Annotated in this window: 106 protein-coding genes (2 of these 106 cut by a window edge); 38 read left to right on the forward strand and 68 right to left on the reverse strand. The window is 66.3% G+C overall.

Annotated elements, in window-relative coordinates; all coding sequences use genetic code 11:
- Both ACP7BH_RS07770 and ACP7BH_RS07775 read right to left on the reverse strand, forming a co-directional pair.
- Positions 1-195, reverse strand: partial view of a DoxX family protein gene (locus ACP7BH_RS07770; RefSeq protein ID WP_425982369.1) — the beginning only. It extends 267 nt beyond the left edge of the window; the window shows 195 of its 462 coding nt (coding positions 1-195); its start codon is at positions 193-195; its stop codon lies off the left edge, out of view.
- A gap of 40 nt (positions 196-235) precedes the next feature.
- Positions 236-1,441 carry a M48 family metallopeptidase gene (locus ACP7BH_RS07775; protein ID WP_425982367.1) on the reverse strand — a complete coding sequence of 402 codons (1,206 nt, stop codon included), beginning with the start codon at positions 1,439-1,441 and terminating at the stop codon, positions 236-238.
- 153 nt (positions 1,442-1,594) lie between these two features.
- Between ACP7BH_RS07775 and ACP7BH_RS07780 the strand changes: the two genes are divergently transcribed.
- The gene (locus tag ACP7BH_RS07780) at positions 1,595-1,846 is read left to right on the forward strand and encodes a hypothetical protein (protein WP_425982365.1); all 252 of its coding nucleotides are present in this window, start codon (positions 1,595-1,597) and stop codon (positions 1,844-1,846) included.
- 72 nt (positions 1,847-1,918) lie between these two features.
- Here ACP7BH_RS07780 and ACP7BH_RS07785 read toward each other — a convergent pair whose 3' ends face one another.
- The 5 genes from ACP7BH_RS07785 to ACP7BH_RS07805 form a co-directional block, all read right to left on the reverse strand.
- Entirely contained in the window at positions 1,919-2,446 is a 528-nt protein-coding gene (locus ACP7BH_RS07785; RefSeq protein ID WP_346494031.1) for a porin family protein, read from the reverse strand.
- Between the two features lie 224 nt (positions 2,447-2,670).
- Complete coding sequence (ppdK, locus tag ACP7BH_RS07790) at positions 2,671-5,349, reverse strand: pyruvate, phosphate dikinase (RefSeq protein ID WP_425982362.1); 2,679 nt, start codon at positions 5,347-5,349, stop codon at positions 2,671-2,673.
- Positions 5,350-5,583: 234 nt separating this feature from the next.
- A complete protein-coding gene (locus ACP7BH_RS07795; protein ID WP_425982360.1) occupies positions 5,584-7,017 on the reverse strand; it encodes an efflux transporter outer membrane subunit in 1,434 nt (477 codons plus the stop codon).
- Positions 7,017-10,289, reverse strand: coding sequence for an efflux RND transporter permease subunit (locus ACP7BH_RS07800; protein WP_425982357.1), 3,273 nt, complete (start codon positions 10,287-10,289; stop codon positions 7,017-7,019). The genes ACP7BH_RS07795 and ACP7BH_RS07800 overlap by 1 nt, the downstream gene beginning before the upstream one ends.
- Before the next feature lie 3 nt (positions 10,290-10,292).
- Positions 10,293-11,495, reverse strand: coding sequence for an efflux RND transporter periplasmic adaptor subunit (locus ACP7BH_RS07805; protein WP_425982356.1), 1,203 nt, complete (start codon positions 11,493-11,495; stop codon positions 10,293-10,295).
- Positions 11,496-11,666: 171 nt separating this feature from the next.
- Between ACP7BH_RS07805 and ACP7BH_RS07810 the strand changes: the two genes are divergently transcribed.
- A complete protein-coding gene (locus ACP7BH_RS07810; protein WP_409714026.1) occupies positions 11,667-12,236 on the forward strand; it encodes a TetR family transcriptional regulator in 570 nt (189 codons plus the stop codon).
- 70 nt (positions 12,237-12,306) lie between these two features.
- Here ACP7BH_RS07810 and ACP7BH_RS07815 read toward each other — a convergent pair whose 3' ends face one another.
- Together ACP7BH_RS07815 and ACP7BH_RS07820 are read right to left on the reverse strand one after the other, a co-directional pair.
- Complete coding sequence (locus tag ACP7BH_RS07815; protein ID WP_425982353.1) at positions 12,307-13,581, reverse strand: sugar MFS transporter; 1,275 nt, start codon at positions 13,579-13,581, stop codon at positions 12,307-12,309.
- A gap of 204 nt (positions 13,582-13,785) precedes the next feature.
- On the reverse strand, positions 13,786-16,587 hold the full coding sequence (locus tag ACP7BH_RS07820) for a TonB-dependent receptor (protein ID WP_425982351.1): 2,802 nt from the start codon (positions 16,585-16,587) through the stop codon (positions 13,786-13,788).
- A gap of 290 nt (positions 16,588-16,877) precedes the next feature.
- On the opposite strand from ACP7BH_RS07820, the gene ACP7BH_RS07825 reads away from it, so the two are divergent.
- Both ACP7BH_RS07825 and ACP7BH_RS07830 read left to right on the forward strand, forming a co-directional pair.
- Positions 16,878-18,671 (forward strand): alpha-amylase family glycosyl hydrolase, encoded by a 1,794-nt coding sequence (locus tag ACP7BH_RS07825; RefSeq protein ID WP_425982348.1) that lies wholly within the window; start codon positions 16,878-16,880, stop codon positions 18,669-18,671.
- The gene (locus tag ACP7BH_RS07830) at positions 18,668-20,308 is read left to right on the forward strand and encodes an alpha-amylase family glycosyl hydrolase (protein ID WP_425982346.1); all 1,641 of its coding nucleotides are present in this window, start codon (positions 18,668-18,670) and stop codon (positions 20,306-20,308) included. Before ACP7BH_RS07825 ends, ACP7BH_RS07830 begins: the two co-directional genes overlap by 4 nt.
- 8 nt (positions 20,309-20,316) lie before the next feature.
- Here the strand turns inward: ACP7BH_RS07830 and ACP7BH_RS07835 are convergent, their stop codons facing one another.
- On the reverse strand, positions 20,317-21,336 hold the full coding sequence (locus tag ACP7BH_RS07835) for a LacI family DNA-binding transcriptional regulator (RefSeq protein ID WP_425982343.1): 1,020 nt from the start codon (positions 21,334-21,336) through the stop codon (positions 20,317-20,319).
- Positions 21,337-21,442: 106 nt separating this feature from the next.
- Here ACP7BH_RS07835 and ACP7BH_RS07840 point away from each other — a divergent pair, with 106 nt between their 5' ends.
- The 4 genes from ACP7BH_RS07840 to ACP7BH_RS07855 all read left to right on the forward strand — a co-directional run bounded on the left by ACP7BH_RS07840 (position 21,443) and on the right by ACP7BH_RS07855 (position 28,524).
- Positions 21,443-23,506, forward strand: a complete 2,064-nt coding sequence (locus ACP7BH_RS07840) for a glycoside hydrolase family 97 protein (RefSeq protein ID WP_425982340.1) — start codon at positions 21,443-21,445, stop codon at positions 23,504-23,506.
- Between the two features lie 181 nt (positions 23,507-23,687).
- Entirely contained in the window at positions 23,688-25,205 is a 1,518-nt protein-coding gene (locus ACP7BH_RS07845) for an MFS transporter (RefSeq protein WP_425982337.1), read from the forward strand.
- Positions 25,202-26,143: an alpha/beta hydrolase gene (locus tag ACP7BH_RS07850; protein WP_425982334.1), complete on the forward strand. Its 942-nt coding sequence runs from the start codon at positions 25,202-25,204 to the stop codon at positions 26,141-26,143. The genes ACP7BH_RS07845 and ACP7BH_RS07850 overlap by 4 nt, the downstream gene beginning before the upstream one ends.
- An 8-nt stretch (positions 26,144-26,151) precedes the next feature.
- A complete protein-coding gene (locus ACP7BH_RS07855) occupies positions 26,152-28,524 on the forward strand; it encodes a glucan 1,4-alpha-glucosidase (protein WP_425982331.1) in 2,373 nt (790 codons plus the stop codon).
- 62 nt (positions 28,525-28,586) lie between these two features.
- Here ACP7BH_RS07855 and ACP7BH_RS07860 read toward each other — a convergent pair whose 3' ends face one another.
- The 11 genes from ACP7BH_RS07860 to ACP7BH_RS07910 form a co-directional block, all read right to left on the reverse strand.
- Positions 28,587-29,282 (reverse strand): TorF family putative porin, encoded by a 696-nt coding sequence (locus ACP7BH_RS07860; RefSeq protein ID WP_425982328.1) that lies wholly within the window; start codon positions 29,280-29,282, stop codon positions 28,587-28,589.
- 80 nt (positions 29,283-29,362) lie between these two features.
- Complete coding sequence (locus ACP7BH_RS07865; protein WP_425982325.1) at positions 29,363-30,706, reverse strand: ammonium transporter; 1,344 nt, start codon at positions 30,704-30,706, stop codon at positions 29,363-29,365.
- Between the two features lie 236 nt (positions 30,707-30,942).
- Complete coding sequence (gene leuB, locus ACP7BH_RS07870; RefSeq protein ID WP_425982322.1) at positions 30,943-32,049, reverse strand: 3-isopropylmalate dehydrogenase; 1,107 nt, start codon at positions 32,047-32,049, stop codon at positions 30,943-30,945.
- Positions 32,049-32,633 carry a 3-isopropylmalate dehydratase small subunit gene (leuD, locus tag ACP7BH_RS07875; protein WP_425982320.1) on the reverse strand — a complete coding sequence of 195 codons (585 nt, stop codon included), beginning with the start codon at positions 32,631-32,633 and terminating at the stop codon, positions 32,049-32,051. The genes leuB and leuD overlap by 1 nt, the downstream gene beginning before the upstream one ends.
- Positions 32,634-32,782: 149 nt before the next feature.
- The gene (leuC, locus tag ACP7BH_RS07880) at positions 32,783-34,192 is read right to left on the reverse strand and encodes a 3-isopropylmalate dehydratase large subunit (protein ID WP_425982317.1); all 1,410 of its coding nucleotides are present in this window, start codon (positions 34,190-34,192) and stop codon (positions 32,783-32,785) included.
- A 144-nt stretch (positions 34,193-34,336) separates the two neighbouring features.
- The gene (locus ACP7BH_RS07885) at positions 34,337-35,584 is read right to left on the reverse strand and encodes a 2-isopropylmalate synthase (protein WP_425982315.1); all 1,248 of its coding nucleotides are present in this window, start codon (positions 35,582-35,584) and stop codon (positions 34,337-34,339) included.
- On the reverse strand, positions 35,584-35,835 hold the full coding sequence (locus ACP7BH_RS07890) for an ACT domain-containing protein (protein WP_425982313.1): 252 nt from the start codon (positions 35,833-35,835) through the stop codon (positions 35,584-35,586). Before ACP7BH_RS07890 ends, ACP7BH_RS07885 begins: the two co-directional genes overlap by 1 nt.
- A 1-nt stretch (position 35,836) precedes the next feature.
- Positions 35,837-37,549 (reverse strand): acetolactate synthase 2 catalytic subunit, encoded by a 1,713-nt coding sequence (gene ilvG / locus ACP7BH_RS07895; protein WP_425982311.1) that lies wholly within the window; start codon positions 37,547-37,549, stop codon positions 35,837-35,839.
- Between the two features lie 18 nt (positions 37,550-37,567).
- Positions 37,568-38,581, reverse strand: a complete 1,014-nt coding sequence (gene ilvC, locus ACP7BH_RS07900; protein WP_425982309.1) for a ketol-acid reductoisomerase — start codon at positions 38,579-38,581, stop codon at positions 37,568-37,570.
- A 3-nt stretch (positions 38,582-38,584) separates the two neighbouring features.
- Positions 38,585-40,324, reverse strand: coding sequence for a dihydroxy-acid dehydratase (locus tag ACP7BH_RS07905; protein ID WP_425982306.1), 1,740 nt, complete (start codon positions 40,322-40,324; stop codon positions 38,585-38,587).
- Between the two features lie 90 nt (positions 40,325-40,414).
- On the reverse strand, positions 40,415-40,567 hold the full coding sequence (locus ACP7BH_RS07910) for a hypothetical protein (protein ID WP_425982303.1): 153 nt from the start codon (positions 40,565-40,567) through the stop codon (positions 40,415-40,417).
- Positions 40,568-40,825: 258 nt separating this feature from the next.
- On the opposite strand from ACP7BH_RS07910, the gene gap reads away from it, so the two are divergent.
- The 5 genes from gap (at position 40,826) to ACP7BH_RS07935 (ending at position 45,885) form a co-directional block, all read left to right on the forward strand.
- The gene (gap, locus tag ACP7BH_RS07915) at positions 40,826-41,833 is read left to right on the forward strand and encodes a type I glyceraldehyde-3-phosphate dehydrogenase (protein ID WP_425982301.1); all 1,008 of its coding nucleotides are present in this window, start codon (positions 40,826-40,828) and stop codon (positions 41,831-41,833) included.
- A gap of 179 nt (positions 41,834-42,012) precedes the next feature.
- Complete coding sequence (locus ACP7BH_RS07920) at positions 42,013-43,209, forward strand: phosphoglycerate kinase (RefSeq protein ID WP_425982298.1); 1,197 nt, start codon at positions 42,013-42,015, stop codon at positions 43,207-43,209.
- 146 nt (positions 43,210-43,355) lie between these two features.
- Positions 43,356-44,441, forward strand: coding sequence for a class II fructose-bisphosphate aldolase (gene fba, locus ACP7BH_RS07925; protein WP_425982295.1), 1,086 nt, complete (start codon positions 43,356-43,358; stop codon positions 44,439-44,441).
- Between the two features lie 110 nt (positions 44,442-44,551).
- Positions 44,552-45,571: an RluA family pseudouridine synthase gene (locus tag ACP7BH_RS07930; RefSeq protein ID WP_425982292.1), complete on the forward strand. Its 1,020-nt coding sequence runs from the start codon at positions 44,552-44,554 to the stop codon at positions 45,569-45,571.
- 8 nt (positions 45,572-45,579) lie between these two features.
- The gene (locus ACP7BH_RS07935; protein ID WP_425982289.1) at positions 45,580-45,885 is read left to right on the forward strand and encodes a GNAT family N-acetyltransferase; all 306 of its coding nucleotides are present in this window, start codon (positions 45,580-45,582) and stop codon (positions 45,883-45,885) included.
- Here the strand turns inward: ACP7BH_RS07935 and ACP7BH_RS07940 are convergent.
- Entirely contained in the window at positions 45,882-46,016 is a 135-nt protein-coding gene (locus ACP7BH_RS07940) for a hypothetical protein (protein ID WP_425982286.1), read from the reverse strand. The genes ACP7BH_RS07935 and ACP7BH_RS07940 overlap by 4 nt on opposite strands.
- A 254-nt stretch (positions 46,017-46,270) precedes the next feature.
- Between ACP7BH_RS07940 and rpoH the strand changes: the two genes are divergently transcribed.
- Entirely contained in the window at positions 46,271-47,158 is an 888-nt protein-coding gene (rpoH, locus tag ACP7BH_RS07945) for an RNA polymerase sigma factor RpoH (RefSeq protein ID WP_425982284.1), read from the forward strand.
- Between the two features lie 48 nt (positions 47,159-47,206).
- Here rpoH and ACP7BH_RS07950 read toward each other — a convergent pair whose 3' ends face one another.
- The 5 genes from ACP7BH_RS07950 to ACP7BH_RS07970 all read right to left on the reverse strand — a co-directional run bounded on the left by ACP7BH_RS07950 (position 47,207) and on the right by ACP7BH_RS07970 (position 55,526).
- Positions 47,207-48,019 (reverse strand): response regulator, encoded by an 813-nt coding sequence (locus tag ACP7BH_RS07950; RefSeq protein ID WP_425982282.1) that lies wholly within the window; start codon positions 48,017-48,019, stop codon positions 47,207-47,209.
- Between the two features lie 74 nt (positions 48,020-48,093).
- Complete coding sequence (locus tag ACP7BH_RS07955; RefSeq protein ID WP_425982280.1) at positions 48,094-49,389, reverse strand: adenylosuccinate synthase; 1,296 nt, start codon at positions 49,387-49,389, stop codon at positions 48,094-48,096.
- A 229-nt stretch (positions 49,390-49,618) separates the two neighbouring features.
- Positions 49,619-50,779: a phosphoserine transaminase gene (locus tag ACP7BH_RS07960; RefSeq protein ID WP_425982277.1), complete on the reverse strand. Its 1,161-nt coding sequence runs from the start codon at positions 50,777-50,779 to the stop codon at positions 49,619-49,621.
- 46 nt (positions 50,780-50,825) lie between these two features.
- Positions 50,826-51,752 carry a DnaJ C-terminal domain-containing protein gene (locus ACP7BH_RS07965; RefSeq protein ID WP_425982275.1) on the reverse strand — a complete coding sequence of 309 codons (927 nt, stop codon included), beginning with the start codon at positions 51,750-51,752 and terminating at the stop codon, positions 50,826-50,828.
- 87 nt (positions 51,753-51,839) lie between these two features.
- Positions 51,840-55,526: a baseplate multidomain protein megatron gene (locus tag ACP7BH_RS07970; RefSeq protein ID WP_425982273.1), complete on the reverse strand. Its 3,687-nt coding sequence runs from the start codon at positions 55,524-55,526 to the stop codon at positions 51,840-51,842.
- 46 nt (positions 55,527-55,572) lie between these two features.
- Here ACP7BH_RS07970 and ACP7BH_RS07975 point away from each other — a divergent pair, with 46 nt between their 5' ends.
- Positions 55,573-56,013: a hypothetical protein gene (locus ACP7BH_RS07975; RefSeq protein ID WP_425982272.1), complete on the forward strand. Its 441-nt coding sequence runs from the start codon at positions 55,573-55,575 to the stop codon at positions 56,011-56,013.
- Here the strand turns inward: ACP7BH_RS07975 and ACP7BH_RS07980 are convergent.
- Genes ACP7BH_RS07980 through ACP7BH_RS07990 form a run of 3 tightly spaced genes read right to left on the reverse strand, consistent with a single transcriptional unit; the run spans position 55,928 to position 57,867 of the window.
- A complete protein-coding gene (locus ACP7BH_RS07980) occupies positions 55,928-56,593 on the reverse strand; it encodes an NlpC/P60 family protein (protein WP_425982271.1) in 666 nt (221 codons plus the stop codon). The genes ACP7BH_RS07975 and ACP7BH_RS07980 overlap by 86 nt on opposite strands.
- An 8-nt stretch (positions 56,594-56,601) precedes the next feature.
- Positions 56,602-57,249 (reverse strand): baseplate hub protein, encoded by a 648-nt coding sequence (locus tag ACP7BH_RS07985; RefSeq protein WP_425982268.1) that lies wholly within the window; start codon positions 57,247-57,249, stop codon positions 56,602-56,604.
- A 3-nt stretch (positions 57,250-57,252) separates the two neighbouring features.
- Entirely contained in the window at positions 57,253-57,867 is a 615-nt protein-coding gene (locus ACP7BH_RS07990; protein WP_425982265.1) for a phage distal tail protein, Rcc01695 family, read from the reverse strand.
- On the opposite strand from ACP7BH_RS07990, the gene ACP7BH_RS07995 reads away from it, so the two are divergent.
- Both ACP7BH_RS07995 and ACP7BH_RS08000 read left to right on the forward strand, forming a co-directional pair.
- Positions 57,866-58,582, forward strand: coding sequence for a DUF805 domain-containing protein (locus tag ACP7BH_RS07995; RefSeq protein WP_425982263.1), 717 nt, complete (start codon positions 57,866-57,868; stop codon positions 58,580-58,582). The two genes, ACP7BH_RS07990 and ACP7BH_RS07995, sit on opposite strands and share 2 nt — an antisense overlap.
- Positions 58,583-58,694: 112 nt before the next feature.
- A complete protein-coding gene (locus ACP7BH_RS08000) occupies positions 58,695-59,414 on the forward strand; it encodes a DUF805 domain-containing protein (protein WP_425982261.1) in 720 nt (239 codons plus the stop codon).
- A 52-nt stretch (positions 59,415-59,466) separates the two neighbouring features.
- Here the strand turns inward: ACP7BH_RS08000 and ACP7BH_RS08005 are convergent, their stop codons facing one another.
- The 17 genes from ACP7BH_RS08005 to ACP7BH_RS08085 form a co-directional block, all read right to left on the reverse strand.
- A complete protein-coding gene (locus ACP7BH_RS08005) occupies positions 59,467-59,991 on the reverse strand; it encodes a phage tail tape measure C-terminal domain-containing protein (RefSeq protein WP_425982260.1) in 525 nt (174 codons plus the stop codon).
- Positions 59,981-60,157, reverse strand: a complete 177-nt coding sequence (locus tag ACP7BH_RS08010) for a phage tail assembly chaperone (protein WP_425982258.1) — start codon at positions 60,155-60,157, stop codon at positions 59,981-59,983. Before ACP7BH_RS08010 ends, ACP7BH_RS08005 begins: the two co-directional genes overlap by 11 nt.
- Positions 60,154-60,435, reverse strand: a complete 282-nt coding sequence (locus ACP7BH_RS08015) for a GTA-gp10 family protein (RefSeq protein WP_425982256.1) — start codon at positions 60,433-60,435, stop codon at positions 60,154-60,156. The genes ACP7BH_RS08010 and ACP7BH_RS08015 overlap by 4 nt, the downstream gene beginning before the upstream one ends.
- Before the next feature lie 154 nt (positions 60,436-60,589).
- A complete protein-coding gene (locus tag ACP7BH_RS08020) occupies positions 60,590-61,000 on the reverse strand; it encodes a phage major tail protein, TP901-1 family (RefSeq protein WP_425982254.1) in 411 nt (136 codons plus the stop codon).
- Positions 61,000-61,410, reverse strand: a complete 411-nt coding sequence (locus ACP7BH_RS08025; protein WP_425982252.1) for a DUF3168 domain-containing protein — start codon at positions 61,408-61,410, stop codon at positions 61,000-61,002. The genes ACP7BH_RS08020 and ACP7BH_RS08025 overlap by 1 nt, the downstream gene beginning before the upstream one ends.
- Positions 61,407-61,703, reverse strand: coding sequence for a phage head-tail adapter protein (locus ACP7BH_RS08030; RefSeq protein ID WP_426043336.1), 297 nt, complete (start codon positions 61,701-61,703; stop codon positions 61,407-61,409). Before ACP7BH_RS08030 ends, ACP7BH_RS08025 begins: the two co-directional genes overlap by 4 nt.
- Positions 61,700-61,963, reverse strand: a complete 264-nt coding sequence (locus tag ACP7BH_RS08035; protein WP_425982248.1) for a head-tail connector protein — start codon at positions 61,961-61,963, stop codon at positions 61,700-61,702. Before ACP7BH_RS08035 ends, ACP7BH_RS08030 begins: the two co-directional genes overlap by 4 nt.
- Before the next feature lie 149 nt (positions 61,964-62,112).
- On the reverse strand, positions 62,113-62,730 hold the full coding sequence (locus ACP7BH_RS08040; RefSeq protein ID WP_425982246.1) for a lytic transglycosylase domain-containing protein: 618 nt from the start codon (positions 62,728-62,730) through the stop codon (positions 62,113-62,115).
- Positions 62,724-63,233: a S26 family signal peptidase gene (locus ACP7BH_RS08045; protein ID WP_425982244.1), complete on the reverse strand. Its 510-nt coding sequence runs from the start codon at positions 63,231-63,233 to the stop codon at positions 62,724-62,726. The genes ACP7BH_RS08040 and ACP7BH_RS08045 overlap by 7 nt, the downstream gene beginning before the upstream one ends.
- The gene (locus tag ACP7BH_RS08050) at positions 63,230-64,399 is read right to left on the reverse strand and encodes a TrbI/VirB10 family protein (RefSeq protein WP_425982241.1); all 1,170 of its coding nucleotides are present in this window, start codon (positions 64,397-64,399) and stop codon (positions 63,230-63,232) included. The genes ACP7BH_RS08045 and ACP7BH_RS08050 overlap by 4 nt, the downstream gene beginning before the upstream one ends.
- Positions 64,396-65,274 (reverse strand): TrbG/VirB9 family P-type conjugative transfer protein, encoded by an 879-nt coding sequence (locus ACP7BH_RS08055; RefSeq protein ID WP_425982238.1) that lies wholly within the window; start codon positions 65,272-65,274, stop codon positions 64,396-64,398. The genes ACP7BH_RS08050 and ACP7BH_RS08055 overlap by 4 nt, the downstream gene beginning before the upstream one ends.
- Entirely contained in the window at positions 65,253-65,846 is a 594-nt protein-coding gene (gene trbF, locus ACP7BH_RS08060) for a conjugal transfer protein TrbF (RefSeq protein WP_425982236.1), read from the reverse strand. Before trbF ends, ACP7BH_RS08055 begins: the two co-directional genes overlap by 22 nt.
- Before the next feature lie 91 nt (positions 65,847-65,937).
- Complete coding sequence (locus ACP7BH_RS08065) at positions 65,938-67,290, reverse strand: type IV secretion system protein (RefSeq protein ID WP_425982233.1); 1,353 nt, start codon at positions 67,288-67,290, stop codon at positions 65,938-65,940.
- 4 nt (positions 67,291-67,294) lie between these two features.
- On the reverse strand, positions 67,295-68,041 hold the full coding sequence (locus ACP7BH_RS08070; RefSeq protein WP_372691197.1) for a conjugal transfer protein TrbJ: 747 nt from the start codon (positions 68,039-68,041) through the stop codon (positions 67,295-67,297).
- The gene (gene trbE, locus ACP7BH_RS08075) at positions 67,992-70,415 is read right to left on the reverse strand and encodes a conjugal transfer protein TrbE (protein WP_425982231.1); all 2,424 of its coding nucleotides are present in this window, start codon (positions 70,413-70,415) and stop codon (positions 67,992-67,994) included. Before trbE ends, ACP7BH_RS08070 begins: the two co-directional genes overlap by 50 nt.
- A gap of 7 nt (positions 70,416-70,422) precedes the next feature.
- On the reverse strand, positions 70,423-70,698 hold the full coding sequence (locus ACP7BH_RS08080; RefSeq protein ID WP_372691199.1) for a VirB3 family type IV secretion system protein: 276 nt from the start codon (positions 70,696-70,698) through the stop codon (positions 70,423-70,425).
- Positions 70,698-71,018 carry a TrbC/VirB2 family protein gene (locus ACP7BH_RS08085; RefSeq protein ID WP_372691200.1) on the reverse strand — a complete coding sequence of 107 codons (321 nt, stop codon included), beginning with the start codon at positions 71,016-71,018 and terminating at the stop codon, positions 70,698-70,700. The genes ACP7BH_RS08080 and ACP7BH_RS08085 overlap by 1 nt, the downstream gene beginning before the upstream one ends.
- A 661-nt stretch (positions 71,019-71,679) precedes the next feature.
- On the opposite strand from ACP7BH_RS08085, the gene ACP7BH_RS08090 reads away from it, so the two are divergent.
- Both ACP7BH_RS08090 and ACP7BH_RS08095 read left to right on the forward strand, forming a co-directional pair.
- Complete coding sequence (locus ACP7BH_RS08090; protein ID WP_425982228.1) at positions 71,680-72,261, forward strand: helix-turn-helix domain-containing protein; 582 nt, start codon at positions 71,680-71,682, stop codon at positions 72,259-72,261.
- The gene (locus ACP7BH_RS08095) at positions 72,251-73,570 is read left to right on the forward strand and encodes a HipA domain-containing protein (RefSeq protein ID WP_425982225.1); all 1,320 of its coding nucleotides are present in this window, start codon (positions 72,251-72,253) and stop codon (positions 73,568-73,570) included. The genes ACP7BH_RS08090 and ACP7BH_RS08095 overlap by 11 nt, the downstream gene beginning before the upstream one ends.
- Positions 73,571-73,658: 88 nt before the next feature.
- Here ACP7BH_RS08095 and ACP7BH_RS08100 read toward each other — a convergent pair whose 3' ends face one another.
- On the reverse strand, positions 73,659-74,330 hold the full coding sequence (locus ACP7BH_RS08100) for an ATPase, T2SS/T4P/T4SS family (protein ID WP_425982223.1): 672 nt from the start codon (positions 74,328-74,330) through the stop codon (positions 73,659-73,661).
- 84 nt (positions 74,331-74,414) lie between these two features.
- Here ACP7BH_RS08100 and ACP7BH_RS08105 point away from each other — a divergent pair, with 84 nt between their 5' ends.
- Together ACP7BH_RS08105 and ACP7BH_RS08110 are read left to right on the forward strand one after the other, a co-directional pair.
- Positions 74,415-74,660, forward strand: coding sequence for a helix-turn-helix domain-containing protein (locus ACP7BH_RS08105; RefSeq protein ID WP_425982220.1), 246 nt, complete (start codon positions 74,415-74,417; stop codon positions 74,658-74,660).
- A 23-nt stretch (positions 74,661-74,683) separates the two neighbouring features.
- Positions 74,684-74,890, forward strand: a complete 207-nt coding sequence (locus ACP7BH_RS08110; RefSeq protein WP_425982218.1) for a helix-turn-helix domain-containing protein — start codon at positions 74,684-74,686, stop codon at positions 74,888-74,890.
- Positions 74,891-75,141: 251 nt separating this feature from the next.
- Here the strand turns inward: ACP7BH_RS08110 and ACP7BH_RS08115 are convergent, their stop codons facing one another.
- From ACP7BH_RS08115 to ACP7BH_RS08130, 4 genes are read right to left on the reverse strand one after another with little or no spacing between them, the layout of a single operon-like run.
- Positions 75,142-76,125 carry a ComEC/Rec2 family competence protein gene (locus ACP7BH_RS08115; protein WP_425982216.1) on the reverse strand — a complete coding sequence of 328 codons (984 nt, stop codon included), beginning with the start codon at positions 76,123-76,125 and terminating at the stop codon, positions 75,142-75,144.
- Positions 76,113-76,814, reverse strand: coding sequence for a hypothetical protein (locus ACP7BH_RS08120; protein WP_425982213.1), 702 nt, complete (start codon positions 76,812-76,814; stop codon positions 76,113-76,115). The genes ACP7BH_RS08115 and ACP7BH_RS08120 overlap by 13 nt, the downstream gene beginning before the upstream one ends.
- A 7-nt stretch (positions 76,815-76,821) precedes the next feature.
- Positions 76,822-78,918 carry a sensor histidine kinase gene (locus ACP7BH_RS08125; protein WP_425982211.1) on the reverse strand — a complete coding sequence of 699 codons (2,097 nt, stop codon included), beginning with the start codon at positions 78,916-78,918 and terminating at the stop codon, positions 76,822-76,824.
- Positions 78,911-80,194: an N-6 DNA methylase gene (locus ACP7BH_RS08130; RefSeq protein ID WP_425982208.1), complete on the reverse strand. Its 1,284-nt coding sequence runs from the start codon at positions 80,192-80,194 to the stop codon at positions 78,911-78,913. The genes ACP7BH_RS08125 and ACP7BH_RS08130 overlap by 8 nt, the downstream gene beginning before the upstream one ends.
- A 339-nt stretch (positions 80,195-80,533) precedes the next feature.
- Between ACP7BH_RS08130 and ACP7BH_RS08135 the strand changes: the two genes are divergently transcribed.
- Together ACP7BH_RS08135 and ACP7BH_RS08140 are read left to right on the forward strand one after the other, a co-directional pair.
- On the forward strand, positions 80,534-82,264 hold the full coding sequence (locus ACP7BH_RS08135; RefSeq protein ID WP_425982206.1) for an AAA family ATPase: 1,731 nt from the start codon (positions 80,534-80,536) through the stop codon (positions 82,262-82,264).
- On the forward strand, positions 82,255-83,091 hold the full coding sequence (locus ACP7BH_RS08140; RefSeq protein ID WP_425982203.1) for a hypothetical protein: 837 nt from the start codon (positions 82,255-82,257) through the stop codon (positions 83,089-83,091). The genes ACP7BH_RS08135 and ACP7BH_RS08140 overlap by 10 nt, the downstream gene beginning before the upstream one ends.
- A gap of 549 nt (positions 83,092-83,640) precedes the next feature.
- Here ACP7BH_RS08140 and ACP7BH_RS08145 read toward each other — a convergent pair.
- On the reverse strand, positions 83,641-84,387 hold the full coding sequence (locus ACP7BH_RS08145; protein ID WP_425982200.1) for a Slp family lipoprotein: 747 nt from the start codon (positions 84,385-84,387) through the stop codon (positions 83,641-83,643).
- A gap of 30 nt (positions 84,388-84,417) precedes the next feature.
- Between ACP7BH_RS08145 and ACP7BH_RS08150 the strand changes: the two genes are divergently transcribed.
- The 5 genes from ACP7BH_RS08150 to ACP7BH_RS08170 all read left to right on the forward strand — a co-directional run bounded on the left by ACP7BH_RS08150 (position 84,418) and on the right by ACP7BH_RS08170 (position 88,819).
- Positions 84,418-85,707, forward strand: a complete 1,290-nt coding sequence (locus tag ACP7BH_RS08150) for a tetratricopeptide repeat protein (protein WP_425982198.1) — start codon at positions 84,418-84,420, stop codon at positions 85,705-85,707.
- 1,010 nt (positions 85,708-86,717) lie between these two features.
- Entirely contained in the window at positions 86,718-86,882 is a 165-nt protein-coding gene (locus ACP7BH_RS08155) for a hypothetical protein (protein ID WP_372691228.1), read from the forward strand.
- Between the two features lie 111 nt (positions 86,883-86,993).
- Positions 86,994-87,653 carry an HPP family protein gene (locus ACP7BH_RS08160; RefSeq protein ID WP_425982196.1) on the forward strand — a complete coding sequence of 220 codons (660 nt, stop codon included), beginning with the start codon at positions 86,994-86,996 and terminating at the stop codon, positions 87,651-87,653.
- A 195-nt stretch (positions 87,654-87,848) separates the two neighbouring features.
- Positions 87,849-88,529: a Crp/Fnr family transcriptional regulator gene (locus ACP7BH_RS08165; protein ID WP_425982195.1), complete on the forward strand. Its 681-nt coding sequence runs from the start codon at positions 87,849-87,851 to the stop codon at positions 88,527-88,529.
- Between the two features lie 92 nt (positions 88,530-88,621).
- Positions 88,622-88,819, forward strand: coding sequence for a hypothetical protein (locus ACP7BH_RS08170; RefSeq protein ID WP_372691231.1), 198 nt, complete (start codon positions 88,622-88,624; stop codon positions 88,817-88,819).
- A 203-nt stretch (positions 88,820-89,022) separates the two neighbouring features.
- Here ACP7BH_RS08170 and ACP7BH_RS08175 read toward each other — a convergent pair whose 3' ends face one another.
- The 9 genes from ACP7BH_RS08175 to ACP7BH_RS08215 form a co-directional block, all read right to left on the reverse strand.
- Positions 89,023-90,315 (reverse strand): DUF3363 domain-containing protein, encoded by a 1,293-nt coding sequence (locus ACP7BH_RS08175; protein ID WP_425982192.1) that lies wholly within the window; start codon positions 90,313-90,315, stop codon positions 89,023-89,025.
- A gap of 263 nt (positions 90,316-90,578) precedes the next feature.
- A complete protein-coding gene (locus ACP7BH_RS08180) occupies positions 90,579-91,517 on the reverse strand; it encodes a DUF2493 domain-containing protein (protein ID WP_425982190.1) in 939 nt (312 codons plus the stop codon).
- 302 nt (positions 91,518-91,819) lie between these two features.
- Positions 91,820-92,290 carry a GcrA family cell cycle regulator gene (locus tag ACP7BH_RS08185; RefSeq protein WP_425982188.1) on the reverse strand — a complete coding sequence of 157 codons (471 nt, stop codon included), beginning with the start codon at positions 92,288-92,290 and terminating at the stop codon, positions 91,820-91,822.
- Between the two features lie 115 nt (positions 92,291-92,405).
- Entirely contained in the window at positions 92,406-92,831 is a 426-nt protein-coding gene (locus ACP7BH_RS08190) for a single-stranded DNA-binding protein (RefSeq protein WP_372691235.1), read from the reverse strand.
- Between the two features lie 29 nt (positions 92,832-92,860).
- Positions 92,861-93,208, reverse strand: coding sequence for a single-stranded DNA-binding protein (locus tag ACP7BH_RS08195; protein ID WP_425982186.1), 348 nt, complete (start codon positions 93,206-93,208; stop codon positions 92,861-92,863).
- Positions 93,209-93,352: 144 nt separating this feature from the next.
- Positions 93,353-95,584 (reverse strand): ParB/RepB/Spo0J family partition protein, encoded by a 2,232-nt coding sequence (locus tag ACP7BH_RS08200; protein ID WP_425982184.1) that lies wholly within the window; start codon positions 95,582-95,584, stop codon positions 93,353-93,355.
- A gap of 37 nt (positions 95,585-95,621) precedes the next feature.
- The gene (locus tag ACP7BH_RS08205) at positions 95,622-96,554 is read right to left on the reverse strand and encodes a toprim domain-containing protein (RefSeq protein ID WP_425982182.1); all 933 of its coding nucleotides are present in this window, start codon (positions 96,552-96,554) and stop codon (positions 95,622-95,624) included.
- Complete coding sequence (locus ACP7BH_RS08210; RefSeq protein WP_425984773.1) at positions 96,551-97,171, reverse strand: JAB domain-containing protein; 621 nt, start codon at positions 97,169-97,171, stop codon at positions 96,551-96,553. The genes ACP7BH_RS08205 and ACP7BH_RS08210 overlap by 4 nt, the downstream gene beginning before the upstream one ends.
- Before the next feature lie 180 nt (positions 97,172-97,351).
- The gene (locus tag ACP7BH_RS08215; RefSeq protein ID WP_425982179.1) at positions 97,352-97,600 is read right to left on the reverse strand and encodes a DUF7662 domain-containing protein; all 249 of its coding nucleotides are present in this window, start codon (positions 97,598-97,600) and stop codon (positions 97,352-97,354) included.
- A 451-nt stretch (positions 97,601-98,051) separates the two neighbouring features.
- Between ACP7BH_RS08215 and ACP7BH_RS08220 the strand changes: the two genes are divergently transcribed.
- Positions 98,052-98,282 carry a hypothetical protein gene (locus ACP7BH_RS08220; protein WP_425982176.1) on the forward strand — a complete coding sequence of 77 codons (231 nt, stop codon included), beginning with the start codon at positions 98,052-98,054 and terminating at the stop codon, positions 98,280-98,282.
- A gap of 46 nt (positions 98,283-98,328) precedes the next feature.
- Entirely contained in the window at positions 98,329-98,967 is a 639-nt protein-coding gene (locus ACP7BH_RS08225) for a hypothetical protein (protein ID WP_425982174.1), read from the forward strand.
- A gap of 114 nt (positions 98,968-99,081) precedes the next feature.
- Here ACP7BH_RS08225 and glf read toward each other — a convergent pair whose 3' ends face one another.
- From glf to ACP7BH_RS08250, 5 genes are all read right to left on the reverse strand, one after another.
- On the reverse strand, positions 99,082-101,433 hold the full coding sequence (gene glf / locus ACP7BH_RS08230) for a UDP-galactopyranose mutase (RefSeq protein WP_425982171.1): 2,352 nt from the start codon (positions 101,431-101,433) through the stop codon (positions 99,082-99,084).
- A 99-nt stretch (positions 101,434-101,532) separates the two neighbouring features.
- Entirely contained in the window at positions 101,533-102,843 is a 1,311-nt protein-coding gene (locus ACP7BH_RS08235; protein WP_425982169.1) for a hypothetical protein, read from the reverse strand.
- Positions 102,840-103,853, reverse strand: a complete 1,014-nt coding sequence (galE, locus tag ACP7BH_RS08240; RefSeq protein WP_425982167.1) for a UDP-glucose 4-epimerase GalE — start codon at positions 103,851-103,853, stop codon at positions 102,840-102,842. Before galE ends, ACP7BH_RS08235 begins: the two co-directional genes overlap by 4 nt.
- A gap of 21 nt (positions 103,854-103,874) precedes the next feature.
- Positions 103,875-104,399 (reverse strand): hemerythrin domain-containing protein, encoded by a 525-nt coding sequence (locus ACP7BH_RS08245; protein ID WP_425982165.1) that lies wholly within the window; start codon positions 104,397-104,399, stop codon positions 103,875-103,877.
- A gap of 291 nt (positions 104,400-104,690) precedes the next feature.
- On the reverse strand, positions 104,691-105,884 hold the full coding sequence (locus ACP7BH_RS08250; protein WP_425982162.1) for an alpha/beta fold hydrolase: 1,194 nt from the start codon (positions 105,882-105,884) through the stop codon (positions 104,691-104,693).
- Positions 105,885-106,741: 857 nt separating this feature from the next.
- Here ACP7BH_RS08250 and ACP7BH_RS08255 point away from each other — a divergent pair.
- From ACP7BH_RS08255 to ACP7BH_RS08280, 6 genes are all read left to right on the forward strand, one after another.
- Positions 106,742-107,689, forward strand: a complete 948-nt coding sequence (locus tag ACP7BH_RS08255) for a manganese catalase family protein (RefSeq protein WP_425982160.1) — start codon at positions 106,742-106,744, stop codon at positions 107,687-107,689.
- 397 nt (positions 107,690-108,086) lie between these two features.
- Positions 108,087-108,782 (forward strand): Crp/Fnr family transcriptional regulator, encoded by a 696-nt coding sequence (locus tag ACP7BH_RS08260; RefSeq protein ID WP_372691248.1) that lies wholly within the window; start codon positions 108,087-108,089, stop codon positions 108,780-108,782.
- A 183-nt stretch (positions 108,783-108,965) separates the two neighbouring features.
- Positions 108,966-109,277 (forward strand): hypothetical protein, encoded by a 312-nt coding sequence (locus tag ACP7BH_RS08265; RefSeq protein ID WP_372691249.1) that lies wholly within the window; start codon positions 108,966-108,968, stop codon positions 109,275-109,277.
- Positions 109,274-110,026, forward strand: a complete 753-nt coding sequence (locus tag ACP7BH_RS08270) for a histidine phosphatase family protein (RefSeq protein ID WP_425982159.1) — start codon at positions 109,274-109,276, stop codon at positions 110,024-110,026. Before ACP7BH_RS08265 ends, ACP7BH_RS08270 begins: the two co-directional genes overlap by 4 nt.
- Positions 110,023-110,898 (forward strand): NAD(P)H-hydrate dehydratase, encoded by an 876-nt coding sequence (locus ACP7BH_RS08275; RefSeq protein WP_425982156.1) that lies wholly within the window; start codon positions 110,023-110,025, stop codon positions 110,896-110,898. Before ACP7BH_RS08270 ends, ACP7BH_RS08275 begins: the two co-directional genes overlap by 4 nt.
- Complete coding sequence (locus ACP7BH_RS08280; RefSeq protein WP_425982154.1) at positions 110,871-111,464, forward strand: DNA-3-methyladenine glycosylase; 594 nt, start codon at positions 110,871-110,873, stop codon at positions 111,462-111,464. Before ACP7BH_RS08275 ends, ACP7BH_RS08280 begins: the two co-directional genes overlap by 28 nt.
- A 157-nt stretch (positions 111,465-111,621) precedes the next feature.
- On the opposite strand, the gene ACP7BH_RS08285 is transcribed toward ACP7BH_RS08280, so the two are convergent.
- Positions 111,622-112,431 carry an SDR family NAD(P)-dependent oxidoreductase gene (locus ACP7BH_RS08285; protein ID WP_425982151.1) on the reverse strand — a complete coding sequence of 270 codons (810 nt, stop codon included), beginning with the start codon at positions 112,429-112,431 and terminating at the stop codon, positions 111,622-111,624.
- 120 nt (positions 112,432-112,551) lie between these two features.
- Here ACP7BH_RS08285 and ACP7BH_RS08290 point away from each other — a divergent pair, with 120 nt between their 5' ends.
- Both ACP7BH_RS08290 and ACP7BH_RS08295 read left to right on the forward strand, forming a co-directional pair.
- Positions 112,552-113,124, forward strand: coding sequence for an SRPBCC family protein (locus ACP7BH_RS08290; RefSeq protein WP_425982149.1), 573 nt, complete (start codon positions 112,552-112,554; stop codon positions 113,122-113,124).
- A 41-nt stretch (positions 113,125-113,165) separates the two neighbouring features.
- Positions 113,166-113,910, forward strand: partial view of a zinc-dependent alcohol dehydrogenase gene (locus tag ACP7BH_RS08295; RefSeq protein WP_372691255.1) — the 5' portion only. Its footprint extends 431 nt past the window's final position; only the first 745 of its 1,176 coding nucleotides appear in the window; it begins with the start codon at positions 113,166-113,168; the stop codon falls past the right edge of the window.

Raw genomic sequence — 113,910 nt, forward strand, 5'->3', positions numbered from 1 at the left:
CCGGGCGGTCTGGCGCGGCGCGGCGATGCCGGCCTCGACCATCGTCTTCTGCATCTTCTCGGCCTGGGCCGGGGTGAACAGCTTGTAGAAGCCGGACAGGAAGAACATCCCCCCGACCACGACCCGCGCGATCAGGGGCGCGACGTCCATCAGAGCCAGGATGCCCAGGCCGAAGCCGCGATAGAGGTCGATCATCAGAAAAAAGGCTCCGCTGGATGGCGGAGCCTTCAATGCCTCACGGCCTGGGCGGTTGCCCTGCCAAGGCTTGGGGAGGATGCGTCGCCTTCCATTCCATCGCCCGGCGGATGCGGTTCTCGACGCTGGGGTGATCGTAGAACAGGAACTCCTCCACCGCCGAGGGCGACGGGGCGCGGTATTCGGCGGTCTTGATCAGGGCCTTGGCCAGGCCGTCCGGCTCATTGGCGTGGACCAGCGAAAAGTGGTCGGCGTCTTCCTCCGTCGTCCGCGTCATGGTGGCGAAGACCGGGGTGCCGAGCACGCCCAAAAAGGCCAGGACCAGGAAGAGGATCGGAAGACCGGTGGGATCGGCGATGTCGCCCACGCGGTCCGCCCTCAGCAGCCTGTGCGCCAGCGGATAAAGCCGATCCGTCAGCCAGAAGGCCAGGGCCGACAGCAGCACCAGGACCCCGACCATCCAAAGGATGTGGGCGTGAACATAGTGACCCATTTCATGGCCGACGACGCCGCGCACCTCTGCCAGGTCCGCGCCCTGCTTGAACATGGTGTCGCTCATCGCCACGCGCGCCGTGCCGAACAGGCCCGAGACATTGGCGGTGTAGCGGTCGGACTGTTTGGAGCCGTCGTAGATGAAGATCTTGTCCGACGGCGTGCCGGTCTGTTCGGCCAGCGCCACGACGGCGTCGCGCACCGGCCCGTTCGGCGCGGGCGTATAGGTGTTGAAGATCGGCTCGATCACCAGGGGCGAGATCACCAGGCCGATGACGATAAAGGCCGCCGTCACCCCCGACGCCCAGGCCCACCAGAACCGTCGCGCGCGCCGGATCAGGGCGTAGATCGCCATCAGCAGTAGCGCGGTGACGACGACCGAGATGGCCGCCCCGATGACCGCCTCGCCCAGCCAGCCGCCCAGCGCCTGGCTGCTCAGGCCATACTGTTTCTCGCGATACCAGCTTTCATAGATCGACCACGGCAGGGTCAGCACCCAGCTCATGATCGAATAGACCAGGGCGACGGCGAAACTGGCCATCAGCGGCCGGCGACGGCGGCGCTCGATCCGGCTGCGAATGGCGACCAGCAGGCCGGTGCGCACGATGATCCAGGCGACCAGGGCCGAAACCAGGAAACTCCACAGGATCAGCCAGTGCGATCCGTGCGTATAGGCGACGGCGCGGGCCGTCTCTTGGGGCGACAGGGTCGCGAGCCACTGGGCCGTGGCGATGGCTGGATCGAAATTCTTCATGGTTTCTCCCTTAAGAGAACCAAAGCGCGTGACCCGCGTTATGTCAGGTTAATTCCCATCCATGATGATTCTTGCGCCGCCACGCTTGAAACTGTCACAGTATTTTGCAACGCATTCGATTGTCGAGAACAGGGGGTTTCCCAGATGGCTCACATGACACCGAAGCAGGTGCTGGAAAGCTTGGCTAACGATATCGCCGCCGTGCTGAAGAGCATGGGCGGTTCGGCCCACCAGAATATGGTGGTCGATTGCGTCGCGGCGATGAAACGTCAGCGCGGCGAGGCGGTGAATCCGCCCGATCTGCGCCAGAAGATCATCGAGACCTTCGAACAGTACCGCGACTGGTTCGTGCGTCCGTTCGGCGAAGGCTCGCAGCGCTGGGCCCTCGCAGGCGACTTCGCCTGACATCACTGTCCTGAACGCGAAAGGCGCGCCCCTTACGGAGCGCGCCTTCGTCGTTCTGGCTGACCCTAAAGATCAGAAGCGACGGATGTAGCTGACCGAATAGGCGTCGGCCTTGCCCGCATCGTCACGGTAGTCGCGACGGGTCCAGTCGGCCCGCACGCCGTTCACGCCATCCAGATAGTAGTTGGCGCCGGCGCCGTAGTTCCAGCTGTCGCCGCCCACGTCGGTGTTGGCGCCCGGGAACTCCTGCTTCAGTTCGGTGTGGCCGTAGCCGCCGCGCGCGAACAGCTCCAGCTTGTCGCCGACCGGATATTTGCCGACCACATAACCGGCGGCGTCCCACTCGTGCTTGATCGAGCCATCGACGCCCGCGACGGTGAAGTCGTCATCCTTGACGCCGACCGAGGCTTCGGTTTCCAGCGCGATGTAACGGTTGAGGTTTACGCCCAGACGACCCGTGACGGCGCCCGTCGTTGCATTGTCGCCTTCAAGATGAGTGTAGCCCAGCGAGCCGTAACCGCGCGGCTCAGGATTGGTTTGAGCAAAGGCCGGAGCAGCGATTGCAGAAACGGCGACGGCGGCGAGAAGAATGTTACGCATTGTTTCTTATTAACTCCTAGATGTGATGACCGAACCGATCATCAGCCCCATCCAGCGAGAGCTTAAATAGGTGACGCGGTCGTCTGTTCCAGAGTTTCAAAAACACTACGAATACCTGTGGACTCGAGGACACATACGTCGTTCCGCCAAGGTTGGCGGTTTTGTGACAAAGAAAAAGGGCGGCCTCGTCAGAGACCGCCCTTTTCAAGATCCCATGGAGAGGGTTAGCGGTCCTTCTCGCGCTCCACGTTCAGCGCCGCCTGCGCCGCCGCCAGTCGGGCGATGGGCACGCGGTAGGGCGAGCAGGAGACGTAATCCAGCCCGGCCTTCTCGCAGAAGGTGATGGACGACGGATCGCCGCCGTGTTCGCCGCAGATGCCCAGCTTGACCTCGGGCCGAACCGCCCGGCCCCGCTCGGCCGCGATCTCGATCAGGCCGCCGACGCCGTCCTGGTCCAGACGCACGAAGGGATCGGTCTCGAAGATGCTCTTGTCCAGATAGGCCTGCAGGAACCGGCCGGAGTCGTCGCGGCTGATGCCGAACGTCGTCTGGGTCAGGTCATTGGTGCCGAAGCTGAAGAACTGGGCGTATTCGGCCAAATCCCCCGCGCGGATGGCGGCGCGCGGCAGCTCGATCATGGTGCCGACCAGATAGTCGATGCTCTCGCCCGTCTCGTCGAACACGGCCTTGGCGACGCGGTCGGTCAGTTCGCGCAGGAACTTCATCTCCAGACCCAGGGCGACCAGCGGGTGCATGATCTCCGGCAGCGGAGCCTGACCCGACGTCTTCTGAACCTCCAGCGCCGCCTCGATGATGGCGCGGACCTGCATCTCGTAGATTTCGGGATAGGCGACGCCCAGGCGGCAGCCGCGGTGGCCCAGCATGGGGTTGGTCTCGTGCAGTTCCTTGGCGCGGCGCTTCAGCTTCTCGGCGTCGATGCCCGACGAGGCGGCCAAGGCGTCGATGTCTTCCTCGGTGTGGGGAATGAACTCGTGCAGCGGCGGGTCCAGCAGGCGGACCGTGACCGGCAGGCCGGCCATGATTTCGAACAGTTCGACGAAGTCCGACTTCTGGAACGGCGCGATCTTGGCCAGGGCCGTGCGGCGCCCGGCCTCGTCGTCGGCCAGGATCATTTCGCGCACGGCAGCGATCCGGGTGTCGTCGAAGAACATGTGCTCGGTCCGGCACAGGCCGATGCCCTCGGCGCCGAAGCCGCGCGCGGTCTTGGCGTCCAGCGGGGTCTCGGCGTTGGCGCGCACCTTCAGGCGACGCACCTTGTCGGCCCAGGCCATCAGGGTCTGGAAGTCGCCGGTCAGCTCGGGCTCGATCATCGGCACGGCGCCGTCCAGCACCTCGCCCTTGGAGCCGTCGATGGTGATGATCTCGCCAGTCTTGAAGGTGCGGCCGCGCGCGGTGAAGGTGCCCTTGGCCTCGTCGATGTGGATTTCCCCGGCGCCGGACACGCAGGCGCGCCCCATGCCGCGCGCCACGACGGCGGCGTGGCTGGTCATGCCGCCGCGCGCCGTGACGATGCCGCGCGCCGCATGCATGCCGTGGATGTCCTCAGGCGAGGTTTCCTCGCGCACCAGGATGACCGCCTCGCCCAGGCCGGACATGCGCTCGGCCTCGTCTGCGTCGAAGACGATCTTGCCGGTGGCCGCGCCGGGCGAGGCCGGCAGGCCGGCGGCGACCACGGTGCGGGCGGCATCGGGGTCCAGCGTCGGGTGCAGCAGCTGGTCCAAAGCCGACGGCTCGACCCGGCTGATGGCCTCTTCCTGGGTGATGACGCCCTCGGCGGCCAGGTCCACGGCGATCTTCAGCGCCGACTTGGCCGTGCGCTTGCCGTTGCGGGTCTGCAGCATCCAGAGACGGCCCTGTTCGACCGTGAACTCGATGTCCTGCATGTCGCGATAGTGGCTCTCCAGCTTATTCACCACCTCGACGAACTGACCGAAGACTTCCGCCATGGCCTCTTCCATCGAGGGGGCGGTCTCGCCCATCTCCTCGCGGCCGATTTTGGTCAGGCTTTGCGGCGTGCGGATGCCCGCCACCACGTCCTCGCCCTGGGCGTTGATCAGGAACTCGCCGTACAGGCGCGCCTCGCCGGTCGAGGGGTTGCGGGTGAAGGCCACGCCGGTGGCCGAGGTCTCGCCCATATTGCCGAACACCATCGACTGGACGCTGACGGCCGTACCCCAGCTCTCGGGGATGTCGTGCATGCGGCGATAGAATTTCGCCCGGTCATTCATCCAGCTGGCGAAGACGGCGCCTACGGCGCCCCACAGCTGGTCCTTGGGATCCTGCGGGAAGGGATGACCCAGTTCACGCTCGACCACGGCCTTGTAGTCGGCGACCACCTTCTGCCAGTCCTCAGCCTTCAGGTCGGTGTCGACGGTGACGCCCAGACGGTCCTTGTGCTGGTCCAGCACCTCTTCGAAATCGTCGTGGCTGAGACCCAGCACCACGTTCGAATACATGGTGATGAAGCGGCGATAGCTGTCGAAGGCGAAGCGCCGGTCGCCCGACAGTTTGGCCAGCCCCTCGACCGTCTGATCGTTCAGACCCAGGTTCAGAACGGTGTCCATCATGCCCGGCATCGAGGCCCGCGCGCCCGAGCGGACCGAGACCAGCAGCGGGTTGTTCACGTCGCCGAAGGCCTTGCCGACGATGGCCTCGACCTGATCCAGAGCGGCCTTCACCTGGGCTTCCAGGTCGGCGGGATAGGTCTCGCCGTTGGCGTAATAGTGGGTGCAAACCTCGGTGGTGACGGTGAAGCCCGGCGGGACTGGCAAACCCAGCGAAGACATCTCCGCCAGATTCGCGCCCTTGCCCCCGAGAAGGTTCTTCATCGACGCGTCGCCGTCGGCGGAGCCTCCGCCGAAGCCGTACACCCACTTGGTCATATTGCAGTCCCTGAGCTTTTCGGATCGTCCGACGGGTTGGCCCCGCTCGCACATGCAGCACGATCTAGCGCGGAGGAACCGGCTTGACCATGGCGGATGTAACAATGCGTGAGCAGGTAACCGGTTTCCTCAATCGCCCAGCGCGTTGCGATGATGACAAGGCGGCGAAGCAAACCAAAAAGGGCCGGGCGATACGTCGCCCGGCCCTTCGGTCTTGTCGCTATAGCGAACCGATCAGCTGTCGGCCTGCCAGCCGCCGGCCAGGGCGCGGAACAGGGCGATCTGGTAGGTGGTGACCAGGGCGTCCGACTGGGCCAGGGCCGCGTCGGCCGCCGCCTGGGTGCGTTCGGCGTCCAGCACCAACAGGAAGCTGTCGGCGCCGGCGTTGAAGCGCAGGCGCGACAGGTCGGCGGCGCGGGCCGCCTGGTCGCGCGCCTCGGTCAGGGCCGCACGGCGGTCCAGTTCGTTGGCGTAGTTGGACAGGGCCGTTTCCGTCTCCTGCAGGGCCGTCAGCACCGTCTGATCAAAGGTGGCCAGGGCGGCGTCCGAACGGGCGCCGGCGGCCTTGATCTGGGCGCGAGCGGCGAAGACGTTGGGGAACGACCAGCTGATCAGCGGACCGAAGCTGAAGCGGAAGTTCTGATCGTCGCTCAACTCGCCCGATTCCAGCGCCGTGGAGCCGATAGAGCCCCCCAGGCTGATCTGCGGATAGAGGTTGGCGGTGGCCACGTTCACGCGGGCGGCGGCGGCGGCCAGTTCAGCCTCGGCCTGACGGACGTCGGGGCGACGCGCCAAGAGGGCCGCGCCGTCGCCGACCGGGATCGGCTGGGTCAGTTGCGGCGGACGCACGCAGGCGGCGGCGGCCTGGCTGGCCTCGGCGGGGGTGACCCCGGTCAGGGTGGCCAGGCGGAACAGCGCCTCGTTGCGGGCTGCACGCAGGGTCGGCAGGGTCGCCGCCGTCTGGGCCAGGGCCGCGCGGGCGCTGGCCACGTCCAGCCCGGTGCCGGCCCCGCCGTCGAGCAGGGTCTGGGTCAGGTTGGCGGTATTGCGTTGCAGCTCCAGCGTCCGTTCAGCCACCGCGATCTGCGCATTGGCCGAGCAGGTGTCGGCGTATGCGCGGGTCGTCTCGGCGGCGACCGAGACCTGAACCGTGGCCAGGGCGGCCTCGGCGGCGCGGGCGTCGGCGCGGGCGGCGCGAATGGTGGACTCCACCCGGCCGAACAGGTCGATCTCGTATGACGCCTGAAGGCCAACGTCATAGGTGTCGATCTCGGGCGCGTCCTGACCGGCAGGCAAGCCCTGGACCGTGGCGGCCGAGCTGCGGGTGCGCTGGGCCTGGGCGCTGGTCGTCGTGGTCGGGAAGCGGCCCACGCGGGCCTCCGACAGCGACGCCCGGACGGCGCGCAGGTTGGCGAAGGCGGCTTCGAGCTGGTTATTCTCGGCGAAGGCCTGCTGGATCAGGGCGTCCAGCGTGGGGTCCTCGTACAGCCGCCACCAGTCGTCGCGCGCCGCAGCGGTCGAGACGGTGGGGCTGACGGAGCCGACGAAGGCGCCCGTGCCGGCGACAGGCAGGTCGGCAGGCGGCGCCTTGGGCCCGACCGCGCAGGCGGCGAGCAAGGCGCTTGACGCTGCGGCGGTCAGGAAGCTGAGGGTCTTGTTGCGGGTCATCAGATGTCCCCTCCCCGGCCGGTGGCGGGCGCAGGCGCGCTCGGATCGGTCAGGTCGCTGGTTTCGTCGTAACGCACGGCCGTATCGGGGGTCGTGGCGGGTTTGGGCTTCTTGCCTTGCGGCAGCTTCGAGGACAGCCAGCGGCTGACCACATAGAAGACCGGCGTGAAGATCAGGCCGAAGAAGGTCACGCCCAGCATGCCCGAGAAGACGGACGTGCCCAGCGATTGCCTCATCTCGGCGCCCGGACCCGTCGCCAGCATCAGCGGCACGACCCCGAGGATGAAGGCGAACGAGGTCATCAGGATCGGACGCAGACGGGTCTTGGCGGCGGCGACCGCAGCCTCGAACCGGTTCATGCCCTGGTCTTCTTCGGCTTGCTTGGCGAACTCGACGATCAGGATGGCGTTCTTGGCCGCGAGCGCGATCAGAACCACGAGCCCGATCTGGACCAGGATGTTGTTGTCCAGACCCCGCAGGTTCACGCCGATGATGGCCGCCAGCAGACACATCGGCACGATCAGGATCACCGCCAGCGGAAGCGTGAACGCCTCGTACTGAGCCGCCAGCACCAGGAAGACGAACACCACCGCCATCATGAAGATGGCCGTCGCGCCCGAACCGGCCGCCTTCTGCTGATAGGCCAGACCCGTCCATTCGTAGGAGAAGCCCTGGGGCAGGGTCTGCGCAGCCATGTTTTCCATGATCTGCAGCGCCTCGCCCGACGACACTCCTGCTGCGGCATTGCCCTGAAGCTCGGCCGCCGGGAACAGGTTGTAGCGCACGATCCGGGCCGGACCCGAGTCGTTCACCAGGTTCGCCACCGAACCGATCGGCACCATGGCCCCCGACGACGACTTGGTCTTCAGGTTGGCGATGTCGGCGATGTCGTCGCGCGACGTCGGCTCCGCCTGCGCCGTCACCCGGAAGGTGCGGCCCAGCATGTTGAAGTCGTTGACGTAGGAAGAGCCGAGATAAACCCCCAGCGTGTCGAACACGGCGCTGGGCTGGACCCCCATCATCAGCGCCTTGTCACGATCGACGTCGGCGGTGATGCGCGGCGAGGCGGTGTTGTAGGTCGAGAAGACCTGGCTGACCTCGGTCGGCGCCTGGGCGGCGGCGCCCATCATGGCGAAGGTCGCGCCTTCCAGCGGACGATAGCCGGCGCCTTCGCGATCCTGGATCATCATCGAGAAGCCGTTGCCGGTGCCCAGACCCTGCACCGCCGGGGGGGCGATGACGAAGATCTGCGCGTCCTCGATCTGACCGGTGGCCTGGGTGATGGCCCCGGCCAGGGCCGTGGCGGCCTCTTCCTTGGTGCGATCCTCGAACGCGTTCAGACGCACGAAGATGGTGGCGGCATTGGAGCCGAACGAGAAGCTGGAGCCATCCAGGCCGGCGAAGGCCACGGTGCCATCCACGCCGGGCGTGTCCTGGATGATCTTGCTGGCGCGTTCCATCACCGCCTGGGTGCGATCCAGCGAAGCGCCGGCCGGCAGTTGGATGACGCCGATCAGGAAGCCTTGATCCTGCTCGGGAATGAAGCCCGAGGGCGTGTCGATCAGGCGCCAGGCCGTCAGACCCAGCAGACCGGCATAGATGATAAGCACCAGACCGACCGTGCGCACCAGACGCGCCGTCAGGCGGCCGTAACGGTCCGACAGCCAGTCGAAGCCTTCGTTGAACTTACGCCCCGCCCAGCCGGCGTAATAGACGACCGTGCCCAGGACGCCCGGCTTGCGGGCATGCTCGTGGTCCTTCTTGTGCGGCTTGAGCAGCAGGGCGGCCATGGCCGGCGAAAGCGTCAGGGATATGAACAGCGAGATGATCGAGGCCGAGGCGATGACCACCGCGAACTGGCGGTAGAAAATGCCCGGAATGCCCGGCACGAACATGGTCGGCACGAACACCGACACCAGCACCAGGCCGATGGCGATCAGGGCGCCTGAAACCTCCTGCATCGATCGATAGGCGGCCTCCTTGGGACTGAGGCCTTCGCTGATGGCCCGCTCCACGTTCTCGACCACCACGATGGCGTCATCGACGACGATGCCGACCGCGAGGACGAGGGCGAACAGGGACAGGGAGTTGATCGAATAGCCCAGCGCCAGCTGCACCGCGAAGGCGCCGACCAGGGACACCGGAATGGCGATGATCGGGATGATCGCCGCACGCCAGCTTTGCAGGAAGACCAGGACGACGATGACGACCAGAATGATAGCTTCCAGCACGGTGTGCTGGACGGATTCCACCGAGGAGGCGACGAATTCGGTCGGGTTGTAAGGCACAGAGATGGCCATGCCGGCCGGCAGTTCGGCCTTGACGGCCTCGACCTCGGCCAGGACCCGATCGGCGGTGCCCAGCGCGTTGGCGCCCGGCTGCTGCACGATGGCCAGACCGACGCCGCGTTGCCCGTCGAAGAAGCCGCGGATGCCGTAGTCCTGGGCGCCGAGTTCGATCCGCGCCACGTCGCGCAGATAGGTGACGCGCCCCTCGGCGTCGGTCTTGAGGATGACCTTGGAGAATTCTTCGGGGTCGGTCAGACGGCCCTGAACCTGGACCGGCAGTTGGAACGAGGCGGCGCTGTTGGGGAACGGCGGCTGGCCGATGGAGCCGGCGGCGGCCTGGACGTTCTGGGCGCGCAGGGCGGCGACGATCTCGGAACCCGTCAGACCGCGCTCGGCCGCCTTGGCCGGGTCGATCCAGACGCGCATCGAATAGTTGCCGCCGCCGAACACCTGAACCGCGCCCACGCCTTCGATGCGAAGCAGGCGGTCCCGCAGCGTCGAGTTGCCGTAGTTGCCGACATAGTCGTTATCCAGGGTGCCGTCGGGCGACGTCAGCCCCAGGATCATCAGGAAGCCGCTCTCGGCCTTGTTGACCACGACGCCCGTCTGACGAACCGCCTCGGGAAGGCGAGGTTCGGCCAGGGCGACCCGGTTCTGAACCAGCACCTGCGCGGAATCGAGGTCCGTTCCGGGCTGGAAGGTCACGGTGATCGCTACCGCCCCGTCCGAGGTGGACGAGGAGGTGATGTAGAGCATGTTCTCGACGCCGTTCACCTCCTGCTCGATGGGGGCGGCGACGGTCTCGGCCAGGGTCTCGGCCGAGGCGCCGGGATAGGCGGCGTTGATGGTGATCGTCGGCGGCGCGATCTCCGGATACTGCGACAGGGGCAGCAGCGGATAGGCGGCGATGCCGATGATGGTGATCACCACCGCGATCACGGCCGCGAAGATCGGCCGGTCGATGAAGAAGCGGGAGATGTTCATGGCTTAGCCAGCGGGAATGGAGTTGGCGAACGAGGCGCTGGACGCCGGGGCCGCCTGGGTGACCGGCGCTTGCGAAGCATCGGCCGCGACCGGCTGGATCTGACCGTTCTTGGGTGTGACCTTCGAACCCGGCTGGGCCGCGCGTTGCAGGCCGGCGATGATGACGCGGTCGGTCGGAGCCAGGCCCGAACGGACGACGCGCAGACCCTGGACGATCGGGCCCAGCTGGACGGCCTTGTTCGTCACGGTGCCGTCGGCGTTGACCACGGCGACGGTGCGGCGGGCCTGATCCGTGCCGATGGCCGAATCCGGGACCAGCAGGGCGTCATAGGCGCCGGCGCCGGCGACCTGGGCGCTGCCGAACATGCCGGGGCGCAGGAAGCCGTCGGCGTTCGGCAGGATGGCGCGCAGGCGGATGACGCCCGAAGCGGTGTCCACCGCGTTATCCGAGAAGTCGAGACGGCCGGTGTGCTTGTAGGTGCTCTCGTCCTGCAGGCGGACGTTGACGGTCGCGCCCTGATTGGCGCCGCCCTCACGCAGATACTTCAGCAGCACCGCTTCCGAACCGTCGAAGACGAAGTGGATCGGGCCGCCCGAGATGATGGTGGTCAGGACGTCGCCTGCCGACGAACCGCCGGCGATGACATTGCCCGGATCAACGCGACGGTCGGATACGCGGCCCGAGGTCGGCGCGGTGACGCGGGTGTATTCAAGGTTCAGACGTGCGTTGCGGACGGCCGCGTTTCCGGCGGCCAGATTGGCCTGCGCCGCATCGACGGCGGCCTTGTTGGAATCATATTCGGCCTTGGACACCGCCTGCGAGGCCAGAAGGGTCTCGCTGCGGGCCAGGTTGGCGCGGGCCAGCGACAGCTGCGACTGGGCCTGAGCGACCTGGGCCTGAGCCTGGGCCAGGGCGGCCTGGGCCGGGCGCGGATCCAGGGTGAAGAGCAGTTGGCCGCGCTGGACCATCTGGCCGTCGCGGAAGTGAACCGCCTGGATATAGCCGCCGACGCGGGCGCGCACGTCCACGCTCTCGACCGCCTCAAAGCGGCCCGTGAACTCGTCCCAGTCCCGGACCTGTTGCTTCAGCGGCGTCGCCACCGTCACAGGCGGCGCGCCTTGCGCCGGAGCTTCCGCCTTGGGGGAACAACCATAAAGCGCACCCGTCGCCATGACGGATACGGCCGCAATCTTCAGCCCGCGCATCTGCGCAATCTCCCTGTCGGAGGTAAAATCCCAGTCGTGCGGACCGAGGCCGATGGGGAGTCGGCCTTGTCAACGCGTGGTGACTTAATGGTCGGAGCCGTGGCGCTTGTCAACAGGCGTTGACAAAGCCATATGTGATCTACGGTTATTCACCTGTGGAGTGTCATCACCTTGTTATGTCCCGGCCCACGCCCGAGAAACGCCGCCGCAACCCGCACGGCCATTCTCGATGCTGCGCGTGAGAGATTCGCGGCAGACAGCTATGACGACGTGGGGATGCGCGACATCGCGCGAGACGTGGGCGTCGATGCTGCGCTGATCAGCCGATACTTCGGCTCCAAGGACGACCTGTTCCTGGCCGCGCTGGACAGCTGCGGCGACGGCAGCGCCCTGATGCAGGGCGAGAAGGCCGACTTCGGTCGGCGCGTCGCGCACGAGATCGTCTTCGAGCCCAAGAAGGCAGAGAAGCTGAAGGGCATGTCGATCATGCTGCGCTCCATCGGCTCGGCCAAGGCGGCGGAGATGGTTCAGACCACCTGCACCCAGCGTTTCTTCGGCCCGCTGGAGGACTGGCTCAGCGGACCCGACGCCACGGTGCGCGCGCGCCTGCTGGCTGGCTTCATCATGGGCATGTCCGTCAGCCGCGAGCTGGGCGGCGGCAGCTTCAACATCGAGCCGGCCCAGTGCGAAGAGATGCGCGACCGGCTGGCGCCGATCCTTCAGGCCCTGATCGACGGCTGATCACATTCCGAAAATGAAGAAGGGCGCGGAGGTTTCCCTCCGCGCCCTTTGTCTTGTCCGGCGACCGGTCTCAGTGCGAGGCGGTCGTGTTCACCTCGGCCCGCGGCTTGGTACGGATGCAGGCGATGGCGAAGACCGTCAGACCGACATAGCCCAGCATCGGTACGATGAAGGCCGGCTGAATTCTGCCCGCCGCATCGGCGATGTGCGCCGCGACCTGAGGCAGAAGCGCGCCGCCGATGATGCCGAAGACCAGCAGGCCCGAGGTCGCCGACGTTGGCGCGGTCGACCGCTCCAGCGTCAGGGTGAAGATGGTCGGGAACATGATCGAGTTGAACAGACCGATCGACAGGACGGCGTAGGCCGCCGTCGGGCCGCCGATCTGGCTCACGATCAGGCACAGGACGGCCGCCGCGACAGTGCAGCAGGCCAGAACGACGCCGGGGCGAACCTTGGTCAGGACGGCCGAGCCGATGAAGCGGCCGACCATGGCGCCGCCCCAATACAGGGCAACCATCTTGCCCGCCGTCTCGATGGGCGCGTTCAGGATGTCGGGGCTTTCCAGGAAGTTGGTCAGCATGCCGCCGATGGCGACTTCCGAGCCTACATAAAGGAAGATGGCCAGGGCGCCGAAGACGGCCCAGGGCGAAGACAGCGCCTTCAGCGGCGAGACGGCGTTGGTCGTGACCGGGGCGGCGGCGTTGATCTTCTTGCGCGCCGTGAAGATGAAGACGGCGACCAGAGCAAAGAAGGAGCCCATGCCCAGGAAGGCCATGTCGATGCTGCGCAGAGATTCCGTGCGCGTGGCGACGGTGACGACCGCGCCGGCGGCGAAGACTCCGCCCGTCAGCAGCACGTGCGACCCCAGCCACGGGCCGATCGTCGTGCCCAGCGAGTTGAAGGCCTGGGACAGATTCAGACGGCTGGACGCGCCCTTGGGACTGCCCAGCTCGGCGACCAGCGGATTGGCCGCCACCTGCAACAGGGTCACGCCCGAGGCGATGACGAACAGGGCGATCAGCACGCCCGGATACCAGTCGGCGGCCGTGGCGGCCGGCACGATCAAACAGCCCGCGACCATCACAATCAGGGCGCCGATGATCGAGCGGCTATACCCCAGTTTGCTCAGCACCGAGGCGGCCGGCAGGGACATCAGCCCATAGGCGATGAACCAGGCGAAGGTCGTCAGGAACGCCTCGGCGTTGTTCAGGTCGAACACGCGCTTCACCGCCGCGATCAGCGGATCGATCAGCGAGGTGGCGAAGCCCCAGGCGAAGAACAGCGTGGTGACATAGGCGAAGGCCAGGCCCGCGCCCTGGCGTTTTCCGGCGTCCGGAACGGTCATGGATGTGATCCCCCAGTGAACAAAAACGGCCGCGCTGTGCTCGCGCGGTTCTCGCAAGGCTTGGTTCCGACATCGCGCTCCATGCGTCCAGCCGAAAAGCACGCTCTGTAACGAAACTTTCCCGTCATTCGACGGCGCGAGCAAAGAAAAGGGCCGCCTCGCGAACGCGGCGGCCCAAGTTTGCTCAGAAGAGAGGGATGGAAATCAGAACTTGTAGTTCATGCCGACCGCGAAGGTCCGGCCGTAGCTCTGATAGTCGATGGTGCGGCGCTCATCGCCGTTCTCGAAGGTCTTGAACGGCTCGTCGGTCAGGTTGTTGACCTGGGCCAGGATCGACAGACCTTCCAGCGGACCGGCCTGGAACTCGTAGCCGATCTGGGCGTCAACGACGGTCTCCGCCGCGACCGACCGCAGGGTGCGGCCGTTGCCGAAACCGGCGACCTCGCCCAGGTAGTCCGAGCGATGACGGGCGGAAACGCGCGACTGGAAGCCGTAGCGTTCGTAGTAGAGAGAGCCGTTGATCACGTTTTCCGACAGGCCCGGCAGGGCGGTCGGGGGCTGGGTCGGATCGGGCTGGACCTCGCTGTCCGTCGTCGAGGCGCTGAACTGCGCCCCGAAGCCTTCGAGCGCCGGATGGAAGATGTCGAACGGCGCCGAGATCGAGAACTCCAGCCCCTTGATCCAGCCGCCTTCGCCGTTGTCGGGCGCGCCGACCAGGCCTTGCCGCAGAGCCGGCTCGGGGTTGGTCGGCGAGATCACGCCAATGGGATAGCCGGTGAAATCGACGATCTGGTTGCGGTTATAAACGTAGCTTTCCAGATGTTTGTAGAAGGCCGCCAGCGAGACATAGCCCTTGCGGTTGGCGAAATACTTCTCGAACGACAGGTCGATCACGTCGGCGATGAAAGGCTTCAGTTCGGGATTGCCGCCGCCGCCGCCCCACGGGGACTGGTTGATGTCGGTCGATTGAGCCAGGCCGGCGTTGTAGCTGAAGTTCCGCGAGGCGCGCATGTCGTCCATACGCGGACGCGCCAGGGTACGGGCCACGGCCATACGCGCGAACATGTCGTCGCCGACTTCCAGGATGAAGTTCGAGCTGGGCAGGATTTCCAGATATTCGGCCCCGCCGTTGACGGCGATCGTCTCCGATACGCCCGGCCCGACCTGACGCGCCGAGAAACCGTTAGAGCTCTGGTCGGTATAGACGAACTGCATGCCGACGTTGCCGGTCAGGGCGCGGCCGAACAGGTTGTGGTCGATGTTGGCGCGGATATAGGCCGTCGAGACCTTTTCGGTGACTTCCCAGTTGCCGGCGGTGACGTCGGCGTTCGGGTTGCGGATGCGGTTCAGGGCGCCGCTGTTGACCAGGCCCAGAGCGTCGTAGCTCAGCACCTGCGAAATACCCAGGTAGCCCAGATCGGTCGGATCCAGCAGGAAGGCCGTCGGCACAATCAGGTCGCCGCCGCCGGGGACGCCGAGATAGAACTGGTCGTTGACGAAGCTCTTCTGGCGTTCGGTATAGTTGACGCCGAAATCGATCGACTTGAACGGGCTCTGGTGCAGTTCGCGCGTGACGGAGAAGCGGGCGGCCTTGATCTCGTCCTCGATCGAGGGCGTGTTCATATAGCCGGCCTGGCCTTCGGGGATCACGTCGCCGCCCCAGCCTTGCGGGCTGGTGATCTTGATCAGGGCCGGATCGGCATAGTTCAGGCGGCTGGTGAAACGGGTCACGCCGTCGTCGGTCAGCTCGAAGCCCAGGCTATCCAGGGCGCCGTTGATGTTGCGGCCCGTGCCGGCGTTGGTTTCCAGAATGATGTCGTTACGCTCGACCTTCGAATAGCTGAGGTCCAGGTTCATCGACCAGTCGTCGTTGAGCATGAACTCGGTGTTCCAGCCCAGCGATGTGATGTTGCTGTCGCGCTTGTTCAGGTCGTTGCGGACGACACCCTTGATGTTGTCCCAGGTGCCGGCGACGATCAGGCCGTCTTCGACGGTGTAGCCAGGACGCAGCGCCGGCGCGGGACGGCATACCGCCGACGGCACGTTCACCGTACAGTCGCCCGACGAACCGCCCCAGGCCAGCGGGAACTCGATGCCACGCAGGACCTGGGTGTTCTTGAATTCGGAATAGAAGGCGTCGATCGTGGAGTGGATGCGGTCGTTCGGGCGCCATTCCAGCACACCCATATAGCCGTCGCGCTCCAGCTCAGACGACATGACATAGGGCTTGACGCCGCCGGTCAGCAGATTGCCGTCGGTGTAGTTCGGATAGCCCCAGGCGTTGAACCGTTCGGACTGATAGGGCGAGCTCATGTGGGCGTAGCCCAGGGCCACGCCCAGGGTGCCGTCCAGGAACTGGTCGATGTAGGAGATGGTGTAGCGGTCGCCTTTGTCGGTCGTGCCCGAGTTCAGGGCGCCGATGTCGTTCCACTCGTGACGGTAGTTCAGGGCGATGGCCTGACGACCATAGGCCAGCGGGCGCACGGTGCGCAGATCGACGGTGCCGCCCAGGCCCTGGCCAATCAGGGACGCATCCGGGGTCTTGTAGACGACGACGCTGCTCAGCAGTTCGGCGGGGAACTGGTCGAACTCGACGCCGCGGTTGTCGCCGGTGGTGACCAGCTCGCGCCCGTTCAGCAGTGCGGTGGTGAAGTCGGGACCCAGGCCCCGGATCGAGATCGCCTGGCTGCGGCCGTCCAGGCGCTGCATCGTCACGCCGGGCAGGCGCGCCAGGGATTCGGCGATCGAGACGTCCGGCAGCTTGCCGATGTCTTCCGACGAGATGACCTCGACGATCGAGGTGTTGTTGGCCTTGGCGTTGATCGACGCCTCGATGGAGCGGCGGATGCCGGTGACCACGATTTCGCCGACTTCCGTCGCCTGATCGTCGGCCTGTGCCGTGGTTGCGGCGGTCTGGGCGTGCGCGGCGCCGACCGACATCATGGCGGCTGCGCCGAAGGCGACGCCGGATAGCAGGCGCGCGCGCCGATTGAGACGTTGGAACATGGTCATCCTCCCTGGGGGCTGATCGCGATTCTGAGCGTCGCGATCTGAAGCCGTCGCAAAAATATGCAAATCTTTGGCAAGGTTGCAAGCAGTTAATGTGGACGCCTGATTTCGGCCCTCACCCAGCGCCGCTTCAAGCCCCCGGAGACTGGACCTAGCGCAACGAACGGCGACGCTTGCGCTGCATTGCAGCAAATTAAACCCGCGTTGACAGGCCCGGCCATTGCTGCAAAATCTTGCAAATCGATCTGGAAAGCTTTGCACTTTCCAGACAGCAGGGAGCCAGCGTTATGAGGAAGAGGACCGCCGTCCGAAACGGACTGCACGCCATGGCGGCCGCAGCGAGCCTGCTGGTCGCCTCCAACGCCAGCGCCGACAGCCTCACCGACCTGCGCCAGCGCCTGCCTCAGGACGAGGTGATCTATTTCCTGCTGCCGGATCGGTTCGCCAACGGCGATCCATCGAACGACCACGGCGGCTATCCGGCCGAGCGGCTGAAGAGCGGCTTCGACCCGGCCGACACCGATTTCTATCATGGCGGCGACCTGGCGGGCGTGACCCAGCGGCTGGACTATATCCAGGGCCTGGGCGCCACCGCGGTCTGGCTGGCGCCCGTCTTCAAGAACAAGCCGGTCCAGTCGCACGGAAACTACACCGGCGCGGCGCACCACGGCTATTGGATCACCGACTTCACCGCCGTCGATCCGCACTTCGGCGACGAGGCGGCGATGCGCGCCCTAGTCGAGGCGGCCCATGCGCGGGGCATGAAGGTCTATCTGGACATCGTCGCCAACCACACCGCCGACGTGATCCAGTATCGCGAATGTCCCGAGGGGCGTTGCGCCTATCGCAGCCGGGCCGACTATCCCTACACCCGCCGGGGCGGCGTCGATGGCGCGCCGATCAACGAAGGCTTCGACGGCCGCGACTTCTCGCGTCTGACCCGGCCCGACTACGCCTATACGCCGTACGTTTCGGCCGACGAGGAGAACGCCAAGGTTCCGGCTTGGCTGAATGACCCGATCCACTATCACAACCGGGGCGAGAGCACCTTCTCGGGCGAAAGCTCGCTGGACGGGGACTTCGCCGGTCTGGACGACCTGCTGACCGAGGATCCGGTCGTGATCCAGGGCATGATCGACGTCTTCGGCGGCTGGATCGACAAATACGGCATCGACGGCTTCCGCATCGACACCGCCCGCCACGTGAACCCCGCGTTTTGGCAGGCCTTCATCCCCGCCATGATCGCCCGCGCCGAGGCCAAGGGCATTCCCAACTTCCACATCTTCGGCGAGGTCTATGATCCCGACCCGGCCGTGACGGCGCGGTTCACGCGGGTCGACGGCTATCCGGCCGTGCTGGACTTCCCGTTCCAGAAACAGGCGGTGGACGCCGCCTCGGGCAAGGTCGGGACCGACGCCCTGGCCAAGCTGTTCGACGCCGACACGATTTACGACAAGGGTGCCGACACGGCCGCCATCCTGCCGACCTTCCTGGGCAATCACGACATGGGCCGGGTCGGCTTCTTCGTGAAACAGGCCAATCCAAATGCGAGCGACGCAGAGTTGCAGTCGCGCATCGCCCTGGCTCACGCTCTGATGATGTTCAGCCGGGGCGTGCCCACCCTCTATTACGGCGACGAACAGGGTTTCGCCGGCGCCGGCGGATACGGAAACTCGCGCCAGGACATGTGGCCCAGCCAGACCCCGGTCTATGCGAACGAGACGCCGGTCGGCGGTCGCCAGCCGGCCTATTCGACCGACGCGCCGCTGTATCGCGCCATCGCCGAAATGGCGCGCATCCGCGCCGCCGAACCGGCCCTGCGACGCGGCCGTCAGGTGGTGCGCGCCTATGGCGACAAACCCGGCCTGTTCGCCCTGTCGCGCATGGGCGAGGACGGCGGTGAAATCCTGGTCCTGTTCAACACCTCGACCACGCCCGTCGCCGCCCAGGTCGAGGTGGAGCCCGGCTCGCTTCGGTGGCAGGGTCTGCGTGGTGATTGCGCCGTCCAGTCCTCGGCGCCCGCCAGTGTCGCCGTCCGCGTCCCTCCCCTCGATTACCTCGTCTGCAAGAGCGTCCCGTGACTGCCCAGCCTCTCGATCTTTCCACGGCTGACGCCGCCCCTGCCCTCGCTCACGAATGGTGGCGGGGGGCGGTCCTGTACCAGATCTATCCGCGCAGTTTCGCGGACGCCAATAACGACGGCGTCGGCGATCTGAAGGGGATCACCGAGCATCTGGATCATGTCGCCTCGCTGGGCGTGGACGGGATCTGGCTGTCGCCCTTCTTCACCTCGCCGATGAAGGACTTCGGCTATGACGTCTCGGATTATTGCGACGTCGATCCGATCTTCGGCGACCTCGCCGACTTCGACGCCCTGATCGCGCGCGCCCATGCCCTGGGCCTGAAGGTCGTCATCGATCAGGTCTTTTCCCACACGTCGGACGAACACCCCTGGTTCATCGACAGCCGCGCCAGCCGAAACGGCGAACACGCCGACTGGTATGTCTGGGCCGACGCCAAGCCGGACGGCTCGCCGCCGTCGAACTGGCAGTCGGTGTTCGGCGGCCCGGCCTGGACCTGGGATGCGCGACGCGGCCAGTACTACATGCACAACTTCCTGGCCTCCCAGCCCCAGCTGAACGTCAGGAACCCGGCGGTGCAGGACGCCCTGATCGCGGCGGCCCGCTTCTGGCTGGACAAGGGCGTGGACGGCTTCCGCCTGGACGCCATCAACTTCGCCATCCACGACCCGTCCCTGCGCGACAATCCGCCGATCGCCGACGGCAAGAAGCGGACGCGCCCGTTCGACTTCCAGGACAAGATCTACAACCAGTCCCACCCGGACATCATCGGCTTCCTGAACCGCGTCCGCGCCCTGACCGACAGCTACGAGGGCCGGTTCACGGTGGCGGAGGTCGGCGGCGACCATGCCGACCGCGAGATGAAGGCGTTCACCGCCGGGAACGACCGGCTGCATTCCGCCTACGGCTTCCTCTACCTGTATGCCGACACGCTGAAGAGCGAGCTGATCGGCCTGGGCGACAGCATGTGGCCGGACCAGCAAGGTGAAGGCTGGCCGTCCTGGACCTTCTCGAACCACGATGCCCCGCGCGCGGTGTCCCGCTGGGCGCAAGGGCGCGACGAGAAGGCCTTTTCGGAAATGGCCCTGCTGCTGCTGATGTGCCTGCGCGGCAATGTCTTCGTCTATCAGGGGGAGGAACTGGGCCTGCCCCAGGCCCAGGTGCCGTTCGAGCGGCTGGTCGATCCCGAGGCGATCGCCAACTGGCCCCTGACCCTGGGCCGAGACGGCGCCCGCACGCCGATCCCCTGGGTGGCGTCGGCGCCCAACGCCGGCTTCTCGACGGTCGAGCCCTGGCTGCCGGTCGATCCGCGCCATCTGCCGCTGGCGGTGGACGCGCAGGAGGCCGATCCAACCTCGGTTCTGCACGTCGCCCGCCGCATCATCGCCCTGCGTCATGCGCACCCGGCGCTGCGCACCGGCGGGCTGGAGCTGGTCGAAGGACCGCAAGATCTGCTTGTCTTCCACCGCTTCGAACACGTTGACGGCGGTGAACGCCTGTTGTGCGTCTTCAACCTGGGCCACGTTCCCATCGACTGGACGCCGCCTGCGGGTGCGCGTCGCCTTGAGGCGATCAACTGGACCGAGGCGGACGGACAGACCCTGTCGCCCCTCGCCGGCCTGTTGTTCGCGGTCTGAGGATGGGTTCAGCCGCCGCAGGTCTCGCGCACGATCAGCTCGGTGGGCACACGCTCCGACCGGCCGGCGCCGACGTCGGCGCCGCCGTGGTCCAGCAGTTTGGACACCATCAGCCGGCCGGCCTTCATCGTGTCCTGGGCGATGGTGGACAGGGCCGGGCGCGAGTAGCGGCTGAACGGCACATTGTCGAAACCGATGACCGAGACCTGGCTTGGCACGTCGATACCGGCGTGCAACAGGGCGCGCACGGCGCCCAGGGCGATCTGGTCGGAGGCGGCCACCACCCCGTCGAAGGCGACGCCGCGTCGGATCAGGGCGTCCACCGTGGCCTCGGCCGATTCGACCTCGAAATGGGCCGATACGATCAGGTCCGGTTCGACCGCCAGCCCGGCTTGGGCCAGGGCGTCCAGATAGCCGCGATGCCGCTGCATCGACTCGGGCGGATCCAGGTCGCCCAGGAAGACGATGCGCTTTCGCCCCAGCCGCGCCAGATGCAGGGTCGCACGACGCCCGCCCGAGATATTGTCCGAGCCGATGGAGCAATAGTCCTGATCCGGCAGTTCGGCGCCCCAGACGACGAAGCGATGGTCGGCGTCCACCAGCCGGTTGAAGGCCGAATGCAGGCTGGACTGCCCCAGGAAGATCACCCCGTCCGCGCGGCTGGTGTTGAGCGCGCCCGACAGCTCGTCATAGTTGGCGGGCGAGATATGGCTCATCAGCAGATCGCAGCCGCGTTCGCGCGCAGCCTCGCCTACCCCGGCCAGCAGTTCCAGGAAGAAGGGATCGCTGAGGCGCCCTTCGCGCCCCTGCGGACGCGGCACGACCAGGGCGATGGTGCCCTGGGCGCCGATGGGGCCGGCGGGCATGTGGCGGCGGAACGGATAGTCGTGTTCCTTCGCCAGCTTCCAGATCGTCTGTTTGGTGCGGTCGTTGACGGCGGGGCTGTCGTTCAGCGCGCGCGAGGCGGTGGCGATGGACACCCCCGCCAGGCGGGCTATGTCTTCCAGACGGGTTGTCTTGCGGCTCAAGGTCGCGGGTCCTCACAACAGCGTTTCGGCGCTGCAAATTTTTCTGCAAATATTTCAGCCACCGTTCGCGGCGGTTGGCAAGAGGCGGCGTAACGGAGTTCCCATGATGCAACGCAGATCTTTCCTGGCCCTTGGCGGCGCTTCGATCCTGGCTTTTGGAGCGACCGGCGTGCGCGCCCAGACCACGCCGACCCATGCCCGCGCCAGCTCGCCCGGCGGCATGCTGACGGTCGAGGCCTTCACCGACAACGATGGCCGGCCGATGTATTCGGTTCTGCGCCAGGGCCGGGTCGTGGTGGCCCCGTCCAAGTTGGGTTTCCTGCTGACCGACGCCCCCGCCATCGAACGCGGCCTGACCATCACCGCCGGCCAGCCGGTCACCGTGGACGACACGTGGGAGCAGCCGTGGGGCGAGCGCCGCCTGATCCGCAACCACTACAACGAATGGCGCGTCGCCTATGCCGAGCGTTCGGGCCTGCAACGCCGCGTGGACGTGGTGTTCCGCCTGTATGACGACGGCCTGGGCTTCCGCTACGAATTCCCGGACCAGGCCGCGCTGAAGACCGTCCGCATCGGGTCGGAAATCACCGAGTTCAACCTGGCCGAAAACGGCGAGGCCCTGTGGTGCCCAGCCTGGGAATGGAACCGCGAGGAATACCTCTACAGCCGCACGCCGATCGACGCGGTGGGCAGCGCCCAGACCCCGATGACGGTCAAGGGCCAGTCGGGCCTGCACGTCTCGATCCACGAGGCCGCCTGCATCGACTACGCCGGCATGAACCTGCGCCGCTCCGAGGGCACGAACTTCCGCGCCCAACTGACGCCCGGTCTGACCAACGCCGCCGTGGTGCGCGAGGCCCCGTTCAACACCCCGTGGCGCACGCTTCAGATCTCGGACAGCGCGTCGGGCCTGATCGACTCCAGCCTGATCCTAAACCTGAACGAACCCAACAAGCTGGGCGACGTCAGCTGGTTCAAGCCGATGAAATACGTCGGCGTCTGGTGGGAGATGCACCTGGAGCTGAAGAGCTGGAACGCCGGTCCCAAGCATGGCGCGACCACCGAAAACACCATCAAGCACATCGACTTTGCGGCCCAGCACGGCTTCGGCGGCGTCCTGGTCGAGGGCTGGAACAAGGGCTGGGACGGCCAGTGGTTCGCCAATGGTTCGGACTTCAGCTTCACTGAATCCTACCCCGATTTCGACATCGAGGCGGTCTGCGCCCACGCCCGGTCCAAGGGTGTGCAACTGATCGGCCACCACGAGACCGGCGGCAACGCCTTCCACTATGAGCAGCAGCTCGAACCGGCGATGGCCCTGTATGAACGCCTCGGCGTCCATTCGGTGAAGACCGGATATGTGGCTGACGCCCAGGGCGCGCGCGTCGCCGGACCGGATGGACAGATGGTCATGGCCTGGCACGAAAGTCAGGCGATGGCCCAGCACCATATGAAGGTCGTCGAGGCCGGCGCCCGCCACAAGGTCGCGATCAACGCCCACGAGCCGTTCAAGGACACGGGCCTGCGCCGCACCTATCCCAACATCATCAGCCGCGAAGGCCAGCGCGGCATGGAATATTCGGCCTGGGGCAACCCCGGCAATCCGCCAGAGCACGAGCCGAACCTGGTCTTCACCCGCCTGCTGGCCGGACCGATGGACTACACCCCCGGCATCTTCGGCATGGAGACGCGCAGCCCCGGCGGGGTGCAGACGACCTGGGCCAAACAGCTGGCCCTCTATGTCGTCATCTACAGCCCGATCCAGATGGCGGCCGACCTGCTGGTCAACTACGAGAACAATCCCGGCCCGTTCCAATTCATCAAGGACGTGCCGGTCGATTGGGACGAGAGCCGCACCCTGGCCGCCGAAATGGGCGACTATGTCGTCACCGCCCGCAAGGAACGCGGCACGGACATCTGGGCCCTGGGCGCCGTCACCGACGAGCACCCGCGCGTCCTGTCCGCGCCGCTGGACTTCCTGGACAGCGGACGTCGCTATCGGGCCGAAATCTATCGCGACGGCCCCGAGGCCGACTACAAAGGCAAACGCGAGGACATCGTCATCGAACAGCGCGAGGTCACCTCGGCCGACGTCCTGACCCTGGCCCTGGCTCCCGGCGGCGGTCAGGCGATCCGCTTCGTACCGCTGGGCCGGAGCCGTCGGAGATGAGCATCGCCAATGATCTCCTTCTTCCCTCGGGGAAGAAGGTGGCTCGCGGAGCGAGACGGATGAGGGGGTTGGTTTCGCGCCCCGATCGTCCGACGCGAAATCCGCATCCGGCAGCCCCCTCATCCGAGCGGCTTCGCCGCCCACCTTCTCCCCCGAGGGGAGAAGGATCGGGTGTCTGTCCATGAGCCTGCTCGCCCACCGCCCGCGCCTGTCAGGCCTGGCGATCTGGAACATGTGCGTCGGCTTCTTCGGCATCCAGATCGGCTTCGGCCTGCAGAACGCCAACACCAGCCGCATCTTCCAGACCCTGGGCGCCGAGGTGGATTCGCTGGCCATCCTCTGGATCGCCGCTCCGCTGACCGGCCTGCTGGTCCAGCCGATCATCGGCCATTTCAGCGACAAGACCTGGACCCGGTTCGGGCGACGTCGCCCCTATTTCCTGATCGGGGCCATACTGACCACCCTGGCCCTGATCGCCATGCCCAACAGCCCCAGCCTGTGGTTCGCCGCAGCCATGCTGTGGATCATGGACGCCTCGATCAACATCACCATGGAGCCGTTCCGCGCCTTCGTCGGCGACAATCTGCCGGAGGAGCAGCGCACCGCCGGCTATGCGATGCAGAGCTTCTTCATCGGCGCCGGGGCGGTCTTCGCCTCGACCCTGCCGTGGCTGCTGTCCAACGTCTTAAACATCGCCTCGACGGCGGAGGCCGGCGTCGTGCCCCTGTCGGTCAAGATCGCCTTCTATGTCGGCGCGGCCGGCCTGTTCGCAGCCGTCCTGTGGACCGTGCTGAGCACCAGGGAATACAGCCCCGAACAGATCGCTGCCTTCGAACGCGCCAAGCAGGAAGCGCTAGGCGCACCCGTTGATGACGGCCCCGAGGCGCCGGCGCGCAGCGTTCAGGGCTGGATGACTTCCGGCCTGGTCTGCGCCGTCCTGGGCGGACTAGGCTTCGTGCTGATTTCAGTGCTGGATTTGGAAAAGGAACTGCTGGTCCTGGCCGGCTTCTTCGCCGGTTTCGGCCTGCTTCAGATGGCCGTCGGCATGATGCAGCGCCGCCGCATCGTCAACGCCGCAACAGAGATCCTGAACGACATCTTCCGCATGCCCGAGACGATGCGCGGCCTGGCGATCGTTCAGTTCTTCAGCTGGTTCGCCCTGTTCGCCATGTGGATCTACACCACTGCGGCCGTGACCAGCGTCCATTACGGCACGACCGACACGACCTCGGCCGCCTATGCTACCGGCGCCGACTGGGTCGGGGTTCTGTTCGGGGTCTATAACGGCGTGGCGGCCCTGGCGGCCTTCACCCTGCCGGTTCTCGCCAAGCGCATCGGCCGCAAGGCCACCCACGCCTTGATGCTGTTGCTGGGCGCGGCGGGCCTGTTCGGGGTCTTCGTCATCCGCGAGCCGGGCCTGCTGTGGCTGCCGATGATCGGTGTCGGCTTCGCCTGGGCGTCGATCGTCTCCATGCCCTACGCCATCCTGTCGGCGGCGGTGCCGGACCGGAAGATGGGCGTCTATATGGGCGTCTTCAACATCTTCATCGTCGTGCCCCAGCTGCTGGCCGCCACCGTCCTTGGCCTGATCCTGAAGACCCTGTTCGACGGCCAGGCCATCTGGGCCCTGGTCCTAGGCGCCGTCTCCTTCGTGCTGGCCGCCGCGAGTGCGCTGATGGTCAAGGAGCACCGAGCATGAACCGGCGCGGTCTTCTCGCCCTTCTGACCGCCCTGCCCTTCGCCGGCGCGGCGCGCGCCGAGGGCGTTATCGCGGGCGGGCGGTTGGTGCGGCATGAGGCGGTCGCGTCGGCCCATGTAAAGGCGCGCAACGTCTCGGTCTGGCTGCCGCCGGGATACGAAGCGTCCGACGCCGCCTGGCCCGTCCTCTATATGCATGACGGCCAGAACCTGTTCGATCCGGCCACGGCCAACTTCGGCGAATGGGGCGTGGACGAGCATCTGACGCGGCTGATCGCGAGCGGTCAGGTCCGGGCCCCAATCGTGGTGGGGATCTGGAACACCGATCTGAGGCTGCGGGAATATGTCCCCGCCGACCTGATCGCCGCCCTTACCGCCGACATGCGCAATGAGGTCCAGGCCATCTACGGCGGCCCGTCCTTGTCCGACGCCTATCTGCGGTTCCTGGTCGAGGAGCTGAAGCCCTTAATCGACGGCGCCTATCGCACCCTCAGCGGGCCGCAGGATACGATGATCGCCGGCTCCAGCATGGGCGGCCTGATCTCCATGTATGCGGTAATGAAGCGGCCGCAGGTCTTTTCCGCCGCCGCCTGTTTGTCCACCCATTGGCCGCTGAAGGTCGAAGGGCTTGAGCCTGGCGCGGCGCTGGACGACTGGCGCGAACGTCTGGTCGCGGCCTGGACCGGCGTGATCGAACGCGGCCTGCCCGAGCCGGGCGACCACCGCTTCTATTTCGACCGGGGCGACGAGACGCTGGATCAATTCTACGCCGTCTTCCAGACCCAGGTGGACCAAACTTTCCGCCGTCGCGGATATGGCCCCGGCGACTTCCGCAGCCTGGTCTTCCCCGGCGCCCAGCACAATGAAGCGTCCTGGAACCAGCGCCTGGACGTGCCTTTGACCTTCCTTCTTTCCCCCGCCCCCACGCGCAACCCGTGAGGACCACAATGCGTCACTTCCGTACCTTCTGCCTCGCCGGCGCCGCCGGCCTGGCCCTCGCTTCCGCCGCGAGCGCCCAATCAGGCGTCGCCCCCGGCGCGCCCGGCGCGCCGCCCGTCTGGTCCAGCGCCGCCAAGACCGGCGCGGGCGCGTCCTACGAAGCCTATGTGGATGGCCAGTATCGCGACGGCGGCCCGACCGGGGCTGTGTCCAAGGTCTGGTATTCCATCGCCGACGGCGTCCTGACCGAAACCATGTACGGGCTGATCCACGAGGCCCAGATCAAGGCCCTGCGATTCGCCGGCGTGACCCAGGACGGTCTGGTCGTCGAAGGCGACGACACCACCAGCCGCACCGAATATCTGCACGTCGACGCGCGGGGGCGTCCGCTCTCGCCGGCCTATCGCGTCACGACACAGGACAAGAACGGCCGCTTCCAGATCGACAAGCAGATCTTCAGCGATCCCGACCGCAACGCCCTGGTGCTGCGGGTCACCATCACGGCGCTGAAGGGCGATGTGACGCCCTATCTGATGCTGGAACCGCACATCGCTAACACTGGCGTCGATGACCGTGGCCAGGTCACGCGAGATGGATTCCACGCCTGGGAAGGCGATACCCACCTGTTCCTGAAGCCCACCGAGGCCTTCGAAAAGGCCAGTGTCGGCTTCGTCGGCGCCTCGGACGGTCTGACGGACCTGACGGACGGCAAGCTGGACTGGACCTACGCCTCCACCGGCGATCAGGCCGGCAACACAATGATGACCGGCGCCCTGCCGCGACTGCGCCAAAGCAGCCGGATCACGCGCGACTTCGTCATCGGCTTCGGCGACAGCGAGGCCGAAGCGCGGGCGGCGGCGGACGGTTCGTTCGCGACCGGTCTGGACGAGGTGCTGGCCCGCTTCAACGGCGAGGGCGAGCGCGTCGGCTGGGAAGACTATGTCGGCTCTCTCACCGAACTGCCGCGCATCGCCGAACAGGCGACCGACGGCGGCAAGCTGGCCTATGCCTCGGCCCTGATGCTGAAGGTGCAGGAAGACCGCGCCCACGCCGGCGCCCTGATCGCGTCCCTGTCCAACCCCTGGGGCGACACGGTGGACGCGTCCAAGTCCTCGACCGGCTACAAGGCCGTCTGGCCGCGTGACTTCTATCAGGTGGCCATGGCCCTGGCGGCCCTGGGCGACAAGGAGACGCCGCTGGCGGCCTTCAACTATCTGCCCCAGGTCCAGGTCGGTCCGAACACGCCGGGCAATACCGGCGTCGGCGGCTGGTTCCTGCAGAAGACCCATGTCGACGGCGAACTGGAATGGGTCGCGGTCCAGTTGGACCAGACCGCCATGCCGATCATGCTGGGCTATCGTCTGTGGAAGATGGGCTGGCTGTCGGACGCCCAGATGACCGAGCACTACAACGCCATGCTGAAACCGGCCGCCGACTTCCTGGTGGGCGGCGGCAAGATCGGCTTGTTGTGGAACGAAGCCGAGATCAAGCCGCCCTTCACCCAGCAGGAACGCTGGGAAGAGCAGCAGGGCTATTCGCCGTCATCGACCGCCGCCGTGGTCGCCGGCCTGACGGTCGCGGCCGAAATGGCGCGCGCCTCGGGCGATGCGACGGGCGCGACGAGGTATCAGATCGCCGCCGACAGCTATGCGTCCAAGATCGAAGACCGGATGTTCACCACCAACGGCGACTTCGGCGACGGCCGCTATTACATTCGCATCACCCAGAACGAGAACCCGAACGACAAGGCCCCGATCGGCGCCGCCAACGGCCAGATCGCTCCGGCCGAGGATCGGGTCGTGGATGGCGGCTTCCTGGAACTGGTCCGCTACGGCGTGCGCAAGGCCGACGATCCGCACATCCTGTCCACCCTGCCCGTCTATGACGACCAGTCGCTGGAGCCGCTGTATCGGGTCCGCTACGACTTCGGTCCCGAGGGCGACAAGACGCCGGGCTGGCGGCGTTACGGCGTCGATGGCTATGGCGAGGATCACCTGACGGGCGCCAACTACGGCGTCGGCGGCGAGATGAGCCCTGGTCAACGCGGCCGGGTCTGGCCCTTCTTCACCGGCGAACGCGGTCACTATGAACTGGCCCGCGTCAGTGTGAACGGCGCCCCCTCGGCGGCCGACATCGCCGCCATCCGCCAGACCTATGTGCGCGGTATGGAGCGGTTCGCCAATGACGGGCTGATGCTGGCCGAACAGGTCTGGGACGGCGTGGGCGATCCGACGACCAAGGCCTACGCCCTGGGTCAGAATACGGATTCGGCCACGCCCCTGGCCTGGACCCATGCCGAATATCTGAAACTGCTGCGGTCGCTGGCCGACGGCAAGGTCTGGGACAGCTACGACCCCGTCCACGACCGTTACGCCCGCTGATGAAAAAGGCCCCGGAGATCGCTCTCCGGGGCCTCATTCTTAGATCACCGATAGATCTGGGATCAGAAGGTCAGCTTAATACCTGCGACCACCCGATCGTAGGCTCCGTCAACGCCCTTCACATCGGTGTCGTGGTAACGGACGTCGATGGCCAGGTTGTCGGTCAGGGCGTAGGCGACCCCGGCGTTCCAGGTCGCATAGTCGTCGGTGACGTCCAGCCACTGTTGGCCGACAGCGCCCGAGATCGTCCACTTGTCAGCCGGGCTGAAGGCCCCGTTGATTTCGGCATAGGTGGCGGCCTCGTCCGCGCCGAAGAAGTCAGGCGAATAATAGACGGCGGCGCCGATGGTGGCGGGTCCGACAGCGCGCGATGCGGCCGCCTTGAACTCCGCATAGTTATAGTCGGCCCCGTCCGGCGCGCCGGCGTACAGATAGCCGATCACGCCGAAATCGAGCGCGAAGCCGCCGGCCTCAGTGCGATAGCCGCCGTAGATGTCGAACTCAGCATCGGTGTCATCGCCGAAATCGACGTTCGAGGCCCAGGCGCCGCCGTAGAAGCTGCCCGAGGTCAGATCGACGCCGCCCTGGATGGCGGGATCCTCGCCGGTCTGGCTGAAGCCGCGGAACACATAGTCGCTGACGACGCCGACGTTCCAGGCGACATCGACGGTGCTCTGGGCCGAGGCCGGCGCGGCGAGGCCGATCAGACCCAGGGCGAGCGTTGCGGCGGCGGCCGCGCGGATGGTGGTCTTCTTCATAGTCTATCCCCTTGTTATGCTTGTTCTGTTCGAGGTCGGAAAAGTCGGGCGCGGGGTTCGGGAGCCGCGCCCGCTCTCCGTCAGTGTTCCAGCGCTTCGCCGTGGAGCGAGGTGTCCAGACCGGCGGCTTCTTCCGCCTCGCTCACGCGCAGGCCCGTGGTGAACTTGCAGATGAACAGGATGATCAGGGTGCCGACGGCGCTGTAGACGATGGTCCACAGCAGACCCAGCGCCTGGGCGCCGACGTTGGCACCTTCCGACAGGCTGTTGATCGCGGTCGTGGCGAACACGCCGGTCAGCAGGGCGCCGATCAGGCCGCCTGCGCCGTGGATTCCGAAGGCGTCCAGACTGTCGTCGTAGCGCAGCAGCTTCTTGATCCACACCGACGAGGCGTAGCAGACCGGGCCGGCGATCAGGCCGATGATGACCGCGCCCTTGGGATCGACGAAGCCGGCCGCCGGGGTGATCGCGACCAGACCCGCGACGACGCCCGACAGCATGCCGACCAGCGAGACCTTCTTCTTCTCGATATATTCGACGATCTTCCAGGTCAGGGCGCCGGCGGCGGCGGCCAGGATGGTGTTCAGCAGCGCCACGCCCATCAGGTCGTTGGCGGCGCCCGCCGAACCGGCGTTGAACCCGATCCAGCCCACCAGCAGCAGCGAGGCGCCGATCATGGTCAGGACCGGATTGTGCGCCAGGATCGGCTCGATGCCATAGCCTTTGCGACGACCCAGGAAGATGGCGCAGACTAGACCCGCGACACCCGAGTTGACGTGAACGACGGCGCCGCCGGCGAAGTCCAGTACGCCGGCGCTACCCAGGAAGCCGCCGCCCCAAACCCAGTGGCAGATGGGCGCATAGACCAGCAGCGACCACAGGGCGGTGAACAGCAGCAAAGCCGAATATTTCATCCGCTCGGCGAAGGCGCCGGTCACCAGCGCAGGCGTGATGATGGCGAAGGTCATCTGGAAGGAGATGAACAGAAACTCGGGAATGCCCGGCAGCAGGGCGTTGGCGGTTTGCAACGACACGCCGTTCAGGAACAGCATGTCCAGGCCGCCGATATAGGGCTGAAGCGCCGTATTGCCGTTGGCGCCGAAGGCCAGGCTGTAGCCGGCGATGAACCACACCAGCGACACCACGGCGAACACGCCGACGGACTGGGTGATGGTGGCGATGACGTTCTTCTTGCGCACCATGCCGCCGTAGAACAGCGCCAGACCGGGGAGGGTCATCAGCAGAACCAGGGCGGTGGATGTGCCCAGCCACGACGTGCCGGCGCTATCCAGTTCCAGCGCAGCCTGGTGGCCCAGCAGCGCAGGCGCAGCGTCCTGCGCATTGGCCGCTCCGGCGGCCATAAGGCAGAGTGTTGGAAGAAGGAGCCCTGCGGCCCCCATAAGTCGGTTCGTTGTCCGCGACATGAGCTAGTACCCCCTATGCAATCTCGCAGTTGCGAAGGTTTTACTGCAATCGCGAAACACGCAAGGGGATTCACCGCCGCCGGTGCAACTTTCTTGCAACGGTCACACATTAAAAAGCATGAAGCGCATGAACTGTGCAGTTCATGCGCTTCGTAGGTCAGTTTCGTGTCTCAACAGCCAAGGTTGAGAGGCAGGAAATTCGCCGGTCGTTTAGGACCGTTTCCGCCCGATGTGCTTCAGGCCCAGTGCATCTGCACACGGTGCGCCGCCGCCCAGTGGATGGCGCGAATGGCGTCGATCACCGCCTCCGTCGCGGCCCGGGTGCCCAGCGCCCCGCCCAGATCCGCCGTCATGGCGCCGGCGGCGAGGACAGCCGCAACAGCGGCCTCGATGGAATCGGCCTCATCCTCCAGCTTCAGGCTGTGACGCAGCAGCAGGGCCGCCGACAGGATCGTCCCGACCGGATTGGCCAGATCCTGTCCGGCGATGTCCGGCGCAGAGCCGTGGATCGGCTCGAACAGTCCCGGACCGCCCGCGCCCAGCGACGCCGAAGGCAACAGGCCGATGGAGCCGCCCAGCACCGAAATCTCGTCCGACAGGATGTCGCCGAACATGTTCTCGGTCAGGATGACGTCGTATTCGCGCGGCTTGCGGATCAGGTGCATGGCCATGGAATCGACCAGGGCATGCTCCAGCTCGATCTCGGGGAATTCCTCGGCGTGGATGCGGGTGACCACCTCGCGCCACAGGCGGCTGGTCTCCATGACATTGGCCTTGTCGACCGAGGTCACCTTGCCCCGTCGCTGACGCGCGGTCTGGAAGGCGGCGCGGGTGACGCGCTCGATCTCCGGCACCGTGTATTCGCACAGGTCGGTGGCGCGGTCGGCGGTGCGGGTTTTCTCGCCGAAATAGACACCGCCCGTCAGTTCGCGGAAGACGATCAGATCGACGCCCTCGACGATCTCCTTCTTCAGCGGCGACCGATGGGCCAGCACCGGCGACACCTGGAGCGGACGCAGATTGGCGAACAGGCCCATGGCCTTGCGGATCGCCAACAGGCCTTCTTCCGGACGGCGCTTGCCGCCATCCCATTTCGGCCCCCCGACCGCGCCCAGCAGGACGGCGTCGGACGCGACGCAGGCGGCGCGCGTGGCCTCAGGCAAAGGCTCGCCCGTCTCGTCGATGGCCGCGCCGCCGATCAGGTGTTCGGAGAATTGGAAATCATGGCCGTAGAAGTCGCCGATGACGGCCAGTACGTCGAGCGCGGCGCGCGTCACTTCCGGTCCGACGCCGTCGCCGGGCAGCAGGACGATGTTGTAGGTCTTGGGGGCGGCGTGGGTCATCAGACGGTCTCTCTCGATCGCTCGTAGGCTTCGATCTCAGGCATGTTTGCTTGCAGCCAGCCCAGGGTGTCCACCCCGTTCAACAGGCATTCGCGCGCGAAGGATTCGACCTCGAACGGCACGGGCTGGGCATTGCCGCGTCGGATCTGGTTGGCCTGGAGGTCGATCGTGACCGGCTGATCCGGTTGCGACGCCAGATCGTCCCACACCGCCTGGCTGACGACGATCGGCAGCAGGCCGTTTTTCAACGCGTTAGATGTAAAAATGTCAGCGATCTCGGTCGAGATCACTGCGCGGAACCCATAGTCGTACAGGGCCCAGGGGGCGTGTTCGCGCGACGAACCACAGGCGAAATTCTTGCCCGCCAGCAGGATGCGATGCTCGCTGGGATCGATCCGGTTCAGGATGGCCTCGGGCTTCTCCGACCCGTCGGCCTCATAGCGCCAGTCGTAGAAGGCGGCCTTGCCCAGCCCCTCGCGAGAGGTCGTGGTCAGGAAGCGCGCGGGGATGATCTGGTCGGTGTCGATATTGGCCTGACTCAGGGTCACGGTTTTCGAGGTCAGGACCTGGAAGGGCTCAGACATTCTCTTCTCCGCTCATCCCCGCGAAAGCGGGGACCCAGTTCTGTGGGCGACGCCTGTCGCCGGTCACGCCTTGGCGGCCATCCCGCGCATTGTGCTTCACGAAAGCACTGGGTCCCCGCTTTCGCGGGGATGAGCGGGAGGCGGTGAAGCTACGCATCGGCCGCCTCCTGCAGATAGACGCGCGGATCGGTCAGCACCCCGGCCACCGCCGTCGCCGCCGCCGTCGCCGGACTGGCCAGGATGGTGCGGGCGTCCTTGCCCTGGCGGCCTTCGAAATTGCGGTTGGAAGTCGAGACGGCCAGCTGACCCGGCGCGACGAAATCCCCGTTCATGGCGATACACATCGAACAGCCCGGAATACGCCATTCGGCGCCCGCGGCGATGAAGACCTCGTGCAGGCCTTCCGCCTCGGCGTCGCGCCGTACGGCCTCGGAACCCGGCACCACCAGCATGCGCAGGCCCGGCTTGACCTTGCGGCCCCGCAGCACCTCGGCGGCAGCGCGCAGGTCGGGCAGACGGCCGTTGGTGCAGGAGCCGATGAAGACCACGTCCACCGGCTGGCTGGTCGTCGCCTCGCCGGCGGTGAAGCCCATATAGGCGATGGCCTTGCGGTCGGAGTCCGACTGGGGTTGCGGCACGGGCGTGCCGATCGGCGCGCCCGCGTCGGGGGTCGTGCCCCAGGTCGCCATCGGACGGATGGCGTCGCCGTCGATGGCCACTTCCTTGTCGAAGGTCGCACCCGGATCCGTGGCCAGCTTCAGCCATTCGGCCGTCGCCGCCTCATAGTCGGCGGGCACGTGTTTCCGGCCGCGCAGCCAGTCGATGGTGGTCTGGTCCGGAGCGATCATGCCCGCGCGGGCGCCGGCCTCGATGGACATGTTGCACAGGGTCATCCGCCCTTCCATGTCCAGCGACCGCACCGCCTCGCCGGCGTATTCGATGACATAGCCGGTGCCGCCGCCGAATCCGATGGCGGCGATGACGGCCAGGGCGACATCCTTGCCCGAGACGCCGGGCTGCAGCCGCCCGTCCACCGTCACCCGCATGGCCTTGGCCTTGCGCTGCAACAGGCATTGGGTCGCCAGCACATGGCCGACCTCCGAGGTGCCGATGCCGAAGGCCAAAGCCCCGAACGCGCCATGCGTGGCGGTGTGGCTGTCGCCGCAGACCACGGTCATGCCCGGCTGGGTCAGGCCCAGTTCCGGCCCCATCACATGGACCACGCCGCGGTCGTCGGAGTCCCAACCCGCCAGGGGCACCCCGTGGGCGGCGCAGTTCTTCTCAAGCCGATGAACCTGGGCCTCGGCCTGGGCCGTGACATAGGGCTTCAGCCCGTTCAGCCCCGCCGGCAGGGTCGGGGTCGAATGGTCCAGAGTCGCATAGGTCCGGTCGGGACGCCGCACCTTCAGGCCGCGCGCCTCGATCTCGCTGAAGGCCTGGGGGCTGGTGACTTCGTGGACCAAGTGCAGATCGATATACAGCACGCCCGGCGTATCGGCCGTTTCCGACCGGACGACATGGGCGTCCCAGACCTTGTCGAACAGGGTGCGGGCCATCATCCCTCTCCGCTCATCCCCGCGAAAGCGGGAACCCAGTTCTGTGGGCGACAGGCGTCACCCGTCATGTCCCGGCGGCGATCCCCCGCACAGCGCCTCGCGAAAGCACTGGGTCCCCGCTTTCGCGGGGATGAGCGGAAATCAAACCTACGCATACTGGGCCACCGTCTCCTCAACGCCGTCGACCCGGTCGATGATGGCGATCAGTTCGGCGTCGCTGATCTCGCCGATCTGATCGGCGCGCTGCTTAAAGCCGGCCACCACGGCCGCCAGGCGTTCGCCTTCGATGGGACGGCCGATGGTTTCGGCGCGCTTGGCGATGGCGTGACGGCCCGAATGTTTGCCCAGAACGAACCAGCTGCCCTCGAAGCCCACGTCCTGGGGCCGCATGATCTCATAGGTGCGGCTGTCGGCCAGCATGCCGTGCTGATGGATGCCCGCCTCGTGTGCGAAGGCGTTGATGCCGACCACGGACTTGTTGCGGGCGATGACCGTCTCGGTGATCTCGCACAGGATCTTGGAGGCGCGAACCAGGTGGCGGCTGTCGGCGCCGGTGGTGACGCCGTAACGGTCCTCGCGGACCTTCAGGGCCATGATGACTTCTTCAATCGAGGCGTTGCCGGCGCGTTCGCCGATGCCGTTGATCGCACCCTCGACCTGACGCGCGCCGCCTTCGATCGCGGCCAGGGAGTTGGCGACCGCCATGCCCAGGTCGTCGTGGCAGTGGGCCGAGAAGATCACGTGCGGATGGCGCTTGTGAATGCGCGCCGCCAGGGCGCGGAAGGTCTCGCGCACCTCTTCCGGGGTCGCATAGCCGACGGTGTCGGGCACGTTCAGGGTCCGGGCGCCGGCGTCTGCGGCGGCCTCCAGCACATCGGCCAGGAACTCCGGCTCGGTGCGGAAGGCGTCCTCGGCCGAGAACTCGACGTCGTCGAACAGGCTTACGGCGTATTCGACCGAGCGGACGGCCGTGGCCAGAACCTCGTTGGTCGACATCTTCAGCTTGGCCGTGCGGTGGATCGGGCTGGTGCCGATGAAGGTGTGGCAGCGACGATGCGACTTGGGCGCCGGCTGCAGGGCGCGGAAAGTGGCGTCGATGTCCTTTTCGTTGGCGCGCGACAGGGAGCAGAAGACCGGCCCCTCGATCTCGCCGGCCACGCGGCGGATGCAGTCTTCGTCGCCCGGCGAGGCGGCGGCGAACCCGGCCTCGATAACGTCGACGCCCAGGTCCTTAAGGACCTGGGCCATCTTCAGCTTGGCTTGGGCGCTCATGGAGAAGCCGGGGGCCTGTTCCCCGTCCCGCATCGTCGTGTCGAACACGATGACGCGGTTGGGATCGGCGGCGATCTCCTCAGTTCGGGATACGCCGGATACTCGTACTTTTTCGGCGGTCATTACGCGGCCTCGGATTGAATAATGTCGTTGCCGATGCGGCGCACGCCGAACAGGCGGTCGATCTGGCGGCCCAGGTTCTCCATGCACCGACCGGCGTCGCGGCCGCGCACGGTCAGGGCGATACGGCGGAAGGTTCCCTCGTCAGCCATGCTCATGCCGTCGATGTGGAAGCCCCGGCGCTCCACCAGGCCGATGAGACGCTGAAGCGAACCGTCCGCACGGTCGATCTGGATGTGGATCGTGTCGCTCATCTCAGGAGCCCTCCATCATTTCGGCGTTGCTCTTGCCCGGCGGAACCAGCGGCCAGACATTGTCTCGGGGATCGATGACCACATGGGCCAGGCAGGGGCCTTCGGCGGCCAGCAGGCGCTGGATGCCGTCCGACACCTGATTGCGGCGATCGATACGGAAGGCCTCGATGCCAAAGGCCTCGGCCACCTTCACGAAGTCCGGATTGTCGGACAGGTCGATCTCGGAATAGTTCTCGGCGAAGAACAGCTCCTGCCACTGGCGCACCAGGCCCAGGCTGGAGTTATCGATCAGCACGATTTTCAGCGGGATGCCGTAACGCTTCAGCGTCGCCAGCTCCTGGATGTTCATCATGAAGCCGCCGTCGCCGGCGATGGTGACGACCGTCGCCGACGGATCGGCCAGCTTGGCGCCGATGCCGGCGGGCAGGCCGAACCCCATTGCCCCCAGGCCGCCCGAGGTGATGTGAGCTTCGGGCCGCGAGAAGCGACAGTGCATGGCGGCCCACATCTGGTGTTGGCCCACGTCGCAGGCGGCGACGAAATCATCGCCGGCCGCTTCGGACACTTCCTTCAGCAAAGCCGGGGCATAGACGCCCTCGCCCGGCGCGTCATAGCGGTGCGCGCCGGATTCGGCCGCGCGCGCGCAGTCGTCAGCCCAGCCATGAATGTCCAGCGCCGCGCCCGCGCGCATCCGCTGCGTCAGGGCCTCGACGCCTTCGCGCAGCTCGCCGACGACGGCGACATTGGCCGCCCGCAGCTTGTCGACTTCCGAGGCGTCGATGTCGAAATGGACGATCCGGGCGTTCGGCGCGAACTCGGCCAGCTTGCCGGTCGCGCGGTCGTCGAACCGGGCGCCGAAGACGATCAGCAGATCGCTGTCCTGAACCGCATGATTGGCGGCGCGGGCGCCGTGCATGCCCAGCATGCCCAGCATGCCGGGCGCGTCGGTCGGGATGGTGCCCAGGGCGTTCAGGGTCGAGACCTGCGGAATGCCTGTCGCGGCGACGAAGGCGCGCAGGGCCTCGGTCGCACGGCCGATCTTCACCCCGCCGCCGATATAGACCAGCGGCTTCTTCGCGGCCCGGATCGCGGCCTCGGCGGCGGCGATGGCGTCGTGATCGATGCGCGGCGTGTCGTTGGGAATGTGGAAGCCGTAGTCTTCGCTGGTCATGGCGAACTGCACGTCCTTGGGCAGATCGACCAGGACGGGACCGGGCCGACCCAAGGCGGCGATATGGAAGGCTTCCTCGATGGCGGCCGGAACATCGGCGGCGGACCGGACCAGGATCGAATGTTTCACGATCGGCAGGGTGACGCCCAGGATGTCGATCTCCTGGAAGGCGTCGGTGCCCATCAGGCCCTGGGCGACATTGCCGGTGATGCAGACGATGGGCACGGAATCCATCAGCGCATTGGCGATGCCGGTGATCAGATTGGTGGCGCCGGGGCCGGAGGTGGCGATGCAGACCCCGACCTTGCCGCTCTTGCGCGCATAGGCGTCGGCGGCGAAGGCCGCGCCCTGCTCGTGGCGGACCAGGATGTGCTTCAGCTTGGATCCGGCCAGGGCGTCATAGACTGGCATGATGGCGCCGCCCGGATAACCGAACACCACCTCCACGCCCAGCCGCTCCAGGGTGGAGACCAGCAGGCGCGCACCCGACTGGGGGGCGGCCTCGGCTGAGGATTTGAAGGCGGCGGCGGTCATCAGGGTCATCCGGTCTTTCGTTTGGGCTCAGGCCGCTTCGGACTTGGGCGTGTTCAGCCAAGCCATCCGCTCGCGCAGACGGGCGCCGACCTGTTCGATCTGGCTTTCGCGGTCCGCCTTCAGCCAGGCTTCGTACTGCGGCTTGCCGGCCTCGTTCTCGGCGATCCAGTTGCGCGCGAAAGTGCCGTCCTGGATCTCGTCCAGAATGGTCTTCATGCGGGCCTTGGTCTCTTCGTTGACGACGCGCGGGCCGCTGGCGACGGCGCCGTATTTGGCGGTCTCCGAGATGAAGTGGTGCATCTTCGAGATGCCGCCTTCGTAGAACAGGTCCACGATCAGCTTCAGCTCGTGCAGGCATTCGAAATAGGCTATCTCGGGCTGATAGCCGGCCTCGACCAGGGTGTTGAAGCCCTGCATGACCAGTTCCTTGGCGCCGCCGCACAGGACCGCCTGTTCGCCGAACAGATCGGTCTCGGTCTCTTCGCGGAAGGTGGTTTCCAGCAGGCCGCCGGTCGCGCCGCCATTGCCCTTGGCGTAGCCCATGGCCCGGTCGCGGGCCTTGCCGGTCACGTCCTTCTCGATGGCGAACAGGCTGGGGACGCCGCGGCCGCGCTGGAACTCGCGACGGACCAGATCGCCCGGTCCCTTCGGCGCGACCAGGATCACGTCCATGTCGGCGCGGGGGGTGATGCGCTCGTAGATGATCGAGAAGCCGTGGGCGAACAGCAGGGCCGAGCCCTCCTTGGCGTTCGGCTCGATGATGTCGCGATAGACGTCGCCCTGGACCATGTCCGGGGTCAGAATGGCGATGATATCGGCGCCCTTGACGGCCTCGGCCGGCTCGGCGGTCGCGACGCCGTCCTCGGTGGCGCGTTTCCAGCCGGTGCCGCCGTGACGGACGCCGGCGACCACGTCATGGCCGCTGTCCTTCAGGTTTTGGGCGTGGGCGCGCCCCTGAGAGCCATAGCCGATGATGGCGATGCGCTGGCCGGCGATGGCGCCGGGGCGGATGTCTTCGTTGGTGTAAATGGTGATGGCCATGGGTCAGGCGTCCTGAGCAGCAGTTGTCTTGTGAGACGCCGGAACTTGAGCCGGCGGCGGGTTGGGAATGGTGACGGCGCCCTGGGCCGCAGAGGAGACCGAGGCGCGGTATTTGGCGAAGACACCTCGCGCCGGGCGGACTACGTGGGGCGTAAAGCCCGCCCGGCGCGTCGCCAGGTCGACGTTGACGTCGATCCGGCGGTTGGTGACGTCGATGGTGATGCGGTCACCATCGCGAATGAGAGCGATCGGGCCGCCGACGGCGGCTTCCGGCGAGACGTGGCCGGCGACGAAGCCGTAGCTGGCGCCCGAGAAACGGCCGTCCGTCAGCAGGGCGACATTGTCGATCTTGCGGCCCTTCAGGGCGGCGGTGACCTGCAGCATCTCGCGCATGCCGGGGCCGCCCTTGGGCCCTTCGTAGCGGATGATGATGACGTCGCCTTCGCCGACCGAACCGTCCTGGACGGCGTGGAAGGCGTCTTCCTCGCTGTCGAAGACGCAGGCCGGGCCTTCGAACGTATCGACCTTGTGCCCGGTCAGCTTGATGACCGCGCCCTCGGGGGCGACGTCGCCATAGATGACGGCATAGCTGCCGCGCGCCATCACCGGCGCGGCGAAGCTGGTCACGACCACCTGGCCGGGGGTTTCCTCGGCGTCGCCCGCCTCGGCGAACAGGCTGCGGCCGCTGACGGTCGGGGTGTTCACGATCTTGCCGGCCTCGGCCATCCGCTGCGTGACCAGGCGGGTACCGCCGGCCGCGAACAGGTGCGAGGCCAGGAAGCGGCCGCCCGGCTTCAGGTCGCAGATGACCGGCGCCTCGACACAGGCCTGGTGGCAGTCCTCGACGCCGAACTCGACGCCGGCTTCCGCCGCGATGGCCGTCAGGTGCATGACGGCGTTGGTCGATCCGCCCGAGGCCGAGACGGCGACGGCCGCGTTCTTCAGGCTGGCCCGAGTGATGTATTTGCGGGCCGTGTCGCCGGCGAAGACGCGCTCCACGATCAACCGGCCGCAGCGCTCGCCTTCGGCCGCCTTGTTAGGATCGACCGCCGGCACATCATTGGCGCCCATGGGCGAGATGCCCATGACCGACAGGGCCATGGCCATGGTGTTGGCCGTGAACTGACCGCCGCAGGCGCCGGCGCCGGGGCAGACGGCCTGCTCGACCGCCTTCAGGCCCGCGTCGTCCAGCGCGCCGGCCGAATGGGCGCCGATGGCCTCGAACACCTCCTGGACCGAGACCTCCTTAGTCCCGATCACGCCAGGCATGATGGTGCCGCCGTAATAGACCAGGCCGGGGATATCCATCCGGGCCAGAGCCATGGCCGCCGCCGGGATGGTCTTGTCGCAGCCGACGATGCAGACCACGCCGTCCAGCTGATGGCCCTCGATGGCCAGTTCGATCGAGTCGGCGACGACCTCGCGGCTGATTAGCGAGGCCTTCATGCCCGCCGTGCCCATCGAGATGCCGTCGGTGACGACGATGGTGTTGAAATCGACCGGATAGCCGCCCGCCGCGATGATGCCGGCGCGCACGTCCTTGGCCAGCCGGTCCAGATGCATGTTGCACGGGGTGACCGTCGACCAGGTGTTGACGATGCCGATCATCGGCTTTTCGAAGTCGGCGTCCTGCATCCCGGCGGCGCGCAGATACGAACGGGCGGCGGCCCGGCTCGGGCCGGCCGTGACCGCCGCGCTGCGGGCGTTGGGCTTTTTGGGCTCTGAGGTAGAATCTTGCGTCATCGGTCCGGTTCTTTTTGAACCGCCGCGCACTAAAAACCCCGCTTCCTTTCGGAGGCGGGGTGGTGCGAGGCGATCCTGAGTGCGTTTAAGTCAGGTCGCGTGCATCCACGCCGCTTGCGTAAGCAGGCCGAGGAGTACGAGGAGAATGAGGAATACGGGGCTTTCCACGCCGACAGGCGCACGAACGGCGGCAACCGCCTTAGCGGTGCGTCCCTTCATCATGTCGCGCGTCATCGTGGCCACGGGGGGCTCCCTGTTCTGACGCCAAGAAACCATAGCCGCTGGTCACGCACAACCCCAATCGCAAGAATTTTGCGCAAATGGTCGAAAATGATCGTCGCGAAGGTGTTTCTTGCCGCAGGTCGATCAGGGTGACGGAGGAAGCGTAACCGGGGATCACATCATGTTACGCGCACGGGGTTGAATCGCTTGCGTGACCGCTCCATTGAGACGGCCGACCTATATACCGCTCAACACCCTATCGTTCAGAGGAGCTTCCCCATGACCGTTCGCGTCGCCATCAATGGTTTCGGCCGCATTGGCCGCCTTGTCCTGCGCTCGATCATCGAACACGGCCGCACGGACATCGAAGTCGTGGCGATCAACGATCTGGGTCCGGTCGAGACCAACGCCCACCTGTTCCGCTATGATTCGGTCCACGGCCGCTTCCCCGGCACAGTGACGACCGGCGAAGACTGGATCGACGTCGGCACGGGCAAGATCAAGGTCACGGCCGAGCGCGACCCCGCCAACCTGCCGCACGCCGAACTGAAGGTGGACATCGCCTTCGAATGCACCGGCATCTTCACATCCAAAGACAAGGCCAGCGCCCACCTGAAGGCCGGAGCCAAGCGCGTCCTGGTCTCGGCCCCCGCCGACGGCGCCGACAAGACCATCGTCTTCAAGGTCAATCATGAGACCCTGACCGCCAACGACATCGTCGTGTCGAACGGTTCGTGCACCACCAACGCCCTAGCCCCGGTGGCCAAGGTGCTGAACGACCTGTTCGGCATCGAGCGCGGCTATATGACCACAATCCACTCCTACACCGGCGACCAGCCGACGCTGGATACGATGCACAAGGATCTGTACCGCGCCCGCGCCGCCGCCCTGTCGATGATCCCGACCTCGACCGGCGCCGCCAAGGCCCTAGGCCTGGTTCTGCCGGAACTGAAGGGCAAGCTGGACGGCTCGTCGATCCGCGTCCCGACCCCGAACGTCTCGGTCGTCGATCTGAAGGTCGTCTCCGGTCGTGACACCTCTGCCGACGAAATCAACGCCGCGCTTCAGGCCGCCGCCGACGGCCCGATGAAGGGCGTCCTGTTCACGACGACCGAGCCGCTGGTCTCCAGCGACCTGAACCACATCGCCGCTTCGTCCACCGCCGCCCTGCCCCAAACCCAGGTCGTCGACGGCAAGCTGGCCCGCGTGCTCAGCTGGTACGACAACGAATGGGGCTTCGCGACCCGCATGGCCGACACGGCCCTGGTGATGGCGAAGTTCCTCTAAAGAACCCGCTTCCCTCTCCCGGCGGGAGAGGGCTTGAGCGCACGGCGGCGCAAGCCGCCGTTCTGGCGCGAAAGGGTGAGGGTCACGGTGTGCGAACTGGCCCACCGCCTGTCCCTCATCCGTCTCGCTCCGCGAGCCACCTTCTCCCGATGGGAGAAGGATCATGAGAGATTGAAGCCATGACCTTCCGCACCCTCGACGACGCCAAAGACCTCGCCGGCAAGACGGCCCTGGTCCGCGTGGACTTCAACGTCCCGATGGAGGGCGGCAAGGTCACGGACGATACCCGTCTGCGCGTCGCCCTGCCGACGATCCAACGCCTGCGCGACGCTGGCGCCAAGGTCGCCCTGCTGGCCCACTTCGACCGTCCCAAGGGCCAGCGCGTCCCGTCGATGAGCCTGAAGCCGGTCGTGGATGATCTGGAGAATCTGCTCGGCGCGCCAGTCCGCTTCGCCGACGACTGCATCGGCCCGGACGCCGTGGACGCCATCCGCGACCTGGACGCCGGCGGCGTGGTCCTGCTGGAGAACGTCCGCTTCCATGCGGCGGAAGAGGCCAATGATCCGGTCTTCGCCCAGAAGCTGGCGGACCTGGGCGACCTCTATGTCAACGACGCCTTCTCGGCCGCCCACCGCGCCCACGCCTCGACCGAAGGCATCGCCCACCACCTGCCCGCCTACGCCGGCGAATCCATGCGCCGCGAGCTCGATGCGCTCGACGCCGCCCTGGGCAATCCGCAAAAGCCGGTTCTGGGCATCGTCGGCGGGGCGAAGGTCTCGACCAAGCTGGACCTGCTGAAGAACCTGGTCGGCAAGCTGGACCGGCTCGCCATCGGCGGCGGCATGGCCAACACCTTCCTGTTCGCCCAGGGAATCGACATCGGCGGCTCTCTGGCCGAACGCGACATGGCCGACACGGCGCGCGAGATCATGACCGAAGCCGAGGCGCAGGGGTGCAAACTGCTGCTACCCGTCGATTTCGTGGTCGCGACCGAGGTCAAGCCCGGCGCCGCCTCCCGCCCCGTCATCGCCGGCGCCGCCCTGTCGGCTGAGGACAAGATCCTGGACGCCGGTCCGGCCACGGTCGCCCGCCTGCTGGAGGCCCTGACGCTTTCGAAGACCCTGATCTGGAACGGCCCTTTGGGCGTGTTCGAAGTGCCGCCGTTTGACGCCGCCACCGTGACCGTCGCCCGTCATGCCGCGGCCCTGGCCAAGGCAGGGGTGCTGGTCGCCGTCGGCGGCGGGGGCGACACGGTCTCGGCACTGAACCACGCAGGCGTGTCGGACGACATGACCTTCGTCTCCACGGCCGGCGGCGCCTTCCTGGAATGGATGGAGGGCAAGCCGCTGCCCGGCGTCGAGGCTCTTCGCGTCTGATCGACGGCGATGCAGGCGGATCACGCCTGCGTCCCGGCCTTCCGAATTCACGCTGAAACGGCTGTAACGCGGCGTGACTTCGTCACGGCTCGCGGCTAGTCTCTTGCTCAATCAAAAAAGACTATTCGGCTCAGGAGACTATCACCATGGCGCGCATCACGCTGCGACAGCTGCTCGACCACGCGGCAGAGAACGACTACGGCCTGCCCGCCTACAACATCAACAATATGGAACAGGGTCTGGCGATCATGGAGGCGGCCCACGAGGTCAACGCCCCCGTGATCATTCAAGCGAGCCGAGGCGCCCGGAACTACGCCAACGACATCGTCCTGGCCAAGCTGATCGACGCTCTGGCCGAGCTCTATCCTCACATCCCGGTCTGCATGCACCAGGACCACGGCAACGGCCCGGCGACCTGCGCCACCGCCATCCAGTACGGCTTCACCTCTGTGATGATGGACGGCTCGCTGGAAGAAGACGCAAAGACCCCCGCCAGCTACGAGTACAACGTCGACGTCACGCGCCGCGTCACCGAGATGGCCCACGCCTGCGGCGTCTCGGTCGAGGGTGAACTGGGCGTCCTGGGCTCGCTGGAAACCGGCATGGGCGAGGCCGAGGACGGCCACGGCTTCGAAGGCAAGCTGGACCATTCGCAACTGCTGACCGACCCGGACCAGGCCGTCGATTTCGTCGCCGCCACCAAGGTCGATGCGCTCGCCATCGCCATGGGCACCAGTCACGGCGCCTACAAGTTCTCGCGCCAGCCGGATGGCGAAGTCCTGGCCATGAACGTGATCGAGGAAATCCACCGCCGCCTGCCCAACACCCACCTGGTGATGCACGGCAGTTCTTCCGTGCCTCAGGACCTGCAAGACATCATCAACCAGTACGGCGGCGAAATGCCCCAAACCTGGGGCGTGCCGGTCGAAGAAATCCAGCGCGGCATCAAACACGGCGTGCGCAAGGTCAACATCGACACCGACAACCGCATGGCCATCACCGGCGCTATTCGTAAAGCGTTGATGGAAAAGCCGGGCGAGTTCGATCCGCGCTACTATCTGAAGCCCGCCAAGGAGGCGATGAAGAAGCTCTGCATGGAGCGCTACGTCCAGTTCGGCTGCGAAGGCCAGGCCTCGACGATCCGCACGCTCTCCACAGCCCACATGGCCAAACGCTACGCTTCTGGCGACCTGGATCCGTCCTTCCGCGGCGCCTCCGTAAAGGCGGCTTGATCGGGGGCCGCCTAAGCCACGTCTAGACCGGGTAGCGGCCGCTCAGTTCGCGCCGCACCCGGCGAACGTCCGCCCCTCGCGCAAGCGGCCGGTCGTGCTAGGGAGGCCCAGTGTCCGACCCTGACCTGATCGACGACGAAGACCTACCGCCCGCCTCCACTCCTGCGGAGTTGCTGGAAGCCCGCATCGACGCGTCCGGCGTCCGCCTGGACAAGGCCCTGGCCGAAGCCTTTCCGACCCTGTCGCGCGCCCGTCTTCAGGCCCTACTGGCCGAAGGCGCCGTCACCCGCGACGGCGCGGTCCTGACCGGCGGGTCGGCCAAGGCCCAGCCCGGCCTGTACGTCGTCGCCCTGCCGCCCGTCGCGCCCGCCACGCCCCAGCCGCAGGCCATCCCCCTGACCGTCCTCTATGAGGACGCCGACCTGATCGTCATCGACAAGCCTGCGGGCATGGCCGCCCATCCGGCGCCCGGCACGCCTGACGGCACCCTGGTCAATGCCCTTCTGGCCCACTGCGGCGACAGTCTGTCGGGCATCGGCGGCGTCGCCCGCCCTGGCATCGTCCATCGGCTGGACAAGGACACTTCCGGCGTCATGGTCGCCGCCAAGACCGACCGCGCCCACCAGGGTCTGTCGGCCCTGTTCGCGACCCACGATATCGAGCGCACCTATATCGCCCTGACGCGCGGCGCCCCGTCGCCGTCCAAGGGCCGGATCGAGACCCGCATCGGCCGCTCCAGCGGCGACCGCAAGAAGATGGCCGTGCTCAAGGCCGGCGGACGCGAGGCGATCACCGACTATGTCGTCCAGACGACCTTCGGTGAACCCGCCAGGGCCGGGGGCGCACCGCTTGCCGCCCGCGTCGCCTGCACCCTGCACACGGGCCGCACCCACCAGATCCGCGTTCACCTGTCGTCGAAAGGCTCGCCTATCCTCGGCGACGCCACCTATGGCTCCGGCAGTCCGGCGATTCACGTGCGCGCCGCCATCGCCGAGGCGGGCCTGGCGCGCCAAGCCCTCCACGCCGCCGTCCTCGGCTTCGTCCATCCCGTCACCGGCGAACAGATGCGCTTCGAAACCGCACCCCCGACTGATATGCATCGCCTCGAAGTCCTGCTGTCCGAACTCTGAGACCCGCCATGCTCGATCCAGAAATCCACGACAACGCCGCGCTGAAACGCTACGAACTGCCCGTCGATGGCGAGGTGGCGATCGTCACCTACAACCTCTCGCCGCCCAATCTTATGATCACCGAAACCCTGGTCCCGGAGCGGCTAGAGGGCCAGGGGATCGCCAGTCGCCTGGCCAAACATGTGCTGGCCGACGCCAGGGCGCGAGACCTGCTGATCCTGCCGGTCTGCCCTTTCTTTTCTGCCTATCTGCAGAAACACCCCGAACACGCCGAGGCGGTTCACCCAACCTATCGCGGCATCCTGGGGATCTAGGATCCGGCGCCGAACACCCCGGCCATGGCCATCACGAACAGGCCCACGATCGCGATGGCCGACACGCCCGCGGCGACCGCCCCCACAGCGAGGACGACAATCAAGACCTGTTCGCGCACGCTCTTTTTCATTGTCGCGTTTTAGACTCCCGGCTTGCATCTCGTCCAATACGCACATCTTGAATAGCAACTGACAAAGTTCTATATAGAACTTCGAACGGCGCGAGTGGCGCCAGGGTCACGGTCACGCTTTCGTGTGACGATCCGCCCCTAAAAATGGCGGCAACCCATCGCTACTTCACCGGTTGAGGGGTGAGACTTCGGCGCACGCACGGTGGCCGATGACGAAGAGCCCGCTCGTTCAAGACGGTCGGAGGGACCTGTATATGGCTGCCAATAGTACGCTCGCGGTGATGTCGCCTGAACAAGGCCTGTCGCGTTATCTGACGGAAATCCGCAAGTTTCCGATGCTGACCAAGGACGAGGAGTTCATGCTGGCGAAGCGCTGGTCTGAGCACCAGGACGCCGAGAGCGCCCACCGTCTCGTGACCTCGCACCTTCGTCTCGTGGCCAAAATCGCCATGGGGTATCGCGGCTACGGTCTGCCGATCGGCGAAGTGATATCCGAGGGCAACGTCGGCCTGATGCAGGCCGTCAAGAAGTTCGACCCGGACAAGGGCTTCCGCCTGGCCACCTACGCCATGTGGTGGATCCGCGCCTCGATCCAGGAATATATCCTGCGCAGCTGGTCGCTCGTGAAGATGGGCACCACCGCCGCCCAGAAGAAGCTGTTCTTCAACCTGCGCAAGGCCAAGAGCCAGATCTCGGCCTTCGAGGAAGGCGACCTGCATCCCGAACACCTCGCCGCCATCGCCACCAAACTGGGCGTCAGCGAGGAAGAGGTCACCAACATGAACCGCCGCCTCGGCGGCGACGCCTCGCTGAACGCGCCGCTGCGCGCCGACGGTGAAAGCGAATGGCAGGACTGGCTGGCCGACGACACGGCTGTGTCTCAGGAAACCCAACTCGCCGAAGACGAGGAAAAGGGCATCCGCATGAGCCTCCTGCAAGAGGCCATGGAAGAGCTGACCGACCGCGAGAAGCACATCCTCACCGAACGCCGCCTCAAGGACGGCCCCGTCACCCTGGAAGAACTCGCCGGCCAGTACGGCGTGTCGCGCGAACGCGTGCGCCAGATCGAGGTCCGCGCCTTCGAGAAGCTGCAAAAGGCCATGCGCGCCGCCGCCGAAGAGCGGAACCTCGTCGACGCCTGATCGAGAATAACCTGTCGCGCTCTATCGGCGCGACAGGTCTCTATCGGTTCAGGACGCCCGCGCCATCGGGGCCGCCTGCTCTGCAACCTTCGCCGCTGCGACCACGGCGCCGATCGGCTGAGCCAGCCCGACCTTGGTCACCTGACCACCGGCCAGATAGGCTTGCAGCGTCGCCACGACCATCGCCAACTTGGCGTCGGCCGTCTTGATCGCCAGACCGTTCAGCGTCTCGGCCTGCTGTCGAATGGCGCGCGTGGCTTGCGACGGATCCTGATCGAACTGCGACAAGGCCGAAATCAGGATGCGGATCGCCTGATCCTTCACCTCGGCTGGCCCTCCGCCTGCCGTACCATCGCTGCGCCGCTTGCGCGCACCGGAAAATTCTCCCGAGTTGAATCGCCGCCGATCCGGCCCGACATAGCCGACCGCCTCGATCCAGGGCCGGGGCTTCAACGCCACGTTCTCGACCCGCTTGAACAGGTCGCCGGTCGTGAAGGGTTTCCTCAAAAACTCATGAATGCCGGAATCGCGCGCGCCCTTGATGGCGGCGGCGGTCGCCTCGCCCGTCACCATGATAATCGGCGACATGCGGCATGCCATGCTCGACCGGCGCACCCGCCGCGCCAGCGTCTCGCCGTTCAGCGCCTCACCGGACCGCTCGGTGAAGATCACGCCCGGCTCGACGTCGCGCAGCAGCTCCAGCGCCCGCTCCTCGTCGGTCTCGGCATAGACCTCGCGGGCGCCCATCCCCTTCATGATGTCCGTCAGCAGTCGTGCGGACGACAGGTTGGGATCGACGATCACCACCCGCCTGACGGCGGGTTCGATGCGGCTCAAGGTTCTGGCGTTTGCGGCGAACACGTCCGTCTCCCGGTTGGAGCCGTTATCCTTACCGCGCGCTGGTTAAAGCCTGTTGAATCAAGGAAACCGCCGCCTCAGCCCTGGAAGGGATCCCGCATCAGGATCGTGTCGTCCCGCTCGGGGCTGGTCGACAGCAGGGCCACCGGCGCACCGATCAGCTCTTCGATCCGCCGCACATATTTGATGGCGTTGGCGTTGATGTCCTTGAAGCTGCGGACCCCGGCGGTGCTTTCGCTCCAGCCTTCCAGTTCCTCGAAAACTGGCTCGGCCGCCGCCTGGGCCTTCAGACTGGACGGCAGATAGTCCAGCACCTCGCCATCGACCTTGTAGCCGACGCAAATCTTCAGCGTTTTCAGCCCGTCGAGCACGTCCAGCTTGGTCAGGGCGATGCCGTCGATGCCGTTGATCGCCACAGACTGGCGCACCAGCACGGCGTCGAACCAGCCGCAGCGACGCGCCCGACCGGTGTTCACCCCGACCTCGCGCCCCACGGTCGCCAGATGCTCGCCGACTTCGTCATTCAGCTCGCAGGCGAACGGACCCTCGCCGACGCGGGTCGTATAAGCCTTCACGATGCCCAGCACATAGCCGACGCCGCGCGGCCCGATGCCTGATCCAGCGGCCGCCTGGCCCGCCACCGTGTTGGAACTTGTGACATAGGGATAGGTGCCGTGATCCACGTCCAGGAAGGCGCCCTGCGCCCCTTCGAACAGCACGCGCTTGCCGTCCTTCTGCGCCTGGTCCAGCACGCGCCAGGCCGGCTTCACATAGGGCAGAATCTTGGGTGCGATTTCCAGCAGTTGCGCCAGCAGCGCCGCCGGATCGATCGGCTCCAGCCCCAGGCCCGCGCGCAACGGATCGTGATGCGAGCGCAGGCGGTCGATCTTGACCTTCAGATCGTCTTCATTGGCCAGGTCGCAGACGCGGATGGCGCGACGCCCCACCTTGTCCTCATAGGCCGGGCCGATGCCGCGTCCCGTCGTGCCGATCTTGGCGCCCGGCGCGCTCGCGGCGGCCTCGCGCGCCACATCCAGCGCAGGGTGGATGGGCAGGATCAGGCAGGCGTTGTCGGCGATAGTCAGGATGTCAGGGCTGATGGCCACGCCCTGGGCCTGGATCTTCTCGATCTCGCCGACCAGATGCCAGGGATCGACGACCACGCCATTGCCAATGATCGACGGCTTGCCCTGCACGACGCCGCTGGGCAGCAGCGCCAGCTTGTAGACCTTGCCGTCCACGACCAGCGTATGGCCCGCATTGTGACCACCCTGGAACCGCACGACCATGTCGGCGCGGTTGGACAGCCAGTCCACGATCTTGCCCTTGCCCTCGTCGCCCCACTGGGCGCCGACCACCGCTACGTTCGCCAAAGCCGTCTCTCCGCATTGAATGCGGGCGCAGCCTATAGCGGGGGAATCATCCGATGTCGTCCCTCTAATCCTCTCCCGCGCAGCGGGGGAGGGGGACCACGAAGTGGTGGAGGGGGCGGACGCGCCTCCGACCTACGCCCAGGTCGCAAGAAACCAATCTGAAAGGCCGGGCGCGCTATCCGCCCCCTCCACCATGCTGCGCATGGTCCCCCTCCCCCGTTCCGCTTCGCTACTCGGGGGAGGATTGCAGCGCCGCTTCGAACGCCCATTCCAGCCAAGGCGTCGCCGCGACAACATCTGCCGTCTCGACCGTGCAACCGCACCACAGACGCAGCCCGGGCGGGGCGTTGCGGTGCGGCTCCATGTCGAACACGGCCGCCTCGCCTTCCAGCAGGGCCTTGAACCGCGTGACGAAAGCCTTCTGCGCCTTGGCGTCCAGCGCGGCGATCCGCGCGTCGGTGAACTTCAGGCAGACCGACGTCGTCGACCGGATTTCCGGCCGATCCGGCAGGAAGGCGATCCAGTCGGTCTTTTCGACCCACTCCGCCAACGCCGCATAGTTGGCGTCCGTGCGTCGGATCAACTCGCTCAGGCCGCCTATGCCCTTCGCCCAGTCCAGAGCGTCGATCCAGTCCTCGATGGTGAGGATCGAGAAGGTGTTGATCGCCACCCCGTCCGCCAGCGCCCGGTCGAACCCCTTGCCGTCCGTCAACCGCAGCAGCTTGGGTATCGCCCGATCCGGCCGATACCCATCCAGCCGCGCCACCGCGCGCGGCGACAGCACCATCACGCCGATGCCCGCCTCGCCGCCCAGCGCCTTCTGGAAGCTGAAGGTCACCACATCCAGCTTGTCGAACGGCAAAGGCATGGCGAAGGCGGCCGAGGTGGCGTCGCAGATGGCCAGCCCCTCACGATCGTCGGCGATCCAGTCGGCGTCGGGCACGCGCACGCCCGAGGTCGTGCCGTTCCACGGAAACACCACGTCCTTGGACCAGTCCGCCTGGCTCAGATCCGGCAGCTCGCCCCACGGCGCCGTCAGGGCCTCGGGCTCCAGCCCCAGATGATCCTTTACGTCCGCCAGCCACGTCAGGCCGAAGTTCTCGAACGCCACGACCTGCACCGGCCGCTGCCCCAGCATGCCCCACAGCGCCGCCTCGACCGCGCCCGTGTCCGACCCTGGCGTATAGAGCATCACATGGCTCTCGGGGACTTCCAGCACCTCGCGGGTCAGCCGCAGGCCATGCGCGAACCGCTCCACCACCTCCGGCGCCCGGATGCCGCGTCCCAGCAGATCGGACGGCAGGCCCGCCAGGCTGTAGCCCGGCCGTTTCGCCGTCGGCCCCGCCGAAAACCACGGCCGCGCCGGCTTCACATCAGGCTTCACGCTCATGCTCTTTCCCCTTGGCGCTACCGTGCTTCGCGCTGCTTGAGCGCGCTCAACGTCCCGGCGTATAGGGCCGCTTGGCCCGCCATTCCTCGGCGAACTTGGTCAGGGCCTCGTCCGGCTCCTCCGGCAGCGTCACCACCAGCCGCGCCAGCAAATCCCCGCGCTTGCCCGTCGCATAGGCCCCCCGCGCCTTCAACCGCAGGATCTTGCCGGAGTTCGACCCCGCCGGGATCGTCATCTGCACCACGCCCTCGGGCGTCGGCACCCGCACCTTGGCGCCCAACACCGCATCGGGCACCGACACCGGCAGATCCATAGTCAGATCCGCCCCGTCACGCTTGTAGATCGGATGCGGCTCGATCTTCAGCTCGATCAGGGCGTCGCCGTTCTCGGCCCCGCGCCCCGGCGAACCCTGACCGCGCAGGCGTATGGTCTGGCCTTCCGACGCGCCCTTGGGAATGGTCACGTCCAGCGTGCGCCCGTCCGAGAACTGGATCCGCCGCGTCGCCCCCGCGATGGCGTCTTCCAGGCTGATGTCCAGCGTCGCCTTCACGTCCTGCCCGCGCGACGTGAAGTCCCGCGCGCCGCGCTGACGCCCCGCCCCGCCGAACATCCCGAACAGGTCGTCCAGGTCGACGCCTTCGAAGTTCGCTCGACCGCCCGGCCCGCCGCCGAAACCGCCGCCCGCACCACTCTGGCCGAACGGACTGCCGCCCGAGCGACCGCCCCCGCCGAAGCCGCGATATTGTTCGTTGCCGTCGTTGTCGATCTGGCCGGCGTCGTATTTGGCGCGCTTCTCGGCGTCGCCCAGAATGTCGAAGGCCGCCGTCACCCGCTTGAACTTGTCCTCGGTGATCTTGTCGCCGGGGTTCTTGTCGGGGTGCAGCTCCTTGGCGAGCTTGCGATACGCCTTCTTGACCTCGTCCGCGCTCGCGCCCTTCGAAACGCCCAGTTCCTTGTAGGGGTCGCCTGCCACGTCCGTTGCCGCTCCAACTGAAAAGATCGAGAGGCCGTCAGTTAAGCCATGCCCCGCCCCGCGCAAAGGGCCGGACCCGTCATTTGCTCAGATCAGCCCGATTTCCGCCTCCACACCCCAGCCGAAGCCCTCGCCCCACTGCGCCACGGCGATCCGCGCCGTCGCTGTCACGCCTTCAGGGAAGTCCGCCGCCAAGGCAGCCGCCGGATAGAAGGCAGACAAACCCTCAACCTCCATCGTCCGAACCCCGACGCCGCCGTCCAGCACTCTCAGGCGGAACCGCATCGGATCGACCGCTGCAGGCTCCCCGTCCCAGCCGTCGCCGAACAGCCGCACACGCGGCGTCCACCGAATCGTCAGCCCGTCCGCACCGGCAGCGACCGCCAGTCCACACGGCGACCAAGGCCGGTCATCCACGCCCTTCGACTGAAACACCGTCTCGGTGAACCCCGCCCCGCCCGGCGCCGCCCCGGTCGGCCCCGCGCGACAGACCAGCGGCAGGCCACGCTCCCCCCGCCCGATCTCCGCCCGCGCCAGCCGGTCGTCCAGGAACACCACGACCGATCCCGCCCCGGCGCCGGCCCGCATCTCGACCTCGGTCCCCTGCTGCCCCCGCAACAGGCCCTCCAGCCGCCAGGTCCCCGGCCCGACCAGCACCGCCGACCGATACTGCACCACCTCCCAGCCCGCCGCCGTCTCGACCGCCAGCGCATTGCCGCCGCCCAGCACCGCCGCCGCGACCGCGCTCTCGGGCGCCGCCCCCTCGACCCGCACCACGACCGCATGGACCTCGTCCCAGCGATGTCGCACCCCTGGCTCCAACGCCTCGACCAGCACCCCGACCGTCGCCGGCGTCTCCACGTCGCCACGCGCCGTCAGCGTCTCGGCCGACGCCCCCGCATGCAGCCGCATCGTCCGCCAGGGCTCCGCCGCAATCGCCACGACCGGCCGCCCATCCTCCTCGCGCCCCATCAGGGGCGGCAGGTCCATCACCCTGACGAACGGCGCCCCGACCACGGCGGGCGTCTCACCCCCGCGCCAGACGCCATCGTCCTCCACGACCCGCCGCGAGGCTACCGGCTCCAGCACCGCCGACGGCGTCTCGTCCGCCGTCGTCCGGATCACCCGCCAGTCGCCCGCGACGCCGTCCAACCGCACCCCGTCCCCCGGCTCCAGCCGCAAGGCCTCCAGCGGCCCCAGCGCCAGCGTCTTCGCCTCCACGCCGTCCCCGATCAGCGCCCGTTCCGCCGCCGCCTTCGCCAGCCCGCCGCCGCACACCAGCGGCAGGTCCAGATCCACCCCGCCGCCCGTCGCCGCTGCATCGTCCGACCGCACGACCACGGCGCCCGTCTGATAGTCCACCGTCTCGTCGATGAACCGCACCCGCGCCTCGCCCGCCCGCGACTCCAGCGTCCGTGTCGTCGCCTCCGCCCCCCCGGTCTCAAGCAGAGCCAGCGCCTCGCCCGCGACCTCGACCACCGTCTCCACACGCCCCAGCACGGCGACCCGTCCATCACGCTCCGCCGCCACCGCATCGAACGCCGCCAGCAGCGGCTCCAGCGCATCGCGCGTCCGCATCGGCCGATCGATGACATAGCCGGCCGCCGCCCCCTCAACGCCCTCGACCGCCATCTCCTCCGGCGTCAACCCTCTCCGCGCCAGCACCGCCTCGATCAGGTCGCGTCCGTCCCCCGCCAGCCGCCCGTTCAGCCAGTGCCCGGCCCGCCACGCCCCTGCGTCGGCCCAGACATCCCCCCGCGCCGGAAACGCCGGATAGGGCCGCGCGTCCCAGCACCAGGCGTCCGCCCCCGCCAGCATCCGCCCGCCATAGACCGCCGAAACCGGATTGTTCTCAGGCGTTGCGTAATGCCCGAGCACCGCCTCCAGCGCCGCCCGCTGCACCGCATCGTCGCGCTCGCCCGTCGATCCCGGCGGCAGATGGCTCTCGCTGCTCTTGGGATCCTGAAACAGGTTCGGCGCATTGCCGCCCCGGTCCACCGCCGCACAGCCGAACTCCGACAACCGCACCGGCTTCATCCCCGGAACCCAGGCCGTCGGCGTCGCCGACCTCACCCCGCCCGGCCGGTCATGATGGAGATTGGACCACCACCCCTTCAGATCCTTGGGCCGGAACAGCCAGTCCTCGCCGTGCGCCGTGTCGACGATGGGGGTCCTTGCCTGCGCCGCCCGATCCGCCTCGTCCGCATAGTACCAGTCGAACCCCTCGCCGCCCGTGACGCCCGCCGCCAGATAGGCGGGGTCCGACGCCCCATCGAACGCCGCCGCGTCTGCGCCGCCGTCCCCCTCGCGCCAGTCGGTCAGCGGCGGATACCAGTCGATCGACACATGATCGATGTTCAGATCGGCCCACAGCGGGTCCAGATGGAACACCACCTCCCCGCCCGTCTGCCGCCCGAAATATTCGCTCCAATCGGCCGCATAGGACAGTTTCACCCCCGGCCCGACCACCGCCCGACACGCCGCCGCCAGCGCCCGGAACTGCTCGACCGCCGGAAAGCCCCCGGCCGCATCCCGCGTCCAGGTCACGCCCCGCATCTCCGACCCGATCAACAGGCCGTCCGCCCCCTCCTCGGCCGCGATCCGCGCATAGTGCAGCGCCATCCGCCTCAGGCCCCAATCCTCGGTCCCGCCGAACAGGGCCGCGATCTCCCCCGTCGCCCCCGACCCATCCACGCCCGCCACCCGTCCACGCCACGGATAGCCGGGGCAATCCATGAAGACGAACGGATACAGCGTCACCTCCAGCCCCCGCGCCTTCAACTCGCGGATCGCCTGCCGCACGCTCTCGTCCGACGGCGTCCCGCCATAGGCCGGCGCCCCGTCCACCTGGCTGACTTCATAGGCGTCTTCGCGCGCCACCCCCGCCACGGACCAGGCCATCGGCTCGGTCGGCTTGTCCCTTCGCTCCACCCCCGGTCGCACACGGCATTCCCCGGCCCTCAGATCGCTGCCGAACCACCCGATCACCAGACTGACCCGTTTCAGGTTCGGCAGCTGCGCCTGCAACTGGTCCAGCGATGCGATCAGGTCCGCCCGACCCTCGCCGTTATGCACATTCTCGGGCCGCGTCCGCGTCAGCCCCTCGCGCCGCACCACCGCCTCGGTCGCCAGGGCGAACTCCCCCGCGCCGGGGATCAGGCAGACGCCTTCCAACAGATCCTCCAGCCGCGCCGCCTGCCCCCTCGGCCGCCGGAACACCTCGAAACTCAACTGCGGAACCCGGTCCCCGAACGGCCCCAGCGGCAGATCCTCGAACACCACATAGGCCGTGCCGCGATAGGCCGGAGCATCCCCCTCCACCGCCTCGATCAGCGGATCCGGCGTCTGATCCTCGCCCCCGCGATACACCCGCATCGCCACGCCGCTCAGGTCCATCAGCTGCCCGTCGGCCCAGACCCGGCCGATGCCGTCGATCTCACCCTCGCATAAGGCCACGGCGAAGCTCAGCGAATAGACATAGTCGACCGTCTTCGGCCCGCCCTTGCCCGCCCGCCCCTTGGCCTTGTTCTCCAGAAACCGCGCCGCCCAGATCACCTGCCCCGTGACCCGCGCCCGCCCGAACACACAGGCCATCGGCGCCCCTTCCGCCGTCCCCTGCACCTTCAGGGCCTCCAGCCTCGGCCCGACCTGCCGCGCCGGCCCCAGCGAACTCACCACGCGATTGTCGATCGCCCGCCCGATGGTCGAGCCGATCACCCGCCCGATCGGCCCACCGACCGACTGACCCACAGCGCTCAGTACGACTTGCGCCATGCTTCAACCTTCTGTCTTGCTATCTTATCTCAACGGAGCAGAAACGATGGCGAACGCCACCCGGCGCACCTGGCTCGAAAGGAACATCCTGTGGCTGTTCCTCGGCGGGCTGACGGCTTTGATCGCCGCCTGGCTTCTGCTTTTGCCCCTGTTTCTATACGCTCAGGCGCGTCTGAAAGCGGGCGCGACGCCCTACTGCCTCTATGTCCCCAACCCACACGATTACGGAACTCATCAAGTCACGCAGCTGCGGGAACTCGCTTGGCCGCGTGAGCACAAGCGCTGTGGCGGAGCGGGCCCTTGCGACTGGAAGTTTGAGTTCCACGCCGTACTTTCCATCGCGGACCGCACGGACAACTCACTCTACAACTGGTCCTATAGTCAGTTGGGCTTCCGTCCGATCACCCCATTCGCGCGGCAAACCCTGCATCATGGTCAAGATCGCTGCACGCCGAGGCGGGACTTCCTCGGCGGCCTGCCATGGTGAATTCGGGAAACCGGAACACGGCGACCAGCCTTCGCCGCCACCACGTCCCCATCCAGCTCTCCACCACCGCCCGTCCCCAATAGGCGTGAATCATCCTCGGCTCCGGCCCGCCGCAGTCGCTCAGGATGGCGCAGTGTTTCACCGCCGCCCCCGGCGACATGCGAAACAGCAGCACGTCTCCCGCCCGCATCTCATCGACCGCGACCGGCCTCAACCACCGCCCCGCCGCATCCAGCAGTGTCTCGCGCCCACCGACCTCAGCCCAGTCCGCCGAATAGGCCGGCAACGCCTCCGGCTCCTCGCCCGCCACCTCGCGCCACACACCGCGCACCAGCCCCAGACAATCCGCGCCCACGCCCTTCACACTGGCCTGATGCCGATACGGCGTGCCGAGCCACGACCGGCCCGAAGCGACAACCGCCGCCGCACAGACTTCTCCCTCCCCCTGCGGGGGAGGGGGGTCGAGCCGGAGGCGAGACCGGGTGGGAAGGGCCAGGCGACCCACGCCCGCTCCCCCTGCCGCCCCCACCCGGTCGCTTCGCGACCACCCTCCCCCGCAGGGGGAGGGAGAGTTCTTCATCGTCCCCCTCACCGCCGGCTCCCGCCGTCGTTCCGCGCGCTCCCCGCCGGATACGCCGTCAGGAAATCGTCCCCCGGCACATCCGGAAACCCGCGAAAGTTCGCCCCATTCCCGAACGTCTCGACGCAGGTCTCCCACCGCTTGTCGCAGACCCGTCCCGCCGTCTCCGCGACCCCGCACCTCTCGTCCCCAAGCCGCGCATCGCACATCCGCCCATAGGTCCGCCCGACCACCCGCTCCAGCTTCGCCAGCGGCCCCTCCAGCTCGGCGACGAACCCACCGCCCTCACGCCGGATCCGCGCCAGCGTCCCCGCCCACAACCGCACCCTCAAGTCCGGCCACGCCCAGTCCACCCGCCAAAGCTCGACCTTCGCGGCATCGAACAACCCCGCCGCCACATCCGCTTCGCTGATGGCCTCGTCATCCAGCGCCCCCGCCGCCGAGACCGATCCCGCCGCCAGCCCCACGGCGCTCTCTCCCGCCCCCGCCGTCCAGCCGCTCGCCGCCCGACAGACTGCGCCGTCCACCACCAGGTCCCGGTCATGATCGGTGAACCCCATCACCGCCCCGTCGGCCCGCTCCAGCCGCCAGACATGACAAAGCGTCGCCGCCCCGCTCTCGATGCGGGCGGCCATTTCTTCCGGTATGTTCCGCATGGTTCAGACCCGAACCTCGATCAGCGGCACGGCCGCCATCCGCCCGGCCTCGAAACTCTCCAGCGTCGTCTCGATCCGGTCGCTGTCGAACCGCACGGGCGTGTCGAACGCGAACCCCGCCGTCACCACGACGCCCGCCGCCGGCGCGCGCTCCAGCGTCACCATCCCCGTCGCCGCATCCACGGAAAACCCCGCCGTCTCGACGCCCCCGACCGCCACGCGCACGGACCCCGCGACTGGCTTGGCGATCGGCCGCTCCACGTCCCCATATCGCTTCACCAGATCGAACGCCGTCCGCGCCCCGTCGCCGACGCCCAGCACCTGATCCCCGGTCGAGACAGTCCCGCCCGGCGCGCACGACTTGAAGTCGGCGAAGTCCTTGAACCGGAACCCATACAGCCGCCCCCGCCGCGCCTCGAAGAAGGCGACCAGCTCGGCCATGTCGTCCAGCGATCTCAGGTTCGCCCCGATCAGATACCGCCTGCGCCCCAGCGCCCACGGCGTCGACCGCCGCTCGAACCCCGACGCCAGGGTCGTGATCTCCGTCCGACGCTCCACCCCGCCCGTCGAACCGAACGCCAGCCGCGCGGGCAGGCGCACCTCGTGAAAGGCGCCCATGATCACTCTCCTGTTGTGCAAAGCCGCCCGCCCGGTCCAAACCTTGGCGGCGGCGCTCAAGCCGCGCCTTTTCAGGTCCACGGCATTGCGAGGCGAAATTCTCAGCTACGATCCCCTGACCGGCGACGGCCTGATCAGCGGCGACGATCTTCAGCGTTACGCCTTCACCTCGACCACGGCCGGTCTCGAACCCGGTCGTCGCGTCGATTTCGTCGTTCAGGACGACCGCGCCCTCAGCCTGATGGTGCTGCGCGACGGCCCCCTGCCGCCGGCCTTCTATCCGCCCGAGCCCGATCTCGGACTATGGGGCTATTTCGTCCGCTGCATCACCGACCGATACGTCGACGGCATGGGCCGGGCCCGGCGCAAGGAATACTGGTCGTTCGCCCTGTTCCAGTTCCTGATCCTGATGCTCGCCTTCATGCCGATCATCGGCCTGGCCATCGCCGACGCCGAGACCGGCTATGACATGGAGGCCTGGGGCGTCGCCTGGATCTGCATCGTCGCCTTGATCTACTTCGCGCTCGTCATTCCCTACGTCGCCGTCGCTATCCGTCGCTTTCACGATGTCGGCCTCAGCGGCTGGCTGATCCTAATCGGCCTCGTTCCCTACGTCGGCGGCCTGTTCGTGTTCGTCGTCAGCCTCCTGCCCTCGCAACCGGCCGTGAATGTCCACGGCGCGCCGCCCGAGGGCCTGGGCCAAATCGGAGTTTGAGAGAAATTCTCAGGAACCGTTCGCCAAGCTTGACCTTTCAATCTTGTCAGGCGCACGTCGTCCGGCGAAGTTCGCAAACTGCCGCTCGGCGGCGACAACCCAGGAGACCTCCGTGCGCGGTGAAATTCTCAGCTACGACGCCACGACCGGCACCGGCCTGATCAGCGGCGACGACGGCGCCCGTTACGACTTCACCTCGGCCGCGCTTCAGTCGCCGGCCGTGCCCGCCGCCGGCGTCCGCGTGGACTTCGTGCCCGAGGGCGGCGTCGCCACCCAGATCCTGATCCTCGCCGGCGCGGCGACCACCACCGGCGTCGCCGGCGGTTACGCCGCTTCGGCCGCCTCAGCCGCCGTCGGTGCGCCCGGCTCGGGCTTCGACTTCCAGTCCGCCATGTTCTCGTTCAATGGCCGCCTGCGCCGCTCGCACTTCTGGATCGGCTTCCTGATCATCTTCGGCGCCAGCATCGTCGTGGGCTGGATTCCGTTCATCGGCGGGTTGATCTTGCTGGCCTTGGTCTGGCCGAACGTCGCCATTTCGGTGAAACGTCTGCACGACATCGGCAAGAGCGGTTGGCTGGTCGCCATTCCGTGGGTCGGAGGTGCGATACTCCACATCGTCGGCTTCACGATGATGGGCGCCGCTGTGGTCGCCAACGGCGGCAGCGCCGAATACTATGAGAACAACCCCGAGGCCGCCTTGGCTTTGATCGGGCCAGGTGTCGGCGCCTTCGCCTTGGCCGCCCTCTTGCCGCTCGCTGTCCTGGTCTGGATCGGCATCGCCGACAGCCAGAAGGGCGAGAACCGCTTCGGCCCGAACCCCAAGGGCGAATAAGCCTCATCGCGAATGACTTCAGCGCCGCCCCGTCCTCGACGGGGCGGCGTTTCTACATCCGCCGCGCGCCCAGGCTGACCACCCGCGCCAGCATCTGGGCGATCTGCGCCTCGGACCTCAGCAGGGCCGACGCGCCGCCGTCCACCGCCACATTGACCGTCACCCCACCGCTGCCGGAAACCGGCCCGATCTCGCCGCCCCTCGTCGGTCGAAACACCTCCGGCCCACGCTCTCCGACCAGATAGGCCCCGCCGCCCAGCACCGGCCCGCCGTCCGCCCGCGCCCCGCCGAAACTGGACATAGCCGACTGGATCGCGCCGCTCAGCCCCCCCTGCGATCCGGCAGCCGCATTGACCGCATTCAGCACCGCGCGCGCCAGTTCGGCCAGCGACACCTCACCATCCGCCGCCGCCCGCGCCAGCGACCGCGTCAGGCTGTCGCCCGCACGCCCGAACGCCTCCTCAATGGCGTCAGCCGCATCCTGCGCCGGCGCCTTGAGCGCCTCCAGCGCCGCCCCGGCCTCCGCTGCTCTCAACGCGACCTGATCGATCCCGTCCCGCCCGAACTCATCCGCCATCCGGCCCCCCCTCCATCAATCGCGCCAGCCCCTCGCGTCCCATCGGCGCCGTGCCGCGCGGGGCCTGCGTCAGCATCCGCCATTCCCTCAGCGACAGCCGCCAGAAGGCCTCCGGCGCCACGCCCATCGCCGCCGCCAGCCTCAGCATCTCGCCCCAAGGCGTCACTTCGCGGCCGCCGCGAACGCCTGCGCCACCGCGACCGCCGCCTCGCGCGGATCGACCGCCGCAACATCCGGCGCCGCCTCCCCGCCCCCGCGCAACACCGCCGCCAGCACCACCATCAGATCCCTCGCCGACAGCGTCTTCATCCGCTCCGCCACCGCCGCCAGCCCATCGACGCCCAGCCCCGTCTCGATCTCCGCCAACGCCCCCAGCGTCAGACACACCCGACGCCGCTCGCCGCCCAGCATCACCGCCGCCTCGCCCCGCGCCCCGTTCATCATCAAATCCTCCCCCATCGGGGGAGGGGGACCGCGAAGCGGTGGAGGGGGCCGGACGCCCCATCGCCGCCGAATGTCTCGCACCAAATCCGCATCAGCCCCCTCCACCATGCTCCGCATGGTCCCCCTCCCCCGATGGGGGAGGATTTCATCGCGTTCATATCGCGCTGAACCCGATAGCCCCCGCGCTGGCCAGGCTCAGCGCGAAGGTCGCCTCCCCCTCGTGCTCGCCGGCGTATTCCAGCGCCGCCAACAGGAACGGCCCCTCCAGCACGCCGAAGTCCGGCACGATCAGCCGCCACCGCTTCGCCGCCTGATCGAAGAAGGCCTCGCGCACCAGCGCATCCGACGCCGCATCGCGAAAGATGCCCTGTCCCGACACCGCCGCTGACTTGACGCCCGCACCCGCCAGCAGCTCGCGCCACCGCCCGGCGCTGTCGCCGTCGGTCGCATCCACCGTCTTGGCGTTCAGTGAAATCGTCCGCGCCCTCAACCCCGCCACTGTCGTGAACACGCCCGGCGCGCCCTCGATCTTCAGCAGCATGTCCTTGCCCGCCTGTGCGGTCATCAGCCTTCTCCCACTTCCTCGGTTACCGCCCTCAGCCGCACCACCGCATAGGTCCGCCGCCCGTCGCCCGCCCGGAACACGTCCGCGAACGTCGCCCTCAGCGTCGCCGTCCGCACGCCGTCGGCCTCCAGCACCGCCTCGTGCAGACACGCCCGCACCGCCGCCGCCACCGCCTTGGCCTCTTCCGATCCCGCGAACCGCGACACGCCCGTCAGGGTCAGCCTCTGCTCGACCCCGCCCCCGTCCGCCGCCACCGGCCGGCTCTCGCATCGCCCGATCACCAGATGCGGAAACGCGGCCTCATCCGGCGCCTGATCCCACACCCGCCCGCCCAGCAGAGCCGCGACCGCCGCATCCCCCTTCAGCGCCGCGACCACCGCCTTCTGCAGCGCGCTCTCGTGATCCCTCATCGCACCCGCTCCAGATCCAACTTCGCCCGCCCCGGCCGCACATCCTGCGCTGCGACAATCCGCCAGTCCGCCCCGCCGAACCGCAGCACCCGTCCGACCGCCAGCCGGGGATCCGCCCGCGCCTCGGCCCCCATCGTCTCGACTGACCGCCTCTGATCGCCCTCATCGCGTTCGGTCCGCCGACGCGCCCCGCACTTCAGCCAGGCCGACCCGACCGCCTCGAACGTCACGCTGCGCCCGCCGTAAGGCGTCTCGGCCTCCACCGGCTGGAACAGCCCGGCCAGCACCCTCACAACCGCACCACACGATACGGCGCGATCCACCCTTCCACGGGCTCGATCTCCACCGCCTCCCCCCGCTCATAGGCCCGCAGCACAAGCATCAGGATCGCCAGCCGCAACGGCGCCGGCGAGGTCGATGTCAGGCTCAACCCCACATCCCCCTCGACCTTCGCCTGCGCCGCCTCGATCAAGGTCTGGATCAGCCCGTCCTCGGCCTCATGCTCGACCCTCAGAAACAGCTTCGCCTCCGCCAGGCTGACGGGTTCTGTCATGTTGGAATCTCCAAATATCCTCCCCTCTCCCAGCGGGAGAGGGCTTGAGCACACGACCGCTTGCGGTCGTTCTTGTGCGAAAGGGTGAGGGGTTACGGTGTTCGACGGGCGCCACCGTAACCCCTCACCCGACCACGCCAGGGCGACGGCTATCGCCGCCGCGCGTGGTCTCCCTCTCCCACCGGGAGAAAGACGTCCCGGCCGGCCGTCAAGGCGAGAAAACACTCAATCACGGTGGCGACATACTGCTCCGTCTCCGGAATCCGCGGCACCCGTCCCAGACGCGCGACGCGCGCCGGCCCTGAATTATACGCCGCCAAAGCCAGCCTGAGATCCTGGAATTGGGTCAGCTGCTGCGCCAGATAGTTCGCGCCGCCCAGAAGATTTTCGGTGGGATCGAATCGATCTGCGACCCCCAGGTCGCGGGCTGTGCCGGGCATGAGTTGGGTCAGGCCCGCCGCGCCGGCCGGCGAGACCGCGTCGGGTCGAAATCCGCTTTCCGTCAGCACCAGGGCCTGAAGCAGCTTCAGGTCGATATTGTGCCGCGCCGCCGCCTGCCTCATCGCCTCCCGGAAGGGCGGGTCGAGTTCGGGCAGGCGAACCGCCTCGTTCCCGTGATCCGCAGGGCGCTCGATCGGGGTGTGGTCGCCGAACAGATCGCCGCCGGCCGCACGCCAGTCCGCCGTCTGCGCCCCGACCGGCCATGGCGCAAACATCAGCGCCGAAACCGCCGCAAGGCCTAGGACGTCGAGACGCCGCCTCACCATGTCAGCACCAGACGGTAGGCGCCGCGCAGGTCCGAGCGTCGGACCGGCCCGAAATACCGGCTGTCGAAGCTCGTGTCGGTGTCCCCGAGCAGAAACACCTCCTCGGGCGACAGGCGCCGGCACGCTGACCAGACCGGCAGAGTCGCGCCCCGCCGGTCGTTCAGCGCCACCGCCGCCACCTGCGCCGGCAGGCGGATCCAGTCGCGATCCCGGCAAACCCGATCACCACCCTGCGCCGCGACCCGTTTGATGAGCAACATGTCCGGGGGCGCGCCCAGTTCGGCCAGATAGGCCCGCGCCGCCTGTGGCTGTTCCACAGCCGTGACGGCGCCCCGTTCGAGGCGGGCGCCGGGCTGCCGCACGTAGAGGCCGCGCGGCAGGCTCGCGCTTTCATTGACAAGGGCGACGTCCGGGCAAACGGCGGCGGCGCAGGCGAGCAGCCCGGCGAGGGCGCCCGTCCCCGCCAGAACGCCCCAGCCTTTCAAGGTCAGAATCTGCATCATGGCGCATAAGGCTCCAATATAAGATCGCGGGTGATCAGCACCCGCGCCGCGCCGCCGGCCCTGACGCGGATCGCCGGACGGACGTCGAGCTCCCGATCGATCAAGCGGCCGCCGACACGCGCGCCTTCGATCGCGGCGGCGTCGCCGGCATCGCCCAGGAAGGACCCGCCGCCCCGCCCGCTTTCATCCCGCGCCGCCTGACCGAGGGTGGTGACGGCGCCGGCGAAAAGAGTCGAGATCGCCAGGGCGCCGAGACGCCGATCGACCCGCCCCGCGACCCCCGTCGCGCCCTGGGCGTCGACCCCGGGTTCGGCGTCGAGCACCAGGCTCTTGCCGTTCGGCAGGAGCAACCGCTCCCAGCTGAGGAAGGCGCGGCGGTCGCCATAGGCGCTGTCGCCTTCATGACGCCCGATCAGACGCGTCCCCTGAGGCAGCAGGAGATGACGCCCCGTCACGGTGTCATAGATATTCTGCGTCACCGTCGCGATGACCGGGCCCGGCCGGCTCGTGTCCACGGCGGTGAGCAGAACGGCGGGGATCAGGGCGCCCGCCTTGATCTCATAAGGCGAACGCGGCGCGGTGAGGACGTGGCGGTTGTAGACCGCCTCTCCTTCCGACGTCGCGCCGGGCGGATGGCGCACAGAGCCTCCGGAAGATCGGAGCGCGACCGGCGCCGGTTGCGCCGTATCGGTTCGACGGGCGCCATCCTCGAAGACGATCGCAGACCGGACCGCCAGCTGGCGGGGATCGGGGCCGCCGCCCGAAATCGCCCCTGGGCGCGCCGCGTTTGCATAGGCGGGTCTCGCCGGGAGGGTCGGCCCCGGCGGGTCGGCCTCGGCCTCGGGCCGTTCCCCGGCTCCGCGAGGCTCCGGCAACCGATCATAGGTGGCGGGCTGTTCCACCACGACATCGGCGGGCCTGACGGCGCCCTGATGGGGATCGTCCCGCTCCTGGACAGCCCGGGACCGGGCCGCGTCGCGCAGTTCCGGCTGGATGACGAAGGCCCAGGCGAGGGAGCCGGCCAGCAGGATGCAGCCGGCGCCGACCACGATCTGAACCACGGACCGACGCAGGCGCACGACCGGAGGTCGCGGCGCGCGACCGTTCAGACCGGGCGCCGGCGCCTTGACGGAAGCGGAGGCGTTCTGCGGTGGGGGCAGGGTCATGGCCGCGCGCCCAGCCGTCGAATCCGCACCACCTGAGGCCGTCGGTCGCCCAGGCGAAGCTCGGCCTGATCCAGAAGCCGGTCGACGATGAACACGCCTTCGGCCTGGCGATAGTTGAGAAACTGCGCGTCACCGCTCGATCCCAGGCCGAACAGGGCCGGCGCTTCGGAAAGGGCCAGGTCCGGCGCGAAGGCGATGAAGGTGCGGCGGCCGTCATCGAAGACGGCCGTCGGCGTCCACGCGGGTCGACGTCCCACAGGCTCGATTCGGTAGCGCGCGTTCAGCGGTCCTGACGGCGTGACCGGGCCCTGTACGGCCGGCGCCTCCGCCGGGGGCTCGAGCGCAGGCTCGACATGGGGGACATCCCAGGCGACCGCCGGATTGAAGGTCTCGACGGGTCCGCTGCGCAGGGCGATCAGATACACTCGCTGATCGGTCATCAGCATGAGATTGGTCTCGAGACCGCGTTGCAGGGGTTTGATGAGAACGTGCACCCGCCCGTCGGCCGCGCCGCCGGAACGCACCTCCCCCAATTGCCAGCGCACCGTATCGCCGGCGGCCTTGGACAGAAGCGCCTCGCCCGGCGCCAGGGTGAGCGACGTCACCCTCAGCGGCGCGGTCCAGACCTCATAGATACGTCCCGGCGCCCAGCCGAACACCTGCACTCCGCCTTCAAAACGGTCGGAGCGCGAGGCGGTGCGCGCCTCCTGATTGGCCTCGGCGATGGCGCGTCGCCCGAGTCGCGGCGTCTCGGCGGACACGGACAGGTAGGGTCGCGGCTCGGCAGGGTTGCCCGCGGGGGACGCCAGGGCGGTCGGCGCCCCGATCATGCTCGCTGCAGCGGCGGTCGCGATTACGACGCGTCGGGTGTCCATGACACATCCTCGATTTTCAGGCCCAAGGGATTCTTCATCAGCTCCGCCTCGGTGCGGGGCGGCTGGAGGGTGGTCGTGATCAGGGCGCGCCAGCGGGCGCTGCCCGCCGGCTGGCCGTTGACGAAGCGGGTTTCACGCCACTGCAGATCGAACGTGCGTCCGGACCGACGCACCACGTTCAGCACCTGCACATTGACCGCCTCGCGTCCCACGTCCGCGAACGGGTCGTGCGCCTGAGCCCAGCCATTGAGAAAGCCGGCGGCCTTGGGCGTCAGCAGATCGTAGGCGCGCAGCCAGTTCTGTCGCAGCACGATCGGATCAATGCTCTTGGACCGGACATCGCGAATCCATCCGGAGAGGGCGTAGCCGATCTGGGCGTCGGTGGGCTCGTAGCGTCCGCCGACGGCGGTGATCCGCTGGGTCTCGCCCCAGTCCGAGACCTCGACCACATAGGGTCTGACGACGGCCCGATCGGCCTGGACCCACCAGCCCGCGCCGAGAAACCCAGCCAGGGCGAGGTTGGCCGCCGCAAACCGGCGCCAGTTCCGGGCGTGGGCCAGGGACAGGCCCATTCGATCGTCCCACACCTGGCCCGCCCGTTGATAGGGCGTGGAGTCCGGCGCGGAGGTCAAAGGCCGCCGTGATCGAAAGAAGGGATGCATCTCACGTCTCCTCGGTGTTCAGACGGGGGGAGAGGACGCCGCTCGTTTCGCTGGACGGCATCAGGCTGCGACCGGCGTTGGCGACGAAGAAGGCTTGAAGGGCGCGGCCGCGCCGGGTCTGTGAAGGGGCTCGCCCCCCCTCGCCCTCTGCGGCGGCCGCCTTGTGGAAGGCGGTGTTCGCCGCCGCCGCTTCGCGGTCGCGGCGGGGCTGCGGCCGCTGAGCGCCAGCGGAGGGATCGGCGCCCTCGCTCGACGTCGCCGCCTTGTCTGGACCCTTCGCATCCGTGCGCGTCCCCCCACGCGGCGCAGCGCCGTCGACGGGTCCCGGCTTCCCCGACCCAAAGGACGGACGTCCGGATGGACCGCCGCCCCGTGGCGGCGCTGCGGGCGGGCTTGCCGACCGGTTCGCACCCGCCCCTGCAGCCGCCTGGGAGGACCCGGCGATACGCCCGGCGCCCCCGCTTGCTGCGGCTCCCAACCCGGCGAGACCTGCGGCGGCGACGAGCCCGGCGCCCCCGACGGCGAGACCGCCGGTCATGGCCGCCCCGGCGCCGAGCGCAGGTCCGCCGGTAACGAGAGCGGACGCAAGGTTTGGGATGAAGATCGCCAGCATGGCCAGAAGAATGGCCGCCACCAGGAGGCTGAGCGCCTCGTAGATGTCGGGCTGGGTCGAGGGCTGAAGCTGATCGAAGACGGTCCTTGCGCCCGACACGACGATCGCCAGGGCCAGGACCTTGAGGCCGGACGAGACGACGTACCCAAGCGGCCGCTCGGCGAGGAAGGCGGTGCGGCTCCAAATCCCGAACGGCAGAAGGACGAAGCCGCCCAGCGTGACGATCTTGAACTCCAAAAGCGCGACGATGATCTGGAGCGCCAGCACGGCGAAGGCCAGCATGACGCCGATCATGGCCACGCTCAGGATCAGGGCGTCAGCCAGATTGCCGACGACATCGAGGGGATTGTCCACCGCCCTCGGCGTCTCCCCGATCGCCTTGACGATCGCCCAGCCCTGCGCGAGCACGGCACCGGGATTGAGGAAGTCATCGCGGGACAGGGCCCCCCCGCCCGCCGTCAGGCCCAGTTCGATGAATCCGGCGTAGAGCGTCTCCGCCAACTGCTGCCAGTCGTTGATCAGCCAGGCGAAGGCGCCGACGAGAAGCACCTTGCCGAAGCCTGCCGCCAAGACGTCGCGGTTGGGAGACAGCGCCCACTGGATGCCGGTCAGGGCCACGACCAGACCGATCATCAGGCCGAAGACGCCCGCGACCGATCCTTCCAGGGCGGCGAACCCGGCCGAGACGGTGTTCGAGAACACCACCATCAGTTCGTTGGGCGTGTCCATGCCGACGGCCATCGGATCAGTCCCGCGCGCGAGCCAGAGGATCGAACCGGGGCGGCGCCGGGACAGCGGTGGGTCCGCCCCACGCCTGGCGTCGCGCGGCATCGCCGGCCGCGCGATCGGCCTCCGCCCGAACCGCCTGTTCCGCCATCAGCCGGGACTGGGCCAACATGATGCCTCGAAGCGCAGCCAGATCCTCCGCCAGCACCGCAAGGATCTGGTTGGAGGACTGCACCGCCGCCGTCTGACCTTGGGCCGACTGGCTGGCGGACAGGGCGCCGCTCAGACGGGTCGATCGGCCGTCGCCCAGCCGCTCCAGCTCGGCGGCGTGACGCGCCAGATCGCCGGCCGTGCGCCGGGCGGCGTCGCTTCGCGCCTGTCCCTGCGCGATCAGATCCAAGACGCCGGAGGCGGACGGATCGTCGGGGTAGAGGCTGTCGAACTGACGCTCGAGGCCCGAGACCGTCGTGGCCAGGCCTTGGGCGCTGCGCGCCAAGGCCGCCATGTCCTGGAGCGTCTGACTGTTCTGGGTCAGGTGGCTGTAAGGCGACGCCGCCAGGCTGCGCGCCTCGTTGGCGAGACTTTCAAGCTGGCGGGCCGCATGAAGCGCGTTTTCAAGATGGTTGCGCGGGTCATAGACCACCATCTGGGCGGCGACCGGCCGTCCGCAGAAGACGGTGGCCAGGGTCGCCACGGCTGCGGTGAGGATCAGGCGCCTAGTCCGCGGCGAGCGGTCGGGCGTAGGCGTCGAGAACGGCGTCGACATTGCGCACTCCTTTGGCGTTGAGAAACCCCCGCGCGAAACCGGACGGGCCGACCGTGTCCAGGACCGTGTCGATCAGTCGCTGGTCCTCGGGAGAGCCCGCGCCGCAGAGGGCCAGGGCCACGCCCGTCAGGCGCAGATCGAACAGGCGCCGCCCCTTGGGCTGACGCCAGTAATAGGCGCGCTTGGGCGGGGCGAAGGCGATCAGCTCGAGCTGCCGCCGGGTCAGGCCGAAGGCGCGGTAGAGCGCGGCCGAGGCGGGCTCGAGCGCCCGGGGATTGGGCAGGAAGACCTGGGTGGGGCAGCTTTCGATGAGGGTGGCGGCGATGGAGGACGCCGCGACGTCGTCCAGACTCTGGGTGGCGAACACGACCGCCACGCGTTTCTTGCGCAGGGTCTTCAACCACTCCCGAATTTTGGCGGCGAAGGCCCCCTGCCCCAGGAACAGCCAGGCCTCGTCCAGAACCAGCAGGGTCGGCCGCCCGTCGAATCCGGCCTCAAGCTGGTGGAACAGGGCGGACAGGACGGGAGCCGTGACTGATGGCGTCGCCATCAGGGTTTCGAGTTCGAACGTGTCGAACGGGCTGACGCGGAGACCGCTGTCGGCGCCGTCGAGCAGACTGCCGTGGGGTCCCTTCAGGGTCAGCGGCTCCAGCGCGGCGACGATGGCGCGGTGCTGCACCAGGGCGCAGAAGACCGTGAGGGTGCGCTGATCGCGCGGCGCCTCGCCAAGGGCGTTCAGAGCCGACCAGATTTCCTCGCGCAGTTCCGGCACGGGCTCCAGGCCGGCGAACCGGATCGCCTCCCCGAGCCATTCCGCCGCCCAGGCGCGTTCGGCCGGGTCGTCGATGGCGGCCAGCGGCTGCAGGGACACCGCACCGCCCGGCTCCAGGGCGCGCCAGCATCCGCCCGCGGCGAGCGTCGCCGCCCGTGCGGACCGACCCTTGTCGAAGAAGACCACCCTGGCGTTCGGGTAGCGAAACCACTGCAGCGCCAGAAAGGCCAGCAAGGCGCTTTTTCCGGCCCCGGTGGGGCCGACGATCATGGCGTGACCGACATCCCCGACATGGAGAACGAGCCGGAAGGGGGTGGAGCCCGTGGTTCGCGCCGTCGCCAGCGGAGGCCCCGCCAGCGCGGTGTCGTCCAGCGGACCGGCCCAGACGGCGGAAACGGGCAGGAGGTCCGCCAGGTTCAGCGTCGAAACCAGAGGTCGACGCACATCGGCATAGGGTTCGCCCGGCTGTGAGCCCAGCCACGCCTCCACGGCGTTGAGATCCTCGATCCGCGCCACCAGGCCCTGAGCGTTCAGGGCCGCCTCCACCGCCCTGGCCTTGTTCGCCGCCCCCGCTTCGGTGTCGTCGAGGACGGTGACCGTCACGGTCAGATACCCATAGGCGCAGGCGTCGGACCCAAGGGCCGCCAAGGCGCCGTCGCATTCCTCGGTCTTAGACACCGAGTCGGTATCGAGAAGGGGCGTCTCCTCCTTGGTGATGGCCTCGCGCAGCAGGACGCCCACGCCTTTGCGTTTCGCAAACCAGCGCTTGCGCAGCTTGACGATCTCCAACTCTGCGGCCGATTTGTCGAGCGCGATCCAGCGGGCGGTCCAGCGATAGGCGAAGGGCAGCGCGCCCAGCGCATCCAGGAGGCCCGGCCGGGTCATCGACGGCAGGCTGCGGACGGAGACCACCTTGAGCCAGAGGTCGCCTAAGCGGGGCGCCACCCCGCCCGTCAGGGGCGTATCCGCCAGCCAGGCATCGAGGAACATGGGCGGATCGGTCGGCGTCAGGGTGAGCGTTCGATCCGACACGCCGTCATGAAGCCACGACAACAGGGCGGCGTCATCCAGCCGTTCGATCTCGTCGAACGCATCCGTCAGAAGGTCGAAGGTGGCGGCGGCTTCGCGACGAAACTGTTCGAGCGCCAGTCGCCAGTCGCCGGAGCGCGCCGCGAGCCCATCGAACAGCCACCGTTCCATTCGCCGGCTGTTATCGACCGGCGGAAGCCAGGTCAGGGCGAGGCGGTAGTCGGTCTCGAAGGCGGGATCGGCCTCGTCGAAGCGGTTGCGTCGTTCGGCGTCGATCAGCCAGGCGACATCGAGGTCGAAGTCGCTCTCGGGATAGGCGGCCGCGGGTCTGCGGCGCGCTTCGACATGGAGGCACCATCCCGTTCCCAGACGACGCAGCGCATTGTTCAGTCGCGCCCGCACCGCCATCAGCTCCTCCTCCGTCGAGGAGTCGAGATCCGGACCGCGGAAGCGAAAGCCGCAGGTGAAGGAACCGTCCTTGTTGAGAACCACGCCCGGCGCGATCATCGCCGCCCAGGGCAGATGGTCCGCCAGACTGGCGGGACGCCGTTGATGGTCGTCTAGAAACCGCATCCCGCCCTCACGCGTCCAAGTGACCGGGCAGGGCGAGATGTCGCCTCAGCACGTCGAAGAAGCGAGGATCGGACCGGGCGGCCCACAGTCCGATCGCGTGGGCGGCCGCCCACCACAGGAGACCCAGCCACCAGATGCGCAGGGCCAGGCCCAAGACCAGGGCGATAGTCCCCATGGCGATGGCGTATTCGCGGGGCATGCCCGCCATCAGCACCGGCGCCGCGAGCGCCTGGGCCACGGGAAGGTCCCAGCCTTCAGGTCGGGGATCGCCGGCGGCCGCCATCACGCGATCTCCATCCCGCCGGCGAAGCCGAAGAAGTCGAGGAAGAAGGTGGAGGCGGCGAAGGCGATGCAAAGGCCGAACATGATGCCCAGGCCGCGTCTCATCGACGACCCGTTTTCACTCATGGCGACCCCGGCCCCGAAAACGACCACGGCCACGACTGCGGCGGCCTGGACCACAGGTCCCGTGATCGACTGGACCACCTGCTGGAGGGGGCCTTCCCAAGGCATGCCGGATCCGCCGGCGAAGGCCGGTCCCGCCGCCAGCAAGGCACAGGTTATCGCTGCGCCGCCGAGGCGGCGTGAAAGATGTCCACGCATCGTCTGCTTCCTGAAATGTCAGGGCTTTTCACCCCGTCCCACCTCATTGCAAACAGACTTATCCACAGAGGTCAAACATTTTTTCTGATGTTTTTCAACGACTTGCACAAGAGTTAGCTGCAAGTCGTCCGAAGTCTCTGCCCCCAGACTTGAAAGCGTTCAACGGCAAGAGGATTTTGGCCTGCCAAGTCACCGTAAGTTGCGAGAGCCTGGCGGGGCTTCAAAAAGAGCCGATCGCCTGCGCCGACAACACGTTGCGATTTCTATCAGGCGAGGAGCGGGGACTTGGGAAAACCTGGGGATTCCGGTTCGACAGGATGTAACCACATCAACGGGATGGGCTCGCCTTTAAGTTCAGTGCGCCCGTCCCCGGCTTCATGCGTGCAATCCCGGCTTCTGTCATCCTCGGGGTCGCCGGCGCCACGACAGCAGGATTGTAGTTGGCGCCGATAGACGCACAGCTCGACAGCAACGGACTGCGGCTGGGGCCCCTCCGAATAAAGGGCGCGCAGACGGCGATTGGCTTGGCTCATGGGGGCATTAAGAACGAAGCCAAAACCGCTCCTGCCTCCGCAGCGAGCACAATATGATCCCGTACAGGAACAAAGAGGTTGCAGTCTAGCACACAATCGTCGATAAGACTGATCCGGAGCGTTGAGTCATGAGCAAGTCCCCCCCCGTGAAAACGCCGCCGCGCTCGATCGCGGGGATGCACTACGGAACAGCGCTCAAGCCTGAGAAGGGTACGGGCAAGAGTCGTCTGGTCAAATACTCGTCCACCTTAAACGCCCTCAGAGCGCTCGCCGGTCCACAAGACACCCCTAGCGCCCCCTATTTGCTGACCGGATCACGCGGCAGAAGCGTCCTAGCGCCCCGCGCTGGCGAGAAGCCGTCGCCCTCAGAGCGATCAAAGCCCTCTACGGCTGCGCTCCGCCTTTTGCAGGTCCAGCCGGCGCTTACGATCAACGCAGCCGAATCGCCCGCCAGCGGACTTGCTGATCCCTCGCTACCCAAGCTTGCTGCAGCTCGGATCAGTGACGTCGCCGCGCTGGGCGAAGTCGTTCGGATTCGCCGACAGATTTTGCGGCTTAGTCAGCAGGAGCTTGCGGCGAGGGCGCATGTTGGCCGCCGTTTCGTCAGCGATCTTGAGGCAGGGAAAACCACGGCGGAACTCGGCAAGGCGCTCGCCGTCTGCCAAGCCCTTCGGATAGTACTGACTGCCGAGATGAACGATGGCGGATGAAGTCCTGGATGTGTGGATGGACGGATTTCCCCGTCCCGCCGGCCGACTGGCTCGAACGTCACATGGCGACACCGCCTTTCTTTACAATGCGGACTACGCCAGCGCCGGGGGACCGTCTCTTTCGCTATCGCTTCCTGTCGACATGGAAGCCTTCGGCGACATCGAAACTCGCGCCTTCTTCGCCAATCTGCTGCCGGAGAATGCCCAACTCCAGCGGGTGATGGAGCGTGAAGGCTTGGCGCGAGACGACGTGGTCGGCCTTCTCAAACATCTGGGCGCGGACTGCGCCGGCAGCGTCTCTTGTGTGCCGACTGGTGCCGCGCCCATCAAAAGTCCCGGAGTCCTGACTGAGGATTACGAGCCGCTTGAAGATCGCGCCCTTTTACGCATCGCCAAATCCCTGCGCGACGAGCGCCGCCTTCCCGGAGAGGTCGCGGATCCGTCTCCTGTTGCTGGCGTTCAGAGCAAGATCGCGCTGACTGTGCTTCCTGGCGGCGCATTCGCGCTGCCTCGCGAGGGAACTCGCGTGCCTACGACCCATATTTTGAAGGTGCCCGGACGACGCGACGCCCGTGACACCCGAAACGAGGAAGCCGCCGCTATCCTGGCTTCGGCCGCTGGGCTCGACGTCTCGATACCGACAGCCATCAAGATCGGCGAGGTCGATGCGCTTCTGATCGCGCGATTTGACCGCCAAGTCCGCAACGGCGTCGTGACAAGAATTCATCAGGAGGACTTCGCCCAGGCGCTGGGCCTGCCGTCAGAACTCAAATACCAACGCCGCGGAAAGCCCGGCCGTTGCTTCGACATCGAAGCCGCCCTCACTGTCCTGGACCGGACGAGAGACCCTCAGGCGGCGCGGCTCGCGTTCCTCCGCGCCACCGTCTTCAATCTGTGTATCGGCAATACCGACAATCACGCGAAGAATCACGCCGTGCTCTACGACGGGCCTGGCGCCCCGCGGTTCGCGCCGCTTTATGACCTGCTGCCGATCCGACTCAGTAAGGAGTACACCCACGAGCTCGCCTTCCAGATCGGGGCGGCCAAAACCTTCGACGACATCACGGGCGAGGATTTGATCGACTTCTTCGAGACGCTCGGGGCGCCTCCGGAACATCTCGACCGTCTGTTGCAAGACGAGATCCGACCAATCATCGAGTCCCTCGAAGCTGCCTCTCCACGCTTGCGGTCGTCCGGCCTCAAACCCTTCAATGATGTCCTCGGCAGAGAAATGGAAGAGCTGGCGGAACGCTTGCAGCTGGACGTCAAAATCGAGCCGCGGGACTATTATCCCATCGAAGGAACGTAGTCGCCCGATCGGCTCGAATCGGTCTTCGATCCCCGTAGGCCGCTTCCGCGACGTCGTCAGGTGCTGGAGCGCGAGCCCAACGGCGCGCCTAGGCCAGGGGCCGCAGCCGGACGCCGTCCCGGTCGTCGCGGTCGACCGCCAGAACCGCGTCGATGCGCCGCCCGTCAGCTGTTCGTCTCACGTGGACAAGGCGATCGACCGTACGTGCGATTAGACGACGCGGAGAGGCGACCATCACCTCACCGATCAGGTCCTCGAGACGCCGAAGCACATCTTCGGCCGAGTTGGCATGTAAGGTAGAGAGACCGCCGGGGTGTCCGGTATTCCAGCTCTTCAAGGTTTCGAGCGCGGCCGCGCCGTCTCGCATCTCGCCGACGACGATCCGATCCCGCAGCGGCTCTGGCAACCCCAGGATGATTTGCTTGATGAGAATCGAGTGCTCCGCGTCCGCGACGTGATGTCCGTTTACGCAGCTTGAGTCTCTTCTCGCTTCGGATATTTGCCTTTTGTAGCGCTTCTTCGCCCAATCTTTCGAGAGATTGGTAGCTACAGTTAGGAGCATCGCTTTTGGGTAGGCCACACTCCTCCCAAGCGTGGAGTAAGTGGCAATCCGTAGATAGGTCTCTTGAACTAAATCTTCGACGCAGGTGGCGCCTGCCCTTCTCAAGCGGCGCGCGAGCCATGGCGCATAGCGCTCATACAGATCGGCGAGGTTCCTGATCGCCCTAGCGGCTTCCTCGGTGCTTACCTGATCACTCACGGCCGTACCCACATCGCGTCGGTCACGTATAAATGACACGTTTAGGGGACAGCGAAAAGGCTGACCTCACGATCTTTAGCGGCGATGGATTATTCTGTCGTGCTGGGGCGCAATGTGCGCAGGATTAGAAAGTCTCAGGACCTCTCTCAGGAGGAGTTGGGATTCCGAGCTGAAATGAAGAGGAGCTACGTTAGTGACTTGGAACGCGGACTCAGAAATCCATCTCTGAAGGCGTTGGGTCGCCTGGCCGAGGCGCTCTCAGTTGATCTGTGCGCTCTAGTCAGAACTTCAGACCCTACCAATGACACGCCTGGTGGGCAGCAAACCTAGTTAAGCTTCGGTCCATTGCGTTCATGGACGCAGTGGCACTTTTTGCAACGAACTTACGGAGACTCCGAACTTCGGCGGCTCTCTCGCAGGAAGAGTTAGCGTTCAGAGCAGGCATGAAACGAAGCTATCTGAGCGATATTGAACGGGGCACGCGAAATCCCAGCGTGCGGGCACTCGGTAGAATCGCAGAGGCGCTGAATGTGGCGCCCGCTGATCTACTTCGGCAATGACAAGCTGAACGGCGCACCCTCGCCAAGCACAGCGGGTCGGTAATGTCACATATGCGCCAGCAGCGGACATTGGCCATCCGCCGAAAACAGGACGTTGGCTCAGCTGCGCGGCCGGCATGGCTCGTGGATCGACGCCCCAAGAAAACAGGGCGAGCGAGCTGCCGTCGTCTTGCGACTCGAAACTGAAGGCACGGTCCGCAGCGAGAAGCCCCCCAAATAGGACACGTCAATGGGCGCAGCGCGGCCCTGTTTTAGGGCGCAGGTTCCGATCGCACTCGGCACATTGGCGTCGGAACGGTCTTTTCGACAAAGGCGGCAAAGCCGTCACCTAGCAGGGCGTCTCGTGTCGCGCCGCCTTCCAAATCAAACGACATCGACCCTGCACATGTATGGCCTCTAGCTTTACCGTGCGATCGAACGCTCTCGAGGTGGACATCGGGCAGTTCGACCGAACTACAGCTCTGCGACATTTGCGTGCAGGCAACCGCACAGCCCTTCGCCACGACGGCTTCAACGATCTCCTTCTGGGGGAGGTCATAGCGATTTCGTCCGTTAGAGAAAACCACACTGGCTGGCTTCACGGCGTCAATCAGGCGGTCGGTGAAGGCCTGGGCATTCCCGTTCGGAGAGCCTCCATGGTGAGGAAAGACCAGAACACGAGCGGCCAGATCCGCGTCGTGGGAGAGCGCATCATCGAGACCAACTTCATCCATATCACCTGCAAGGAGGACGCCTTGTCCTCCCTCAGTCTCGATCCGTAGGACCGCCGAGAGGCTATTTGCGGAAACGACCCTTCCATCATCCAAAGCTCCGCTCACGCCCCGCAATGCCAGTGCCGCTGAGGGTGCAACGACATTGACCGTTGCATCTCCAATCACGACCATGCCCGGAGTTGTCGATGACAGGCTTGTTGAAATCACGCACGTGCCGTTACGCTGAGCGACCGTTACGGCCGCTAGCAGATCACGCCAGATCGCCGACGTCCGAGCAGAATCTGGATTGAGATAGAGGTTTGATACGGCGACCTCGTTACTAGTTAGGAGGGCCAGAACGCCCGCCAGATGATCCTTATCGGCATGCGAGATGAACGCAGCATCGACCTTGGTAACCTTCATATCGCGTAGAGTATCAAGCAGCAGGCTGCCGATAGGTGCGTCTACGACAGCCACGGCGTTCCCAGCGGACAAGATGGCGCAGTTGCCGTGACCGACATCCAGGACAATCAGGCTGGCCAAGACAAACCCTCAATGTCCTGGACCTCGACGATCTCATTTACGTTAGTAAAGTAGAGGTCATCCTCGCCGTCGGCCCCGACGTTTATGTCGCCCATCAGGTAGGTTCCGACGGTGATCCTTGGGCGGATCAGAGGGTCGATACAGGAAGAAGGGATCGTAATCGCATGATCCGGCGACCATGCGCCAATCACGGCGTCGATAGTCTCAGAAGATGGTTCAGCCCAATCGACGCGGATGAGGCTCCGGTGCGAGCGCCGTTCATCGACCGGATCATTGCGAATCTCGCGAAGGCAGACTTCTGCATATTTCGCCACGGCCTCCGCCTCAAAGTCCCCACGGCCCATGATCACGGGGATAAGGTGCCGTGAAGCTCTGAGATCCATCCGCATGCGGGAGGTCTGCTGGTACATCGTGAGGAGCATCGCCGGCCGCGAATCCTCAACCAGGCGCCGGACAACTTCCAGACCATAGAAGGCCGCCAATCCCAAAGGTTGGAGTTTGTGGTCGCAAATCACGAAAGCAGGATCCTGGGTCTGGATCTCGCTCACCATACGATCGACTTCGGTGCCGAAAGGGCCCGACACCGTCATGGGCTCGAAATCGCAGTCTCGAAGGTCGTCCATGAGCGCTTCGAGACCGAGCTTGTCGTCGTCGATAACCGTTACTCGGCTCTTGGCGGGAAGGCTCATCAACGTCCTATCCAAACAGCTGACGCATAGGCGGCAAAGAAACAACAAACTCGGCACCACCAAAATCGGTGATCGGCTCTACCCTGACAGAACCACCAAGGTCGGTGACGGAATCGCGAACGATGGTTAGCCCAAACCCTGTCCCTTCCGGATCCGTTGTAACGCCGGGGGCCCATATATCTTCGATATCGAGCCCATCAATGCCGCCACCATTGTCAGCCACAGTGAGGAGAACTGAAGAACCATCGTAGCCGGTAGCCACGCGGATTCTGCGATCAGCCTGGACATATCCCTCGCGATGAAACGCGCTGATCGAATTCATAATAAAATTTAGGCAGATTCCGTCGATCAGAGCCTCGCTACCGTTGATATCAGTGTAATGATCGGTCAAATCCAAATCGAGCCCTACATTATAGTAGCTCATGATAGGCTCAATGAGCGTGACAAGGTCTGTAACTACTCTGTTCACCGTCACTCTTCCTGAGCGACGTTTTCGTTTTGCGAGTAAGTTAAGCGGGATGGAGACGAAGGAGTTTAATCGAACCTTAGCTTCGGCAATACGGTCAATCCGCTTGTCAGCATTAGCCTGCTTGTCAGCGGGAATCAGCTTTCTTAGCGCCTTAAGCCCATCGTCAATAAGAGACAATGGACGACCGATCTCGTGAGAGAAGACGGCTGATGTCATCCCTGCAGTTGCAAGGGACCTATACAGCTGAAGCTCGTCGCGGAGCGATTTTGCCTCTTGCCCGCTCTCCTTGACGTATTGTTGGATCGCGTCCTCGACCTGCTTCCGGTCGGTGAGCGGCACTGTTTTGGTAAGAACCGCCTCGAGCCGAGTCGATGCTCGCTCAGTCTTCTGTTGGTTAGCCTGCTTCTCAGCCTGTTGCTTTTGATCCCGCTCCTTAATGCGAACACGCGCCGCCCAGTCGAGAGCATCCCCGCAGCAGCGCTGCATCTCTTGGAACGACTGACTTTCGATGTAGCCGATGCGGTCCGTCTTTTGCGCAAGCCGTCGATCTAGGTTGGAGACCCGCACGCGACCGATCGAGGTGTTGGTTGAGGGCCGCATTTCAGGGCTGCGGACCCGTCGGAGATTAAGTCCAAGCCAGTCATCACCAGGCCCCCCATATGGCGGTACCCGAATGGCGTCTTCGTACACGTGAACGCCACCGACATGCTGCAACCAATCGCGCACCTCGCTGACCGTCGCGCTTCTGTTTGAGAAGGTTCCTCCGTTGAGGATGAAAACCCACAGGTCGAACACAAACGGCGGCGCGCCGTAGTTCCCTTCCCCGAAGGTCTGGTGGAGGGTTTCACCCTTCCAATCTATAATACGAAACTCGGCACGCCCAACATCGTCAAGGACAGCCTGAATTCGGTATTCAGCGTCGGCGAAGTAGGACTGGCTGACCTTATTCTGTAGATCAGCATAGTCTTCAGTCAAAAGCTCAGGCTTGAACCCTGGGTCTGCGACACGTTCTGCTCTCGGCGAATCCACGGTTAAAACGGGGCCGGCCACGCCGCCTTCATTGGGAAATGGGTCCGCTAGAAGCAGAAGGTTACGTGCGAGCTTATTCACCGTAGTGCGAGTGATCGGGGATTTTATTGCTTCAATGAATATGTCTGTGCCCGCCGGCTCAGTCGTCTCGATGGCCCTCACATCGATAGCGACATCTTCGATTACGTCGGCAGTATCGAACTGATCCCAATCCAAGGTGAGTTCGTACTGCTTCCCCGGTTCGCCAATCGGCCGCGTCTTCAGTGTGACACGACGGCCAAGACGAAGCGCAGCCAAGCGTCCAAGTCCTTTGTCACCGACCGGGACGCGGCCATAACGCAGAGTGGTTTCTTTGGTTTTCTTTCCTGAACGCCCGAGCACAAGCCACCCTTGCCGAAGGGTCTCTTGCGTCATGCCGACGCCGGTGTCCCTCACGACGATCAGGCCTTGGCCGGACGCTAGATCAGTAAGGGCGATGGTGCACTCTGTAGCATCGGCATCGTAGGCATTCTTGACCAGTTCCAGAATCCCCTGATCTACGTCCGGCACTAGTTCTTCGCCAAGTCTGGCAAGGATGTCAGGAGAGAAGCGTAGGTGCTCAGCCATGCATTGATCGCCAGGGAATCGCCTTGACAGAGGCAGTGGTCAAATGTCGGCAGCGGATCACATTGTTCAGGTGAATGGACGTTTCGGGATGCCGAAGGACCTTTATTAGCGCCTCGCAAGACTTCATGCCGCCGCTTAAAGGCGTTGCGACGATAAGGTGGTTTTCAACGGCGACCAGATTCTTGCCCTTGATGATGGACCCTACGGCACGAGATTTATCACTCGGACTCGACGTTCTTCGGACCACAACGAATGGCGGTTGAAACGCGGTACCTGCGAACTGTCTGACGCCGGCGGCTTCGAATCCCATGTTCCATGCTGGCGTAGACTTCGCGCACAGATAGGGGCGTTCTGGGCCATCTTCACGATGGCGGTGAGGGACGACTGTTCCAACCCTTATTACGAAGCGGTCCCCTACGGAGGATTCTGTCGAAAAGGTCGGGGAGTGCCAGAGAGCGCTTCCCTCACTGTTTTTAAGGAGCGTCGCGAACACATCAATGTCTGTCCACGCGTCAAACCGGCCCAACGACTCGAAGCGCCCTCCAAGGGAGTTCGCAGAAAGAAATTCCCGGAAGCGACCGTATCGAGTTCCACACCGAAGGACTTCTGGCAGGACGGCGGCAATAGGCGCAGCGGGCCTGCGGCTCTTAATAATCACGTCCAGAAAGATCGCCGCGGCATTTATGCGCCCGTCCGACCACGTATGTGGCTCGGTCGACACGATCTGCCCAAACGGCGGATTAAACAGAAACCCATCCGCTGCCCTTATGACTTTGGGCTCCGTTAGAGCGTTTCCGACACGGATTAGAGGAAAATGGCTGTCGATATTATCGACTGAATCCGAAAAGCCCCCCCGCATCTGCGCTAAGGCCGCCAGCCGTATCTTGGCCATGCGTATAAGATCCGCTCTTAGGTCCAAGCCCGCCAGCTGGGTGCCCCAGAGGGTGAGAGTGCGTCGGAGCGTCGGCCCGATCGGGAGTTCCGACGCGTAGGCAAGGAGTAGATCGCCCATACCGCATGTCGGATCCAGGATCGTGGCGTTCGGACTCATCTCGGAACGCAACATCGCGGCAAGCTTGCCTGCAATCGTCGAGCCTGTGAAAAATGTGCCAGACGTCCTACGTTCGGCGAGATCAATCGACTCCCGAAAGGCGCGATAAGGCTCGCCATTCAAAAGGCGATGCTGCGTGATTGACAGCGTCGAGCCGGATCCTGTCCGGAGCGAAAGAGCCGCCGCATCAATGTAGCTCTCAAACGCTGCCATACGAACCCACAACCTTTGCTCTGTAGCAGGCTTCGGGAGGCCGAACGCGTTCAGCGAGGGATCGCATTATTGTCCCTTCGCCCACCCTTGAGGAAATCTATAACAGCGCTTGCTTCGAGCGCACAAGAACGCATCGGACAGCGCGGTTAAGCTTGGCGCGTCGCGGCTCTCTGGTCCTTCAGTAAAAGGCCTGACGTCAGGCTCAGCCGGCTGGATATCTTGCTCCGCGATACGCGACGCGGGCTGCCCGACTCACGTACGGGTTGCCTCGACATTGCAAGACCAGCGGTCTGAGGACTACTTAACGCTCGCCGCCGGGCATCGGCAGAACGTCTACCCGGGAAATCAGCAATGCAGGTCATCTACCGCGGGCGATCAATAGCGAGATGGCCGTCGCAGGTGCCGGAAGGCGACGGAGACGTTCTCGAACTCCTCGAAAACAACTGGGACGACTTCGGTAACAAGACAACCTTCGGAACGATCTGCAGGGTCGGCGGCGAAACCGTCGAGCTCGGAAGCATTCGGCTGATGGTGGAAGGGCAATTGACAACCGCTACCTACTTCGATCAGCGCCGTGGTGCAGGTTGGAACGGTGTCTTCCCGCTGCCCGAGGCAAATTACCTCTCGGTGCCGAACGAGATCACATTCTATGAGCAGTTGGTCTCGGTCTTGGGCGCCGGAGTGGCGATCACTGTGGCAACGGCGCTCCGTGACGCCAGCCTACTCATCAACACCAACCAAGACCCTCGCGCAGTCGCCCTGATCGGAACCTCGGCGTTCCGTAGCTCCCTTCAGCGGGAAAGAGGCAGTGAGAAAGCCTTTCTGGATGGCTGGATGGTGTTCCAGCGCGAGACCATGGCAGTCCTCGATTTGGGCTTCCACTTCCGCGACGTCTATGGCGCAACTTCGCTTCTGGAGCTCAAATTCCAACCTGACACGCCGTTCCCGCATGACGTCAATGTCCTTATCGGAGCCAATGGCGCCGGCAAGTCCCAAATCCTGCACCAGATCGTTGGCGCCTGGATCGACGAGACAGGGGTGGAAGGCATCGGCTTCGCGCGCAAGCCGAACCTTAGCCAACTCGTGGTGGTTTCATACAGCCCGTTTGAGATGTTTCCGGTCGACCTCCAAGACACCAAATTGTTAGATAAGAGCATCTACCGGTATTTCGGCCTTCGTGGACGCAGCCGCTCAGCGGATCCCACGCAGCCAGACGAGCTCCGCCTCAGCTACAGCGTACCGAAACGCGACGCCGCTGGCTCGGTGCTGGACTGCATGGCTGATGACCAGCGGTTCAAACGGATCTCAGGCTGGTCCTCGAAGCTGGAGACGATGCAACAGGTGCTCCGCACCGCATTTGACTTCGACTTCGTCGCCGTTAGGGTCGATGGGGAACCCGACGCAATGAGCCATCTGGCGGGTGTCCTTCCAGCCGATACGCAGATCACGATTACGGGCCCCCGCTACGCGGGCTATTATGCTGCCGTCCGGTCCGTGGACATGGATGACTATTCTGTGTCGGCCGTCAGGGATCGTTACATTCCGGAACAGGGCGTATTCTTCTTCAAAGATGGTGCGCCCGTGGAGTTGAGCTCAGGTCAGAAGCTTTTCAGTTTCATCGTAATCAACATATTGGGGGCAATCCGCCGCGAGAGTTTGCTACTGATCGACGAGCCAGAACTCTTTCTCCACCCGGCCCTCGAGATCCAGTTTCTCGGCATGCTCAAGCGGATCCTGTTCCGCTTCAATTCGAAGGCTCTACTCGCCACCCATTCCGAGGTCACGGTGCGGGAGGTTCCCAGCGCCTGCGTCCATGTCCTGACGCGAACAGACGACGGGCTCGTCGTCCACAAGCCACCCTTCCAGACCTTCGGGGGCGATGTCCAGCGGATTAGCTCCTATGTATTCAGCGATAACACGACCTCCAAGCCCTTCGAGCGCTGGATTCTTGACCAGCTCGACAACTTCCACGGGGCGGAGGCCCTGATTGAAGCGCTCGGCGACCAAATCAATGAGGAGCTGATTATTCAAATCCGCGCCCAGGAGCGATTGAAGAGGGACGCGAACCCCCTATGGTTATGACTCTGGGCCAGCCGCCTATCTGCAGCGTCACGCTCCTCGCGCATGTCATCGCCGAGCGGCAGGCTGGGGCAAACGCGGCCCTCTTCACCGGCTGGGCAGCAGAGTGGCGTCAGCGGGTCCAAGTTTATCTGCAACATGGCGGCTCGCCAGACCAAGTGCCGACTTGGCCCCAGATCGCTGGCCATGCAGGGACGTTTCAGCGGCTCTACACCCACGCCAGACCGGGCTCGACGCAAAGGACGGTCTTGGACCAGTTGCGGGGTCACGGACTGGATCTGTGTCCGGCGTGCGGCGAGGCGGGTGCACCGCAGACGCTCGATCACTACCTCCCTAAGGGTAGGTATCCGGAGTTCTCGATTGAGCCGGCGAACCTGTTCCCAATGTGCGACGCCTGCCAAGGAGCCAAAAAGGAAAAGACAGGGGACGCGGCTGGGCGTTATTTTATCCATCCGTATTTCGACACCTTCTCCCGTCCTCAGATCGTCAGCGTTTCCATCACGCCGCCGTATGACAGCCCGGGGTTCCTCCTCGCTCCACATCCAGAATTGGAAGTCGTCGAGGCGGTCTTAGTCGGGAGCCATCTGCGAGAGCTCGATATTCACGAAAGGTACGTCGTTTTCTTCCGCAACGAGCATCGGCGGTTGTTGCGCAATGTCTCGGCAATGCGCGCCAGTGGTCAGGACGTCATCCAGACATTGGGCGGCTTCATGGCTGGCTTTGCGTATCCGACGCTCAACAGCTGGCAGCATGTCTTCTATGACGGCGTTCTGAGCAATTCCGACCTCTGCCGCTATCTGGCGACCGAGCAGCTCCCCCTACTTCTGTGACCTAGGGGCTGACCTTCAGCGATGGTGTACTAATCGCTCAAACGGACGCGCCGAACCGCCGCTACGAGTCAGAGACGGACATTTTCTCTCAACTTGGAAGCAAACTTTCGGTGGGCGTCGGCCGTTCTTTAGCGGGCAAGCCACCCGCCTTAGTCGCCCCGGCCTGACTGCGCCCGACGACCACCCCAAAAACCCAGCCCGGCGCCCAGCGCAAAGAGTACGCCAGGGACGCCGATCAGCATGCCCGCCCAAAGCAGCGGCCATGTCGCGAAAGCCTCTCCAGATTTCAGTCCGAGGTAGGCCCCGACGACCGATGCAAAAGCCACGGGCAGGCAGCACCAGCCTATCAAGGCACGCCTGCGAAAGCGGGCGGTGCGAGCGCGGCCGATCGCGACTCCCCCGAGAGCTCCAACGACAAGGGCAATCATCACAAGGCTGAACACAAACGCACCTGTCTTCGTCGGAAGTTGAAGTGAGCGCCGCGCATTGGGGTTGGAAGGGCTGCGCGGGCTTTGGCCGTCCCCTTAACGCCTCAGCTCCGGCCATCCGTCAGTCGATCATACCGGTTTGCGGACTTAGAAAGCCGTATTTGCACTCGGGGCTGTCGTCGCCCGAAAGACAGTCCGACCAGCGGAACAGGTTGTCGATCTGGATGACGGGACCGGTCCTGCCGCCGCCGCCGGAACCGATGTCGGTCATCCCCGAGATGCGACCGATGATCGTAACATTGGTTAGCTCATGAACCAGCTTCGGGTCGTACGGGCCCGCGGCGCAGGCTTCGAAGTGTTGATAGGTTGGCGTGTTGGTCCAGAGAGGCTCACCGTTCTCACCGCTGCGGGCATAAAGTATGGTCAAGCACACGCCCTGATCGGTTGCGGTGATCCGCTCGACCGCGCCTGCCCAACGGATGCGCTTGCCACGGTGTCGCTCCTCAACCCCCTGATTAGGGCTCAACGCAGCAACCGAAACTGTCCTTAAAACCTCGAAGTCGTCGGAGGCCGCGCCCGCTTCCGGGGGCGAGGGCGCGGCGTAGGGCTCGGAAGACGCGAGAGCCGTCCGAGAGCCGTCCGACGCCACGGGGGTCGGGGACGTGACGCATCCCGACAAGACCGCACAGCTAAGAAAAACGCCTACGTTCAGTCTGCTCGACATCTTGAGGAGGCGATTTTTCATTGAGCATGCACTTCCGGCTTGGGCAGATGCGCGCGCGATCATCAAACCATAGGTCGGCGGTGACCACACCCTTCGACGTTTGCCTATACGGCGGTTGGTATTTTGGGCCAGCGCGTGCAGCATCGGGACCTAACTGCGGCAAGGGTTGATGTGATGGTGCGCACGACACGACAGTTTAAACAGAAGTCCGTCGGCTCGATTGTGTCGCACGCTCTGGCTTGCGCGCTGCTCGTTGCGGGCGTCTGGACGTCGAACGCCGTCGCTGCGACCGAACGTTCGGGCGAGGAAATCTTCGTCACCTGTCGAATCGAAGGGCGCGATCGGCAGGCATCGGTATCTCTCAGTGATAGCGGCGCAACCTATAGCTACGGGCCTTCGTCGTCAAAGCCGGAGCTGACCCTGTCGAGCCCCTTGGCCGACCTCGACTATGTCCGCCACAACGGCCCGGCGGGAACGGTCGACGAGATCATGACCTTCGCGAATGGAGACACGACCTACCGGTTTGAGACAGGCCTTCGCAACGGCGCGCAGCCCGATCCCTCCGCCCTTCTGCCGTTCGGACACCTCACCATCAGTCGCAGCGGCAGCGAACTTGCTCGCCTGCCTTGCCGTCCCGACACGATTGAGCGCGCACACGACCGGCTGCTGGCGCGCATGCGCGACATCGGGCGGGAGCAGGCGTCGGACGGCGTTGGCTTCCCAAACTATACTATTCATGACCTCGCGCCCGCATCGGCATCAGCGCCTTGCGAAGTGGAAAACAACGTCGACACCTGCTGGAGCCGCGGCGTCAGCGCGGCACGGGGCGGCGATCTGAAGGCCGCGTTAGAACACTACGACATGTCCTGCGCGGCCCGCATCATGACTGCAGGCTGTTACGAGGCCGGCAAGCTGTATCTCCAGAACCGCCAGCTGCGCGACTACGTGCGCGCGAGGCAAAGTCTCGTGCGCACCTGCGACGGCGACGATTCAGGTCAAGGACCCTACGCCTGCAAATACCTCGGCTGGATGTACCTCACGGGAACCGGCGTCGAGCGTGATCTAACCCAGGCCTTCGTCGCGCTATCGAAGGCCTGCTTCCTGCACAACGACGCCATCCTCATCGACGGGGAAGGCTGCCATTTCCTCGGCCAGGTGATTTTCGAGACGCGGGCCCCATCCGTCCGCAGCGAGACGAACGTCGATTACCTTGCTTTCCTGTCGTTCGCACAGGGGTGCACCGACGAGGCCGAGACGGTTTGCAATGAAGGCCGCGCCCTCCTCCGGCGGGGGCAGGCGAGCGCCGCGCCATGGATCAAGCGTTGCGATCGAAACGTCGGTCGTTACGGCGACATAGGCTCATGCGCGGAGTTGCTCACCATTTCGGCGGACTACGACGTCCGGCAGGCGATGCGGCGACATCTCAAGTCGCTCTTCAGCCAAGCCTTGGCCGCCCCGGAATAACGCCTGGGTCGCGTTTCAAGAGCGGCAGCTGAGCAGCAACTTCAGAGATCGGGCGGGCGGCGCGCTGGCGTGGTTATCTACAAGCCACGCCCGATGATGATGCGCACGGCGTCGAATGGCCTTGGGGCTCATTGTCATTCTCCAGATTGTGGTGGTTGCGCGCGGTGGGTGCGCGCGATACCGTCCAGACTGAGCCTTTCGGCTCGCTCTAGCGGGGAGCTAAAGGCCGGAGGTTCCGCAGATGCCCCGGCCAGTCTTCCAAATTTGCCAAGCCGTGCAGTGAGGCGATACGGCAGAGCTGTCGCGGCTCATGCCCGAACTGCGTCACGCGGCCCGGCTGGGCGAGGACACATTCGGCCGGGCCGCATTACTGCGATGGGGGGTTGCGATGGATGACGGGACGCTGGAGCGGCGCGCTATGGGGCGGAGCAGCTGGTCGCCGCCAAGATCACCGAGTTCGGGGCGCACTTGACGGCAGGCGACCGAGCAGCGGCCGAGCGAGCGCGCACCGAAGCCCTTGCCGCCCTGGAGGTTCACCTCGACCTGACCGATCAGTTGATCAGCCAGACGTTCGCGTAGACCCTGATCATACGTAAAAAACATGCTTGACGATTGATCGACTCGCGTTATCTGAAAGGTATCCGGGAGGGAATATCCGGACAGGTCCGTTCCGAACCTTCAGTGGCTCCGGGGCGGGCCAACTTTGTCAGGTCGGGTCGGGCGGCTGGCGCGCCTATCTGAATGATAGGCGCACGCATGATTGCTTCAGATGATGGGCGCTTCCATCGCAAAGCTTCGATTGGCTTGCAGACCCGGCAGGCACGGATCCGCAACCGCTGACGACAGCCGCACAGCCGATAACTGATCAGACAAGCGTATCATCCGACCCGTTGTAGACATTCGCCCCAACCTCACTTGACACACCTTTCGGCGCATTGCCGGTCGATTTGACCTTGGCAGTGTCAAAGCTCGCCATACCGTCAACGAAACAGTTGGAGGGGCGGAAATAAATGCGGCATCTTCTAGAGAAGGGTTTTCCGCTTGTCGGCGTCCTCTTCCTTGCACTGGGCGTTTTCAAGCTCATTCAAGGTGAGAACTGGGTGGTTTGGATCATCCTCGGCATCGTGTTCGGCGGCTTAGGGCTGTTCAGCCGACGCAAGGACAAGCAGCCCTAACAAGCCATCAAGCGGCAGGTCTGGCCACCCGCGCCAGACGCCAAGACCGAGAGGACCGTTGCGGACCTGGGACGGCTGTGTGAAATGCCCGGCATTACGCGGGAACTCACCATGAAGTTATTTCGTCCGATCGTGCCCGGCACGACGGCCCGAGATCGGATTTTGGCATGCGTGGGAGCGTTTGTCGGGATCGTAGCGACAGGGCTGGGCGCGCAATTCACGCTGGGGTCGAACACTGCAGCACCCATGTTGATGATCGCTTCCATGGGCGCCTCGGCAGTTCTGGTTTTCGCGGTTCCGGCTAGTCCGCTAGCGCAACCCTGGCCCGTGGTTGGAGGCAATGTGGTGTCGGCGACTGTCGGTGTGGCGGTCGCGACACTCTTCGATGATCCGATGTTCGGAGGTGGCGTCGCCGTAGGAACGGCCATCGCGATGATGTCTCTTCTTCGCTGTCTTCACCCGCCGGGCGGCGGAACCGCTCTCATACCGGTGCTTGCAGGCGCCGGCTCGCCGGCAGCCGCGTGGCTTTTTCCCTTACTGCCGGTCGCGCTCAACGCCATCCTGCTCGTCGCAGTCGCCATGCTGTTTCACCGCTTTTCGGGGCGCCTGTACCCGCGGGTCATCACGTCTGTTTCTACACCGCGCCTTTCGATCAACGATGAAGACATCGCTCACGCCCTCTCGCAGCTTCACGAACCCCTCGACGTGAATCCCGTGGACCTGCGGACCATCGCGACCCTAGCGGCTGAGCACGCGCGACGTCGCGGGTGAGCCCCCCATTGGGAAACTCAGGAGACTCCGCCGCAGGGCCATATCCTGAAAAGTCCGGTTTCAGCGCTGACGCCCATGGCGCAAGCCGACGCATAGTGAACGCTGATAAGAACCAACGCCACCCGGTCATTTACGGGCTCTATTGAGCGAGCGCCCAAACTCGGATAGCCCTGATATCTACAGTCAGGGGCGTCGATGACCAATATCAGCCAGCGGAACGCCTTGCTCAGTCAACTTGAGCCGCAAGACAAAGCTGACCTGATTTCCATCATGTCCGATTTCGATTTTGAGGCGGGGCACGAGTTCGGCGAAGTCGGAGATGATATCTCCCACATATATTTCGTGAACCACGGCATCATCTCAGCCGTCGCGACAATGGAGGATGGTCAATACGCCGAAGCCTATATGGTCGGCTGCGAGGGGTTCACCGGCGTCACGGCCTGGCAGGTTCCCGCCGAAACGTCAGTGCGCTTCTTCTGTCACCTTGCCGGGAACGCGTTTCGCGTAAAAGCCGCGAAGCTCCGAGGGCTTGCTTCGCAGAGTGAGAGTCTGCGGACCACTCTCGCGAGTTATGGCGCCGCTCTTCAAGTGGAACTTGAACAGGCCGCGCCGTGTAATGCGATCCATTCCGCAACACAACGGTTTGCGAAATGGTTGCTGCGCGCGCACGACCGCGCGAACGGAGACACGCTCTTCATGACGCAGGAGTTCCTAGCCAAAATGCTCGGTGTGCAGAGAACGACCGTCAACGATGCCGCCCAATCGCTCGCGGCTGCGGGCGCGATCTCGTACTCCCGTGGCAGGGTCACCATCAAGGACCGGGCCGCCTTGGAGCGCGCCTCTTGTGAGTGCTACCTGACGCCAGAGGACACATAGTCGCGCGCTGAGAGGCGCCCTCTCAATCGCAATGTAGAGTTTTAGACAGACATTTCGCTCGGCGCCCTTTCCTACTGAGCTGGGAGGATGGGATGGCGCGCTACCTGCTGCATCTGCATGATGGACCGGCGACACCGCCGATTACCGAGACGCTCGACGTTTCTCATGACGCCGATGCGCTCGACTTGGCGCAGGTCGTTCTTCTCGTAACCGCCGTCTATACTCATGCTGAGGTCTATCGTGGTCCAACCTTGATCGGTTCGTGCAAGCGGGACAGCCACGCGGAGTAGGAAGTTGTCGGACAAGCCTGCCCCTTCGCAGACGATCTTTCGTTCCCACCCGCTCCGACGTTGAGGACCTCCGCTGCGTAAGCTCATCGCCTAACGCCGATAGCGGACGATCCGAACGTATCAGATGGGTCACACACGGGCTACGTCCTGCCGCGCGACAAATCCCCGCGCCCGTCCCCCCGCGTCCCAACCCGGTCATCGCCTCACCGCTCAAGCCCGCTCGATCGCCCTCTGACCACCTGGGCCATCCCATTCCCTCCAGCGGTCAGGATCAGGCTCTGACCCGCTCGAACCTGTGACCCTGACCTTAGGCGTGCGTAGTGCTCCACCCCTCCGGCATCTCTGACGACGACATAGGGCTGCAGGCCCATCTCATCATGGAACCCCGTCTTCACGACGACGCCCTGTACGCGGCCGCCCTCTAGCGCGCGCACCTCCCTCGCCCCCTCAAGCCGCCGCTGATTGAGCGTCCGGATAATGTCGCGCCGCGTCTGGAGCGCTCGCAATCGTGATTCCAGGTCGGCGTCCAGCCGATATCTCCGTCCTGTCCGGACCGCCAACCCCAGACCTTCGAGAGTCCTGAGCCGCCCTCGCGTCAGAGCGGACCAGACATCGGTCGCGCCGACGCCGTCGTCCACCACGCCGGCCTCATCGGCCGCAGCGATCAAGCGACGATCGAGCCCGGTGAACCGCTCCGCCTGGGTCTCTTTCCAGACGCGTCGCTCCGCATCGATGCGCGACAGATCACCGAGCCGCTCTTGCGCGATCTCCTGCGCCCGGGCCCGGAATCCGTGGCCGATATAGTCACGCGGAATGACTAGATCCCGGCCGTCCGCCCGCCGCCCCCGCACCAGGACGTGGGCGTGCGGCTGGTCCGTGTCGTAGTGACAGGTCGCGACCCAGCGCAGCGACGGCTCGCCCAGGTCCGCCGCGACACGTCCCATCACATCCCGCACATAGCCGGGCAGATCGGCGATCCGGTCGCCGTTCTCCGGAGAGACGATGAACCGGAAATGATGCCGGTCTGCGCCCCAGCCTTCCGTCGCCATCCGCCCGTCCACCCCGTCGAGTTCACGGTTGAAGAAGTCAGGCCGCGCCCCTTCAGCGCCGGCGCCCGCCCGGCCCAGATAGGCGACGTGGGCCGCGAGGGCGGAGGCCCGTGCGGCGGCCTTGTCGACATGGCGAGACACCAGCGCCTTGACGATCACCCGCTGTCGGACATCGATCCGGAACGCCCGCCCCGACCGTCTCTGGGCCGCCCGCAACACGCCCGCGCGATCACCCAGAGCGAAGACGCGCGACGCCGCCAACCGAACGAACAGGGCGGTTCTCACATCGGTCTTGTCACACTTGAGACGCGTCGGAAGCTGGACAGGCACGCCCGCATCCGCAGGGCGGCCGGTTCGATCTTCGAGGTCGGCGAACCGGTCACGCACGAGCATAGGCGGAGCCTCCAGGACGACCTCGACCGCCTCGACGCCCGTGACTTGCCACAAGTCGTCCGGACCGAGCGACAGGTCGCTCAACTCACGGAGAAGATAGCCGAAAAGCGCAGCGCCCGCCGCCGTCTTTTATCTTGCCCTAAGCCCCTATCAGCAGATTCTCGGGCAGCCTCATCAACACCGATCAAACGCCATCAACACCGATCATGAGCGTCGCCAGCCGGGTGCGCCGCCGGGCCGAGGATCTGCGGGGGCTTCACACGACAAACAAAAACCCGCCCGGCCGAAGCCGAGCGGGTCGTGGGACGGCCGACGTTTCAGGTCGATCGGGCGCGGATCGGCACATGCCGCAGCCCCTGGGCCAACGCCTTCTGCCCCAGATTGAGGGCGGGACCGAACGGACGCGGATCGCTCGCTCTCTCCCGATCCACCGACTGGACCAGGGTGAGGCAACAGCTCGGCTCGAGGGCGATGAGGTCGTCGTTCGCCCTGAAGGGGGCGGCCTTGCCATGGGCGTCGAAGTCCGCCCGGGCGAGGATCAACGTCACCCCCTTCTGCTGAGCCCATTTGATGGCCAGCTTCTCCGCGCCCTTGGCTCCAGTCGTCGCCAGGGCCATGCCGGGCCATTCCTGTTTCGCCCAGTTGAGGGCGTCGAAGATTCGCCCCGCATCCACCGCCGTATCGGCCGAGGGCGCGCCGCGGAAGGCGACGACCGGACCGTCAGGAGTCGCCTCTCCGGCCCGTCGGCTGCGGATCGCCCGGATCGCCTGTTTGGCCTCCAGCTGCGCCGCGGTCAGGTGGGTGCCGCGCCGACTGCCGCGCCAGGCCGTCCAGACCTCTCCGGTCGAGACCGTCCAGGTCTGGGAGGCGGCGTCGCGGATCAGTTCGCAGGCCCGGGTCGCCGCATCGCCGGCGCGGGCCTTTGCCGTCGCCTCCTGCAGCTCCGTATCCGCCGCCTCCGAGCCGTCGAAGTTTCGATCCAGGGCGCGCATCGCATCGCGCGCCCTGTCGGCGTCGCGCTCGATCCGTCCCGCCGCCGAGTGGAAGGCGCCGATCAGCGCCTCTCCGAGGATTGTCTGATAGTCCTCCAGCGCGGTGTCGGCGATGACGTCGAGCAGCTCCGTCATCAGCGCACGGCCGAGTTGCTCCAGGGCGGCCTCGCTGGGATGCGGACGCGGATCGTCGAGCGCGCCGGTGAGATCGTCGAAGACCGAGTCGGACTTCTGGAAGAAGGCGGGCGTGTTGAAGGTTTGCATTGCAGTCATCCTCTGAATGAGGTCGAGCGCCCCATGCGCAACGACTGAGGATTTGGGCACGGCGGGGTCCCCGGCAGTCACCGGAGCGACGCGCCCTTCGCGGCGTGAAGGGGAACGGCGCAGCCGTTGACTTCCGGGGTGACGTGACAAGATCAGAAGGCGTTGTGTGGGGGCATGTCGGCCTCGCCCTTCGCGAGGTCGACCCTGTTCGGCGCCGCGCGCCGATGCCGTCGATGATCCGGACAACATGTCGAAGGGCGGCGGCTTTCGCCGCCGCCCCCGATCAAGCCCTGGATCGGCGCCTAGTCCAGCGGGCCGGCGTCCAGCAGGCTTTCCGCCACGAACGGACGGCGCTGGTAGCCGAGGGCGGCGTGCGCCAGGCAGAAGGCGCCGCGTTCGACCGGCGCCCCGCATAGACCGAAGGTCGCGTCCCGGGGCTTTCCGAGCGGCCAGCGGCATTCTCCGGCCCGGATCGTCAGGATCGACCGGCGGATCGCCGTTTGTGCTGCAGGCGAAGCCGGACCGGCAATCGGCACGGTCGAACAGGTCGGCTCGGTGAGCGACGCCGCCGATGGCCCCTCACATGCCTCCGGCCGCGCGGATCGGCCCGGAAGCCCCGCCAGCGCGCGCTTCAGCCCCAAGCGGCGCGCCTTGCCCAGAACAGCGGAGCGGGACACGCCGTCTCCAAGCTGGGTCGCAATCTGCCCGGCCGGCAGCCCCTCAACCCACAGGGCGATCAGCCGGTGCGTTTTCTCCTTCGTCCAATAGCTCATGACGGAACTCCGTTCAGGCCCAAACGGCCCGACCGGCCCCGCCCTTCCCCCCGCCCTCATGACAATGACCCGGCGCTGTTCGCGCCGGGTCACCGTGCTGCGGGACGACCTGTCTTCAGAAGGGGATGTCGTCGTTGAGATCGTAGCCGCCGGCGGGTTCCCCCACCTGGCCGCCGTCCTGGGTCTCGTCGGCCGGCTTGCCGAACGCGTTCCGCCGGTTCTTCAGCCGGATATCGGACACGATCACGCGCAGATCGTAGTGTTCGACGCCGGACTTGCCGGTCCAGCTGTCGTTCTCGACATGGCCCTGGATCACGACCCGGCTGCCTTTCCTGGCGAAGGCCTGGATGTATTTCTCGGCCGTGGTCTCGTTGAAGCAGAGGCAGTTGAAGCCGGTCGTCCGTTCGCCGGGCGTCCCATCCGCCTTGCGGAACCGGGTGGTCTCCAGCACGCGGAAGCTCGCGCGCTTCCGGCCAGAGCCCTGGGCGGACAGGATGGAGGGATCGGCGGCCAGATAGCCTTCGAGGGTGAGGGTCTGCATGGTCAGTCTCCTATGAATGAAGCGGGCGGTCAGGCCGCCGCGCGTTCGGCGGCGGGTTCGCGGGCCTCAGCCCAGTCGAGGACGGTCAGCCGGTTCACCACCAGCTCCTTGGCCGCGCGCTCCGTACCGTCTGCGGCGGTGTAGGCGGTGTCGATGAAGGCGCCGACGACGACCGCCTCGCAGCCCTGGGCCAGGCCGCGCGCGATGACCTTCTCATTGAGGCCCTTCGACCAGCTGACGCAGTTGACGCCGACGAGCCGGTCCTTGCCGCCGGCGTCAACGCCGCGTTTCTCGATCAGCCGGAACACCGCCTTGGCGTAGTCCGGGCTGATCTGGGGGTCGGCGGCGAGCCGGCCGGTGAACACCATGGTCTGCATGACAGTCTCCTGTGGATTCTGAGGCGTCGGGGAGCCGATCTCCCCCATCCCGTCTCATCCTTCCCTGCCCTTCCCCTCTCCTTTGGCGCGCCCGCTTCCGGGCGATGCCGAAAGCGGGCGGAGCCGGCGACCGTCAGCGGACGCTCAAGCCGCCGACCGCCTCAGCGCGGCGGCGCCTTCCAGCGTGACGACAAAAACGCCTTCGCCATCGCTTTCGGGAATCCCTGCGTCCGCTTCAGGCGGCGTCGGTTCCTGTTCGGGCTCGCCTTTTTCGGCGGTTCCCAGCCCGTCCTCCGCTTCGGCATCGGCCTGCGCTTCGATCCGGCCGTCGCGATCGTCTTGGACGTCGTAGCCGTTGGGGCCGCCGGGACCGGCGATCGCCTCGCCGCCCTCCGCAACGTCGGCTCCGTGGGCGCCTCGTGGCGCTGCGATCCAGGAAAGGGATGCCGGCGCCCAGGTCTTGCTGGCCGCCGTCTCGACCACGCGCGCCATCAGCTCCGGCTTCTTCAGGCCGATCGCATCGCGCGTCGGCGCGTCCATCGCCTCCAGCATCGCCAGCAGGAGGGGCTTGGGATGGGGCTTGAGGAAGACGAGATCCGGCGTCCAGTGACAGGCGATATCGGCCTCGCAGAGCCGGGCCAGCTCCGCCGCCTCGGCGCGGGCCGAGGCTTTGATCGCCGACGTCCGATCTTCGTGGAGGTCGAGGGTGAGCGCCGTCAGGTCCGCCAGCAGACCCTGTCGGTCGTCGTCGGAGAGGGCGTGCACCCAGGCGATGACCGTCTCGCCTGACGCCTCCCAGGCCGCACGCCGATCGTCCAGCCGCCGGCGCACGACCCCGTCCAGGGTGTCGATCACCCGCCCGCCCGTCGGTGCGAAGGCCTTGGCCGCGATCGTCAGCGCGCCTGACGGCCGGGCGCCGCGCACCGGTATCGCCAGCTGGCTGAACAGTCGGGCGATCAGCGCCGTCAGGGCCACGGCCGGTGCGTCGGCCAGGGCGCGGATCAACCCGCGCGTCGCCGTCTCCGTCCTGACCCCGTGCAGGGCATGGGTCACGCCTTCGGTCTCGGGGACGGCCCCTTCGGCCTCGGGCGCAGCATAGGCGGCGCCCGTCGCGTCTGGCGCCCCCCCCGGGCGAGACGTGTCCGCTCCCGGGTCGGCGTCGGCCTCGATTTCGGGCCTCTGAGGCGCGTAACAACGCACCGCGATTCCGGTGCGCCGATCCGGACGAAAGACGAGGACCGTGGCGAGGCGGCCGCCGCTCGCGGCTTGGTCCATGGCCAGGCTGGCCTTCGCCAAGACGGTGAGCGCGGGCTCGACGCGCTCCGCATCCGTCGTCTCCTCCAGACACGCCGCAGCATCCTCCGCCGCCGCCTCGTAGCGATCCCGGGCCGAACGGTAGTCGTCGAGTTGGCGCTCGGTGAGATCGCCGCCGTAGACATAGTGGAGCCGTTCAAGATCGTCGGGCATGTCCGTCATCGGCCCGGTCTCAGGACCTGCGGCGACGTGCACCGCCAGGCCCTCCGCCTCGAAGACGAGGGCGAGTCTGCGCGCCCGCGCCGTCCAGGCGGCGGTAAGCCGATCCGGATCGAGCAGGACCGACGCCCGTTCGCCGAACAGATCCGCTTCGACCCGGCCGCCGGATGCGGCATAGCCATCGGCCCCGACGAGGGCGAACCGCGGGTCTTGGGTCGTCACCCGGTTCTCATCGAGCCGCTCCGTGACGCGCCAGTCCGCAAACCCGCGACCCTCGAGGGCGTCCTGGGCCAGGGCGGCCTGTTCCGAAGGATCGACGAGCCGCGCCAGCAGGCGCGCCTGACGCAAGTTCATCCGTCCGGCACGAAGGGCTTCGAGCGCGACAGGCGGCAGGGCGGAAAGCGCCGCCAGACGTTTGATGTCGATCTCGGCATAGCCGAGGGCCCGCGAAATCTCAGCCGGCTTCAACCCCGACGTCACCATCCGGCCGATCGCGGCGATGACGTCGGCGACATGGATCGGCGCAGCCGTATTGGTCAGAACGGCGGCCGCCGCCTGACGCGCCGGATCGGTCTCGACGAAGACCTCCACCGGATGATTGTCCGCGATCCGCCCCTCCGCCGCCAGGTGGCGCAGGGCGAGGAGACGTCGGCGGCCGTCCAGGGCCATGGCCGGGCGTTCGGCGGGCCCGCAACCCGGCCTCACGGTCAGAGGCTGCAGCTGGCCGGCGGCGAGCAGGGTTTCCGCCAGGACTTGAATGTCGTCGTCGGCGGGTTCGCCGTAGCGGAGGTTTTCCGGCGCGATGTCGAGATCGGCGAGCGCGAACTGGCGCCGCTCGCGGGCGGCGGCGACGTCTGCCGGCGTCGGGGTGACGGCGCGGCCTTTGAAGCGGGAACGGGTCATGGCGGGATTCCGACCGGCGGCGAGGACCACCCCCGCCCTACCGGCGCCCCTTCCCGCCCTCCCTTTCCCGCTTCCCGTCTGACGTGAACGCCTCGTTCCAATCCCCCCACGGAGGCGGCGGGGTGGCGATGCGACACACGAGTCCCGCCCGCCTCAGGCGGCCGGCAAGAGTCGCCGCCGCGGCCTGGCCCGCAGTGTCTCGGTCTGCGGCGATCAGGACCGAGGCGACGCCGGGCGGCGGCGCCCAGGCCGCCAGATTCCCCGCAGACAGCAAAGCCCACCCAGGCAGGCCGAACCGCGCCATGGCGCTCAACGTGGTCATCACCCCCTCCGCCACCAGAAGATGCGATTCCGGGACGCTCAACCGGACAGCGCTGCCGGGCGGAACGACCCCGACGGTCTTGCGCGCCGGCGTCGCATTCGGCGACCGATGGCCGTTGGGAGACAGATAGACGAGTTCGACGGCGGTGATCGCCCCCGCCGGTTCGCGTATGCCCGCCATCAGGGCCGGAAGGCGCCGGCGCCCCGGTCGATAAACGGAGATCGGGACCGCGCCGTGCTGGCGCAGATCCAGTCGCATCGCGCCGAACGCCACACCGCGAAGGCGGAGATGGCGCGCAGCGGGGCCGCCCGTACAGATCGGACCAGCCTCGTCCCAAAGGCGGGTCGCCGCCAGAATCCGCGCGCGGCGGTCGGGACGCGGCGCAGGATCCCGACCGCCGTCGATGCCCCCGTCATTACAGAGACGCCCCCGGTCATCGACGAGGCCGCGTCGGCGAAGATCTTCGAGCACGACGCGCCAGTCGGCGGCGCCGAAGCCATGAGCGACGACCCGTCCCTGGCTCAACAGCAGGGACACCGATCGGTCCGAGGGGCTGTGGCCGGGGGCGGGAATGTTCGCCCGGCGGCCGCCGGCGTACAGATCGCCCCCGACCACGCGGACGACGCCGCCAAGCGTCCCGGGCCTCACATCAACCCCAGGGCGCGAAAGCTGGCGACGGCCTCACGCGCCACCACCACATGATCGTGAACCTCGAGGCCGAGAGCCCGGCAGGCGTCCACGATCTTGCGCGTCATGGCGATATCGGCCTGCGACGGCGCCGGGTCGCCAGAGGGATGATTGTGGACGAGCACCAGGGCGGAGGCGTTCAACTCCAGCGCCCGCCTGACGATCTCCCGAGGATACACCGGCGCATGGTCCACCGTGCCGTCGCTGCAAATCTCGTCGCGGAGCAGACGGTTCTTCTTGTCCAGGAACAGGGTTCGGAACTGCTCGCGGGGCCGGTACGCCAGGTCCGCCCGCAGATAGGCGAGCAGCGCCGACCAGGACGACAGCACGGGTTCACGCGAGGCCTCGATCCTCGAGAGGGCGACGGCGAGCCGGCGAAGCAACATCAGGTCGGCGAGCGCTTCGCGCGGCAGGCGGCTTGAGCGCTGGATCTCGCTTGGATCGGCGCCAAGGACCGCGGCCGTCGATCCGAACCGTTCGATCAGCGTCACGACGGCCGAGGCGCAACGCCTTGGACGCAAGCTCCGGGCCAGGAGGTCGCGAAGGAGCGCAGCGTCGTCATGGAACGCCGGCGTCAGGGCTGAAGACTGCCGCCGGGGCGGGGGCGCCTCCTCATAAAGCGACGGCTGACGGCGAGGTCGAGCACTGAGCGCGGCCTGAACGACAGGGACGACAGGGACGACAGCGGGATGGGACACGACGGCCTCCTGGCCAGAACGCTCTCGAATCGGAGCGCTCTCCCCCGCCCTTCCTCCCCCTTAGGTTTTCGGCGCAGAGAGGATGGCCCTGTCGAACCGCACCTGCTCGGAACCGGGCTCCAGGGTGGCCACGAAACCGAGGGGTTCCCATGCTCGCGTCTGCGCCCCCTCAGCCCGCCACCATTCGGCCGTGTTGGCAGCCTTGGGCAGCAGAGCGCCAAGACGCCGCTCGATCTCCGTGAAGCTGAGTTCGACCGCGGCCCCTTTTTGGCGCTTCAGAAATCTAGCGAGTGGATCGTACTTCCCCATTGGCGCTTAAGGCCGTATCCGCGCGGAAACATCAAGATCGGCGTTTCGAAGCGGTTGGGCCGACACGCCCTCTGGGAGGTTTGGCGTCGAGCACGACGTCAGCCTGCGCCCTCTTGCGGCGACGACAGAGCGGTAGTCGGAGGCGGGGCTCGGCCTTCGCGCCACCGGTCGCCTCATCTATCGAAACGCCTTGCGCCGATGCGCGCGCCCAGTTCGCAATCGGCCCAGGACCTGCACTCGTCCAGACCGCGTCGATCCAAATCATCAACCTGAGCCTTTGGAACAATGATGCTCGGCGGCCTTTTTCAGTGGGCAACCCTGAAAGGAATGCCCAATGTTGAAAGCTGCTCTCGCCGTCTCGGCGACCGCTGTCCTCCTCACCGCGTGTGGGAATAATGAGCCTGCCGATGCGCCCGTCGAAGGTCCGGCCGTCTCGTCAGCCGAAGCCCCCATGAACCCGGCCGTCGACACCCAGGACACGTCTGAACAGGCTGCGCTCACCCCCGGCGCCAATTCCTTCACCGAGGGCCAGGCCAAGTCCGCCATCGAAAAGCAGGGCTACGTTGTTTCCGGCCCCCTGACGCAGGACGATCAAGGCATCTGGAAAGGCCAGGCAGCTCGCGCAGGCGGTGAATCGACCACTGTCTCGGTGGACTACAAGGGCGTCGTAACGCCCCAGTAACGGCCCTGACTTTCCACTGTTTTCTCAACATCAAGGAGCCAACATCATGGCGACTGTTACGCGGCTGTTCGACAGCCACACCCAAGCCCTGGACGCCGTCTCGAAACTTGAGGCTGCGGGCGTCTCCCACGACAAGATCAGCATCGTCTCGAACAATGCCGACAACTGGCATTCGGGAACTGGAAATCACAACGCCGGACCTCTCGGGGACCGAAACGGCGATGGAGAGAACGATGTCGCTGACGGCGCAGGCAAGGGCGCGGCCACGGGCGGCGTGCTTGGCGCCGGCGCCGGCGTCCTGGCAGGATTGGGCATGCTCGCCATTCCCGGACTCGGGCCCGTGGTCGCCGCCGGCTGGCTCGCCTCGACAGCGGTCGGCGCCGCAGTCGGCGCCGCAGCCGGCGGTGCAACCGGCGGCCTGCTCGGCGCGCTGAAGGAAGCCGGACACAGCGACGAAGAGGCGCATGTCTATTCCGAGGGCGTGCGTCGAGGCGGAACACTCGTCAGCGTCAAGGCTGACGGCGACGACGCCCACCGTCTGCAAACGATCCTCGACGGCAGTCGCGGCTTCGACGCCACGACGCGTGGGGAAGCCTACCGCCAGTCCGGCTGGTCCAGTTTCGACGCCTCGGCCCAGCCCTATACATCGGAGCAAATCGAACTCGAACGCGCCAAATACCGATAGGCGGGGTTCTACGTGCAACGCCGTCTATAACCGCTGAGGAGCGGCCCGATGTCCAACATCGGGCCGCAACGGCGTGGGAGCCGCACTGGACGAAGCTGGGCGTTACGACGCGATCTAGACACGCGCTGTAACGCCCCCCTCGGACACAAGGCCAACGCCGCCCCGTCGGCGTTTATCCATCTTGCGATAGGTCGCCAGCGCCTGACCCACGACCTGGTCCATGTTGTAGTAGCGGTAGGTCGCAAGACGTCCAGCGAAGACCACGTCAGAGCGCCCTTCGGCCATCGCCTCGTATCGCTTGAAAAGAGCCTGGTTCTCCGCTCTCGGGATTGGATAATAGGGGTCGCCCTCGGCCGTCGGATATTCGTAGGTCACGCTGGTCTTGGGATGCACCTGGCCCGTCAAATGCTTGTATTCGGTGACCCGGGTGTAGGGCGTCGCCTCGGCCGGCGCATTGACGGTCGCGACGGACTGGAACTGCTCCCGGTCCAGCGTCTCATGCTGGAAGCGCAGCGAGCGGTAGGGCAAGGGTCCATGGCAGTGATCGAAGAACTCGTCGATCGGTCCAGTATAGATCAGGCGATCAAAGGTCACCTCATCGACGATGTCGCGATAGTCGACGCCCGTCTCGACGCGGATGTTTTCGTGGTCGAGCATGCGCTCGAACATTCGGGTGTAACCCTCCAGCGGCATCGCCTGGAAGGTGTCGGTGAAGTAGCGGTCGTCGGTGCTGGTCCGGGTCGGGACGCGTGACGTCACCGACTTGTCGAGGTCCGAGGGGTCCAGGCCCCACTGCTTTCGCGTATAGCCTCGAAAGAAGGTCTCATAGAGCTCGCGGCCGACGGCCGAGACGACCACGTCCTCGCTGGTCCGCACCTTCTCGACCGGCTCCGCACGCGCGGCCAAGAATTGCGCTGCGGCTTCGTCCGTCTGCAGGTCGAGATCATACAGGATGTTCAGCGTCGTCCGATTGATCGGCATAGGCGCCAGCTTGTCGCCGACCTGCGCAAGCACCCGATGCTCATAGGGACGCCACCGCGTGAAACGCGACAGATAGGCGAAGACGTCGGCCGAATTCGTGTGGAAGATATGCGGGCCATATTCGTGGATCAGCACCCCCGCCTCATCGAGGCGGTCATAGGCGTTGCCGCCGATGTGCGGCCGTCGATCGATGATCAGAACGCTCATGCCTGCGTCCGCCGCCAACCGTTCGGCCAGGACGGAACCGGCGAAGCCCGCCCCGACGACCAGGGCGTCGTAGTGGTCGCGACGCGCGGGGCGGGTCGCCCGCGTCGCCAACGTCGCGCCCCGCGCGGTGGCGGCCCGATCGACAAGGGCGCTCATGCGGATGTGGGTCTGGTCCCATGACAGATCCGCCAAGGCGGCGTCCGCCTCGGTCAGCCATTGACCCGTTCTGTCGCCGGCCAGGACCAGGGCGGTCTCGCAGGCGGCGACGAAGGCTTCCGGGGTCGCCGCGATGGCGACGGCGTCCAGATCGCCGTAGTGGCGCACGACGTCGCGGATCGGGGTCGAAACGACAGGCCGGCCCCCCGCCAGATACTCAGGCGTTTTCGTGGGACTGATGAACTGGGTCGAGTCATTGACCGCAAACGGCATCAGGGCGACGTGCCAGCGGCCGAGTTCGGCCGGCAAGGCGTCGTAGGAACGTCCGCCAGGATAATCGATGTTGGGGCGACGCGGCAGATCGTCCTCCGAGATCTTCACCACCGGGCCGACCATGACGAAGGTCCAGTCCGGCCGCGCGTCGGCGACCGCAGCGATCAGGTCGAGGTCCATCCGTTCGTCGATGACGCCGTAGAAGCCCAGGGTCGGCGTCGCGTTCGACGGGACGTCGCGGGCCTGGGCGAAATGGGCCCGATCCACGCTCGAGGGGAAGGGGTGGATATTGGCGTGCAGGTGGGCCTTGGCTTCGTAGAGGCTGTAGCCGCCGGTAAAGACCACATCGGCCGTGGCGATCAGCTCCTGCTCCAGAGGACGAAGCCCGGGCGGGGCGAAGCGGAAGTTGGCGAGCTCGTCCATGCAGTCATAGACGACCGCCGCAGGCTGCAGATGCCGCGAGAACGGCAGCATCATCGGCGTATAGTACCAGAGCACCGGCCGGACGACGCCTTGCTCGGTCAGCAGTCCGTCGAGCAAGGCCTTGAGTCGCTCTTGCCTCGCGGGTTCGGACAGGCCATTCGGCACCCGGGGCGTGGCGATGACGACGCCGCTCATCGGACAGACGCGCGTCTGCACCCAGGGCTGAGGACCGTCCTCAGGGATCGGTTCTTCGAAATAGATGACCGCCCTCGATTGGGCGAACCGCGTCATCAGATGCTGCGGGCGCTGAAAAACGAAGTCCCAGCGCAGATGAGAAAAACACACGATCGGATCGCGGCGGGCCGAGGGGGCGAGGTCGATGACCTCTGCGCCGGCGGCGGGGCGGTCTTCGGAGGCGATGATCATCATAGGGATCCTTGGTTCTGGCGCCCGCGAGGCGGTCGCCGTGGCCTTACGGCCGGGTTGGCGTTTGCGGGACCGGGGCGGTCCCGAAAGGTCGGGGGGTCAGGCGGCGAGAACGCCATCCGGCGGATCATCGATCTCGGGATGGAAGCATCTTCGCTCTTCATGCGACCACCACCCCCCGCCTGCGGGAGGATCGCTCGCCTCTCGCCGAGCCAATCCCGTGAGCCATCGCGCCAAGTCCCCAGCGACGGGTTGGCCGGAGGAGACGTCGAACGCGCCAGCCTCGTATCGACCCTGCGTCCGGGTCAGGAGGCTGTCCCAGTCGATCGCGCCGAGCAGGGACCAGGTCGTCACGGCCTCGATCGTCACGCCCTCGGCCGACAGGTCGCTCGCCGCTCGCCAGCACTGGTGGAACCAACGGATCTGCTCATCGGGCTCCGCCCCGATATGGCATTCCGTGACGGCCAGACGCAGGCCGTACCGGTCCCAAAGCCTCAATAGATGATCGCGCCAGCCGCCAAGTCGCGGCGACATCGCCCTGACCGCCTCCACATCGGCATAGGCCAGTTCAGCGTTCGCGCCGTGCGACGCCGGCGGGTAGCGATCAAGCCGGTGATCGAGGAAGCGGTCGCTCGTCACATAGTGGTTCATGCCGATCACGTCCGGCGGGCACGGGTCTTCGGAAATGACGGCGAGCCTGTCGCCCAGGCCGAACGACACCAGACGCGGGAACAGGGGATGACCCGCCGTCACCCGGCCGCACAGAAGGTCCCAGGTCATCAGTCGGCGATCATTCTCGAACCGGACCTGGGACGCGCAGGGCGCTGTGCCGTAGGTCGCGCCGAAGTCCTCGGTCTGCACCAGCCTGGCCTCAGGATTCACGCGCCGGATCGCCTTCATCGACAGTCGCGTCGCATCGATCTGGTTCAGCAGCGCCAGCCAGAAGTCGCGTTCGTCGGTCCGGTGCGGATACCAATGGCCGTAGAGGGCGCTGAACCGCGCGGTCGTCAGCGGCTCGTTCACCGGCGTCCAGTCCCGGACCCATGAATAGCGTTCGGCGGTGCGGGCCGCATGGCGCGCCAGCCCCTCCGCGAAGCCCGGATCAAGGAGATCGGTCCAGGCCGGTCCAGAACCGTGATGCAGAAGCCCGACGATGGGCTGCACGGCTAGAGATCTCAGCCGCGACAGGCGCAGGTCTGGCCACGTCCAATCCCAGACGCCCTGCGCGGTTTCGGTCCTCTCCCAGAGCACCGGATAGCGCAGGACCTCCAGACCCAGTTCGGCGAACCGGTCGAGATCGTCGATCCGGTCGTGATGGCCGCTCAGTCGCGTCTGATCGCGCCACACATCCCCAATCCGGTTGAGCGTGCATTCGGGTCCGCCCCAAAGCACGGGTCCGCAGCCGGTCATGCGGCGTTCGGCAGGATGGAAGCGCCGAAGCGCCGATTCCTGCGCCAGGCGACGGCTGTAGCGATGATCGTCTGGAGATCGTCGAACTCCGGTCGCCAACCCAGCCGCGCCGCCGCCCGCGACGGATCGGCGACGAGCACCGGCGGATCGCCCGCCCGGCGCGGGCCGACCTCATAGACAGGCGGCCGGCCACAGGCTGCGCCCACCGCCTTGATCACCTCGACGACCGACGCCCCGACGCCTCGGCCGAGATTCATCACCTCGAAACCGCGGTCGATCCTGTCCAGACCGAGCGCCAGCACATGGGCCCGCGCCAGGTCCGCCACATGAATGTAATCGCGAACGCAGAACCCGTCCGGGGTGGCGAAGTCGTCACCGAACACGGTCAACGGTCGCCCGCCCGCCAAGGCCGCCTCGATGGCAAGGGGGATCAAATGGGTCTCAGGATTGTGCGCTTCCCCGATCTGACCCTCGGCGTCCGCGCCTGACGCGTTGAAATAGCGCAGCGCTACCGACTCCAGTCCGAAGGCGGCGCAGTGGGCGGCGATCATCCGCTCTCCCGCCAGTTTGCTGTCGCCGTAAGGGTTGATCGGATTGAGCGGGTCCGTTTCCTGAAGCAGGCCGGACGTCGATGGCGTTCCATAGACGGCGGCCGTGGACGAGAAGATCAGTCGTCCCACGCCCGTGTGCCGCATGGCGGACAGCACGGCGGCCACGCCGTTGACATTGTGATCCCAGTAGAGGTCCGGACGATGCATCGATCGGCCCACCTCGATCAGTCCGGCGAAGTGGATGACCCCCACGATTCTGTTGTCGCTCATCGCCTTCGTGAGGCGTTCCGCATCGCGCACATCGCCCTGGACCAGCGGTCCCCACAGCACCGCCCCTTCGTGTCCGTTGCTGAGATCGTCGTAAACGACCGGCTGGTACCCGGCCTGTGACAGGGCCTTGCACGTGTGAGAGCCGATATAGCCCGCGCCCCCCGTCACGAGGATCCGGTCAGCAGCCATGACGGTTGAATCCTCCCGCCATCATCCGACGTATCTTTCGTATTCCTCGGCGTAGCGCGCCGTCAGCAGAGCGGAATCATCCGCCTGGTTCCGAAGATCGAGAAACCAGCCGGACTCCTCTTCGAACATGTGGGTCAGGACCGCCCCCTCGATATGTTCAAGCTTGTCCAGCCACTCGGGTTTGGACGCCGGGATGCGCTCCAGCTCCGCCATCTGGGTCTTGGCTACGGTCTGCTCGAGGTACGCCTGGGCGGCGTGCGCCTTATGGTCGGCCTTCCCGAGCGCGGGATACAGCACGATTTCTTCCGCCAGCGAATGGCCGTTCAGCACCAGGGCCAGGGCCTTGAAGGCGGTCTTGCGCTCCGCCGCCGACCGCGCGGCCCGCGCCGTCGCGAACGCGTCGCGGATGAGATCGTGGTGGTCCAGAACCAGCGTCAGCCAGTCGCCGGGCTTCGCAGCAGCGCGCGCCTCCGCCGTTGCGTCCGCACGCTTTTCCGCGTCCGGCAAGGGCGTCACCGCCGCCATGAGCTTGTCGATCACAGACATTGTTTTCTCCGTCCAACTTCAAGGGCTAAGCGACGGATCGATTGATGGTTCCTGTGTCGGCGTCCCGACTCGAAGCGCGCCGTTCTCAGTCGCCGCGCCGTCAGCCGGCGCGTCTCGGCCCCCACCGTCCGCATTCGGTTCCGGCGAGTGTGAGGACCAGAACATCCCCGGGGATGACCCGTGCCAATCGTAGCTGAGCCTGTCCTCGCGCCTGCTCATCCGTCATGGCGCGCAGGCTTTCTTCAGAGACCGAACGGCCGTTCCGAACGGTCGACAAGGTGTATCTGGGCATCAGGAGAGATTGAGCGAGGCGCTCGCATCGACGCGATCAAGCGGCCGATCCTGAGCGCTCTCGGCGACAAAGGCCGCGATGCGTCCGTTGTAATGATGATCCCGCTCGAGAAACCCCATGTGATTGACGCCTGTGACCGGGTCCAGGGATCCAGCGGACGCGGTTTCGACCAACGTTTCGCCGGCCTCCAGCTTCGTGATCAGGTCGAGAGTCCCGCCAATGACCAAGACCGGGCACGCCACGGCCGCGATGGCCCCTGAGGCGTCCCAGTCGAACATCGCCAGGTTGCCCTTGGCGAGAACCGCCTGCGAATTGCGCGTCCCCAGCAACGTCGTATGCTCAAGCTGGCTGCGTGTCACGGCTTGGCCAAACTGCAGACGGTTGGCGAGATGCGCGGTTCCGTTCAGGTAGGATTGCCAGGCGCTCAACCAGGCCAGAGGCGCGAACAGCACCGTCAGCTTGAACATGGGCTCCAGAAGGGGGCGGCGCAGCGCCATCATCAACGGACTGAACACCATGGTCCGCAATGGATTCGTATAGGTCGTGTTGAGCAGCACGACGCCCGTCACGCGCGCGTGGAACAGGGCGGGATGATCGCGGACGAGCGTCTGGATCGTCATGCCGCCGATGCTGTGCCCGATCAGAAGAACGGGCCGCGGCGCCGCCTTTTCGATCAGGTGCGCCAGGTCGGTCGCGAAGTTCTTGATGGCGATTTCGCCCGTCGGAGGCGCTTTGGATTGGCCGAGCCCCGCCAGATCCCAGGTGACGAGACGATGAGGGACGAGGCTCCGCTCGGCGCCGAGCCGGTGCTTCAGAGAGTGCCAGATGGTGCTGTCGAGTCCCCAGCCGTGGGTGACGATGACCACGGGCCCGTCTTCCCCGCCCTCGCTCTCGACATAGAGTTCAGCCCCGGTTGGACTGGTCGTCATAACGCCCGCGCCCCGATGCGCCCGCGTGGGTTCGATATCGGCTTTCGCGAGGAAAAGCAGAGCGAAGGCTCGCCCCCCCAGGCTCCAGCCCACCACGCCTACGGCGAGCCAAAGGCGCCAGTCCTCGCGCACGCGCAGGGGAACGCCCGAGGGGTCCAGCAGGACGTCGCCCCGCCACCAGGTCCAGAGGAGGTAGGCGACAAGGGCGAGAATGAGAAAGCCGAAGAGCGAGAGCAACGCCCGCACGAGAGGGATGAGGGGCATGGGACGTCCTGACAGCGCGGTCGTTGCGGCACAGGGCAAATGCCGCCCCATCGGCCGCGTTCCAATGTCGTCTTGGCGACAGAAACAGCCATCCATCCCCTCTTCCGCCCACAGGATGGGCCCGACAGTCTCCGCCATGGCGAGACGCTTCGGCGAGGGAGGCGGGTCGGGCCCGTAGCCGGCGCTCCGGAAAAGCGTTCGGGAGGCCTGCACACTCAACCCGGCCTTCCCCTGCGGGCCGTCGCTCCGATCTTGCTCGGCGCAGACTCTGGGGAGGAACGCCTCAAGCCGAAAACTTCGACGGTCGCGATGTCCTTATCGGCGAGGGCGAGGCCTTGACCCGCGAGGCGAGGCCTTGATCCTGGCGCACGCCGCAGCGGATATCGCCGCCAGCCTCCGTTACAGGACCCGTTCTTTGCGACGCCGCTCAAGCGGTCCTCTACACTGTGATAACGCCCGAGGCGGTCCGATCGATGTCACCGGACAGAGGGTGATGCCTTTCTAAACCCCGGGGGTGAAGCACGCTGCGTCGCCTCGGGCACACTCCCCCGCGTCAGCTGGATCGGCTGGGCCTCACAGCGGCGCAAGGGGCGTGATCCGAGACCGCGCCGGATCAACACAACGTGCGTGCAAACGAGCTCGAAACGTGGGCGTTCCAGAGTCGTGAGGACGACTCTCGCATAGAGTATTCATCACCATGCCAGTCCGCATTCCTCTGCTTCAGTCAAATGTCGCCGAGCCGACATTCGCATGAATAGCGGCCAAGCCAACAAATCCATGCCTGGTTACTGGAACGACTGGCGAACCAAAGGGGTTGTTGCGTGAGATTCATAGCTTATCCCTAAAGGACGATCTCAATGTTCATGCACAACAAGAGGCTACAGTATACGGTACGGGTCGCTGAGCCCAATCCGGCGCTGGCATCGCTGCTCCTTGAGCAGTTCGGGGGACCGGACGGCGAACTTTCCGCCGCGATGCGCTACTTCACCCAAGGTCTGGGCGAGCTCGATCCCGGCCGCAAGGACCTCCTCATCGATATTGCGACGGAGGAGCTCAGCCACCTCGAGGTGATCGGGTCGATCATCGCCATGTTGAACACCGGCATCAAGGGTCAGCTCGCCGAAGCGTCGATGGCGGAAGCCGAGCTCTACATGGCCCTGAACGCCGGCGGCGACAGCCACACTCAATCGCTGCTCTACGGCGGGGGCCCTTCCTTGACCAACTCTTCCGGGGTGCCTTGGACCGCCGCCTATGTGGACAGCCGCGGCGATCCGACCTGCGACCTGCGATCCAACATCGCTGCGGAAAGCCGCGCGAAGATCGTCTACGAGCGGCTGATCAACATCACCGACGATCCCGGGATCAAGGATGCGCTTGGCTTCTTGATGACGCGCGAGATCGCGCACCAGAAATCGTTCGAGAAGGCGCTCTACGCCATCGAGGACAATTTTCCGCCGGGCAAGCTGCCGGGCATCGAGCGCTTCGCCAACATGTACGTCAACACCTCCCAGGGCGAAGGCGACGTCGACGGGCCGTGGAACAGCGGCGAACAGTGGGATCGTATCGACGACCTGGATCAGGTCATGCCGGCCGATGATGGCGACGGCGGCGCGTCGGTTGGACTCGACAAGAAGACGCAAGGGGTCGTCGATAAACTCGCAGAGCGAACCCAGTCCGATCCGGCTGTGGATGCGGAGACGGGCGTTGATCTGGGGGCCGGCCCCGGCGCGGGGCGAGTCACCGATGAGGATTTCGGGGGGGCGGCAGACATCCAGGAGGCCGCGGCCCAGGCGAAAGCCCTCTGACCGAGCGGGGGGGGGCCGGCGCAGGGGCGCCGGTCTCCTCAACGGCGCAGGCTGGACTGCCTGGAGGCCGATCAGTCCGCGGCTCGCCGTGGCGCTTCAGAAATGAAGGTGTCCTAGATCGGCATCCAAGCGAAGCGTCTGCCGTCCCGCCTTGACCGCAAATTCGTTCTATCTGTCTCCGGAGGTCGACTTGGCTTCCGTTCCAGGCGACGGTTGGTGAAAGCCGACGTCGCAAGGCGTTCCTGGCGCGACGTGCGTCGTTCTGCAGCCTATCACCCGACATGCGCTCGCAACTCTCGCGGCGCGCGAGGCTTATGTCGTGGAGGCGACAGAAGTCCAGGCGCGACTCCTATACCGGCTCACCGGTCGGGGTGGACGTCGTGGAGAGCGGGGCGGCATGAAAACGGCGGAAGCCAACGGCCTGTGGGCCGCAATGAACGACGAAGACAAGGTCATCCTGGGCCGGACCGCAGTCCTGTCCCATCTCCCGAAAGACGACGTTCTCCTCCAGCGCGGCGATGCGGTCGATCGTGTCTTCCTCCCGATCGACTCGGACATCAGCAACGTCATCCACCTCGCCAACGGCATGATGTCGATGGCGAGCAATGTGGGACGCGAGGGCGTGACCGGGCTGGCGGCCTTCATGGCTGACGAACCGATCGGCTGGGACCTGCTGGTCGCGGTCGAGGGTTTAGCCCTGATGATCCCGACAGCGGCCTTCCGGGAGCGTGCGGATGCAAGCCCTCACCTTCAACAGCTTCTTCTCAGCCTCACCCACTACAACCAGATCGAGGCCGCCCAGAACGCCGTCTGCAACGCTCTACACCCCGTGCCCGCCCGCCTGGCGCGCTGGCTGCTCATGACGCAGGATCGGACGGGACGTGACGAGTACGACCTGAAGCAGGAAGATCTGGCCGACTTGCTCGGCGCCCAGCGCACGACCATCAACAGCGTCCTTCGCGCTTTTTCGGAAAGTGAAGCCGTGCAAAGCCGTCGAGGTCGGCTCCGGATCCTCAATCGAGACGCCCTGCTCCGGCAGACCTGTGAATGCTACGAGACGATCGGCAGCACCCGGTGGCGGAGGGGGCGCTAGGCTTGCGCCGCGAGGTTCGAAGGCTGGCGGGCCGGGCCGCAGCCAAGCACGCGCCCGCCTATCCGCCCCCCGGGCTTCAGGGGCTCCCGACGCCAAGACCGTATGCGCCTGTTCCAACGGGCGGACCATCCTCCGCCGTGCACCCTGACGTGAACCGTGGGCTTGCAGAGGTGTTGCACTCTCATGACCGCAAAAGACGCCTTGGCCTGCCGCCGCGCCCTGAGGGAAATCCGGGAGATCGCCGCCGTCGCCCTGCTGGACGGCGCTCGGATTTCTGAACAGGAATCGCTCCAGACAATTGCCGCCATCGCCGGATGGGCGGTCGACGACACCGGTTCTGCGCCGCCCGACTGCGGAGACATGATCCGACGCCTGGACGCTGCGATCGGCGAGGTGGACATCGAGGCCTTGGACGACCGTACCGCAACGGACCTGTTCCAGGATGTCGTCGCACTCCTCCAGACCCCTTCGGCGACCCGAGAGCCGACGGCGTGACGTCTCCGTGGCCCACCCGTCTCTGGATCGTCCGGCATGGGCAAAGCGCAGGCAACGTCGCCCGCGATCGTGCCCACGCCGCCGGCCTCGGGGAGATCGATCTCGATACCCGAGATGTCGATGTGCCGCTCAGCGATTTGGGGCAGGTGCAGTCCGAGGCTCTGGGCCGTTGGTTCGCGGCCCTGCCCAAGGCCGAGCGCCCCACTGTCGTTCTGACCTCGACCTATCTGCGAGCGCAGCAGACCGCGACCGCGATCGCCGCAGCCGGGGGGCTCGCCAAGGCCGATCTCGCCTTCAGTATCGACGAACGCCTGCGCGAACGCGAATTCGGCGTGCTGGATCGGTTGACGAGCCAGGGCATCGAATCCCGTTACCCCGAACAGGCCGATGCCCGCCGTCGCCTGGGCAAATTCTACCATCGACCACCGGGCGGGGAGAGCTGGTGCGATGTCATTCTCCGGCTTCGGGCGGCGCTCGACACCCTCAGCCTGCATCATCGCGACGAACGCGTCCTGATCGTCGGCCACCAGGTCGTGGTCCTGTGCCTGCGCTATCTGCTGGAAGGACTGACCGAGACCGAGATCCTCGCCATCGACGCCGAGGGCGATGTCGCCAACTGCGGGGTGACGACCTATTCGCGAAACCGCGAGGGCGGTCTGACGCTCGAGGTCTACAACTTCGTCGCGCCGCTGGAAGACGAGGGGGCGCCGGTGACCTCCGCGCCGGACGCCAAGGTCGCCGCGCGATGACGACGCCCCTCGACGCCGCGGCCCTGTCCCATCATCCCCTCCCCGAGCTTCCTGCGGACGGCGACAAGGAAGACCGCGGCGCGGTCTTGGTCGTCGGCGGCGAAGCCGTGATGGCGGGCGCGGCGATCCTCGCCGGCGTCGCCGCCCTGAGCGTCGGGGCGGGCAAGCTGCAGATCCGGGCCGACCGCGCCTCGGCCGCCGCGATCGCCGTGGCTGTGCCGGAGGCCCGGATCGTCATTGCGGGAGCGATGAGCGCCTCCCCTTTGATTCAACAGGCCGTCAAGGCCTCGGCTCTCGTGCTCGGGCCGGGCATGGACACCGGCAAGGCCCGGCGGCGCCTGGCGTCGAGGTTGCTGGACGGGGCTCCCGCCGTGCCGGCCGTGATCGACGCCGGCGCCTTGCCTCTTTACAGCGAGGCCGACGCCTTCGCCCTGCTTGCCGGCGGCCGGACCGTCATGACGCCTCACGCCGGCGAGATGGCCGCAATCCTCAATCGGGCCAAGGACGACATCCGGGCCGATCCGCTCGGCGCCGCCCGTGAAGCGGCGGCCATGTTCCGGTCCGTGGTGGTCATGAAGGGAGCGACGACCTTCGTGGTATCCCCCGATGGCGCGGCCTGGCGCCATGACGGGGGCGTGGCAGGCCTCGGCACGTCGGGTTCTGGCGATGTCCTGGCGGGGGCGATCGGGGGGATTCTCGCGAGGGGCGCCCCGCCTATGGTCGCCGCCCTCTGGGGCGTCGTCCTCCATGCCCAAGCCGGGGCGGACCTCGCCGCCGCCGGCGCACCGCTGGGCTTCCTGGCGCGAGACCTTCCGGGTCGGTTGCCGTTCGTGCTCGCGCGACTGTGCGCCGCCTCGGGCGCTCCGTCCTGATCGCGCCCACAGGCCTGGGAGCGCTGCTGACCCGTCCGGCGCCGGAGGTCGCCGCCAGACTGATCGGCGCTCGTCTGAAAATCGACGGCGTGGGCGGGATCATCGTCGAGACCGAGGCTTACGATCGTCACGATTCCGCCTCGCACAGTTTCCGGGGACCGACGCTGCGCAACGCACCGATGTTCGGGCCGATCGGCCGGGCTTATGTCTACCGGATCTACGGCCTGCACTGGTGTCTCAACATCGTCTGCGACGCCTCAACACCCGGCAGCGCCGTCCTCATTCGCGCCCTCGAGCCTCTCTGGAACCTGGACGTCATGGCCGAACGCCGGGGCGCGGTTCGCCCCCGTGACCTCTGCGCCGGTCCCGGCCGCCTCTGTCAGGCGCTCGGGGTGACGGGGGCGTTCAACGCCCTGCCGGTCGCCGCCGCCCCGTTTGCGCTTGACCTTGGTCAACCCGAGCCGGTCCTCGTCGGCCCACGGATCGGCCTTCGACGCGGCGTCGAGACGCCCTGGCGGTTTGGCAGAGTCGGCTCGCCCTATCTCAGTCGCCCGTTTTCCGAATGAAAGCCGGATCCGATCCTGCGCGGCCCGTTCACCCGGCCACGCCGAAAGGGCGGTCACGTGGACTCGAAACCGTGATCTTATCGTCGAGAGCGGGCTCATCGAGACCTGTCCATGCGGCGAGGAGATCCCTTCCGAGGCCCTGCTGGAGAGGGCGCGCCTATCTGATCGAGCCCTTCGGCTCTGCCTGTTTGCGATGCATTTCAGCGAGAACGGACTGGGGTGTGACAGCCGCCATCGCGGCCTGGACCTTGTTGCCGAGCCCGGCGACGACGTCGCCATCTCCGCGCTTCATCGCCTGATAGCCGATCTCGGCGACCCTGGCGGGATCCATCTTCGACTTGGACTGACCGACCGCGGTATCGTCCTGTCCGGCGCGGTGGAAGAACTCCGTGTCCGTCGGCCCCGGCATCAGGACGGTGACGCTGACCCCGCTGTCCTTCAGCTCGTTACGCAGGGCGAACGAGAAACTGTCCACATAGGCCTTGGACGCATTGTAGACGGCGGCGAAGGAACCCGGCATCAGCCCGGCGATCGAGCCGGTCAGCAGGATTTGGCCGCGCCCCCGGGCGCGCATGTCGCGGCCGATCAGATGCAGCAGCCGGGTCGTGCCCGTGATGTTGGTGTTGATGACATGCAGAATGTCGTCGAAGGCCTGATCCAGAAACCCTCGGCCCAGGCCATGGCCCGCGTTGGCCGCCAGGACATCGACCGCGCGGCCCGCGACAAGATCGTAGAGCGACTGGACGCCGTCTTCCGTGGAAAGATCGGCCTGCAGCGTTTCGACCTGGGCGCCGTGCGCCTCGAACGCCGGCTTCGCCTCCGTCAGAGGCCGATCGGCGGCGACCACCAGGTCGAACCCGTCCCTGGCCAGAAGCTTGGCGAGTTCGCAACCGATGCCGGTTGATGCGCCGGTCACCACGGCGAGCGGGCGGACAGCATCGGCAGTCGTCAGCTGATCATCGGACATACGAGGCTCCGGGTTGGCTCTGTCGGCACAAGGGAATGCGCGCGTCTCCGGTTCCGTATTGCGACGCTGGAACGCAGCCGCGTCGGACGGATTGGATAACCGACCAGACGGAGCACCCCCATGTCCTCATCCGATCCAATTTCGACCGACGCCGATGTCGCCTCCCCCGCCTTCATCGACAATGACAATGTCGAGGGCGATCACGCGGCTTCAACCATCCGTGCGGCCATGATCAACCGGCCTCGTCAAGACCTCTACGCCTTTTGGCGCGACTTCACGAACCTGCCGTCCTTCGCCGAAAACGTGAAGGCGGTCGAGATTCTTGACGGCGGCCGATCACAGTGGACGATCGCCGGCCCCGCCGGCGCTGAGATCGATTTAGTGTCCGAGATCACCGAGGACATTCCCGGCGAGCGGATCGCCTGGCGCTCCAGCGAGGGCTCGGACGTCGATCACGAAGGGTGGATTGCGTTCAAGGACAACGCCTTCGGTCGGGGCACGGAGGTGCGCATCTTCATCAGCTACGACCCGCCCGCCGGCGCGATCGGCAAGGTCGTCGCCAAGGTGATGCAGCGCGAGCCCCGCATCCAGGCCCGCCGCGAACTCCGCCGCTTCAAGCAACTGATGGAAACCGGCGAGGTCTCGACCTCCAAGGCGCCCGACGCCGCACCTCGGGCCAGCCGTCACTTCTGATCCCGGGTTCGCCCGCCCACCCCCTTAACAGCGAGAGTCCCATGCGCGCACTCACATGGCACGGCAAACACAACGTTCAGGTCGACACTGTGCCTGACCCGCAGATCGTCAATCCCCGTGACGCCATCATCAAGATCACCGCCACCGCCATCTGCGGCTCGGATCTGCACCTTTACGACAGCATGATTCCGGGCATGTCCAACGGCGACATCCTCGGCCATGAGTTCATGGGCGTGGTCGAGGAAGTCGGCCCCGCCAACACCACGCTCAAGGTCGGCGACCGGGTCGTGGTGCCCTTCGTCATCGCCTGCGGCAAATGCTTCTTCTGCGATCATCGGATGCCGGCGGCGTGCGACAACTCCAATCCGGCGGACAAGGCGGATGCGACCGAGATCGCCTACGGCTATTCGGTCGCGGGCCTGTTCGGCTATTCGCATCTGACCGGCGGCTACGCCGGCGGCCAGGCCGAATACGCCCGGGTCCCCTACTCCGACTACGGCCCGATCAAGATCCCGGACGGTATCGAGGACGAACGGGTGCTGTTCCTGTCCGACATCTTCCCCACCGGATGGATGGCCGCCGAGAACGCCCAAATCCAGCCCGGCGACACGGTGGCGATCTGGGGCTGCGGCCCCGTCGGTCTATTCGCAATCAAGAGCGCGCTGCTTCAGGGCGCCGGCCGGGTCATCGCCATCGACCACCATCCCCGTCGTCTTGAACTGGCCAGGCAAAACGGCGCCGAGGTCCTCAACTATCATGAGGTCAAGGTGCGCGAAGCCCTGATGG

The organism is Brevundimonas sp. TWP2-1, assembly GCF_049897645.1.
Lineage (GTDB): Bacteria > Pseudomonadota > Alphaproteobacteria > Caulobacterales > Caulobacteraceae > Brevundimonas.

Coding starts and splice junctions, on each gene's coding strand:
- ACP7BH_RS07775 (WP_425982367.1), bottom strand. CDS start 1,441: ATGAAGAATTTCGATCCAGCCATCGCCACGGCCCAGTGGCTCGCGACC.
- ACP7BH_RS07780 (WP_425982365.1), top strand. CDS start 1,595: ATGACACCGAAGCAGGTGCTGGAAAGCTTGGCTAACGATATCGCCGCC.
- ACP7BH_RS07785 (WP_346494031.1), bottom strand. CDS start 2,446: ATGCGTAACATTCTTCTCGCCGCCGTCGCCGTTTCTGCAATCGCTGCT.
- ppdK (WP_425982362.1), bottom strand. CDS start 5,349: ATGACCAAGTGGGTGTACGGCTTCGGCGGAGGCTCCGCCGACGGCGAC.
- ACP7BH_RS07795 (WP_425982360.1), bottom strand. CDS start 7,017: ATGACCCGCAACAAGACCCTCAGCTTCCTGACCGCCGCAGCGTCAAGC.
- ACP7BH_RS07800 (WP_425982357.1), bottom strand. CDS start 10,289: ATGAACATCTCCCGCTTCTTCATCGACCGGCCGATCTTCGCGGCCGTG.
- ACP7BH_RS07805 (WP_425982356.1), bottom strand. CDS start 11,495: ATGCGCGGGCTGAAGATTGCGGCCGTATCCGTCATGGCGACGGGTGCG.
- ACP7BH_RS07815 (WP_425982353.1), bottom strand. CDS start 13,581: ATGACCGTTCCGGACGCCGGAAAACGCCAGGGCGCGGGCCTGGCCTTC.
- ACP7BH_RS07820 (WP_425982351.1), bottom strand. CDS start 16,587: ATGTTCCAACGTCTCAATCGGCGCGCGCGCCTGCTATCCGGCGTCGCC.
- ACP7BH_RS07825 (WP_425982348.1), top strand. CDS start 16,878: ATGAGGAAGAGGACCGCCGTCCGAAACGGACTGCACGCCATGGCGGCC.
- ACP7BH_RS07840 (WP_425982340.1), top strand. CDS start 21,443: ATGCAACGCAGATCTTTCCTGGCCCTTGGCGGCGCTTCGATCCTGGCT.
- ACP7BH_RS07845 (WP_425982337.1), top strand. CDS start 23,688: ATGAGCCTGCTCGCCCACCGCCCGCGCCTGTCAGGCCTGGCGATCTGG.
- ACP7BH_RS07850 (WP_425982334.1), top strand. CDS start 25,202: ATGAACCGGCGCGGTCTTCTCGCCCTTCTGACCGCCCTGCCCTTCGCC.
- ACP7BH_RS07855 (WP_425982331.1), top strand. CDS start 26,152: ATGCGTCACTTCCGTACCTTCTGCCTCGCCGGCGCCGCCGGCCTGGCC.
- ACP7BH_RS07860 (WP_425982328.1), bottom strand. CDS start 29,282: ATGAAGAAGACCACCATCCGCGCGGCCGCCGCCGCAACGCTCGCCCTG.
- ACP7BH_RS07865 (WP_425982325.1), bottom strand. CDS start 30,706: ATGTCGCGGACAACGAACCGACTTATGGGGGCCGCAGGGCTCCTTCTT.
- leuB (WP_425982322.1), bottom strand. CDS start 32,049: ATGACCCACGCCGCCCCCAAGACCTACAACATCGTCCTGCTGCCCGGC.
- leuD (WP_425982320.1), bottom strand. CDS start 32,633: ATGTCTGAGCCCTTCCAGGTCCTGACCTCGAAAACCGTGACCCTGAGT.
- leuC (WP_425982317.1), bottom strand. CDS start 34,192: ATGATGGCCCGCACCCTGTTCGACAAGGTCTGGGACGCCCATGTCGTC.
- ACP7BH_RS07885 (WP_425982315.1), bottom strand. CDS start 35,584: ATGACCGCCGAAAAAGTACGAGTATCCGGCGTATCCCGAACTGAGGAG.
- ACP7BH_RS07890 (WP_425982313.1), bottom strand. CDS start 35,835: ATGAGCGACACGATCCACATCCAGATCGACCGTGCGGACGGTTCGCTT.
- ilvG (WP_425982311.1), bottom strand. CDS start 37,549: ATGACCCTGATGACCGCCGCCGCCTTCAAATCCTCAGCCGAGGCCGCC.
- ilvC (WP_425982309.1), bottom strand. CDS start 38,581: ATGGCCATCACCATTTACACCAACGAAGACATCCGCCCCGGCGCCATC.
- ACP7BH_RS07905 (WP_425982306.1), bottom strand. CDS start 40,324: ATGACGCAAGATTCTACCTCAGAGCCCAAAAAGCCCAACGCCCGCAGC.
- gap (WP_425982301.1), top strand. CDS start 40,826: ATGACCGTTCGCGTCGCCATCAATGGTTTCGGCCGCATTGGCCGCCTT.
- ACP7BH_RS07920 (WP_425982298.1), top strand. CDS start 42,013: ATGACCTTCCGCACCCTCGACGACGCCAAAGACCTCGCCGGCAAGACG.
- fba (WP_425982295.1), top strand. CDS start 43,356: ATGGCGCGCATCACGCTGCGACAGCTGCTCGACCACGCGGCAGAGAAC.
- ACP7BH_RS07935 (WP_425982289.1), top strand. CDS start 45,580: ATGCTCGATCCAGAAATCCACGACAACGCCGCGCTGAAACGCTACGAA.
- ACP7BH_RS07940 (WP_425982286.1), bottom strand. CDS start 46,016: ATGAAAAAGAGCGTGCGCGAACAGGTCTTGATTGTCGTCCTCGCTGTG.
- rpoH (WP_425982284.1), top strand. CDS start 46,271: ATGGCTGCCAATAGTACGCTCGCGGTGATGTCGCCTGAACAAGGCCTG.
- ACP7BH_RS07960 (WP_425982277.1), bottom strand. CDS start 50,779: ATGAGCGTGAAGCCTGATGTGAAGCCGGCGCGGCCGTGGTTTTCGGCG.
- ACP7BH_RS07970 (WP_425982273.1), bottom strand. CDS start 55,526: ATGGCGCAAGTCGTACTGAGCGCTGTGGGTCAGTCGGTCGGTGGGCCG.
- ACP7BH_RS07975 (WP_425982272.1), top strand. CDS start 55,573: ATGGCGAACGCCACCCGGCGCACCTGGCTCGAAAGGAACATCCTGTGG.
- ACP7BH_RS07980 (WP_425982271.1), bottom strand. CDS start 56,593: ATGAAGAACTCTCCCTCCCCCTGCGGGGGAGGGTGGTCGCGAAGCGAC.
- ACP7BH_RS07985 (WP_425982268.1), bottom strand. CDS start 57,249: ATGCGGAACATACCGGAAGAAATGGCCGCCCGCATCGAGAGCGGGGCG.
- ACP7BH_RS07995 (WP_425982263.1), top strand. CDS start 57,866: ATGATCACTCTCCTGTTGTGCAAAGCCGCCCGCCCGGTCCAAACCTTG.
- ACP7BH_RS07990 (WP_425982265.1), bottom strand. CDS start 57,867: ATGGGCGCCTTTCACGAGGTGCGCCTGCCCGCGCGGCTGGCGTTCGGT.
- ACP7BH_RS08005 (WP_425982260.1), bottom strand. CDS start 59,991: ATGGCGGATGAGTTCGGGCGGGACGGGATCGATCAGGTCGCGTTGAGA.
- ACP7BH_RS08015 (WP_425982256.1), bottom strand. CDS start 60,435: ATGATGAACGGGGCGCGGGGCGAGGCGGCGGTGATGCTGGGCGGCGAG.
- ACP7BH_RS08020 (WP_425982254.1), bottom strand. CDS start 61,000: ATGACCGCACAGGCGGGCAAGGACATGCTGCTGAAGATCGAGGGCGCG.
- ACP7BH_RS08025 (WP_425982252.1), bottom strand. CDS start 61,410: ATGAGGGATCACGAGAGCGCGCTGCAGAAGGCGGTGGTCGCGGCGCTG.
- ACP7BH_RS08035 (WP_425982248.1), bottom strand. CDS start 61,963: ATGACAGAACCCGTCAGCCTGGCGGAGGCGAAGCTGTTTCTGAGGGTC.
- ACP7BH_RS08040 (WP_425982246.1), bottom strand. CDS start 62,730: ATGGTGAGGCGGCGTCTCGACGTCCTAGGCCTTGCGGCGGTTTCGGCG.
- ACP7BH_RS08045 (WP_425982244.1), bottom strand. CDS start 63,233: ATGATGCAGATTCTGACCTTGAAAGGCTGGGGCGTTCTGGCGGGGACG.
- ACP7BH_RS08050 (WP_425982241.1), bottom strand. CDS start 64,399: ATGACCCTGCCCCCACCGCAGAACGCCTCCGCTTCCGTCAAGGCGCCG.
- ACP7BH_RS08055 (WP_425982238.1), bottom strand. CDS start 65,274: ATGGACACCCGACGCGTCGTAATCGCGACCGCCGCTGCAGCGAGCATG.
- trbF (WP_425982236.1), bottom strand. CDS start 65,846: ATGGGCCTGTCCCTGGCCCACGCCCGGAACTGGCGCCGGTTTGCGGCG.
- ACP7BH_RS08065 (WP_425982233.1), bottom strand. CDS start 67,290: ATGGCCGTCGGCATGGACACGCCCAACGAACTGATGGTGGTGTTCTCG.
- ACP7BH_RS08070 (WP_372691197.1), bottom strand. CDS start 68,041: ATGTCGACGCCGTTCTCGACGCCTACGCCCGACCGCTCGCCGCGGACT.
- trbE (WP_425982231.1), bottom strand. CDS start 70,415: ATGCGGTTTCTAGACGACCATCAACGGCGTCCCGCCAGTCTGGCGGAC.
- ACP7BH_RS08080 (WP_372691199.1), bottom strand. CDS start 70,698: ATGGCGGCCGCCGGCGATCCCCGACCTGAAGGCTGGGACCTTCCCGTG.
- ACP7BH_RS08085 (WP_372691200.1), bottom strand. CDS start 71,018: ATGCGTGGACATCTTTCACGCCGCCTCGGCGGCGCAGCGATAACCTGT.
- ACP7BH_RS08090 (WP_425982228.1), top strand. CDS start 71,680: ATGAGCAAGTCCCCCCCCGTGAAAACGCCGCCGCGCTCGATCGCGGGG.
- ACP7BH_RS08095 (WP_425982225.1), top strand. CDS start 72,251: ATGGCGGATGAAGTCCTGGATGTGTGGATGGACGGATTTCCCCGTCCC.
- ACP7BH_RS08105 (WP_425982220.1), top strand. CDS start 74,415: ATGGATTATTCTGTCGTGCTGGGGCGCAATGTGCGCAGGATTAGAAAG.
- ACP7BH_RS08110 (WP_425982218.1), top strand. CDS start 74,684: ATGGACGCAGTGGCACTTTTTGCAACGAACTTACGGAGACTCCGAACT.
- ACP7BH_RS08120 (WP_425982213.1), bottom strand. CDS start 76,814: ATGAGCCTTCCCGCCAAGAGCCGAGTAACGGTTATCGACGACGACAAG.
- ACP7BH_RS08125 (WP_425982211.1), bottom strand. CDS start 78,918: ATGGCTGAGCACCTACGCTTCTCTCCTGACATCCTTGCCAGACTTGGC.
- ACP7BH_RS08135 (WP_425982206.1), top strand. CDS start 80,534: ATGCAGGTCATCTACCGCGGGCGATCAATAGCGAGATGGCCGTCGCAG.
- ACP7BH_RS08140 (WP_425982203.1), top strand. CDS start 82,255: ATGGTTATGACTCTGGGCCAGCCGCCTATCTGCAGCGTCACGCTCCTC.
- ACP7BH_RS08145 (WP_425982200.1), bottom strand. CDS start 84,387: ATGCTGCACGCGCTGGCCCAAAATACCAACCGCCGTATAGGCAAACGT.
- ACP7BH_RS08150 (WP_425982198.1), top strand. CDS start 84,418: ATGGTGCGCACGACACGACAGTTTAAACAGAAGTCCGTCGGCTCGATT.
- ACP7BH_RS08155 (WP_372691228.1), top strand. CDS start 86,718: ATGCGGCATCTTCTAGAGAAGGGTTTTCCGCTTGTCGGCGTCCTCTTC.
- ACP7BH_RS08160 (WP_425982196.1), top strand. CDS start 86,994: ATGAAGTTATTTCGTCCGATCGTGCCCGGCACGACGGCCCGAGATCGG.
- ACP7BH_RS08165 (WP_425982195.1), top strand. CDS start 87,849: ATGACCAATATCAGCCAGCGGAACGCCTTGCTCAGTCAACTTGAGCCG.
- ACP7BH_RS08170 (WP_372691231.1), top strand. CDS start 88,622: ATGGCGCGCTACCTGCTGCATCTGCATGATGGACCGGCGACACCGCCG.
- ACP7BH_RS08180 (WP_425982190.1), bottom strand. CDS start 91,517: ATGCAAACCTTCAACACGCCCGCCTTCTTCCAGAAGTCCGACTCGGTC.
- ACP7BH_RS08185 (WP_425982188.1), bottom strand. CDS start 92,290: ATGAGCTATTGGACGAAGGAGAAAACGCACCGGCTGATCGCCCTGTGG.
- ACP7BH_RS08190 (WP_372691235.1), bottom strand. CDS start 92,831: ATGCAGACCCTCACCCTCGAAGGCTATCTGGCCGCCGATCCCTCCATC.
- ACP7BH_RS08195 (WP_425982186.1), bottom strand. CDS start 93,208: ATGCAGACCATGGTGTTCACCGGCCGGCTCGCCGCCGACCCCCAGATC.
- ACP7BH_RS08200 (WP_425982184.1), bottom strand. CDS start 95,584: ATGACCCGTTCCCGCTTCAAAGGCCGCGCCGTCACCCCGACGCCGGCA.
- ACP7BH_RS08215 (WP_425982179.1), bottom strand. CDS start 97,600: ATGGGGAAGTACGATCCACTCGCTAGATTTCTGAAGCGCCAAAAAGGG.
- ACP7BH_RS08220 (WP_425982176.1), top strand. CDS start 98,052: ATGAACCCGGCCGTCGACACCCAGGACACGTCTGAACAGGCTGCGCTC.
- ACP7BH_RS08225 (WP_425982174.1), top strand. CDS start 98,329: ATGGCGACTGTTACGCGGCTGTTCGACAGCCACACCCAAGCCCTGGAC.
- glf (WP_425982171.1), bottom strand. CDS start 101,433: ATGATCATCGCCTCCGAAGACCGCCCCGCCGCCGGCGCAGAGGTCATC.
- ACP7BH_RS08235 (WP_425982169.1), bottom strand. CDS start 102,843: ATGACCGGCTGCGGACCCGTGCTTTGGGGCGGACCCGAATGCACGCTC.
- galE (WP_425982167.1), bottom strand. CDS start 103,853: ATGGCTGCTGACCGGATCCTCGTGACGGGGGGCGCGGGCTATATCGGC.
- ACP7BH_RS08245 (WP_425982165.1), bottom strand. CDS start 104,399: ATGTCTGTGATCGACAAGCTCATGGCGGCGGTGACGCCCTTGCCGGAC.
- ACP7BH_RS08250 (WP_425982162.1), bottom strand. CDS start 105,884: ATGCCCCTCATCCCTCTCGTGCGGGCGTTGCTCTCGCTCTTCGGCTTT.
- ACP7BH_RS08255 (WP_425982160.1), top strand. CDS start 106,742: ATGTTCATGCACAACAAGAGGCTACAGTATACGGTACGGGTCGCTGAG.
- ACP7BH_RS08260 (WP_372691248.1), top strand. CDS start 108,087: ATGAAAACGGCGGAAGCCAACGGCCTGTGGGCCGCAATGAACGACGAA.
- ACP7BH_RS08265 (WP_372691249.1), top strand. CDS start 108,966: ATGACCGCAAAAGACGCCTTGGCCTGCCGCCGCGCCCTGAGGGAAATC.
- ACP7BH_RS08275 (WP_425982156.1), top strand. CDS start 110,023: ATGACGACGCCCCTCGACGCCGCGGCCCTGTCCCATCATCCCCTCCCC.
- ACP7BH_RS08285 (WP_425982151.1), bottom strand. CDS start 112,431: ATGTCCGATGATCAGCTGACGACTGCCGATGCTGTCCGCCCGCTCGCC.
- ACP7BH_RS08290 (WP_425982149.1), top strand. CDS start 112,552: ATGTCCTCATCCGATCCAATTTCGACCGACGCCGATGTCGCCTCCCCC.